Source organism: Pseudoalteromonas sp. SG43-4, from assembly GCF_014164325.1.
Classification (GTDB): domain Bacteria; phylum Pseudomonadota; class Gammaproteobacteria; order Enterobacterales; family Alteromonadaceae; genus Pseudoalteromonas; species Pseudoalteromonas distincta.
Genome location: NZ_JACJFB010000014.1, coordinates 17729 through 133071, shown reverse-complemented (window position 1 = coordinate 133071; position 115343 = coordinate 17729). Strand labels below are relative to the sequence as shown.

The window sequence follows — 115343 nt, the reverse complement described above, 5'->3', positions numbered from 1 at the left end:
TGAAGAAAACTTGAAATAATGTGCTGTTCGCACATATTTACATCGAAATGGTTACTTTAAACACTAAAAAGGCCCTGATGGGCCTTTTTAATTAGTTTACTATGAGCTTCCAGCCAAGTTTTCCTTGCTGTTTAGACTCTTGTTGCAGCTCACTGGCCATTAATGGATGATCTTTTAACCAGTTACTTTCAAACTTAAGGTCTAACACTTCATTTTTAGCAGTTAACTCAAACTTAGGCAGTACATCATCTTGTCTGCGCATTGATAAAATGACTGCTATTCGTAGTAATCTCACTATATATTGCGCTAATAGACTATTTACGCCGAGTGAATTAAAACAACCTTTTGGAAAATCAGATCGATGTGCATCTGCTACCGCTACTATTAATTTATGCTCTGACTGTGAAAAACCAGGCATATCGGTATTTTCCAAAATATAAGCGGTATGTTTATGGTACTGCTTATACTCTATTAGTAATCCAATCTCATGAAGCTGCGCTACCGCTTTTAATAGTGGTAACCCATTTAAGCTTTCAATCGGCCAATCTTTATCAATACTCAGCGCTAACTGCATTGCCAAGCTTGAAACTCGACACGCTTGTTTTTGATCAACATGATAACGGCTCATAAACCCATCAACAGTGCGTTTGCGAATGTCGTTATTATGTAACTCCGGAACCATGCTATATAAAACACCTTCACGCAGTGCTCCACCCGCCAATCCCATTTTTTCTATTTCAAGAGATTCAAATAGTGCGATTAAGATTGCAAGTCCTGATACAAATACCAGTCGACGGTCTTCACTTAACCCAGGAAGGTCTAACGCTGCAATAGTGCTAAATGCAACTGCTTGATCTTTTATGGTGTTGAGCTTTTCAAGTGTAAGTAAGTCGTCAAGATTTTGCGCGACCATAATTTCTTGAATTGCTTGTACCGTACCAGAAGCTCCAGATGCAATTTGCCATCCCGCTGCTTTATACTCTGGAGAAATTTCATCAATGACTGTACGAGCCGCTTTTATTGCTGCGTTAAAATTACTCTTACTTAGTTGGCAATCTTTAAAATAGCGTTCAAGATAGGTAACACACCCCATATTGAGGCTTTTGTAATGTAGGGCATCAAATGCTTTACCAATTACAACTTCTGTACTTGCACCACCAATATCAATAACAAGCTGTTTGCCAGTACAAGATGAAGTATGGGCAACACCTTTATAAATTGTGCGCGCTTCTAATTCTCCGCTGATAACATTAATGTTATGACCTAGAATTTTTTCGGCATGATTTTTAAATACGTCGGCGTTAGTTGCTAAGCGTAAGGTAGCTGTTGCTACTATGGTGATGTTTTTGTCTGGGATATCTTGTAGACGCTCAGCAAAAAGGGCAAGGCATTCCCAGCCTCGCTGCATTGCTTCTGTGCTTAATACGTTTCCTTTATCAAGCCCTGCGGCTAATCGGACTTTGCGTTTAACACGTCCAATTGTTTGTAGACCGCCAGCAATTGATTTGGCAATAAGCATATGAAAGCTATTTGAGCCCAAATCAATAACTGCGTACACATTTTTTTGCGGTTTAAGTTGCCCCACCGTTCAAAAACCTCTAGTTACTACTACTTATACAAACGGTCGCTTACGACCGTCCTTTTTGGTAACTATTATTTGGGCGACGTCCGCTATTATTACTACGGTTACGTGGACCTGTTGAATAGTTGCGCTTTCTTTGAATAATAGGCTGAGTTAAATCATCTAGCAATGCTGTTTTATCATAATGTGATAAAGGAATGCTGTGCTCTATATATTCTTCAATTTCATGCAGGTTGTATGCATATTGCTCACATGCAAAACTAATTGCGTGGCCTGATGCACCAGCGCGGCCAGTACGGCCAATACGGTGAACATAATCTTCACAATCGTCAGGTAAATCAAAGTTAAACACATGACTTACTTCTGGAATATGAAGACCACGCGCTGCAACATCGGTCGCAACTAAAAAGTCTAAATCACCTTTGCTAAATTGCGCTAATATAGTTTGGCGTTTTTTCTGGTTAACATCACCAGTAAGCATACCTACACGATGACCGTCTGATTTAAGCCAAGCATAAACCGTCTCACAACTATGCTTGGTATTTGCAAACACGATTGCCTTCTCTGGCCATTCTTCTTCAATTAAGGTTAACAACAGCTTAATTTTATCTTCTTGCGAAGGATGAAATAGCTCTTCTTGAATACGTTTACCCGTTTTAACGTCAGGTTCAATTTGAACATGCTCTGGGTTTGTCATGTGCTCAAAAGCTAATTCTTGTACGCGGTACGACAATGTGGCAGAGAATAATAAGTTTAAACGCTTTGATGTATCTGGCATACGATCGAACATATAGCGAATATCTTTGATAAAACCTAAATCGAACATACGATCGGCTTCGTCCAGCACGACTACCTCAATTTCATTAAGGGTGTAACAGCCTTGCTTATACAGATCAATTAGGCGACCTGTAGTACCAATTAAAATATCAACGCCTTTTTCTAGTTGTGCACGTTGTTTTTCGTAATCTTCGCCACCATATACTAAACCTAAGTTAAGATTACAGTGCGGCGCTAAAATTTTAGCATCTTTGTGTATCTGAATCGCAAGCTCCCGAGTAGGGGCCATGATCAGGGCTCTTGGATGTTTACTAGGTGCTTTGCTAGATTGTAATAACCGATGGCACGTGGCGGTTAAAAACGCCAACGTTTTGCCTGTACCCGTTTGAGCTTGGCCCGCGATATCGCGTCCATCACAAATAAAAGGTAGGCATTTTGCTTGAATAGGTGTGCAATATTCAAACCCATTCTCGGTTAAACCGGCAACCACTTCCGGTGCGATAGCAAAGTCTGAAAACTTTTTATCGGTTAAATGTGTCTTAGTCATAGCGTTTAAGCATAACGTTTAAACTTGCAATAAGAAACAAGAGTGTTTAAATACGCACTAAATATTTCGCCTAACTAAATCGGAGAGCGCAATGAGCGAGAAAATAATCCAAATTACTGACGATAGCTTTGAAGCTGACGTATTACAATCAGACAAACCAGTACTAGTAGATTTCTGGGCTGAATGGTGTGGACCTTGTAAAATGATCGCCCCTATTCTTCACGAAGTTGCTGATGAATACGACAGCCGTGTGACTGTTGCTAAATTAAATATTGACCAAAATGCTGGCACACCGCCAAAGTTTGGTATTCGTGGTATCCCTACTTTACTTCTTTTTAAAGATGGCCAAGTAGCTGCAACGAAAGTAGGTGCTCTTTCAAAAACTCAACTTATCGAGTTTTTAGAAAACAACATCTAACGGTAAGCTAGAACAATAAAAAGGGCTTTTTTGCCCTTTTTTAAATTTATTTTGTATAAAGACTGGACGCTTTGCCAGTGAACTGCTAGTTTATAAAGCCAACTAATCCTTAGTTATATTCAACAAACCTCACTCAACGATCAAAGCGATTTTGAGTATGACAACTGTAATAAAGAACCCACCAATATGCATTTACGCGAATTAAAAGACAAGTCGATTAAAGAGCTTGTAGACTTAGCTGAGTCCATGGGGCTCGAAAACGTAGCCCGCTTAAGAAAGCAAGATATCATTTTTGCCATTCTTAAATCCCATGCCAAAGGCGGAGAGAATATCTTCGGCGGCGGTGTATTAGAGATTTTACAAGATGGTTTCGGCTTCTTAAGATCATCAGAAGCCTCTTACTTAGCTGGGCCAGATGACATTTATGTTTCACCTAGCCAAATTCGCCGTTTCAGCATGCGTACTGGCGATTCAATTTCAGGCCTTATTCGTCCACCTAAAGACGGTGAACGTTACTTTGCTTTACTCAAAGTAAATGAAGTTAACTTTGATAAACCTGAAAACTCTCGAACTAAAATTCTTTTTGAAAACCTTACTCCACTACATGCAAACGAACGTTTTCGCATGGAACGTGGTAACGGCAGTAAAGAAGATATTACAGCCCGTGTACTTGATTTAGCATCTCCTATTGGCCGCGGCCAACGTGGCTTGTTAGTAGCTCCGCCAAAAGCGGGTAAAACAATGCTACTTCAAAACATTGCACAATCAATTACGCATAATCACCCTGATGTAACATTAATGGTTTTACTTATTGATGAACGTCCGGAAGAAGTAACTGAGATGCAACGCCTAGTTAAAGGTGAAGTTATTGCATCAACGTTCGATGAGCCAGCTTCTCGTCACGTACAAGTTGCCGAAATGGTTATCGAAAAAGCAAAACGCCTAGTTGAACATAAAAAAGATGTTGTTATCTTATTGGATTCAATCACTCGTTTAGCACGTGCTTATAACACCGTTATTCCTTCATCAGGTAAAGTACTTACTGGTGGTGTTGACGCTAACGCATTACATAAACCTAAGCGCTTCTTTGGTGCTGCACGTAACGTTGAGGAAGGTGGTAGCTTAACTATTATAGCTACAGCGCTTATCGATACCGGCTCTAAAATGGATGAAGTTATCTACGAAGAGTTTAAAGGTACTGGTAACATGGAACTTCACCTTAACCGTAAAATTGCGGAAAGACGTGTATTCCCTGCTATCGACTTTAATCGTTCAGGCACTCGTCGTGAAGAATTACTAACAAAACCAGATGAGCTTCAAAAGCTTTGGATTTTACGTAAAATTGTTCATGACATGTCAGAAATTGATGCAATGGAATTCTTAATCGATAAACTATCGATGAGCAAAACCAATGATGAATTTTTTGATTCGATGAGACGCCAATAAAGCGTTTTAGCTGAATAAAAAAAGCGCCTAAGGCGCTTTTTTTATGTCTGGATTAAACACAGTTTAACTTTCGTTATACTTTTTAAGTACACTCTGCAGCGTATCAACGAGCGCTTTAAAGTCATTCGCACTACTTTTTTGGGTCCTGCGTAAAAGGGCTCTATCTAAACTTTGAGCCGATTGCGCAATTTCATCTAAACCAAACATTTGCGCCGCTCCTAAAATGCGATGACTATCTTTTTGTAGCGCGGCTAAATCTTCACTTATGAAATGCTGAGTAATCGTTTCACTCTCTAAAGCAAAGCTTTGCTTAAAACTAATGACAAGATCGCTCATATCAACTTCATTTTGCTTTGTAATTGGCTGATCTTCTGCATTATGTAGGTGGCTGGAAAGCGCTTTATAAAATGACTCTTTATCTATCGGTTTACCTAAGTAACCACTAAACCCTAACTCTAAATAGCCATCCACTTCATGACTCATAGCATTTGCAGTTAAAGCAAAAATAGGCCGCTCAAAACCACACTGTTTTAATAGCTGAAAAGCAGAACGCCCATCCATCACAGGCATTTGAATATCGAGTAGCACTAAATCAGGATACTCTTTTAAGCACTGCTCTACCGCTTGCTCACCGTTTTCAACGGCAATAACCTCGAGCCCCATTGAACGTAAATAGCGGCTTATTAACCTTCGATTATCAGGGTGATCTTCTGCAAGTACAACACGCCCTGCCAATTGCTTATTTACCTTTGGAGCACTTTGAGTTTCAATCAGGCTTTGCGATTTATTTACTTCTGCGCACGGTAAAAAGAACGAAAACTGACTGCCCTTTTTGTATTCGCTTTGTACACTGATATAACCGCCCATCATCGCGGCTAATTGTTGCGATAAGCTAAGGCCTAACCCTGTCCCCCCAAAGCGACGGCTAATACTGTTATCAGCTTGGCTAAAGCATTCAAAAATAAGCTTTAACTGTTTAGAGCTCATACCAATACCGGTATCTTTTACAATAATCACTAGCCCTTGTTCACTCTTATTTAAAGCAATAATGATTTGGCCAGCGTGAGTAAACTTAATAGCATTAGCACATAAATTTATAAGAATCTGTTTTACGCGTATTAAATCCAGCTTAGTGTAAAACTCATTACCCACTTGATTGTCTAAAATAAGGCGTAGATTTTTTGCTTTTGCTTGAGTGATAAACATTGCATGTACGTCATTTACAAGCTCTACAATATCAAAGCACGAAATATTTAACTCTAATCTATTGGCTTCAATTTTACTTAAATCGAGTACATCATTTATTAAGCTTTTTAAATGGTCACTGTGACGCTGAATTACTCTTAGTTCATCTTTAAGTGACTCAGGCTCATATAATTCATTAATTAAAGCATCTGTTTGCCCTAAAATAGCCGTTAGTGGAGTGCGGATTTCGTGGCTAATATTGGCCAAAAACTGGCTTTTAACATCGTTAGCTTGTCTTAGCTCCTGTGCTATTGCTTGTAACTCGGCAGTGCGCTGCGTAACTTGCTCTGTTAACTGCTGCTTAGCGCGTTTTTCTGCGCCACGGCGGTAAAGCGCAATACCAGTTACAACAACCAAAAGTAATAGTAAAAAAGAGAATAAAGTAAGCTGAGAACGCTGCGACATTTTTAGCTCTTGCACACGTCGATCTTGTTTAAGTTTTTCTATTTCTTGGTTTAATTGTGTTGCTTTAAATTGATGCTGAAGTACCGCTAATGCATTTATAATTGCTGTACTTCTGAGTTTTCGTAGCTCACTAATGTATTCTTGTTGCAAGGCCATTGCGCTTGAATAATCGCCTTTACTGGCTTCAAGTAGTGCTTTAGTCCCTAAACCCTCCCTAATTATTCGCTCACTGCCATATTCGTGGGCAAGTGAAATAGCTCTATCTAAACTTATTTTCGCCTCTTCTAAGTTGCCTTTAACAAACTGAATTTTACCAAGCGCATGTAGCGCATTAAGCTCTAAATTATGGTTACCTATTTTAAGCGCATAGTACTCACCTAATTTAGCTTGCTCGTACGCTTCATCTACTTTTTTTAACACTAAATTAGTATTTGCCAAGTTGGTATATTGCGTAGATAACTTATTGTAATCATTGGCTGAAATATAATAACGCAGCGCTAGCTGGTAATAATGAAGTGCTAAGTCAAATTGATTACTCTCCATATGAGCAACACCCATATTGTTGTATACCTGCGCAATACCGCTTTTATCATCTAACCGCTGATAAACTTTAAGTACATCTTGATAAAGACTAAATGCACTATCGTAGCGTGATAAGCGTATATAAACGCCTGCTATATTAAGTAATATGTCGGTTTGATCTTGCTCACTACCGTGCGCTTCGTAAATAGCTTTTGCCTTTAAGTAAAACTCTAGGGTATCGCCTAGCTTATTCATATTAAAATAAGCCAAACCAATATTATTTAGTAAATTTGCTTGTTCAAGTAGTTGTTCATTTTTTTCAGCTAATACTAGGGTGCGGGTATATTCACTTATGGCCTTTTGAAATAAGCCTTGATAAAAAAGTGCTACACCTTGCATTTTTATTGCACGAAAGTGCTCGTCAGGAAAGAAAGTATCTGAAGTGTTTTTTTCTAATAATTTAAAATAGTGTAAAGATTCTTTAAAATTATCAGCCGATAACGCACTATTACCTAATGCCGAATAAACAGCGACACGCTCTTTTTTAGAAACGTTTTTATTAGCAAGTAACGTATTTGCTAATTGTAACTTAGGCTCCCACTGCACTTCGTTTTTGAATTGCTCAAATAACGAATCACTATTTTGGGCATAGCTAGGAGCTATTAGTACACAGCATATAGTAAATAAGAGGCATTTAAACTTGCCCAGCATAATTTTAATCCTTCAAACCGTTACTTATATCAGTGTAATCTTTATTGAAGATACACTAACTACTAGGGCCTAAACAATGCTTAACCCACTGATTGATGAGATTTTTGAGCTGATATTAACAAGGCAGGTTTGGCAAGTTCATACTTTAGCAGCAGAACTGACAAACCGCAGCGCAATAACAACACTCGATAAAAGCCCTGAACGTGATTTATTTAAACGTAACTTTTTAATTATGAATGCATTGTACCAACTGCAGGCACAATTACGCCCTCAAAGTTTACTCATTTCAACTCTGCATATCGAGCTTTTAGAAAAAGAAGATAATAGTTTAGTAACAACGAACGAAAATTTGCGAGATTATTATTTAGATTGGCGTAATTATGATACCGATGAAGAGAAAATTGATGAGCTTTTGAATAGTTTTTGGCGTCAGTTTAAAACGACATCACCACAACAAGTATTAAATGACAATGAATTTAAAGCGTTGGCTTTAGAATGGAAGTTACCTGAAAATTTCACTCTTAAAAACATTCAAAAGCGCTGGAGACAACTTGCATTACAGATGCACCCAGATAAACCAAATGGTTGTGAAGTTAAGTTTAAAAAAATAAAATTACAATACGAGCAGCTAAAGGTAGCTGCTCGCTAATTTGTTAATTTAGCGGTTTAAATTAACGAGTAAGGCGACGAGCGCGTATTTTACGCCCTTTAATGTTGCCTTCGGTTAGTTTGCGAAGTGCTGGTTTTGATGAGTTACGTTCAACAGCAACAAATGCTACGTTATCAAGTACGTTAATTTTACCTACTTGACGACCTGCAACCCCATCCTTACCTGTTAGAGCACCAAGAATATCGCCTGCACGTACTTTTTGCTTTTTACCTGAATCAATCATCAAAGTAACCATTTCAGGGCGGTACGGCGGTTTATCTAATAAATTAAACGGCGGCATTTGCTCTGGAGTAATATCACGCTCGTAATGATCGCCAATTTGTGCAATTTTAAACGCTTCAGCTTCACCGTAAATAGAACAAGCAATGCCCTTTTTACCAGCACGTCCAGTTCGGCCAACACGGTGAACATGTGTTTGCGTGTCATGTGCTAAATGGTAGTTAATAACCATATCCATGTCATCAATATCTAAACCTCGTGCAGCAACATCGGTTGCAACAAGTATTGAAGCACTTTTATTTGAAAAGTGAATTAGCGTACGTTCACGATCGCGTTGCTCTAAATCACCGTGCAATGCAACAGCGCTGAAGCCTTCGTCAGCTAAATCATCACACACTTGTTGAGTTTCTACTTTGGTATTACAAAATACAACACAGCTTTGTGGTGTAAATTTAAGAAGTAATAACTTAAGCGTTGGATAGCGCTGCTTATTGTTATCCATTTTATAGAAGTACTGCTTAATTGTGCTTTTTGCTTGCTCTTCTTCTACTTTAACCATTTCAGGGTTTTTAAGTACACGCTTAGCAATTGCTTCAATGGCTCTTGGGAATGTAGCACTAAATAACAATGTTTGACGATTTTGTGGAATACGCTCAATAATTGCATCAAGTGTGTCTTGAAAACCCATATCAAGCATTTGATCGGCTTCATCAAGCACCAATGTTTCCACATCATCTAAACGTAGAGTACCTTTACGAATATGGTCATCAACACGCCCTGGCGTGCCAACAATAATATGCGCACCATGTTCAAGTGAACCTATTTGCGGGCCAATTGAAACACCACCACATAACGTCAATATTTTAATGTTATGAATGCCGCGCGCTAATTTACGCATTTCAACTGCAACCTGCTCGGCAAGTTCACGAGTCGGGCACAAGACTAAAGATTGAATACGAAAGCGTTTTACGTTTAATTTAGCTAACACACCCAAACTAAACGCAGCAGTTTTACCTGAACCGGTTTTTGCCTGAGCAATGATGTCTTTACCAGCAAGTACAGGCGGCAAACTTTGCGCTTGTACAGGTGTCATGTGGGCATAGCCAAGTGTTGATAAGTTATCAACGAGTCCAGCCGGTAAAGCCAAAGATGAAAAAGCAGTTGAAGTCACAGTAAGTTCCATAGCAATAAAATAACATGGGAGAAAGCCCCACTAATATGTTGCTTATAATAGCAGAATTCGTAATTGGCAACCATTAACAAACACATTATAAAACATGTTAATGAAAGATGTTGAAAATGATAGTAGTTTGCATTAAGATCGCGATTGTTTTTTACATACCTGCGCTGGAAGCAATTAATGAAACTGAATTCTATTTACATAGCACTATTAGCAAGCATTACAACAAGCACATATGCAAACACTACCGACCTTGAACGCATAGAAGTAAAGGGTAGCTACTTTAACGATTACAAAGTAGATAACGCTAATGGCGCAATGAGAACATCAGCTTCATTACTTGAAACTGCACAATCTGTCACTGTAATAACCGACACTATTATTAGCGAACAGCTTGCCACTACACTTGGCGAAGTACTCACAAATGACGCAAGCTTAACTGCAGGCTCACAACAACGAAATCGTGAGGTATTTAACTTACGCGGCTTTGAGCTGAGCTCATCGACAGGTTATTTACGCGACGGTCATCAGCATTGGTCGCACTATCAGCAACCAATCGAAATTTTGCAGCAAGTTGAAGTAATTAAAGGCCCATCAAGTATTTTATATGGTCAGTCAGGCCCGGGTGGCTTGGTTAACATGGTAACTAAAAAACCTACAGCACAAACACTATTTAATGCCAGTGCCGATGTAGATCAGCATGGCTCAACCCGCTTTATGGTTGATGCTGCAGGTGCCTTGACTGAATCGGAAGATTTACGTGCTCGCGGGATTTTAGTAAAGCAAGACGTTGACTACTGGCGTGAGTACCAAAACGGTGAAAATCGTGAACGCGACCGCTTTTTAGGTGCTTTAATTGTAGATTACGATATTAGCGATAACGCATTAGTACGTGTGCATTACGACCGCACAGATGACGAAGCAGGTTTAGATACTGGCGCATGGATAGACGATAATGCTAATGTAATTGGTAGCGATAAAACAATCCGTGATATGTCTTGGGCGTTTACCGATATTACCGTAGAAAACCTAGGTGTAGACCTAGAAGTATTTTTAACCGATAACTGGCAAGTAAAACTTGGCTATAACGAACAAACGTTTGAACGTCAACGCTTTGAGTCAGCACCTCGCATGCCTAGTAGCTTTGCTGAAGGTGACAGCTATGAATCTCGTCCTTACGACCGTTTTGACGATTGGCAATTTAAAACTGCATTTATTGATTTTATTGGTGAATTTAAAACAGGTAGCTTACAGCATCAGTTTTTAATTGGCGCAAACTCGCTAGATTACTACTACGGGCAACGCCGTACTTCTACTGACTACTTTGATTTTTCTGCAGGACAAGCAGAACCATCACGCCCATCTGTAAGTTATAAAACAGATGATACAGTAAGCGAAACTGAATACGACTATTACGGTATTTACGTTCAGGACTTAATTTCGTTCTCACCACAATGGCAATTATCGCTAGGTGGCCGTTACGATAAGCAAACTCGAGAAGGTGCAGATAACGAGTCATTTGTACCAAAGGTAGGTGTGCTTTATCATCCAAATACTTCGGCAACTATATATGCAAGTTACTCAGAAGGTTTTGAGCCTCAAGGTAGTGAAACTCTGATTGATGAAACCGATGTAAATAATGGCATGAAGCTAGATGCCATTACCTCAGAGCAAAGAGAGATTGGTATTAAATGGCAATTATTTGATGACCGTTTACTGCTTACAGGTGCAATTTTTGATATTAGTAAAGAAGGCACACTTGTTAGCGAACAGCTTGAGACGCCTATTGGCTCATTCACAAGTGAAACAAACCAAGTGGGTGAACAACGCCATAAAGGTGTTGAAGTAAGCGCACAAGGTGCTGCTACCGACCGCTTATTTGTTATGGCATCAACTATGTATCTAGATGCTAACTTTGAACGCGATGAAGTATTGGAAGGTAAACGCCCTACCGATGCACCAAAATGGTCGGCATCACTTTGGACTCGTTATGAATTAAACGATGCCATTGCCATTAACGCTGGCGCTTTTTACGAAGGCGAGCGCTTTGCAGATAGCGATAATACAATTACTAAAGATGCATATACACGTGTTGATGTTGGCGCCACTTATAAGTTTAACTTAAGCAATACCGATATTAATTTACGTCTTAACATCGAAAACTTATTTGATAAAAGCTATTTAGGTGGTGGCGGCACGAGTAATGTAACTGTTGGCGAGGGCACAAATCTTCGTTTAGCAGCGCAATTTAGCTTTTAAATAAATGCCTTAAATAACAGTGTTAAAAGATAGCCCGCGTACATTTACGCGGGCTTTTTTATATCTAAACGTTTATACCTAACAGCATTAAACCTATTACAAAGCCTATTCATCTCATCTATTTTTTATCATGTTTGTTACATGTTCTAATAGCGCTAATTATTAAAAAGGCTTACCCAAATGAAAAAATTAATTACCGCACTGCTGCTTACTAGCAGTATGGCTGCAAACGCTAACAACGCCGAATTTACCCAAAAGCAATTACAACAAGTCAATGAAGTGCGCACCTCTGCACTAAATAGTGATCTAAGCTATAAATTACTAGAGTCATTAACAACTGAGGTTGGCCCTCGCTTACCTGGTACTGAAAATGATAAAAAAGCAGTGGCATGGGCTAAAGCTAAATTTAATGAGCTTGGTTTTGATAAAGTATGGCTTGAAGAAGCGACTTTTCCTGAATGGCGCCGTTATAGCGAAAGCGGAAAAATACTAACACCAAGCGAGCAACCTCTACATTTAACTGCATTAGGTAACAGTATAAGCACGCCTAAAGATGGGATCACAGCGCCAGTAGTCTTATTCGAAACACTTGATGAGTTAATTGCAGCACCTGCAAATAGCCTAAAAGGTAAAATTGCGTATATTAATTACCGCATGAACCGCGATATAGATGGGAATGGTTACGGACCTGCTGTAAAAGCACGTGGCACAGGCGCTATAGAAGCGTCTAAAAAAGGCGCTGTTGCCTACATGATGCGCTCGGTAAGTACTGGTCATCATCGTTTTGCACACACTGGCGGTAGTTACTACAAAGAAGGTGTTACAAAAATACCTAATGTAACCATTGCTAACCCAGATGCCGATCAGATTGCACGACTCATTGCTTTAGATAAAGACGTATCGGTAAATATTAATGTGCAAACCGAAAGCCTTGGTGAAGGCACAGGTTATAACGTTATTGGCCAATTTAATGGTACCGAAAACCCTGAGCAATATGTATTAATTGGCGGGCATTTAGATTCTTGGGACTTAGGGACTGGCGCGCTAGATGACGGTGCAGGCGTTGCGCTAACAATGGCAGCCGCTAAACATATTAGCGATGTAAAGCGTCCTAAGCGCAGTATTCGTGTGGTACTTTTTGCAGCCGAAGAGCTAGGCCTTTGGGGTGCAAAAGCTTATTTTGCAGAGCATAAAAACGAGCTAAGCAATATTGTTGCAGCTGCTGAGTCTGATTTTGGCGCCGATGTTGTATATGCTTTTGAATCGAACGTAAGCGCAGAGTCACTTCCTGTAGTGCGTGCTATTGCAAAAGAACTTGCGCCGTTAAATATTGAGCATATTGGTAAAAACCAAGCGAATGGTGGCCCTGATCTAATTCCACTTAAAGCAGCAACCTCAGCACCTATTTTTGAACTTGCTCAAGATGGAACAGATTACTTTGATTACCACCATACAGCTGACGATACGCTTGATAAAGTAACACCTGCTAAGCTGCGTCAAAATACCGCTGCATACGCTGTATTTGCTCTAATGGCTGCTGATGCAAAAACAACAATTAAGCCTAAAGCTCAAAATAAGTAATAACATACATACTTACTTACAGTTTGTGGCTTTAACTAACACGCTTCTTGTTTTACCTTTAGGTAATTAAACAAGGAGCGTGCTTTATGTTACTTTTCAACACGAGTGAATCATTTCCACATTTTGCACAAACAACACGCTGCCCTCATTGTCAAAGCGACGCCTACCATTTACTAAATAAAAGCCGCTATTTACGATTTAGCATTTTACCTATGCTTGCCTTAAAATTAAGTTATAAACGCGAGTGCTATCAATGCGGAAAAAGCGAACCTGTAAAAATAACGCAACTACCGTTAATAGAAAAACTAAGCCTACCTAAATACTTTATTGGTGTATTTTTATTACTTTGGATTGTTTTATTTTTTTATCAACAGCACCTTAATAGCGAGACTCGAAAGGAAGGCTATTTAAATGCGCCTAAAATATATGATACCTACTTAGTACACGCCGACAAATTTACACACGAGCCCTGGACCCTAACCAATTTAAGAATTGCTCAAGTTTTAAATTTTGACGAACAATTTATTACCTTTCAGATAAGCAACTACAGCTATAAACGTAATAATAGTATTACTTTGGCAATGCGTACTAGCCAGCTAATTCAAGACAATTACTTTTCCACTAAAACAATCAGCCTCCCTCGTGATGAAGTAGCACGCCTTTACAACGACGAAGCTATTTACGACGTGCTGCGCCCCTATGCCAACATCCTTTATGGTGGGTTTGTGATGCATCCTCCCAAACCTAAGCCACTATATAAAGGCTTAAAGCTCGATAAAAACAATCAACAAGGCATTATTTATTTTAAAGATGGTTTGTTTGTTGAAGCATTTAATAGCTTTAAACAAGCTGCTGAAGCGGGCTCTCAATGGGGGCAATTAAATTTAGCGCAAATGTATCGTGATGGTCAGGGAATAGATCAGGATCAACAGCAGGCTATTTATTGGTACAAAAAGGCTATTGAGCAAAAAAATACTAAAGCACAATTTGAATTGGAATCTCTTTGTAAAATAGCTAGCTGTGAATAAAGCAGCAAGTATGTTACTTGCTGCTTTAATATTTTATAACTCTAAATGTTTATCTAAAAAATTAATTACTTGTTTGTAGTAAGCAGTTCTGTGTTCTTCTTTGTAAAAACCATGGCCCTCATCCTCCAATAACACGTACTTATAAGGATGGTTAGCTTTTTTCAATGCAGCAATTAATGATTCGGCTTGTTCAATAGGGGCTCGTGCATCTTCACCTGCGTGAACTATGAACACAGCTGCTTTAAGCTTATCTATATTATAGCTAGGTGAAAATGCCTTCAAAAGCGTTTCATCAGTGCCTAAAACGTTTTCAAGATAGTTTTGTCCTGTACTACGCCCTGAAATATCACCTTCTTCAAACATTAGCGGTAGGTCATAAATACCAACTGTTCCAATTGCACACTTAAACATGTCTGGCTCTAAAATGGCGCTCTGCAAAGCTGAATAAGCACCAAAGCTTGATCCCATTATACAAATGTTGTTTTTGTTTACCGTTCCATTAGAAATTAAAAACTTAACACCATCAATAATATCAAACTGAATATCAGAACCCCACTTTTGGTAACCTGCTTCTTCGAAGTTTCGACCAAACCCACCTGAACCTCTAAAATTAACTCTTAGTACAGCCATTCCCCTACTTGCTAATAACTGTACCTCAGAATCATAACCCCAATAATCACGAGGGCCATGTGGACCGCCATGAGGCATTACAACTAGAGGTAAGTTTTTATCTTCAAGACCATTAGGAACAGTTAAATACCCATAAATAGTTAAACCATCCCGAGTTTTATATTGAATAGGTTTTGTCTTTGAAAGCTCATTTTCGTTCAGCCAACCACGCGCTGAAAATAATATTCTTAGCTTATTTTGCACCCCATCGTATAAGTAATATTTACCAGGATTGGTATCACTTGATGCGTAAATAACATTAATATCGCCATTAGAGGTGCTACTGACTAACTGCACTTGGTCGCCTTGCAATGCTTCTATCAAAGATTTTAAGCGAACACTCTTATGAGAGTCTTTATCTATAAAAGCATAGTTTGGGTAACCTAACTCACTTTCTATTGCAAATAACTCTTTTGAAGCTTCATCAACCCATACTCTTTTTGGAGATACATATTGTTCTTGATGGACTAATTCTATTTCCTTAGTATTTAGATTTAGTTTATACAACCCTTCAGCTTCGCCACCAACAGAAGCAGTCATATAAATGCTGTCACCAGATTTATCAAAAGCTCTTAATCTAATATCGCCATAATTAACTTCTCCTAAATTTAATTTCTTCCAGTCACCACCTTCTTTTTCTTTAGTATGTATTTTTGCATCTATATAGTTATCTGTAGATACTGAAACTCGAACATTACCATCATGATCAGTTAAAAATTCAGCCATACGTGATGGAGACAAAGTAACTTGCTTCCTTTTGCCCGTATATACATCTACTTCATAGACAATAGTATGCGGCTCATTACTCGAGGTCCAAGGATAGGTAACTACTAACATTTTTCTTTTGTTAGTAACTAAGGGATCTAATACAAATGAAGTTCCGTATAAAGGAGTCTGCCTTTTAAGGCGCGTACCTGTTTGCATTTCACCATGGTAACCAATTAGATACTTACCTCTAGCCCCATTAGCATTTACGCCAAATATCTCACCATGATATTCAGGGTGGTCTTGCCACCCTTTTAAATACTCTTTAGTGACAACAACTCGTTCATTATTAACCCAATGATAATCACCAACTTGAGCATTTCCTTCAAAGGCAACTGCATGAAGCATTTTAAAGTTTTCAGTATCAAAAATAACAAGCGCATTTTTACCTGCAACTTTATTTATAACCGCTAAATACTCGCCGCCTGGAGAAATAGTAGCGTGATTAAACTCTTTATTTTTACTGAAGTACTCCACGGGGATTTGGGACTGCTTTGAGAAGCTAAAAAAGCTTACAAATAACAGAAGTACTAACAAGTTACATCTTAAAAGAAAATTCATCATAATTCCCTGTATTAACAACAAGAAGTCATAATATATAAAGTCTTATAAAATGTAACGAAAATGATAACTAAATGTGTCTGCTATTTTTTAAATAACTTTGTATAACCTACATGTATAAGCACGACAACTAAGCCAGCAATCACGCCTAGCAAACCATCAAACAATAGAGGAGCTAATACTTCTCCTGTACCGCCAGCAACAGATTGGGCATAGTTTGTTACATCGACTTGAGTATGATGCAGTAACTCAACACCATGTACTAAAATCCCGCCACCTACTAAAAACATCGCGATGGTGCCCGCAAATGCTAAAAACTGCATCAACCTAGGCGCTGCTGCGAGTAAGCCTTTCCCAAGTAATTCTTTAAATTTATTAGCTGTTACCTTTGATTGGTTGAGTAAATAAAGCCCGGCATCATCCAGCTTTACAATACCGGCCACTAAGCCATAAACGCCAATCGTCATTATAATTGCGATAACACAAAGCACTAAAGCTTGATTAAGCAATGTAGCACCTGCCACAGTACCTAAAGTAATCACAATAATTTCGGCAGAAAGAATAAAGTCGGTTCTTATTGCCCCTTTTATTTTTTGTTTTTCGTACTCAACTAAATCTAATTTCTCACCCTCGTCTACCGCTTCACTGTTATGAGGCAAAAACTTAGCAAATACTTTTTCAGCTCCCTCAAAACATAAAAACAAACCACCCATCATTAAAAGCGGTGTTATTAACCAAGGCAGCCATACGCTTATTAATAAAGCAGCGGGTACGAGTATCGCTTTATTTAAAAATGAGCCCTTTGCCACAGCCCAAACAACCGGTAATTCACGCTCTGCAGCTACACCTGTAACCTGCTGTGCATTGAGCGCTAAGTCATCGCCTAATACACCTGCTGTTTTTTTTGTTGCTACCTTACTCATTGTCGCAATGTCATCAAGTAAAGTGGTTATATCATCTAATAACGTTAAAAGGTTAGTGCCTGCCATAAAGCTTCCGAGCTCAAAAAATATTGCTATAAACATAACTTAAAGCGCTACTTTCACCAACGGTTAATTTTGCTTTGTTATTCTTACATTAAATTAAAATTTTGCCCTGTGTTTTAACTAACGTTTAAAGAAGATGGGAGGAAAAATGAAAGTATATTTAGCATTAATCGCTATTTTACTAAGCTTAACCGCATGTAGTGATTTAAAAACCAGTACTGCTTACCAATGCGATGATAAGAGCGTAAAACTCAATATTATTAATAATTCTGAAGCCGAACTTATCTTTAACAATAAAGTGCATGTACTTAATCACGAAAAAAGTGCATCAGGGAATAAATATATAAGTGAAGAGGTACTGTTTTGGGGTAAGGGTAATGAAGCCATGTTAATCATTGCTGGTAAAAAAAGACAGTGCACCAAGGTTTAACATAAAAACAACCAATAAATTACAATAATGCTACAATAATTAAAGACCCATTATTGTGATGAAGTTATGCGTTCAATTGCGATCAAACATAAAATAATTTTAGCCTTTACAGCCATTGGCATATTGGTGCTAACAAGTAGTGTATTTTTTTATTGGTCATTAAACAAAATTAGCGTTAACAATACCCGAACCGAAAAATTAGCGGTTCCGGTACAACAGTTCAGCAAAGATTTAAGGCTATCATTACTGTCTATTACCAAATTTAACGCCTTAGCTTACAGCCAAGCAAACCTTGATTTACTTCAACAAAATAAAAAACAGGCGCAAGTTGAGCAACAACAATTTAGCGATATGCTCAATTTGTTAAGCACTCAACTAAATCAACAAATAACAATGCAAAATTTACTCACCAGTACCAACGCAGGTTTCGAGCAACTGACTGAAGTAAGTGTCGCAATGTTTAGCGCTAAAGAGCGTAAGTTTGTAGCGCAAAATTCCACCATAGAATTATCAGCAACGTTTAACGAGCAACTTTACAATTTAAGTTCTAACTTACTTGATATAGAACTTTTAGAAGTGCCTGTAAAACAGCAGGCGTTACTTAATGCTATGTTTGGAACAGCGACCCGTATAGACGATTTATTGTTTAACTTAAGTAATAATATAAAAAGCATTACTCAAACTACAAGTATCAATGATTTAAATAGCCATCAGCAAGATACCCTATTTCTACTAGATAACATCCAACCTAATTTCACCTATTTAGAGCAACAAGCGCTACCTTTTAATAATGCGTTTAATGCTAAAAATTTAACGGCTAAGTTTAATCAATTAAGAGAGTTACTTAACAACGATACAGGAATTTATGCCCAACAAAATAAAGTACTCAAAAGTACTATTGCTGCGGCTCAAAATTTTGAACACTTTCAACAGCAATTTATAACAACAGAAGATCAGCTTATTGAACTTAATAAATTGGCTGATGAGCGCTTTAATGCCTTACAAACTAATGCAAAGGCCGCCATAAATACAGGGATTAGTTCTGTAGTAATTATTACGATTGTTTTAATTATATTGATTATCGCTATCTCTATTTTTACAACTCGCGCAATGCTAAAACCGCTTAAAAAAGTAAACCGCGATTTAGCCCGAATCGCCTCAGGTGATTTATCAAAGCGAAGCCACCCACGTAGTAAGGATGAATTTGGTACTTTGCTAAATAACATAAATAAACTCAGTGAAGACCTTACTAACCTAATTGGTGCAATTAGTAGCGACGCCCACGAACTAGACAGCAGCGCTATTAAAACCAGTGAAAAAGGTCAGCAAATGACGGTTGTTGCACAACAGCAGTTAGAGCGAAGCGCGCAGGCAACATCGCTTGCACACAATATGCTAATCAACTCACAAGCGGTTTATGAACAAGCAGATAAAACATCAAGTGAAATAACAAACGCATCGCAATTTGCAAATGATGTAAACGAGATTGCTAATCAAAATAGTCTAAGTATAGAAACTTTATTGCAGCGTCTTGATAAAGCAGTAGGCAGCACAGAAGAACTCGCACAGTACACTCAGCTTATTGAAGCCATTGTTGAAACAATTAGTAGCATTGCCGAGCAGACTAACTTACTTGCACTTAATGCTGCAATTGAAGCAGCGCGAGCGGGTGAAAACGGACGCGGGTTTGCTGTAGTTGCTGATGAGGTTCGATCATTAGCTGCACGTACACAAACCTCGACTAGCGAAATAAACACCATGATCCAAACATTGCAACAACACACTAAAACAACTCAAGAACACATTACTGATGGCCAACACCAAGCCAAGCAATGTGTTAAAAACAGCACTGAACTAAATAAAGCCGTAGAGCGTATTAAAAGCACATTGTTGTCTGTTAATCAGATGAGTGAGCAAATTGCTCATGCATCACATGAGCAATTGACTAACAGTGGCGACATTCAACAAATAATGGCAAAGGTGACAGAGCAAGCAACCTTGAATGCCCAAAACGCGACAACCCTAGCAAGCGAAAGTGAAGACGTAAACCAACTTGCACACTCTTTAACGAGTGCCGTAGAGCGCTTTAAGTTTTAAGTGCAAGTAATGACTTGCCTTGCATGAAATGGGTATAATACTTTAACTCTTTTGCTTAATAGCGGCCCACAATGAAATATAAAGATCTACGTGATTTTATCGATTTGCTTGAAAAAAAAGGCGAACTTAAACGTATCACCCAAGAAATCGACCCGTATCTTGAAATGACCGAAATATCTGATCGCACATTGCGTGCAAAAGGCCCTGCGTTATTATTTGAAAACCCAAAAGGCTACGATATGCCGGTACTTACCAACTTATTTGGTACACCAAAACGCGTAGCAATGGGCATGGGCCAAACAGATGTTAGCGAGCTTCGCGAAGTGGGTAAGCTACTCGCTTTTTTAAAAGAACCTGATCCACCAAAGGGTATTAAAGAAGCTCTAGGCGCTATACCTATTTTTAAGCAAGTGCTTAATATGCCTGCAAAAGAAGTAAAAAAAGCGCCTTGCCAACAAGTAGTTTTAGAAGGTGATGATGTAGATTTAACTAAATTACCTATTCAACATTGCTGGCCAGGTGATGCAGCACCATTAATTACTTGGGGCCTTACAGTTACCAAAGGGCCTTATAAAAAGCGCCAAAATTTAGGTATTTATCGCCAGCAATTATTAGGCAAAAATAAAATAATTATGCGCTGGTTGTCACATCGTGGTGGCGCGCTTGATTTTCAAGAATGGTGTAAAGAAAACCCAGGGCAACCCTATCCTGTATCGGTAGCATTAGGTGCCGATCCTGCCACTATATTAGGTGCCGTAACGCCTGTACCTGACACTCTAAGCGAATATGCATTCGCTGGCTTATTACGTGGCAGCAGAACCGAAGTTGTAAAATCTATTTCAAATGACCTACAAGTCCCTGCCAGTGCAGAAATAGTACTTGAAGGTTACATAATGCCTGGTGAAATGGCGCCAGAAGGCCCTTATGGTGACCATACCGGTTACTATAATGAAGTCGATGACTTTCCAGTAATGACGGTTACTCACTTAACGCATCGTAAAGATCCTATTTATCACAGCACATTTACTGGCCGTCCGCCTGATGAGCCTGCTATTTTAGGTGTGGCACTTAATGAAGTGTTTGTGCCGATACTACAAAAGCAATTCCCTGAAATTGTCGACTTTTACCTTCCGCCTGAAGGGTGCTCATATCGTATGGCGATTGTAACAATGAAAAAACAATATCCAGGCCATGCTAAGCGCGTGATGATGGGAGTTTGGTCGTTCTTACGTCAGTTTATGTACACCAAATTTGTAATCGTCTGCGATGACGATGTTAACGCCCGCGATTGGGAAGATGTTATTTGGGCTATAACAACCCGAATGGATCCAGCGCGTGATACAACATTAATAGAGAACACACCTATTGATTATCTCGATTTTGCATCGCCAGTCTCAGGTCTTGGTTCAAAAATGGGAATGGATGCTACCAATAAATGGCCTGGCGAAACCACCCGCGAATGGGGCGAGCCTATTGTTATGGATAAAGACACCAAAGACCGCGTAGATGATATTTGGGAAAGCCTTAATATTGTTTAAGTGTTTATATGTAAGTACATATCAGGCTATAAAATAACCCTGCAGATATGCTAGAATCTAGCTATTCGATTGCGTATCTGCTGTTACAAGCGCTGCTAAAAGGTAAAAAATGCAAACATTAAAAGCTGAAGTTGTAGCTATCAGCCCACTTACAGAATTTGTTCATAAAGTAATTTTAAAGCCACAACAACCTGTGACCTTTGAAGCTGGCCAATACATGCAACTCGTATTAGGCGAAAAAGACAAACGTGCTTTTTCTATAGCTAGTCGCCCTTCACAGTGCGATGCAATAGAACTGCATATTGGCGCCTCAGGTGCCGATTCGTATGCAATGCAATCGTTAGAGCATTTACGAAACGCCCATACCACAGGGCAGTTAGTAGACATTGAAGCTGGCTTGGGTATTTCACAGTTGCGCCTGCAATGTGAGCGCCCTATTATTTTACTCGCCGGTGGTACTGGTTTTTCATACGCAAAATCAATGGCTGATCATTTAGCTGAAATAAAATGCGACCGTCCTGTATTGTTTTACTGGGGCGTAAAAGAAGAATCTGCTTTATATGCACATACAGAAATGCAAACATGGGCAGATAGCCATGAGAACTTTAAGTTTATTCCTGTAGTAGAAAATCCATCTGCTAATTGGCAAGGACACACTGGCTACGTACACAAAGCAGTAATGCAAGATATTGTGTCACTAGAACCATACGATATTTATATGGCAGGTCGTTTTGACATGATAGGTATTGTCCGTGATGACTTTATTACTCATGGTGCAATTCGTGAAAACATGTACGCAGATGCATTCGCATTTATCAAATAATTGAAATTTACTTTCAGTTATAAATAAAGGCACCTAATCGGTGCCTTTATTTTTATAACAACAAATATTTAATAGTTAAAACCTATCAGCTCCATCAATATAAACAATTTCCTAAATCCCTATCTATAAACCATACTTTGTATAGAACATCAGCGGGAGAGACCCAAATGCTAAATACAAAAGTAAAAGATTTTATGCAACGCAAGTTGCCAAATATCACACCAGATACAGAAATGACGACAGCCATAGCAGAACTACAAAAATTTAAACTACTTGGCGCACCAGTATTTGATAAAGATAAATGCTTAGTTGGATTTATATCAGAGCAAGAGCTGTTACAACCACTTACTCAAAGCAGTTATTTTTGTGATGGGATGGTTAAAGTATCGCAGCTTATGCAAACAGAGGTAGTGACCGTCAGCGGCGATACCAACATTATTGAGCTTGCACAACAGATGCAGCCTGGTAAACCAAAAAACTACCCTGTTGTAGAGGGCATTAAAGTAATCGGTATGATCAGCCGAGCAGATGTACTTAAAGCACTTTACGATAATTACATAAGCTGCCAAACACACTAAATTGCAGATACAAAAATGCCGCTTATATAAAGCGGCATTTTTAATGCTCTTACATTAACGTGCGCTAACGAGTGATAAAAGTTCTTTTTTATCGCCATCGCTTAAAAATGCTATTTCTAACGCATTTTTTTGGGCTTTTTCCATATCAGCTTGAGATAAGCCTGCTTTAGGTGCAGCAACGGTATATTCATACTCAATTTCAATACCTTCAACCGCAGGATCATCAGTATTAATACACGCTAAAATACCATGATCTAAAAACTGTTTAAGTGGGTGCTTAGTTAAATCGTTTACTGTACTGGTTTGAATATTACTTGTTAAGCATGACTCAATACCAATACGGTTATCGCGTAAATAATCCATTAGTTTTGGATCTTCAATTGCTTTAACGCCATGCCCTATTCTGCTCGCACCCAACTCATTAATTGCTTGCCAAATACTTGGAGCGCCAAGTGCTTCTCCAGCATGGACAGTCGAAGCTAAATACGCATTTCGTACTTGTTTAAAGTGCTCTACAAACAACTCACCCGGGAAGCCAATTTCGTCACCGGCTAAATCAACAGCGACTAAATCATTTTTAAATGCGAGTAATGCATCAAGCTCTTTTTGACACGTTTTTACGCCATAAGTACGCGATAAAATACCAATCAAGTTAGCTTTTATATTTGCGCCCTTTGTTGCTGATTTAATACCATCAACAACTGCCTCTACAACGCCTTCTGGGTGTAAACCTTGGCTTTGTGCCATGTAGTAAGGGCTAAATCGAAGCTCCACATAATCAAGACCTTGTGCTTGTGCATCTTCAATGTTTTCAATTGCGATACGTCTACACGCATCGTAGTCGCCAAGCACAGTAACTCCCCAATCTAACTTTTGTAAAAAAGCCATGAGGTTTGGTTCAGGATCAATAACTTGAACATGAGGGATTAATGCTTCAACGTTATCTGCAGGTAGCTCTATATTAAACTGTCGACCAAGTTCTAATATGGTTTGCGCACGTACATTACCGTCTAAATGGCGGTGAATATCTAGCAAAGGTAATTTTCTATTGATCATAATAGCAACCCAGTTTAGTTAAATTTGCGCGCATGATACGCAGATACAGTTATTTTTCAAGTCTATATGATTTGCGGTAAGTTTTAGCGGTCATATGTCTGCTTTTTGTGCAAAAAAATGATATAGCTTATTTTCCTGATAAGTGATGCCAAAGAGTTTTAAAAAGCGTATTTGCATCAATAGGTTTGGTAATATAGCCATTCATTCCCGAGGCTAATGCCTTTTTAACGTCATCGTCATGGGCGTTCGCCGATAGCCCTATTATGGGTAAATCAATTAACTCTAAATCACGGCGAATTACTTTTGTTGCTTTGAGTCCATCCATTTTTGGCATTTGAATATCCATAAGCACAATGTCGTAGCTATTTTCGGCTAGCTTTTCTATGGCTTCAAAACCATCGTTAGCAATGTCGGCAATACACCCTTTTGTTTTTAAAATGGCATTGGCAACATGCTGATTAAGCGGGTTGTCTTCGACTAAAAGTAATTTATAGTTTGTGAATGATAAAGTACTTACATCTATTTCGTTATATTGCTGCTGTATTTGCTCTGCTTTTGGTAAAGGCGAGATGAGCGGCAAACTAAATGTGAATGTAGAGCCCTTTCCTTCATAACTAACTAAATCAATTGCACCGCCCATTAGTTCAACCAATTTTCTACAAATACTTAATCCTAAGCCAGTGCCACCATATTGACGAGAGGTTGAGCTATCGGCTTGCGCAAACGGTTTAAACAATTGTTTCTGTGCTTCGCTACTAATACCAATACCCGTATCGTTAATACTAAAATAAGTCATTTTTTTCGACTGCCAAATTTTCAGAGTGATTTCACCTTCCCCTGTAAATTTAACCGCATTATTGAGCAGGTTCAGCAGCACTTGTTTTAAGCGGATTGGATCGGTATTAATGACCAAATTTGATGTTTTATCAAAATCGAGACTTAACTTTATTGATTTAATATCAGCCTCAAATTGAAGTAAATTAAGCATTTCATCAGCTAAACTCGCTACATTAATAGGCTCTTGCATTAAGTCTAGCTTGCCTGCTTCCATTTTTGAAAAGTCGAGCACATCGTTTAATACCCTCAGTAAAACACCCAGTGCCCCATCTGCTTGCTCTATGTAACTTCTAGCTTGTTGCCAATCGTTTTGCTGAAGCGCTAAATAATGCAGCCCTTTTATACCGTTAATAGGGGTGCGGACTTCGTGGCTCATGTTTGCTAAAAACTGCCCCTTTATATGACTCGCTTCATCTGCTTTTTGTTTTTCTTTGCGTAGTGTATGTGTTTGCTTGGCCACTTGTTCGCGAATTTGTATGTTTGTACCAGTAACTGAAATCAAAAATGTAATCAGTAACCACACAAACAACATACCTACTATTTGTGCAAGCCAATATACTAACCAAGACGTTCTAACTATTGGCTCATATAACTCAACCTGCCACATGCGTTTGCCAATCAACAATTGATATTCTTTAAATAGCGCTTGCGAATTAGCGGTATCTGCAATATAAATTGCCTGCTTTTTCCCTGATACCGTTGTATCAAAAAAACTAGCTGAAATTGAGTTGTTGTGATCAAATAATAGTGTTTGCGATAAGCGTTTCAGACTGACTATCGCTGCCACAAAGCCTTGAAAATCATCTTCGGTAGAGGACTCTCTAAAAACAGGATATAAAAAAAGCACACCGTGTTCGGCTGTATTTTGGACCAAGTTAATTGGCTCACTTAGTGCAAGTTCATTAAGCTCTTTCGCTTTGCTAAGCGCTGCACCTCTTACTTTACTAGAAGCTAAATCAAACCCTAAAACATCTTCATTACCTTTTAAGGGATATACGTACTTTACTGGAAAGTAATTACTACGCGTACCTGCTGGTTGCCAAGCTCCATCTAGTGACTTTTCTTTTATATATAAAGGTTTGCCTGTGGCTGTATTTTCATGTGTTTCAAAATCAGTGAGTTTATTTGCTGATACATAAGGTATCCATTCAAATGCTAAAATTTCTTGGCTATAGTCCAATTGCTTTGAAGTAAACTGTTTAAACTCTTTAAAATTAACGTTATCACTACTAGCAAAGTATGTAGCTAGTAATCCTAAGTGAGCAGTAATACCATCGAGCTTTTGGCTTATAGCATTTTGCACAGAAAGTATTTTGGCTTCTTGCTTTTGAATATCTTTTTCTTTTTTAACACTAGCAGCGCCATAAAAACTAACGCTGATCAGTATGTAAATTAATAGCGAGGGTAAAATTACCAGCATACGGTGGCGTACTTGTGTGTAATTAAAAGCGGCGAGTACTAAAGGTGTAAATATAAGTACGCCAATACTGTCGCCAATCCACCATGCTATAAAGTTATCAAAAATAGCATTGGTCGGAATCACATTATTCAATGCTAATAAACTTGTTCCTACACCTGCAGCAATAACACAACATATTGGCCCCGCTACTATTAAGCTTTGAACACTGTGTTTTAAAGAAGATAAATCCAACGGCGCTTTTATAACATTCACTATAATTTGTCGGCCAATCCAAGCCTGTAAAACAGAGGCTAAAGTAATGCCTATAGCTTGTAAAAGCACAATAAAATGAAAAATATCTACGGTGCGTTCAAGGTGAATTAAGTTAGTACAAAAAGCCCCAATAATAAGGCCAATAAATGACTTACGTCCCCAAATTAAAAAGCTCGCTAAAGCAATTCCTGAGGGCGGCCAGGAGGCGACCGCATAGCCATCTACAGAAAGAAGTGAGTTGCTAAAGTATCCTGTAAAGAAGTAAGCACAAGCCAAGCTAAGGGTTAATATTAAAAACTTTCTCAAAGCTTGTGCTCCTGAACTACAAAAAATGCTAAGTAGTTATAGTGTAGTCATTTATTGATATAAAACGAGCGCCTTTTCTGCCTGTGCACTATTTTTATAACTCAACACAGCTTGTTCAGAGAACTGTTTTTTATTTTCACTATTCAGTGCTTTATCAAAAATTCTAGCTGCTAAGTCATAATCACCCTTAGCATTAGCAAGGCAAGCTAGCGCAAGTAATAGTGAATTATTTGAATCATCCTTCTTAAGCCGTTCTTGAATGCTTATTTGCAACTTAGCTGCATCGGCTGCTGTTGCTTTACTTAATATATTGGCAAGCTCTAAGTGTTGCTCATTGTGCTTAACCATTTTAATTAAGTCACTTTCAATAACAGCCAATTGACCTGCTTGCGCCATTTGCATTAAATATGCGGTGTGGGCATGAGCTTGCAGCTTTTTAGGCAGCTGTTTATATTTTTCACTCAGCTTGTCTGCATCTAACGCACTAAAATAAGCACTAAATAACTGCGTCCACTGTGCATCAGTAAGTGCTTTTTTGCGCAGTAAACGCGGCAAAAAGTCTTCCAGCGCACTAAAGTGTTGTTGCTGTACTAATACTTCTGCATAAAGTTTTAACTCAAGTGCGGTGGCTTTTTTAGCTTCTGCGCTAATACGCATTTGTGATTCAATCGCGCTACTATCGCCACTTGCCAACCATAGCTTTGCTACTTTTAATTGATGCTCTGGGCTTATTTCAAATAAACGCTCAAGTGCTTTATCTGTTTGATTATTAGCAAGCGCTGCTTTTGCAAGTAATGCTAAGCGAATATCTTCAAACTTATCTGGTACGCTATTACCCGATAAAGCCTGTTCTACGTGCTCGTAATCATCATTAATAGCACTCCAAAGAGCCTGCTCAATAGCTGCTTGTTTGCGCTCTTGGCTACGTGCAAAAAAGCCATGCTTAGTATTATGATAAATCGATAATAAATAACGAATTAACTTATATGTTAAATATAAAACAACAGCGGTAATGACTGCCATTATACAAAACGATACTATCGTGCCTTCTATCGTCGTATTGTTAAATGAAATAAGTACATAACCTTTTTCATCTAGAACGAATGGAGTAACCGCTAGTACAACAACAATAGCTACAATTAAAATAATTAGCCCTATCATTGCGCCCACTCCTTAACCTTTTGTGTACTGTTTAAGGTTACTTTTGGATTAAAGTTAAGCTGCTCTTTTTCAAGTTTAGACAACGCTTTAAGTACCGTTTTAGTTGTATCATCGTCTTGCTTAAAGTACTCACCAACTAAACGTTTTGCTTCACTTAAGGCGCTAAAGAAAATACTCGCCTGCTTACTCATAAGTGCATCTTGTGCCTGAGTTATATTAAGCTTGATTCGTTGATTTATTAAATGGCGCTCTTGATCCGTAAGTAATGGCTCAATGGAAACACCCTCGTGCTGACGAATAGTAATAAAGCTATCCACAATTTTATTCCAGCTATTACTCAAGTTTTGCTGCCAATCACTCACATCACCACTTAAAGCATTTTCATCTATTGCAGCTGCTTCTTCTGGTAAATTAACTGCATTAAAAACTAAGTCGTCAATACTGCTTAGTACACTGTTTAGCTGTAAATAAATAGCCTCTGTTGCAACAGGTTTAAGGCTATCAAGTGTTTGTATATCTTGCATAATCGCTTGGCGAACTTCAACTGTTCCTGGATGCTCACTAAGTAATCCATCTAAGCGCTTTAAAACAGCACTAGTGCCTTGGTAGTCTTTTTCAGCCCATAGTTTAAACTCAGCCATACGCTGTAAGCTGGTTACTTCTTGCGGGTTTAACGATGAGCCTTGTTGCTGCGCCTTTTGCAAAGCCGCTTTTAGTTCTTGCTGATTTTGAGTTGCACTTTCACTGAGTGCTGCGGCAACTTTTTCTTCACTATTAAACAGCGCTTGTTGCAAATTAGATTGCGTCGATTTAAGTGCTTGCAGCTCCTGGGTGAGTAACTTATTTTGCTCGCTTAACTCATTAACGGCTAGGTTTTGCGCCTTACCAGCATTTAATTTTTGATAAAACTCGTATCCAACACCAGAGGCCACAATTAACGAAATAAGAAGCGCAAGTACTGCAACCTTACTTATTTTTTGTTTACTTTTGTCTGCCGTATTTTTTGTAGCTGTAGGCTCTTGCTTAGTTGATTTAGCAGAGGTCGTGTTAGCTATTGTTGGTGTGGCTTTTTCTGCCGTTACTGGCTTTGACTGTTCGCTCATGTTGCTACCTTGCTGATTTATGCAGGTAAACATAGCATTATCGCTAGCCCCTGCTGCAATGTGTATATTAGCCGAACTTACCTGTTGCAGCTTTAAATAAGCGGCTATACGCTCGCTAGCAACATAAAATCGGCACTGTTGTAACCATTGTAGTTGGTCTGCAGTAAGGCTTTTAAATATAGCATCAACTGCTGCATTACTTGTTATGACTATACCGTGTACATTCTGGCTTTTCCAGTGGTCTGTCCAGTTGGAGGTAATACTCTCTGTCGGTTCACGTTTGTACACAACACAATTATTCAAAAAAGCACCGCGCTCTTTGAGCGTTTTAGCTAACTCAGGGCGGCCACCTTGGCCCTTAACTAATACTATATTACAGCCATCCACCTCGGCGAGTGATTTAAGCGCAAGTAACCCTTCTGAATCATACTGCTTTGGTACTGCTGCGCGCACACCAAATTGCTCATATATAACATCGGCTGTTTGTTGTCCAACCGCATAAAACTGCGCTTTGGTATTTATATCTGGTTTTAATTGCGAAAGTGCACTGACTGCATCTTGCGAGATAAATATTATTTTATCTGCATTTAATAGCGGACTAAGCTCAGTGCTGGAGGGTGTTAAATGCGTTATTTTTAATACCGGAAATAAAGACGCCTGATAACCCGCTTGCTCAAGTTGCTGTGCAAGGGCTGCGCCTTTTCCTTCGGGCCGAGTTATCAGAATATGTGTCATTTATGCGTCTCTATAAACTTCAGCTAATATTTTGTCTGCACCTTGAGCTAGTAATTTTTTAGCAAGCTCAATACCTAGTTTTTCTGCGTCATTTACATGGCCTGTTACTTCGTCACGTAAAATTTCGCTGCCATCAACAGCACCAACTAAACCACGTAAATGCACTTGTTCGCCATCAACCAATGCATAAGCACCAATAGGAACTTGGCAACCACCTTCTAAATAGCGATTCATCGAACGCTCTGCGTTTACGCGAATACGTGTTTGTGTATGCTCAAGTGGTGCAAGTAATGCTTTGGTTACTTCATCATCAATACGACATTCAATACCTACAGCGCCTTGACCATTTGCTGGTAATGACACTTCTGGCTCAATGTAGTCAGCAATACGCGACTCCATTTCTAAACGAATAAGCCCTGCAGCCGCTAAAATAATAGCATCATATTGGCCGTCATCTAATTTACCTAAACGCGTATTTACATTGCCGCGTAAATCACGAATATCTAAATCAGGGCGAAGTGCCTTAATTTGGCACTGACGGCGCAGGCTCGAAGTACCAACAATAGCGCCTTGTGGTAGCTCACTTAAATTAGCAAAATTGTTTGATACAAACGCATCGCGTGGATCCTCACGCTCACAAATAGTATGCAGTGCTAGCCCTTGAGGAAACTCTACTGGCACATCTTTCATAGAATGTACGGCAATGTCAGCTCGGCCATCTAGCATGGCTTGCTCTAGCTCTTTAACAAATAAGCCTTTACCGCCAATTTTAGCCAATGGCGTATCTAAAATTATATCCCCTTGCGTCGACATTGGGACTAATTCTACGCGCACATCTGCATGAAAACGCTCAAGCTCTGCTTTTACAAATTCGGCCTGCCAAAGTGCTAGAGCGCTTTTGCGCGTTGCGATGCGTACTAATTTTGTTTTTTCTGTCATAGGGGTATCCAATTAATTACTGCGTTTAGCCAGTTTTAGTCAGCTAAAATTCTAAATTCTTTTTGGGCAATTAAATTACCTTGCTCATCAACTACATCAACACGCCAATGACCTGTTTGTGTGTTCATTATATTTTTTGTTGAGTACGTTCTGTAACGAGGCGAAGTAACATTAAGTGTAATTTCAGCCATCGTTTCACCTTCAAACGACCAAACATGCTTAACTTGCTGGCCTTGAAGGTTTTTAATCTCGCTAAAAAACGATAACCCTTCCTCAAACTGGCTTAACCTAATATCAGCAGCAAACACATTAGTAGGCTCACGCTTACTTACTTTACGAGTAAGTACCGCGCGACTAATTTTACCCGTGTCTATTTGCGCCCCCAATGCCACACTTGCCACATGTGCTGTAGAGGAAAAACCTTCAGTGCCACTCAATGCGCCATCATCACTTTCTAACTCTAAAAGTAAGTCACTTTGACTAGCAGACTCAGTTACGTTTTGGGCTTCTTCGGTTTCTTCTTGCACATCATTATTAAGATGGGAGTTTAACTCTGTATTAATACTTTCGCTTTGATCAGAAACAATATCGTTGTTAGCCAACAAAGCCGGGGCATTATTTACAAGGTCTACTTCGGCAGGTGTATTACTTGAAATGCTTAGTTGAGTCTCATTTTGCTCAGCTAACAAAGGTTCAATACTCACTTGAGTTACCTCTGCAGACTCAGCAGGGGTATTGTTTACTGATGATTGAGGCTCAACATCCATTACCTCATCGCTTGTTTGGTTTTCAGCGTTACTGCTGAAACTTAAGAATTGTTCCTGCTCATTTGGGTGCTCACCTTGCTCTGCATTAACAGAGGTGGTTAAGCCATAAACAACTGCTGCAGAGGTCATTAATACCAACATAGCAATACTCACAATACGACGCCAATTCCACTCGTAGCTTACCGTTGGTACGCTCTGTTGTAATTCGCGTTTAACATTTGCTTTTATAACTATTTTTTGACTCATATTGACCTCAGCGGTTCCAAAATTAGCTTAAACGAGCAATTAACCATTGGCGAATAGCTTGCAATTCTTCTGCGCAAACTTGATGAGCCATTGGATATTCTTGCCAGCTTACATCCATGTTATGTGCTGTTAATACTTCAAACGCATTTCTACCCGCACTGTGCGGTACAACGTTATCTTGGCTACCATGAGCCATAAATACGTTTAAATCAGTATGTTTTGCTTCATCAGCAAATTTGTGTGGCACACACATATAAGTAGAAAGCGCCATAACACCCCCAAGCTTTTGCTCAAAGCGCGGCGCTAAATGCAAAGACACAACACCACCTTGAGAAAAACCAGCTAAAATTATTTTATTAGCAGGAATGCCATTAGCAATTTCTTTATTAATTAACTCTTCTACCTTTGCAGCAGAATCTCTTACGCCTTGTTCATCGGCACGCTTATCTAATTCTATAGACTTAATATCGTACCAAGAGCGCATTTCCATGCCACCATTTATGGTGACCGGTTGCACTGGCGCATGCGGAAAAATAAACCGTATACCAAGCTCGCTTGGTAAATTTAGCTGCGGGGCTACTGGCGCAAAACCATCCCCAGAGTCACCTAAACCATGTAACCAAATAACCGTTGCTTTGTGTTCACTTTGGGCTGCATATTCTACAAATTCTAAACTCATAGTGATGATTGCCACTTAACTTCTTGGCCTGCTTGGCGAGTTGAGGCTTCATTTATAAACGCCCAAAATTCAGCGCCAGAGCGGTTATCAATCCATAACCCATCACGCATTTCAAAATGATGTCCGTTAAACTTAGTCGCAACCCATACTTGATGAAGAGGTGCTTGCTTATTGATCACTATTTTACTTTTATCAGGAAAAATAATTTCTAAAATACCTTGTGCCGATTCATAATCTAAATCAGCTTCGCAATCATCAACCTGCTCTTCAATAGTGAACATAAGAGCTTCGGCTAATTGGTGATATTCGTGTTCAGTCATTGTTATTTCCTTTGCAGGCGAGCCGCCTAATATTGGGTACGTTTTAGCTTTAAATTAGCTTTAAATTAGCTTTAAAAATGTGCAGCTAGTGTAACAGGAATAAAATCATCCGCGAATAGCTGCATTTTTTAGATATTCTGTTACTCTGCGATTATAAAGCCAGCAACCGTATTAATCTAATGAAAGCGACACATACCTTACAATTAAAAAGACTATTAATAAGCACTGTACTGTTAAGCGCCTTAGCTGGCTGCGGACAAAGCGGTCCGTTATATTTACCAGAGCAAAACCAACCTCAAAATACAGCTAAACCAGCCACTACCGCTGAGCAAGCTAAAACATCGCAAAGTCAGGAGCAATAAATGGATTATTTTAACTACAAAAACAACCAATTATTTGCCGAAGACGTCAGCGTAGCAAGCATAGCGCAGCAATACGGCACGCCGTGTTATGTATACTCACGTGCTACATTTGAGCGCCATTACTTAGCATTTGCTAACGCCACTAAAAATCATAAAAGCTTGGTATGTTACGCTGTAAAAGCAAACTCAAATATTGCCGTACTTAATATATTAGCGCGCTTAGGATCGGGTTTCGATATTGTATCTAAAGGTGAACTAGCGCGTGTAATTAAAGCGGGAGGCGATGCTTCTAAAGTGGTTTTTTCAGGCGTGGCTAAAACGTCTGACGAAATAGCTTACGCATTAAAACTGGGCATTAAATGTTTTAATGTAGAGTCGGCGTCTGAGCTTGAGCGTATTTCTGAAGTGGCTTGCGAGCTTAACCTAGAAGCGCCTATTTCTATTCGCGTAAACCCAGACATAGATGCAAAAACACATCCGTATATTTCTACCGGTTTAAAAGAAAATAAATTTGGTATTGATATTCAAACAGCAGTGAGTGTTTATCAACAAGCAGCGGCTTTACCTGGTTTAAAAGTAATTGGTGTCGATTGCCATATTGGCTCTCAATTAACGCAAGTTAGACCTTTTTTAGAAGCCCTTGATAAATTAATGGCGCTTATTGATGAGCTAAAAACTAACGGTATTGAGCTAACTCATTTAGATATTGGCGGCGGTTTAGGTGTGCCATACGACAACGAGCAACCACCACACCCAAGTGAATATGCAGCGCAAGTTACCGAACGCTTAGCTAGCTACAAACATCTTGAACTTATTTTTGAACCAGGGCGCGCTATTGCAGCTAACGCAGGTATTTTGGTCACTCAAGTTGAATTTATCAAACAAAACCAAGACAAGTTTTTTGCAATTGTAGATGCTGGTATGAACGATATGCTTCGCCCTGCGCTTTATCAAGCGTGGCAAAAAATTATTCCGGTATCCGTTCGCGACGACGAAACACCTACTCACAACTTTGATATTGTGGGTCCGGTGTGCGAAACAGGCGACTTTTTAGGAAAAGACCGCGAACTTGCACTCAAACAAGGCGATTTACTTGCACAACGAAGTGCGGGTGCATATGGCTTTACAATGAGCTCAAACTACAACTCGCGCCCGCGTGTTGCAGAAATTATGGTAGATGGTCAGCAGCATCACCTTATTCGCGAACGCGAAACTATTGAAAGCCTTTATCAAGGTGAGAAAGTTTTACCATAAACGTTTTTGTCTACTAGCTGCTCTGTGGCATGATTAGCACAGAGCAAAACCGAATTAGAGCGCTATGTTAGTTAATTTTTCCAAAATGCACGGCTTAGGTAACGACTTTGTTGTGATTGATAACATTACACAAAATGTTTTTTTGTCGCGAGACCAAATCAAAAAACTGGCAGATCGCCACTTTGGCATTGGCTTTGACCAATTGCTGATGGTTGAAGCACCATATTCACCTGATCTCGACTTTCATTATCGAATTTTTAATGCCGATGGTACCGAAGTAGAACAATGCGGTAACGGCGCACGCTGTTTTGCCCGCTTTGTACGCATGAAAGGCCTTACTAACAAGCACAAAATTAGTGTATCGACTAAGTCGGGCAACTTAACGCTCTACATAGAAAAAGACGGTCAAGTAACTGTTAACATGGGCCATCCTAATTTTGAGCCAAGTAAAATTCCGTTAAAAGCCAGCAAACGCGAGCTTACTTATATTATTAGAACGCAAGAACACACTGTATTTAGTGGCGCGGTATCTATGGGTAACCCGCATTGCGTGCTAGAGGTTGACGACGTAACCACCGCGCAAGTTGATATATTGGGTCCATTACTTGAAAACCATGAACGCTTTCCCCAAAAAGCGAACATTGGCTTTATGCAGGTTGTATCGCAAGAACACATTAAGCTAAGAGTGTGGGAGCGCGGCGTTAACGAAACCCTAGCCTGTGGCACAGGTGCATGTGCAGCGATGGTGATTGGTCATATGCAAAATAAACTATCAACAACCGTTCAAGTAGATTTGCCGGGCGGTACTTTGCAAGTGCGCTGGAGTGGTGAAGGTCACCCGGTACGCATGACTGGTCCCGCAGAGCATGTTTTCGACGGACAAGTAGCACTATGAGCGAGCTAAGTACAGAGCAGATTATTAATTACTTACAGCAACATCCTGACTTTTTAGTTCATCACCCCGAGCTACTCGCACAACTTGAGCTGCAACAGCAAGCTCAAGGTGCAACGTCACTAGTACATATTCAGCAACGTCAATTACGCGAGCACAACACGCTTTTAAAAAGCCAAATAGATGCTATGAGCAAGCATGCAACGCAAAACGAGCTCGTATATCGTTTGTTTAGCCAATGTCATCGCCAGCTTTGGAATCATGACGACTTTGACACTCTTGCAAATAATCTACGCAATATAATCTGCTCAAGTGAAGATGTTAACGACTGCAAATTAGTAAAATATAATCCCGAGTACGACGAGCTTATTGCGCATCGCCTTACCCATTCTGGGCATTATTTAGGGCGAATTAATAAACAAGAGCGCGAACAATTATTTAGTGAAGATACACAATCCGTCGCTATTTATTTAATTGGCGACACCAAGCACCCTATCGCTATTTTGGCGTTTGGTAGCAATAACGTAAACCATTTTGAGCCCGCGCAAGATAACCTGTTTGTGCTCGACTTTATAAACGCATTACACCTGCGGTTACAAAAACTAGCATGAGTGACGATGCGCCTAATATTACCGCGCTAAGCGACCACTGGCGTACACCCATAACGCTATTTAGCGATTATTTAAAGTTTGAAAAACAATATTCAGCGCACACAGTTAATCAATACGTAAGCCAACTTGGCTTTGCAGCCCTTTATTTTAGCAAACTATGTGATGACTGGTTTGGCGTACAAGGCGAACATATTCGCCGCTACAGCATGGCACTGCGATCAAAACAATTAAGTGGCCGTACAATTAGCTTAAAGCTCAGTTGTATTCGCAGCTTATATAAATTTTTAAAAGCAAAAAATATTGCCGAGCAATCGCATTACCATAATCCGGCAATAGGTATAAAAGGCCCTAAGTTTGCAAAGCCCCTACCTAAAAATCTCGATGTAGATCAAATGGCACGCTTGCTCGAAATACCCGACGACGAACCTCTCGCAATTAGAGATAAAGCAATGATGGAGTTAATGTATTCATCAGGGCTGCGTATAAGCGAGTTAGTTGGCGCTAACATGCAAGATATTAGCGCTGCCAATGGTGAAATTTTAGTGCGTGGTAAAGGTAATAAAGAGCGATTAATTCCGGTGGGCAAAAAAGCGTTAGACGCATTAAAAAAATGGCTCACAATACGCCCTCAGTTTGCAAAGCCCGATGAAATAGCAGTATTTTTAAGTAGCCAAAAAAACCGTATTTCGATTCGCCAAGTGCGCCTGCGTATGCAAGAGTGGGGAATAAAACAAGGCATTAGCTCGCAGGTTCATCCGCATAAGCTGCGCCACTCGTTTGCGTCACATATTTTAGAATCATCTGGTGATTTACGCGCCGTGCAAGAGTTACTAGGGCACAGCAGTTTGTCGGCTACACAAGTGTATACACATTTAGATTTTCAACATTTAGCCAAGGTGTACGACAACACTCACCCTCGTGCAAAAAAACGAACTGATTAGGTAAATAAAAATGATCCGATTTAATCGTGCTATTAAGCCATTTTCTGTCATGAGCTTTGATTTAGACGACACTCTTTACAACAATCACCCCATTATAAAAGCAGCGGTTAAAGCGCAGCAAAATTATTTAAACGCGCTCCCGAGCTACTTAGCCCAAGGCCCAAAATACTGGCAACAATGCCGCAATGAGGCCGTATTAAAGTTACCTGAACTTGCTGATAACGTCACTAAATGGCGCCAACATACATTGCGCTTAGCCCTTTCTAAACTAGATTTGAATGAGCAAGAGGTAGAGTACCATGCCGATGCTGCCTACAACGCCTTTGCCGATGCGCGCAGTAAAATAGTGGTAACCGACGACGTACTAAAACTGCTAGATAACTTAGCCCAGCACTTTACGCTGGTTGCTATAACTAATGGTAATGTTGAAATTGAACGCTTTAACTTACACAATAAATTTGAGCTTGTATTACAAGCCGGTATGCACGGTAAAGCAAAACCTCACAGCACCTTATTTGATAAAGCCGCCGAGCACTTAAACGTTGCTAAAAGTGAAATTTTACACATTGGCGATAGCCTAGATACCGACGTACAAGGCGCAAATAATGCCGGTTGCCAATCGGTATGGTTAAACGATCAAGGCGCCAATTATGCTTATAAAGGGCTGGCTGATATTGAAATAGCCAATATTCATGCCTTAACGCACTTTATTAAATAATACCAATTGCATTAAATAAGAGGTCACAATGAGCCACTATACCAAGCTAATTACCTTGCTATTAATTGGCTCACTTAGCCTTAACGCTTATTTATTGTGGCCGCAGCCCGCGCCAACCAAAGTACAAAAAACGCAAGGTGCTGAAAAAAGCATATCGCCTAAACAACAAAATACGCTATTAAATACGGCAAAGCAGCAGTTTAAAAAACACCAATTTGAAGCCGCACTTAGTAGCTATCAACAACTCAAAAACAGCAATCCAGAAATCGCAAAAAACCTTTATTCATCGTGGCTAGTGCAGCTTAAAATATGGCTAAATAGCAATTTATTACTCAGCGAATCATTTCTCAATGCGCTATTAAATAACAGCCCTTATAACGTAGAGTTACTTAATTTACAGGTTGAGTATTTAATAAATAGCGAGCAAACACAAAACGCCATTATTGCTTTATTTGAGCTTAATTCATTACTGCCTGCTGATCAGCAAAGTAATGCAAATACACTTTTAAATACGCTCACTCAAAACGAATTACACACATTAACTGAGCAACAATATTGGCAAACTATTATTGAGCAAACACAAATTTGGCTTGATTATAAAAGCGATAACGCGCAGTTTTTATATCCGCTTGCGTACGCCTACTTTCAGCAAGGCGATTTAATTAGTGCACAAGCAACTCTTGATCGAATGCCAAACCAGCACAATCTAAAAAGCCAAGTGCAAACACTGCAAGCGATGATCAATAAAGCACAATCGCAAGACGACTTCGTTGCTTTAACGCCTTACGGCGCACATTACTTAATAAACACCGAAATAAATAACAATCTATCGACCGAACTAATGATTGATACTGGCGCAAGCGTGACCTCGCTACCTACAAGTATAATTGAGCAAATTTCGCCACAACCTTTATATTTAGGCGATGTAACGGTAAATACAGCTAACGGTCAAATTATTGTAAAGCGTTATCAAATTGAATCGTTTAAAGTGGGCTCGCAAATTATTTATGGTTTTGAAGTGTTGAGTATTGAAAACACCCGCGGGCAAGGTTTGCTAGGAATGAACTTTCTATCGCGATTTAAATTCAATATAAATCAGCAAACAGATGAGCTAGAGTTGAGCGCTAAATAATTAAAAACCCAAAGGTAACACATGACACTAAATGACTATTTAAAAACCCTTGCAGAAAACCCAAAAAGCATTCAATTTACCGATACAATGGCCGTGATAGAAGCAAATTACGACTTTACTGCATGTGGCTTTAATAACCATGGATTACTTAGCGCTGCGAGTGAGAACAACGGCTCATGTAAAATTTTTGCATTTGCTAAATTAAACGATTTAAGTAAACAAAATACGTTGGATTGTTTTGGTAAGTTTTACCGAGAAGACGTGCTGCAAAACCCTAAAGGGGATGATCATATGAACATTCGCACGTTTATGTTAGCACCAGAGGCAACACCTTTTTTAGGTATTACCTTTGAAGGCGAGCCACTAAAAGCAAAATAGCCAGCAAAAATTAAAGTGGTTTTTCCATAAAGTAACGCGTACCTGAGCGTGGGTAATTATTAAGTTGATACTTAACACTATAACCGCGCTTTTCATAAAAGGGTTTTGCTTGAAAATCAAGTGTATCAAGCTGAGCAGTTGTAGCACCTAGCTCAATAGCTGCTTGTTCAAGTGCCATTAGCAGTTTATCTGCAAGCCCTTTACCTCGTGCACTATCGCTACACCAAAGCCAACTAATCATCAGCCAATTTCCAAACACACACCCACTAATACCGGCAACAAGCTCGCCCTGCTCATCAGTAAATTTATAGCCTAATGGCAGCCTTTGCGCATCAAAATGCTGGGCGTTAAATTCAACCATTTGTGCGCGAAGCGCTGAGTTTAACGCATCGGTATTATCTACTTTTAATTGATACATTTATCGCCCTTAAAAAGCAGATACTAGCAAATTAGCTCAATCAATAAAGATTATTTTTACCATAAGGTACTTCAAGCATATTGCTGCTGGTTTTATCCGGCTGGCCGCACATTTCGTCGTAAGCGCTTGTTTGCCTTAACATCATCTGTGCGTACGCTATTTTTTCAAAACGTTTTTGTACATGCAGTGGGCTGAGTGCTCTTAAAAACTCACCGCTGTCTTCTGTTACATAATATTCAACGTTATTAATCATCACTGATACTTGATAAAGCGCCATATCTAACGAGTGAACAATAACTTTTTGTAGCGGTTCGTGCTTTTTTAACTGTGAAAATTTAATACCCATCATGTTTACCTTTTTATATTTAGCATTATCGATACGCAGCTTTGCTATAATCGCGATCAAATTTTTATTAGCCGCTGGCGTCACACGTTATGATCACAAAAATTCGACTCGCTAAATATATTGCCCATGCAGGTATTTGCTCTCGTAAACAGGCATCGCGTTTAATTGATGAAGGTGTGGTGACTGTAAATAATCGCCCAGCAAATCATATAGATCACGTTGATGAGCAAGACACAATAATAGTGAACGAAAAAGAAATTAAAGGTGCTGCCGATTTAGTTTATTTTGCGTACCACAAACCAGTAGGTATTGACTGTAAATTAAATATTGATGACCCTGCCAGCCTTATTCACCATTTGCCCACACTCACCCGTGTTTACCCTATTGGTCGATTAGATAAAGACTCTCGCGGTTTGCTTATTTTAACCAACGATGGGGATTTTTGTAATCAACTAATACATCCTGATTTCCACCAGCCTAAACATTATTTAGTCACCGTAAATAAGCCCTTAGACGATGATTTTTGTAAAAAAATGGCAGCAGGCGTACCCGTTGATAAACACATAACCCTGCCTTGTGAGGTAAATAAAATAGCCAGTAATCAGTTTAGTATTGTTTTAAAACAAGGGCTAAACAGACAAATACGTAAAATGGCGCATTACTGCGGATACAAAGTAATTGACTTATTTAGAGTGCAATTTAGTGACCTCCCCCTTTCAAAGCTAAACCTACCTGAAAACCAATATATACAAATTAATAAAAACGATATTTCAAAAATCTAATACCAAGTCACTTAACTATATCTCAAAAAGTTAAAAATAAACTTGCAAAAATAGATTACAGGTGTAGTCTTAAATTAAAGATTACACTTGTAGGCGATAAAATGATTGAATTATCAAAAGCAGAGTTTGACGTGCTCGACGCACTTTGGATTAACTACCCCGCCACCGCGAGCCAAATAATTGAGCGCTTAAGCGACGATAAGCAATGGCACGAAAAAACCATTAAAACCCTGCTAGGTCGACTAGTAAAAAAAGGCGCACTTACATTTGAAAAAGAAGGTCGCCAATATATTTATACTCCCTGTATGGAGCGCGCCGACTACACCCTAAAAGAAAGCCAAAACTTTATTGAGCGATTTTTTAGTGGGCGTATTGCGCCACTTGTGAGTGGCTTTGCTAAATCGGAGCAGCTTTCTCAGCAAGATATAAACGAGCTTAAAAAAGTTATAGATGACTGGGAAAAAAACCAAAAGTAAGGGATTAACATGGTTATTCAAACTGGTTTTAATTGGTTAATTGAGCAGCAATTACTATTAAGCATTTTGTTTTGTGGTTTTATTTTACTCGAGCGATTTGGTTTAAACGCCCTTGGCTCGCGGTTTGTATATAAATTAGCATGGCTATTACCTGCGGCATTGGTGATTGCTAATTTACCAAATGCGATTAAACCACTGCAAAATAGCAATATTAGCCATTACTTAATCACCCCTAACCAGCCTTTTACACACGAAATGGGTATTAGCTGGGCGCTCATGTATGTACTTATTACCGCTGAGTTATTAATAGCTAGCTTCATTACGCATACCCGCTTTGTTAAAAGCCTGCAGTTAACTGAGTTAACACAATTTGAAGGCACTCTTACCGCTGATGTTAAAACTTATACCAGCCAACATGTAGCCACGCCAATGGTGGTCGGTATTTTAAACAGCAAGCTGGTGTTACCGAGTAACTACAATACCCAGTTTGATAAAGCCACATTAGCGCTTATTTTAGAGCACGAAAACGTACACATAAAACGCAAAGACAACCTAACAAACGCACTTATGTTACTACCTACTATTTTACTTTGGTTTAACCCACTAGCTTGGTTTTGTTACGCAAGCATGCGCCGACTACAAGAGCTGACTTGTGATGAACGGGTACTTAGCAATAAAACCACACAACAACATATTTTATATAGTAAAGCCTTAATAAACTGCGCGGCAAATGCGCCCACAGGACTTATGGCTTATTCACACTACGGAGATAAAAAAACCATGTTACAACGACTAACTAATATTAAACACAGCGGGGAGCGTTCAAAGTTTGCTAAAGGTGGCTTATTGCTTGTAGCAGCAAGTATGCTAAGCGGATTAGCGATTGCAAAGCAACCAGAAGCAATGACTAAAGAGGATCACATTTCACCAACAATACGCATTGAACCTGCTTACCCAATACAAGCAGCTCAACAAGGGATCAGCGGCTCTGTTGTATTAAAATACGATATTGCAGCTAACGGTAAAACAAAAAATATTAGTGTTATTCAATCTAAACCAAAAGATGTTTTTGATAAATCAGCGAAAGAGGCGCTAGCAAAATGGAAATATAAAGCATCAGATTCAGGTTTTGAAGATGTACTTGTACAACTAGATTTTGCGATTAATAGTGAAGTGGCGCCTACCGATTTAATTGAGCGAATTAAAGTATCGCATTAACGCCACGAGTTGTTCAAGACTACAAAGCAAGCGCCCTTTTAGGCTGCTTGCTTTGTGGTTTTAAAATATAAACCTACAAACTCACCACAATCATGGCAATGGCTGTACCCAAACCAATAAACCACACTAATGAACGAATTATATCTAGGTTCATATAGTAAAATACGCAATACAAAATACGCGACACAATATGCGTAACCGCTAGCGATTCGGTCACTGCACCTACAGAGTTAGTGCCCAGCACAACTGCAATAGCGACAGCAAAAACAGCAAGCGATTCAAAACAGTTTTGATGAGCAGCGAGCGCCCGTGCACCAAAGCCGGTTAATTTTGTTTGTTGCGCCCTTGGGTGTTTATTGTCGTATCGACCCAATTTTGCCATTGCTATAGCAACCGGCACTTTTGCAAAGTAAGGCATTAATACCGCAAGTAATGCACATACAACTAATGTTGTCATAATTTATCCTTTTTATGTTTCGGATAATTTAGCATAAGCATAATAAAAAAGCCGCCAGATACGTTTTATGACAAACTCTGGCGGCTAACAATAACATCAGGCTTACTATAGCTAAATTTATCCTAAAACCCATGCGACATAATGTCGCAGATGATGAATATTCAACATCATAGTTAATGCATCGCTTTACTTCACAAAGCTTGTTAACTTTACTGCCTTACATTTTAACGATGACGACCATGACCTGGATATTTTTCACTTTTTTAGCCGCCTTCATGCAAGCATGGCGTAATGCCCTGCAAAGTAAATTAAGTAACGATGTGAGTGTGGCTGGCGTAACACTCTCTCGCTTTATTATCGCAGGCCCTATTGCTGGCGTGTATTTATATGGTTTGTATCAATATCAAGATACAGCCATGCCTACGTTTAATAATGCCTTTTGGGGATTTATTGTAGGCGCAAGTGTGATGCAAATACTTGCCACTGGTTTAATGGTTAAGTTATTTAAAATGAATAATTACGCCGTAGGTGCTGGTCTTGCCAAAAGCGAGGCGTTAGTAGCAGCCATTTTAGGTGTATTATTTTTTGGCTCGGCACTTTCTTTGCTCGGTTGGCTTGGTGTGTTTTTTGGCGCTATTGCCGTATTGCTACTCAGTGGCATAACAAGCGTTAAACACTTTAATGCTAAAACAGCATTACTAGGACTGGCTTGTGGTACTTGCTTTGCACTTACATCGCTGTGGGTACGAGAAGCGAGCTTAAATTCAGGATTATTATTTCCTCACTCAGCAGCTTGGGTTTTGCTGTTTGTAATTAGCTTACAAACACTAATACTACTGGGCTATTTATTATTAAAAGAGCCGCAAACACTTAGTAAACTTTGGCAATACAAAGGTACTACAGCCGCAATTAGTGTTTTTAGTTGTGTCGGTTCTATTGGCTGGTTTAGTGCAATGAGCTTACAGCACGTTGCTTACGTTAAAACACTTGGACAGGTTGAAGTGTTTTTTACCATGCTAATTGCCGTTCTTTGGTTAAAGCAGCCACTTAAGAAACAAGATACTGCTGGCTTAATACTCATAGCCATTGCCGCTGTTTTGGTTATGTTGCCGAATTAAGGGCATAAAAAAGCGCAGGCTTTTATACCTGCGCTGTTATAATTTTTATAGCTTTAAGAACTGGTTCTAAGAGCTGATTTTTAGTGTTATCACACCACTAATAATCATTAATACTCCCGCAATACGACCAAATGTAGCGGCATCGTTATAAAACAATATACCCACTAAAAACGTACCGGCGGCGCCAATACCTGTCCATACGGCGTATGAGGTACCCATTGATATTTGCCTTTGTGCAAGCCACAACATAAAACCACTAGCGACTAAAAATACCACCGCTATTGCTATACCTTGCCAGCGAGTATCAGCGTTTTGCGAAATTTTTAAGCCAATCGGCCAGCCAATTTCAAGTAACCCAGCAATAATTAAGTACACCCACGCCATTAAACGTCTCTCTTTTTAACAATCACTTCGTATAAATCTTCGCGGCGATCTTTTAAATTACGCACAGTGCCTTCGCTGTGAAGAATTTTAAGTTTATCCATATCAAGGTCACTAAATAGCAGCATTTCGGTGTTTGGTGTGGCTTCGTTAAGTGTTGCATCGTGCGGGAACGAAAAGTCCGATGGCGTTAATACCGCCGATTGTGAGTACTGCACATCAAGACTTTCTACCTCTGGTAAATTACCCACCGAACCTGCAATTACCACATAACATTCGTTTTCTATTGCACGCGCTTGTGCACAGTGGCGCACACGTAAATAACTGTTTTTAGTATCAGTCCAAAATGGCACAAACAGAATATCTAACCCTTGTTTGGCCAATATGCGTGAAAGCTCAGGAAACTCTACATCGTAACAAATTTGAATACCTACACGACCGGCATCGGTATCAAACACGGCAATTTTATCGCCGCCTTGAATAACCCAATCGTTTTGCTCATGCGGGGTTATGTGTATTTTACGTTGCTCGTCTATTTTACCGCTACGATGGCATAGGTAACTTACGTTATAAATTTTATCATCTTCGGCAAGTGGCATAGAGCCGGTAATAATATTAGCGTTGTATTCTATTGCCATACGCGACATGGCGTTTTTAAACGTTTCGGTGTATTCCGCTAAATAGCGAATCGCTTCTGTTTGATTACTTTGATTTCCTAGCCCCATTAGTGGCGCATTAAAAAACTCAGGGAATAGTATAAAGTCACTTTTGTAGTCAGATACGGTATCTACAAAGTATTCAACCTGCTTTAGCATTTCTTCAACCGATTCAACACAACGCATTTGCCATTGCACAGCACCTACACGCACGATTGATTTAGTTGACTCAAGTACCGTGTCGGTTGGCTCATACATGATGTTATTCCACTCAAGTAGAGTGGCGTAACCAACAGACTCTTGATCCTCCGGTAAATACTTTTTAAGTAATCGTTTTACCTGAAAATCGTTAGATAACTGAAAACTTAAAATAGGATCGTATAATTCTTTTTGATCTACTTTTGCAATGTATTCCATTGGCGTCATTTCACTGCTGTGATTGTAATAACGCGGAATACGCCCACCTGCTAAAATAGCGCGTAAGTTATATTGGCGGCACAATTCTTTACGGGCATCATAAAGGCGACGACCTAAACGCATGCCTCTGTGACTTTCGCTAATAGCAACATCTAAGCCGTATAGCGCATCGCCGTCGGTATCGCTAAATACACGGTCGTGACCGTCTGCAATATCTTCGTATGTATGCGGGTTTGAAAAACGCGTGTAATCAACCTGCACGCTTAATGCTAAGCCCACCAGCACGCCGTCATCCACAATACCTATTTGCCCTTCAGGAAACTGGTCTATTAATCTAAAAATGGTATGACTTGGCCACGCACCGCCTAAGTCGGGATACGCTTGATCCATCAAGGTTTTAATTTGCGGATATTGCTCTCTGGTTAAGTTACAAATTTCAAGATGGGTTTTTTCTGCCGACATACACAACTCCTTTGGGCATAAGAAAATAAAAGCCGAATGTACGTTAAAGTACACTCAGCTTTGTATCATGTTTTTTACGTTACGCGTACTACTTTAAGCTACGATAAAAAAGTGTGGTTACTTTCTCTTTTGGTAACCAGCCTGCGTATTCAAGATTCAGCTCAGCCAATGGATCGGCTTTAAGTACTTGCTCTAAGCTTGCATTATTTTGCATTGCTTTTAGCATTACGTCTTTCGCGTTTTGAACTAGCTTACCATACGCTATCAGTCCTGAACGGTCACTTACCTTGCCGTGTCCTGGTATTACTTTAGTGTTGTCGTCAATTTGATTAACTACATCGTTTACTGCCGCTAAAATACCATCAACGCTGCCGCCGCTATCTACATCAACAAACGGTAAGCTGCCAAAATTAAAGTAAATGTCGCCCATGTGCACTATGTTGTCGTTACTAAAAAAGATAACCGAATCGCCATCGGTGTGTGCATGTTCGTAATGCACTACATGGGCGTGTTCGTTATTAAAATGTAGTTTTAAGTCGTGACCAAAACTAATGCGCGGTAAAAAGTCTGACCCTTCCCCGTGCTGCTCTTCTAAACGTTTGTGTACATTGTCGTGGGCTATAACGTGCGCACCCGCTTTAGCAAAGTTCTCGTTGCCACCGGTATGATCGCCATGATGGTGAGTATTAATAACAAACTCTGCACTGCCTGGTTTTAAATCGCTAATGGTTTTTTTAATATCATCTGAGAGTTTGGCAAACTGATCATCAATAATATAAATGCCATCATCACCTACACTTGCTGCAATATTACCGCCTTGCCCAAATAGTACGTATACATGCTCACTTAGCTTTTGTGCTGTTACTGGGCCATCATCTGCTTGCGCTGTAGTGCTTAGTAATAAACCTGTTATTAATGCGGGTAGTATTTTTTTCATTTTAGTTCTCTGTTGTTTTATTGGTAATTATATAGAACGTGTTTAGCTATACTTTAGTTCATCGTGTCGGCTTTATTACTATTTGATGTATTAACTCTTGAGGCAACAAAGGTGTATGCTTACCTTCTACGTAATCACTAAACCCCGCTCTGTAAAATTCAGAAAGAGGGTGCCCCGATTGCCCACCGGGAATAGCTAAAATTGCATGCTCTAAATGCCCAGGTTGAGCAATAAAACGCTGCGATGCGCCAAAACTACGCCCTTGTACGGCCGGCATATAACTATCTCCAAAACCCGCTGCTGTGGGCATATTTAATAACTTAGCAAGTAACGGCATTTGCTTTGCAAACGGATGCTCTATCACTAACTCATTTACCTTGCCCCACTGCCAGTTTTGTACGTTATTACCAAATTGTTCTGTAAGCTTAGTAATAGTTTGGCTAAATGCTCCTTGTAACTGCTCATCCCAGCTTTTAAATTGTGGGTTTATCCATGTGTCGGGCCTGTTGTTTATAAGCTGCCAAACAGCGGGCTCTAAATCTCGTTTTACGTATTTAAGTGTGCCTTGTTGTTTATTTAATTCATCTTCCATACTGCTAAATAAAATATTAATCACTTCATCGCGGTAGCGCTTAACTAAGGTATACCCTATGGAGGTTGAACACGCACATTGCTGCCAGTTTTCAAGCGCTGTTATATATTGCTGATTTTTAGTTGTATCGGCTTTTAATTGCTTTAATAGCAGAGCATGCCAAGGCATTAAAAAGCGAGCTTGGTTATCAAGTTGTAATGCGTAAAAGTCGCTCTCAGCAAATGCTTGTTTTTCAAATAATCTATCGCGAATTTGACTCGAACGTGCGCCGAGTGCATAGCCACCATTACCAAAACGCGCGTCATCCTCAGCCGATACCACGCGAGAATTACCAGTCCATAATCGACCGTTTTGCGGGTTTTTAATAAAAGGGCGTTGTAATTCATTTTGCTGCCAAAGCGCTGAGTAGTCATCGGCATTTACGCCAAGCTCACTTGGCGCTTTACGAGCCGGTATACCCCCCATGTTTTTCCACGCTGCGCTACCAAGGCTGTCTACCACCATAAGATTTTGTACCGGAATACCTACATCGCTTGCGACAGCAAGTGCATCATCTACCGTTTTGGCTTGCTCTAATTTTAATAACTCCATATTAACGGCATAAGGCTGATGGGCAGCCCAGCTCAACGCATAAGGTTTTTCGTTAATATATTTTACAGGGCCGTATTCACTGAGTATTAATGAATAGTTTTCAACCTCCCCATCGGGTAATGCAATAGGTTCATCTACTTGCCATGTTTTACTATCATCGTTTAATACAACCCAATCGGCTGTATCTAAATAACCGTTAGTAAATCCCCATGCAACATTGTTGTTAGTGCCAACAACAATGGCAGGTGCGCCGGGCAGCGATACACCGGTTACCTGAGTCTGCTCACCACTGTGCATGTAATTTAATTGTGCCCTGTACCAAATTACAGGTACTGCCATCGATAAATGCATATCATCCGACACCATACCAGCCCCTGTTTTAGTCAGCGCTCCTGTAACAGCCCAGTTATTACTGCCGCGCTCTTGGTTGGCTTCAATGCTTTTAACTATATGCTCTGTTTGATTGGGAAAAGTAGGTATGCCGCCGCTATAAAGCGCTAATTTACTGCCATCAAGCGCGGCTTGGTACTTACTTGGTTGCGTTAAAAAATCAACCATTTGCTTTGTGTACGCTTGCTCAATTTGAATAAGTGCTTGGTCACGCTCAAATGTGGCGCTTTGTAAATCAAGGTACATGCTAAATATCACAAGTAGGCTGTCTTCACTTTGCCATGGCTTTTGCGCTGCACCGGTTAGTAAATATTCAAAGCTTGAATACCCTACTTGCGCTAAACCTTCGTTTACACCTTGAGCGTAACTTTTAAGTAATTGCTTATCGGTCTCAGGCAGGGTTTGTAAAATAATTTGGCTGCGTTTACGTAATTGATGAAAACGCATTTTTTTATCGAGCCCCAACGCTGCTTCGCCAAATAATTCACTTAACTCACCTGCGGCATTACGCCTTAGTAAATCCATTTGAAAAAACCGGTCTTGCCCATGCGCATAACCTAAACCGTAGGCGGCGTCGTTTCGGCTATTGGCGTTTATTACTGCTTGCCCTAATGCATCTCGCGAAATTTTTACAGGCTCTGCTACCGCGTTACTGCGTCCGTTTCCATCAAGGGCGGGTAAACTTAAACTAAGTACCCCATAAACAACAGCGGTACTTGCCAGCCCTAATATCACAATTAATAACAACAAGCGTTTGATTACTTTAAACATCACCGTTTCCTTTGCACGTTTTGACCAAGCGTTAAGCACATATAATAACCACAGTTTTATTAAATAATAATGTTCTTGCTCGCAAAGGGTGAAATAAACATCAAAATCCACGATAATGTCCGCTCCACACATCGTGCAGAACTAGTTGAGTAAAATATGACTGAAAAAACATTTATCAAAGGTAAAGACCGCGACCTAGAATCGTCAATCTCTACCATGCAAAACAAGCTTAAAGCCCTAAACATTAATGTTGAAGAAGCGCTTTGGCTTAACCCTGTAGCTAACTGTTATTCGGTTCATATAAAAGACAGCGACTGCGGTGTTATGTTTACCAATGGTAAAGGCGCAACCGACAAAGCATCTATTGCTTCAGCACTCGGTGAATACTTTGAACGTTTAAGCTGTAACTACTTTTTTGCAGACTTTTATCTAGGTGAAGAATTTGCTAATGGCGAGTTTACTCATTACCCAAGCGAAAAATGGTTTAAAGTTGAAGGCGATGAAGTGCCAGAGGGCATTATGGATGAAAGCTTATGGGATTACTTTGACCCAGAGCGCGAACTAAACGCATCACACCTTTTTGATTTTAACTCAGGCAATATCGATCGTGGTATTTGTACCCTGCCATACACACGCCAACGCGATAACCAAGACGTATACATTCCGGTAAACGTTATCGGTAATATTTTTGTATCTAACGGTATGAGCGCAGGTAACACCAAGTTTGAAGCTCGCGTACAAGGTTTATCAGAAGTATTTGAACGTGCTATTAAAAACCGTATCATCGCCGAAGGTATTTGTTTACCAATCGTGCCTGAAGACGTTGTTAAGCAATACCCTAAAATTCACGAAGCGTGTGAAGAGCTTCGCAGCCATGGCTTTCATTTACGTATTGCCGATGCGTCACTTGGGGGTAAATACCCTGTAATGAGCGTAACGCTTATTAACCCAACAGATGGTTCTGTATTTGCTTCTTTTGGTGCTCACCCATCATTTGAAGTTGCGCTTGAACGTACCGTGACTGAGTTACTACAAGGTCGTCGTCTTGATCAGCTAGATGTATTCCAACCTGCTACCTTTGATAACGACGAAGTAGCAACACCAGAGAACATTGAACTGCACTTTATTGATTCAAGCGGTTTGATTTCGCATGATTTTTTCCGTGCAAAACCTGATTTTGAATTTGTACACTGGGACTTTAGCGGAACAACTGAAGAAGAATATAACTTCTGTACTGATCTAATTCATAGCATGGATCATGATATCTACATCATGGATTACACGCACCTAAACGTATACGCGTGTCGTATTTTAGTACCTGGCATGTCTGACATTTACCCTGTTGATGAGCTTATTTGGCGTAACAACAACGAAGGCGCAAAATTTCGCGAAACATTCCTATCGCTTGATCAGTACGATGCAGAGCAATGGATGGAAATTTACGACAGCCTTGAAGAAGCAGGCCACAGCGATATTATCCGCGCCGCAGAATTTATTGGCCTTGCAACCGATGCCGACACACCATGGCACACACTGCGTATAGGTGAGCTTAAAGCACACCTATGTTTAGCTGCAGGCAGCGAAGAAGCCATTGATTGGGTTGACTGGATACTTCATACAGGCCAAGTAAACGAAGAGGCAATGCGCCACTTCCGCTGTTTAAAAGCAGTTCTTGAAATTAAATACGATGACGAGCGCGAATACGCAGATTACCAAGATGCACTAGGCTTAATGTTTGGTGCTAATAATGTAGCGCTGGCTATAGAAATTGCCGAAGGTAAAAAGCAGTTTAACGGTTTAACTTTCCCTGGTTTATCGCTTGAAGGCTTTAAAAAGCATGCGGCGCTACTTGATGGTTACCGCAAGCTACATGTAGCAAAGCAAAATCACTGGGCGCGTGAAGTTAGCGACTCGTAACTCGCTAAACTACTAATTATAAAAAATAAACGGCGCATTTGTTAATGCGCCGTTTTCATTTGTGTAATAAATTAGCTATAGTTAATTTGCCTAAATTAACGCCACGATGTAGCAAATGCCACCATCTACTAACAATAAAAAAACGAACGTTCATAACTTTAAGTTGACCTTTTGGTTATCGCTTACGCTAACTGTACTAGTTGGTATCGTACTTGATCGTATTAACTACAATCGTGTTAAAGATGCTCATCGCCTACAAATTCTTTCTGAAGTAAGTACATATCGAGCTCAATTAGAATCTATTTTAGTTTCTAATATCCAACTAGTTCGAGGCTTAGGTGTTGCCGTAGCAGCACAGCCTGATTTACAGCAAACACAGTTTGAACAAATTGCCCAACCACTATTTAAAACCTCAAATGAGCTTCGCAATATTGGTGGCGCACCCGATATGGTAATTCGTATGACTTACCCCTTAAAAGGTAATGAAAAAGCACTCGGTTTAAACTTTTTAGAAGAAAAAAACCAACGCGCTGATGCTATTAGAGCTCGTGATACAAATACCATTGTAATGGCTGGCCCATTAAAATTAATCCAAGGTGACATAGCACTTATAGCCCGAGTTCCTGTTTACATACCGCCAGATAATCGCTTTTGGGGATTACTTTCAGTTGTTCTCAACATTGACAAAGTCTATGAAAATTCAGGTATTTATGAGCTAGAAAAAGAATACAACGTCGCTTTACAAGGCAGGCATGGACTTGGCAGCAAAGGGGAGTTTTTTTACGGTAATCAAAATATAATAGAGCAAGACCCCCTTGAGTTTACGTTAAGCTTTCAAGGTGGCAATTGGCAACTTTACGTAGCACCTAAAATAGGTTGGAGCCCACCAAATTCAGCTGTGTGGCCACTTAGGTTATCAATTATTATTATTTGCGGATTATTAATTTGGGCCTTTTTATTCTTTTTGAAAATGCTTAATCGTCAGCAACAAAACGAAAAAATGCTTGAAGCAATGAGTGATCTAGCCCAAATAGGCGCATGGTCATTTAACTTAGAAACGAAACAAGTATATTGGTCTGATATGACCAAAAAACTATTTAAATACCCATTAAATAACCAACCAGAATGGCCTACAGATTTAAATTACTTTAAACAAGGCACTAGCAGAGAAACAATTAAACCTTTAATTGAACGAGCCATAAAATATGGTGAAAGCTACGAAGTTGAATTAGAAGTAATGGATGAAGAAGGTGAATCTGTTTGGGTACTTGTACATGGTGAAGCAGAACGAAAAAATGGACGATGCACACGTATCTTTGGCTCATTACAGAATATTGATACCCGTAAAAAAATTGAATTAGAAAATAATAAAACCGCATTACACAACGAAATTTTAGCCTCCCTGACCGTTAATAAATTAATATTAAATGGGCAACTTAGCCAATCAAAAGACATTATTACTAAAGCAATCTGCCAAGCATTTGATATTAAACGTGCCAGTATTTGGTTTTTTAATGAAGACAAATCCCAACTAAGCCCTTTTGCCATACATAGCAAACATTCGTCTAGTGATAAAATTGACTCTATTTGGCTAAGAAAAAATCTTCCCGGCTTTTTTAATGCAATAGATCACCAGCCTGTATTTAATGTGCCTGACGCCCAAGAACACCCAATACTCGAGCCAATTAAAGAACAGTATTTAATGACTCTCGAGATTAAATCAATGCTGTGCGTAATAATCCCTGCAGGAAGTGGCGCTATAGGAGTCGTCTGCGCAGAGCAATGCCAATCAAAACGCTACTGGTCTAAAAACGAAGAAAGCTTTTTAATTGCCGTTGCAGCGTTAATAGGCAGCTTGCACTCAAGCCAACAGCGAATTGAAACCGAACAAAAACTAGTTTCTGCCAAAGAAACCGCCGAACAAGCTGTTGAAGCTAAAAGTGAATTTTTAGCGAGTATGAGCCACGAAATTCGCACCCCAATGAACGGTGTTTTAGGTATGCTTAACATAATTAAGCAAACTCAATTGGACCTACAGCAAAAACATCATATTGAACTTGCTCAATCATCAGCTCAATCTTTGCTTAATATAATTAATGACATATTAGACTTTTCTAAAATTGAAGCCGGTAAGCTCGATATTGAAAACGTGCAATTTAATTTACCTCGGTTATTAGGCGAAGTGGTGGAGTCCTTTGCTTTAAAGGTAGAACAAAACAATACAAAACTTATTCTAGATGCTACTCAAATAACTGTTAGCGAGATAATTAGTGACCCTAACCGCTTGCGCCAAATTTTAAATAACTTAATTGGCAACGCGGTTAAATTTACTATTGATGGCGAAGTAGTCATTACTGCCAGAATAGATGAAACAACGGATGGCTCGTTCCTACAATGTTCGATTATTGATACTGGTATTGGTATTGACCCTAAAAAACAAGCGTCGTTATTTGACTCATTCACACAAGCCGATGCTTCAACAACACGCCAATTTGGGGGCACAGGGCTTGGTCTTGCCATAGTAAAACAATTGTGCGAACTGATGAACGGTGAAGTGAGTGTAAACAGTATGCAAGGTGAAGGAAGTACATTTTCTTTCACAGTACAAATACAACCGCGCTTAAGTAAAGAACAAGATTTACCGAGTCATTTAATTAAAAACAAACATATTTTAATTATTGATGAGTGCTCGTTAAATGCTAACACCGCTAATAAGCAGCTCACTGTTTGGGGTGCAAAAGTTAATTGTATACATAACTATCTTGAGGTTGATGATTACTTAAGTAATGTAACCACCCACCCTGGTGCTATTTTAGTTGATTACTACTTTTTTGAAAAAGCCCCACAAACGCATATCACCGCGCTCAAAAACTTTATAAATATGCATAGTTGCAAGTTAGTTATTATGGCGCCAATGAGTTATTCGTCTGAGGAGTCTAAAGTAGGTATGGAAGTCGACTGTATGATTTTCAAACCTCTCACACCGTCTGATTTGTTTGACTCACTTACAAACGATAAATACATTGAACAACAGCAGCAACAAGCACAGCTTCAAAACAAGCTAACTAAAGCGCCAGTACTGGATTCATCAGAACCACAACTATTGCTTGTTGAAGACAATAAAATAAACCAAGTGGTTGCCTCTGCGCTATTAAAGCAGGCGGGTGTTACTTTTGATATTGCCGAAAATGGCCTTGAGGCAATTGTAAAGCTCAATGCAAAACAAGGTAAACCATATAAGCTAGTTTTAATGGATTGCCAAATGCCCGAAATGGATGGCTACCAAGCCACTAAAGCCATTAGAGAAGGTGATGCAGGTAAAGATAATGAAAATATTACTATTATTGCGCTAACAGCCAATGCCATGCAGGGCGATAAAGAAAAATGTCTAGCCGCAGGCATGAACGACTATTTAAGTAAGCCTCTCGATTTAGCTGCATTACAACCAAAGCTTCAACAATGGCTTGGCATTCAATAAAGGTGTAAGCTAATAAAATACGCTTACTAATTTGAGATTATTTATGCAGTTATCAACAAATCAACAACGTATTCTTGGTTGCCTATTAGAAAAACAAAGCACGACGCCAGAGCATTATCCGCTATCGTTAAACGCTCTCGTGAACGCATGTAACCAAAAGTCTAATCGCGATCCTGTGTTAAGTCTTACAGATGAAGACGTGCAAAACGCACTTGATGAACTAATAGAAATGCGTTTGGTTACAATAGATGAAGGTCTTTCGGGTCGCGTAAATAAATACGATCACCGCTTTTGCAACACTGAATTTAGTAATCTGCAATTTTCTGCTCAGCAGCGTGCCATTGTTTGTTTATTACTTTTGCGTGGTGCTCAAACCCCTGGTGAATTAAGAACCCGCAGTGCTAGGCTTGCTGATTTTAATAACGTAAATGAAGTAGAGGCAGCGCTCAATAAACTGATTGAAAGCGAGTACGTCACAAAGCTAGAGCGTGAAGCTGGAAAACGTGACAGCCGATATATTCATTTATTTGGCGAACAACAAAATAATCCCGCCGATGCCTTTGTTGCTCTACCAAGCGAAGTAATTAAAGACAAAGAATTAAGCGATTTACTTGAAGAAGTAGAAAAATTAAAAGCAGAGCTTCGCCAAATAAAAGCTCATTTAAAACTTTAATTAACTAAAACTAAATCACATAATAAGTTTATTGCGTATCACATATTAAATTTTATAAGGAGCTGGCAATGCGCGCCGAAATTATGGCTGAAATGAAGGTTCAGCCAACGATTGATGTAAATGCTGAGATAACTCGCCGAGTTAATTTTATTAAAACACGTTTGGTAGCAGCTCATTCACGCTCGTTAGTACTGGGTATTAGCGGTGGTGTTGACTCATCAACCTGCGGCCGCTTATGTCAACTTGCTGTAAACGAGCTAAATAAAGAACACGATACTGACAAGTATCAGTTTATTGCAGTGCGCCTACCTTATGGTGTACAAGCTGACGAAGATGAAGCACAAATGGCGGTTGATTTTATTCAGCCAAGTAAACGTATGACCGTAAACGTACAACCTGCGGCTGATGCATTGCATGAGCAAGCGATAGCTGCCGTAGTTGGCTGTGGTGAAGCACTGCCTGAGCAAGCTCAAATAGATTTTATTAAAGGTAATGTTAAAGCGCGTCAACGTATGGTTGCTCAGTACGAAATTGCAGGTTTTTGCCAAGGCTTAGTAGTGGGTACCGATCATAGTGCTGAAAACATTACTGGTTTTTATACTAAATTTGGTGACGGCGCGTGCGATTTAGCCCCTCTGTTTGGTTTATCAAAACGCCAAGTTCGTGCACTTGCTACTGCACTAGGTGCGCCAGCTTTATTGGTAGATAAAGCACCTACAGCTGATTTAGAAAGTGACCGCCCAGGTTTAACAGACGAAGAAGCACTTGGTTTGAGCTATGAGCAAATTGATGACTTTTTAGAAGGTAAACCTGTGTCTAATGATGTTGAACAAAAGCTTGTAAGCATTTACACGCGTACACAACATAAGCGTCAACCAATTCCGACAATTTACGATTAAGGTTTAGTAGCTAAAATAAAGCAATTAATGCCTTTGAGGATTAATTGCTTTTTTGATCGACAGATTAAGAAGCTGCGTATATTTTAATAAATTAACGCTTTGAATTTTATAATACCAATTGCATTAAATTAGTGAGCTATTATAGCCCTATGAAATAGCGATAGAATGATGATATTTTTAATTATATTGGTATAACTACCCGCCAAAGAGAACACTGCCTTATATGACATCGCCCATTTTAATTACCGGCGCAGGCCAACGCATTGGTTTAGCACTCGCTCAGCATTATATAGCCCAAGGGCAGAGTATTATTATCACGTATCGTACTCGTCACGCCGCTGTTGATAAATTAGAGCAACAAGGCGCTGTATGTATTTATGCCGATTTTAGTACCGATGAAGGTATTAGTACATTTATAAATACGCTTAAAGAGCATACAACATCGCTGCGCGCTATTGTTCATAACGCATCAAGCTGGGACTGCGAAGCTAACAACCCTGACTTTGCAGCACTGTTTGATAATATGATGCGGATACATGCCAAAACACCGTATTTAATTAATTTAATGTGCGCAGAGCTGCTTTTAAACTATCAGCAAAATGAAAAAGTACCTGCCGATATAATACATCTTACTGATTATGTAGTTGAAACAGGCAGCCCTAAACACTTAGCTTATGCAGCAAGTAAAGCAGCACTCGACAACCTAACCAAATCGTTTAGCGCTAAATATGCGCCAAATATAAAAGTGAACTCGGTTGCTCCATCGCTCATTATTTTTAATGAACATGACGATGAACAATATCGAGCTAAGACCCTTAAAAAATCATTAATGGGCATTGAACCCGGATGCCAAGAAATTATCAATAGCATTGATTTACTATTACAAAGCCACTACATCACAGGGCGCTCTTTGCCTATTGATGGCGGTCGTCATTTAAAGTAAATATAAATAAACTGAGATATTTATGCACAATGAATTAAAAGAAAGTTATGAAAAAATCATCACCGCTGTAGGCGAAGATGCTAACCGCGAAGGCTTACTTGATACGCCAAAACGTGCTGCAAAAGCAATGGAATATTTAACGCAAGGGTATCGTCAAACGCTTGATGAAATAACTAATAAAGCAGTATTTACATCTGACGCTGACGACATGGTATTAGTACAAGACATAGAGCTCTACTCTATGTGTGAGCATCATTTACTGCCTTTTATTGGCCGTTGCCATATTGCTTATATACCAAACGGTAAAGTATTAGGCTTGTCTAAATTTGCCCGTATTGTTGATATGTTTTCACGCCGTTTTCAAATTCAAGAACAGTTAACGCATCAAATCGCTAAAGCAGTTGAAGAAGTTACTGGCGCTAAGGGCGTAGGCGTTATTGTTGAGGCAAAACACATGTGTATGATGATGCGTGGTGTAGAAAAGCAAAATTCAAGCATGCGTACATCAGTAATGTTAGGTAACTTTAGAAGCGATCCTAAAACACGTAACGAATTTTTGCAGCTTATAAAAGGTTAACCCTATGGCTAATGCAATTATTAACGTTACTAATTTACGCCTGCGTACGTTTATTGGCTTTAACCCCGATGAGCGTGAAAAAAAGCAAGATGTAGTGATTAATCTAGAGATTCACTACCCTGCTGATGATGCGTGTAAAACGGATGAAGTTGACCAAGCACTTAATTATAAAGTGATCACCAAAGAAGTTATTAGCTTAGTAGAGCAAGGGCACTTTTTACTGCTAGAAAAATTAGTTGCTGAAATTCTTGCCGTTTGTCACGCGCACCCAAGCGTTCATTACGCTAAAGCACGTGTTGATAAACCACATGCACTGCGTTTTGCCGACTCAGTGTCGTTAACGCTTGATTGGGCTAAATAAGCACTTAAAAACTTATTGAAAAAAGCTTTTCGAATCCTACGGCAAGGGCGATAACCGCTAAATAGCGAGCGCCTTTGCCTAGTGTTACTAACAGTAAAAAGGTACTAAATCGTACTTTAAATATGCCTCCAATCACCGTTAATGGGTCCCCAACAACCGGTAACCAAGCAAATAACAAACTATACACTCCATATTTATTAAATTGCTTTTGTGCGCTATCAAGCCCTTTTTGCGATACCGGAAACCATTTTTTATCTTTAAAACGCAGTACCTGCGTGCCTAACCAGTAATTAACACAGCTCCCTAACACATTTCCAAGTGTTGCTACGCACCACATAAGCCATAAATTAACTTTATCTTGAGTAATCATTCCCACCATTATCACCTCAGAAGAGCTAGGCAGTAATGTCGCAGATATAAATGCGCTAATAAATAACGTGAGATAAAGCATAATGCCCTTATGGCTAAACGTAAAAACCCAGCCTATAGCTGGGTTTATAATACCAATTTTATTAAAAACATGATCATTCTAGCGTATTAAATAACTCACTAACTACGTTAAAAATTATTTATATAGAACAACTATGTATCATAATTTTAGCCTTGTTATTGAGCTATTTTCTTATCGCTATAATAGGTCACTAATTTAATGCAATTGGTATAAAAATAAACTGTGTGTTTATTTTATCAAATTTAAACTAAACGGGTAATTAAACTCTTTACCTTCATTAGCTTTAATACTTGCGATTACAACCATTACAAACCCAAAAATTGCCACTATAGGTAGTAATATTAAGCCGATTGCTACAAACATCAGTACAAAACAAACTACATATGCAATTGCCATCGTTATTTGAAAGTTAAGCGCCTTTTTACCGTGCACGTCAACAATTGGCATTTCATCTCTTTTAATTAACCACACAATTAATGGCCCAATTATTGAGCCAAACGGCACAACAAACCCAGCAAGCGCACTTAAATGGCATAACATAGCCCACGTACGGTCATCTTTATTAACTGGTTCAACCTGTTGATTTTCTTCCATAACACTCTCCTTTTTGTTTTATGTATGTTGCCTCTTAACTAAACAAATGTCTACAAATCAACCAACGTATTTATGTTTAAAAATCACAGCGTGAAATCTTGTGATAAAAAAGTGATAAGTTTGTGAGAGTTTCTGGAGACGATTATTCAATACTTAACTCGAATCATCACTTACAGGAAATAATAATGAAAACTTCTACATTAACAATCGCAATTCTTTTAGCGGCAGCTAGCCAATCGACTATGGCCGCAGAATTAGACCTAAAAGTAACTAACCTAACCAAAGGTATTCACTTTACTCCACTGTTAATTACAGCACACAACAGCGAAGACACACTGTTTGAGGTAGCAACGCAAGCATCTACAGCACTACAAACAATGGCTGAAGGCGGCAATATTGAAGAGTTAGTTGCACAAGCAACTGCTGCGGGTAGTGATATGGCTGCAAACCCAGCTGAAGGTTTACTTGCACCAGCCGCATCTACAACGGCAACACTGAGCACGACCGACGGTAATGAGTACCTATCTTTAACCGCAATGATGCTACCAACTAATGATGGCTTTGTAGGCTTAAACAGTTGGAAAATCCCAACAGAAGCGGGTACTTACACAATTAATTTAAATGCTTACGATGCAGGCACAGAACAAAACAATGAGCTTGTAGTTGAAGGCTCTGGCGCACCAGGTACTCCGGGTATTCCTGCTGCTCCAGGTGGCGACGCTGGCACTGGCGGTACAGGTGTATTAAGTGGTGATACAAACACTAACATTCATATTCACCCGGGTAGCTTAGGTGATGACGATTTAGAAGCGGGTAATAGCGATTTAAGTAATACAGTACACAGATGGTTAAACCCAGTAGCACAATTAACCGTTACAGTTAAGTAGGAGCATGATTATGTCATCTGCTAACAACCTTAAAAAAAGTCTACTAGTGCTTGCACTTGCAACCACACTTGCAGCGTGTAGCGATAATGATAACGACCCAGTTGTTGAAGAGCCGGTCGTTGTTGAGCCAATTGTTGTAGAACCTGTGATCAGTGAGTTTACTATTACTTTTAGTAACTTAACTGCAGGACAGCCTTTGTCACCACTCTCTGTCATTGCTTTTGAAGATGAAGCACCTTGGACCTTCGGTACAACAGCTTCTGTTGGCTTAGAAATGCTTGCAGAAAGCGGTGCAAATGAAGAATACCTCAGCTACGAAAGTGCACTTGCTGCAGTTTCAGCTGAAGGCGCTATTGGCCCTGGTGAAACCACCACAGTAATCATTACTGTTGAAGAGCAAGAAACGCTTAATTTGTCATTTGCTGCCATGCTTGGGAATACAAATGATGCTTTTACCGGTCTTAGTTCTTTAGATGTATCAACATTAGAAGTTGGCGGCTCGTTATCACGCACTACGACAGCTTATGATGCGGGTACGGAAGCAAATACAGAAACAGCTGAAACTGTGCCAGGTCCTGCCGCTAGCGGTGAAGGGTTTAACGAAATACGTGACGATACAGCCGATATAATAACGATGCATCCAGGCATTGTTTCAAATCAAGATGGATTATCTACATCAGCACTTGGTGTTGAACATAAGTTTGATAACCCAGTATCGAAAATAGTAATTACGCGCACGCAGTAACGTTCCAGCTTGTAATGGGGAAGTAAGGGAGCACGGATGCCCCCTTTTTTACGAGGTTATACATGCGTCACGAAAAAATATTAGTAGTAGAAGATGACAGAGAAATAGGTAAATTAATTATCACGCAGCTAACGTCGCTTAACTTACATGTTGATCATGTTGTGAGCGCAGAACTAGCCTTAAAAAAAATAGCCAAGCATCCCTACGGACTTATTTTACTCGATATAAACTTACCCCAAATGGATGGTTTGAGCTTATGCCGAAAAATAAAAGAGCATTACCCTACTACCTCCGTTATTTTACTCACCGCGCTGAGTAGCGATATGGACAGAGTTATTGGCCTTGAAATGGGCGCCGATGATTATATTTGTAAACCCTTTTTTGCACGCGAATTACAAGCCAGAGTCAAAACCCAATTACGCCACAGAGCACAACTACTCGCAGGCCAAAACAACGACAACTCCCCCGTTGATAGCGAACAAACACTAAATGTAGGCTCACTCAATATAGAATTTAGTTCGCACCAAGTGTATTTAGGCAAGCAAGCCCTTAACCTTACCGCCACCGAATTTGATTTACTCGTTTACTTTGCACGCCATCCTAATCATGTTTTTAGCCGCCAGCAGTTACTCGATAAAGTATGGGGTTACCAACACAGTGGTTACGAGCACACGGTTAATTCACATATAAACCGCTTACGTGCCAAGCTAGAAGAACACCAACAAGCGCCTATCATCGAAACAGTTTGGGGTGTTGGTTACAAATTAAACCCTAGCCAACTCAATTAAGACACCTATTATGAAATTATCTTTGTATCAAAAATTAGCTATATCGCTAGTTGTCATTTTTTGTTTTATTTGCGCCCTAGTTTACGGCTGGAGCAAGCAACTGGAACTCACCTCAAAACATCATGCTGAGCAAAATTTACATTTGGCGCTTGCCGAGCATTTAGTACAGGATAACCCATTAATAAAAGAAGGTGTTTACGACTATAAAGCGCTTGAAAACCTCTTTCATACCTTGATGTTATTAGGCCCTGCGTTTGAATTTTATTTTGTAGACGAAACCGGAAAAATTCTTACTTACTCAGCAAAGCCGGGGAAAGTTAAACGCACGCATATTAGTTTAACGCCTTTAAAAAGGCTGATTAACGACCCAAGCGCTGCCCCTATTTATGGTGATAATCCTCGTAATAAAGAGCAACAAAAAATATTTTCAGCCGCGCCAGTATTTAATCAAGATAAGCTACAAGGCTATTTATATGTAATTATTGGTGGTGAGGCTTACGACACCTCACTAAGTACTGTAAAAAATAATGATAAGTTATGGCTAGCCGCTTTATGGCTTGGCTCTGCACTCGCATTTTTATTTATTGCGATGCTAATTTTGCTACGCTTTTTTACCAACCCAATTCAGCGCTTAGCCCGCGATGTTAGTAATATTGAAGCAGCTAACTACAGCCTTACCGACACCAAGCTAAGTAATTACTCAACGCAAAAAAGTAACGAAGTGCATAGTTTAGGGCGAAGTATTCAAGCCATGCTAACGCGTATTAACGAGCAGTTTAAAGCACTTGAGCAAGGCGATAAGCAACGCAAAGAGTTACTAACTCACTTATCGCACGACCTACGTACACCACTTGCTTCACTGCAGGGGTTTTTAGAAGTATTAAATCAGTCAGGCGAGCAGCTAAGTAAAAAAGAGCAGCAAGAATACTTGCAGGTATCGCTTAATAATTGTGGGCAATTAAAGCTACTCATAGAGCAAATATTTGAGCTTGCTCACTTAGAAAATGGCGAAATAAGTATAAATAAAGAAACCTTTAATTTAGGTGAGCTTATTTACGATTGCATGGCAAAATTTAGTTTAGCCGTTGATAAAAAAGGCATTAGTTTGTCGGTAGAACCTGCGATTTGTGATTTTCCTGTGGTTGCCGATATAGCTAAATTAGAGCGCGTGTTAAGTAACTTAATTGATAATGCAATTAGGCATACCCCTCGCGGCGGCAGCATTGCAGTACATGTAAAACGCAGTGACGATAATCAACTATTTGTGCATGTATCAGACACGGGCGTAGGCATAAAAGAAGATGAGCTGAATGCTATTTTTGATCCGCACTACCAAGCAAGTAATTCTAATAAAGAAGGGCGCCAGCAAGGTGGTTTAGGATTGGCTATTTGCAGAGGGTTATTAAAACTGATGGATAGCGAAATTTACGTACAAAGTGAAATTGGTAAAGGCACTATGTTTAGCTTTAACTTGCCACAAAAAAAGGTGCTTTCTTAAAAAGCACCTTACATTTTTGTTTATTTTAAATATATAAATTAATTACTTTTTAATACCCGCTAAATCAAGCATAAATGCATAGTTTAGCGCGGTATCTTCTAAGCGCTTAAAGCGACCCGATGCGCCGCCGTGCCCTGCTTCCATATCTATTTTAAACAGTAACTTATTGTCATCAGTTTTATAGTCACGCAGCTTAGCAACCCATTTTGCAGGCTCAAAGTATTGAACTTGTGAATCGTGCAAGCCAGTCGTTACCAACATATTAGGATATGCTTGCTTAGATACTTGGTCGTATGGCGAGTAAGATAGCATGTAATCGTAATACGCTTTTTCGTTCGGATTACCCCACTCGCCGTATTCATTTGTTGTAAGCGGAATGCTCGCATCAAGCATCGTTGTTACTACATCTACAAACGGTACCGCAGCAACCATGCCTTTATAAAGCTCAGGCGCTTGGTTTGCTACTGCGCCCATTAATAAGCCACCAGCACTGCCACCTAACGCAAATATTTCATCTTTTGCGCCATACTTTTGAGAAACCAATGCTTTAGTTACATCAACAAAGTCATTAAACGTATTCTTTTTAGTGAGTAGCTTGCCGTCTTCGTACCAAGGACGGCCTAGCATTTGCGAGCCACGTACATGGGCAATGGCAAATACAAAGCCACGGTCAAGTAAACTCAAACGCGTGCTTGAAAAAGTAGGGTCCATGGTTGCGCCATAAGAGCCGTAACCATATTGCAGTAGCGGGTTAGTACCATCTTTTTTAAACGCGTCTTTACGGTAAACTAAGCTTACCGGTACTTTTATGCCATCACGTGCTGTTACAAAAATACGCTCTGAGGCGTAATTATCAGCATCAAAATCACCTAATACAGCTTGCTGTTTAAGTAGTTTTTTATCGCCAGTCGCTAAATCTACATCGTACGATGAACCTGGAGTGGTCATGCTTGTGTAGTAAACACGTAACGTGCTGCTATCTATATCGTTATTGCCATAAGTACCAATTGTATAAGCGCTATCGTTAAAGCTCAGTGGCAACTCTTTACCTGTTTTTAAATGACGAGCAATCAACTTTGATTGGCCCATTTCACGCTCTTGGTAAACTAAGTAGTCATTAAATAAATCAATGCCTTCGAGCTTAATATCATCGCGCGCTGGGATCACACTTTGCCAATTTGCTTTGTCACCAGCTTTATCAATATCCACTTTCATCAGCTGAAAATTTACAGCATCTAAGTTAGTTACAATGTAGTAAGTATTTCCTAACTTCGAAATTTCATATTCAAGCCCTGCTTCGCGCTCAATTAAGCGTTTAGGCATTGCTTTAGCATCATCAGCACTTAGTACCGATACGCCTGATGCTGCTGTGCTGCTGTGCCAAATATAAATTTCTGACTCATCTTTGCTTTTACTCATACCCATGTAGTAACTGGTGTCTGTTTCTTCGTAAATTAGCTCATCATCAGCTTGTGGTGTACCTAATGTATGACGATAAACTTGGTAACCTAGTAGAGTTTGTAAATCTTTTTTAATGTAGTAAACCGTTTTATTATCGTTTGCCCAAACTATACCGCCGTTGGTGCCCTCAAGTGTATCTTCGAGTAATTTACCGGTTGTTAAATCTTTTATTTTTATACTATAAATACGACGGCTAACAGTATCTTCGCCATAAGCCATTAAATTGCCATTCGGGCTTACATTTAAGCCACTTACTGCATAATAATCATGGCCTTTCGCAAGCTCATTTACATCTAAAATAACTTGCTGACCCGTACCTGCAAAATCGCTGCTGCGTAAGTAAGTAGTGTACTCGTTATCGCCACGTGTTTGCGTTGAGTAAAAATAATCACCGCTTTTAACTGGGACTGAATCATCGTCTTTTTGGATACGCCCTTTTAGCTCTTCAAACAATTCACTTTGCAGCGTTTTGGTATGTGCAAGCATTGCATCTGTGTATGTATTTTCAGCTTCTAAATAGTTAATCACCTCTGGCGCTTTACGTTCGTCATCACGTAACCAATAGTAATTATCTACACGTGTGTCACCATGAATAGTCATCTCATGAGGCACTTTTTTAGCAACTGGGGCAATAGCTTGGGCTACTTGAACCGTTTTAACTTGTGTATTATTTTTTTTGGTTTCTTCAGGGGCTTGATTACAGCCACTTAAAATAGCTAGCGATAATGCAGCAAGTGCGAATGGAGTACGTTTCATCAGTCAAAGTCCTTGTTGTTTTTTGTTTTTTATTTTTTATTAAGTAATTAAATATACCTAAAAATAACCTGTGTTGTGATTTACTTTGTGAAGCTATGTAAAGTAAATCAACGTAATTCCTCTTTTCTTAATAAGCCTACATCAGGTACTCTGTAGATATATAAGTCATTTTCAAGCTCAACTGATTAAGGGTAGGAATGAATAACGAAGTAATAAATATTTTAACTATGGCTAAAGTAATTCAAACAGCTGTTGCCCCAGTATTCTTGATCACGGGTATTGCCGCTACTTTAGGTGTTTTATCTAATCGTTTGGCACGTATTACCGATAGGGCACGTCAGTTAGAACGCAGATTAAAAGTAAGTACTGACGAGGACTTTAATAAATCACTCGCTACAGAGCTGCGCGCCCTTTTAAAGCGTTCTCGATGTATACATATTGCTTTTAGTTTAAGTGTATTAAGCGCATTGCTTGTATGCGCTGTGGTTATGTTGTTATTTTTATCGCACATTCAATCTATAAACTTAGGCGTTACCATTGCAAGTTGCTTTGTAGCAGCAATGGCATTACTCATATGTGCATTTATGTCGTTACTTGGTGAGGTATTCTTAGCAACTAGAAGCATGCGTCGCGGGATGATATTTGCAGATATTGATATAAACGATTAAGTTTTAGTTAAATCTATCGTATTCACTTGAATAAATACGATGTTAGATACAAGATACCGAATTAAGAATTACAATTTTCAACAGGGGCAAACATGAAATTAAAAAAAGTATTAGCAACAATAGCACTGGCAACGTGTGCATTTAGCGTATCGGCAAATTCTGCATTTAAAGAGCCAAGTGACGCGATTGAATACCGCCAAGCAGCGTTTTCAATGATCTCAGTACAAATTGGTGACATGGGCGCAATGCTAAAAGGTAAAGTACCTTTTGACGCAGAGCAATTTAAAAAGCGTGCTAACAACGCAGCTGCACTTTCAAAAATGCCATGGGAAGCGTTTTACGAAGGAACAGATAAAGGCGACACAGCTGCACTTGCTGCTGTTTGGTCTGAAAACGATACTTTTATGAAAAAAGCAACTGCATTCCAACAATACGCAGATGAACTAGCAGTAGCGGCTCAATCAGGCGATAAGGCCGTAATTGGTAAAGCTTTTGGCGCATGGGCTAAAGGCTGTAAAGATTGCCATAAGCAATTTAAAGATTAATTATTGTTGTTTTAATACTTAATGTAGTAACAACAAATGATAAAAAGCACTGAATGGTTAATCATTCAGTGCTTTTTGTACCCGGCATTTAAGCCCGTATGTTATTTATTGAGCTAAACCTTCTGCGGGCGACGTTTAAATACAGTCCTAATCCCACCCAAAATGCGTGTAAACACCTTACCAATATCACTTAATATAATGTACAAGCATGGCACTAATATAAGTGTTATTAATGTTGCAAACATCACTGCAAAACCAAGCGCTACCGCCATAGGTATTACAAACTTAGCCTGCAGGCTTGTTTCAAACATAATGGGCAATACACCTGCAAATGTAGTAATTGAAGTAAGTAATATAGGTCTGAATCGAGCACAACCGGCATCTATTACAGCATTTTTAATACTAACACCTGTTTTACGGGCTTGATTCACATAATCGGTCATAACGAGTGAGTCGTTTATAACCACCCCTGCTGCTGCAATAATACCAAAGCCAGACATTAAAGTTATATCCAAACCAAACCAGTAATGCCCCCATATTGCTCCCGTTAAGCTAAATGGAATCACCGACATAACAATAAGTGGTTGCGCATAACTCTTAAGGGGTACGGCTAATAAAATATACACCAAAATCATACCGCCGAAGAAAAACATCTTCTGCTGATTAGCCTGATCTTGTTGCTCTTCAATGGCGCCACCTAGTTCTGACTTAACACTTGGATACTCTTCTTTAAGTTGTGGTAGTAGCTTTTCTTTAATTTGATCTACAACTTCGTTTGGCTCAATTTGCTCTTCATCAATATTGCCATAAACATACACGGTACGGTAGCCACCTTCGCGGCGTATATAGCTAATACCTGGCGTTTCTGTTAGCTCTACTACATCACCAAGAAGTACTTCACGGCCCTGCGGGGTAGTAACAACCGCATGCTTAAGTGACGAAAATGCCTCTCGAGTCAGTTTAGGGTAACGCACCATTACACGTACTTCCTCGCCTCGGCGAATAACACGTTGAGCCTCACCACCGTAAAAGCTTGCCCCAACTTGATTTGCAATAGAAGCTAAGTCTAAATCTAAATCGTAAGCGACCGGTTTTAGGCTCATTTGCACTTCTTTACTTGCAGGATCTATTGTTGAGCTAATATCAAACAAACCTTCTTGCTGTTGCAGCAACTCTATAAAACGACGTCCTGCATTATTTAATGTATCAATATCAGAGCCATATAATAAATAACCAAATTCGCCGTCACTGCTCCCTCCATTTACATCATCATAAATGGTTAATGATTTAACACCGGCAATATCGGGCATCGCCTCGCGCCAACGTCGTGATAATTCAAACGCGTTATAAGGCCTTATACTTTCATCAACAAGGGGAACAAGCACTTGTGCTTCAGTTCGCCCTTGGTTAAATACTAAAATATCTCTTATGAGTTTTTGACCATATTTGCGTTCGGTATCTTCATCAATCGCAATCACCATCGCTTCTATTTCACGAATAGCATTTATTGTTTGTATGTCTGATACATTGTCATTCATTTCTAGATTTATTTGCGGGTAGTCATGCGGGATCTTTGGCATAAACCCGGTACGAACTTGATTTGATGAGATTAAAGCAAAGGTTACGATTAATAGAGCAATAAATGAAAATAGCACTGACCAACGCCATTCAACACAACGTATAACAAAGCGTTTATATGGGCCATTTACAAAACCAAAAAATCGCGTATTAAACCGATCTCGCCAGCCCCCCTCTTTTATTGGTGAAAAATGAGTGTGAGCAATATGGGCAGGCAATATCAACTTTGATTCAATCAAACTAAATACCAAGCACAGCATTACCACCACAGCTATACCATAAAAGAAGGCACTTTCTGGGCCTGTAGATAACGTAAATGGAGCAAATACTGCAATGGTAGTTAGTACACCAAAAGTTGCAGGGGTTGCTACGCGTTTTGCGCCATTAACCACATTAACAACACCGCCGCCTTTTTTCTCTATTTCGGTGTAGGCACTTTCGCCTATGACAATGGCATCGTCCACCACAATCCCTAGCACCATAATAAAAGCAAAAAGTGATAAAATATTAATGGTTACACCAAACAGTGGCATCATCATCATTGCGCCCAAAAAGCACACTGGTAAACCAATCATTACCCATAATGCCAACTTAAAGCGTAAAAAGATTGATAGCATAATTGCAACCAAAACAGCACCCTGAATAAGGTTTGTAACCATCATGTCTAAGCGAGCATTTAAGTAGTACGTCATATCCATTAATGGCTCTAAGCGAACCCCCAGTGGTAGCTCTTTATTTTTTAATTCTATAAATGCTTTTACTGAATCAGCAACTGGGATAATACTTTGCTCTTCGGTCGCTTTCACCGATATATAAACCGCATTTTCACCATTGAATTTAAAGTAACGCTCACCTTCAGTGAACTGATCTTTAATCACGGCAATATCTTGCAGTAACACTTTAGCGCCATTAGCCCCTATTTTTACCGGTATTTGCCTAAATTCTTCACCAGAGTAAAACTGATTTTCGACGCGAACAGAAATAACACCTGCGTCTGTTTTTAGCTGCCCCGCCGAAAAGTTAGCTGAGTAACGACGCACTGCATTCATTACATCACTAAGGGTTAGGTTATATTGACGCAGCGTATCGGGTTCGATTTCAATTGCTATTTCATCAAGAGGAACATCGTTTACCACTAACGACACGTTAGATAGCTGTAGTAACTCATCCTCTATTTGGTTTGCTATAGGCTTAAGCTCAGTAAGCGGCAAGTCAGCAACGAGCGTCATACCTATAACATCTTGCCTAAACTCAACCTGACTTATGGTGACCGGTTCCATACCGGCAGGAAACGTTGCTATACCATCAACCCGTAACTTAACTTTATCGAGTATATCGGTCAGCTCTACATCAGTATTAATTTCAAGACTTGCTCTACCGCCATTTCTAAATGCCCTGTACACACCTTTTTTAATTTCGGTCACATCTTTTAGCGACTCTTCAATTTTTATAAGTATGCTTTCTTCTATTTCCTGAGGAGAGGCACCGGGGTAATTAGCCTCAATATTAATGTAGTTAATCTCTACATTAGGAAACATTTGGCGTTGGATATTTAGAAAGCTAATAATTCCCATCACCACAATAAAAATCATCATTAGGTTGGCAGCAACGGAGTTATTAGCGAAGTAAGCAATAATACCGGTTTGTTTTTCAGCGTTAGGCGCTGTATTTGGTAGTTCAGTGTTACTCATAACTCAGCCTACCTTTATAATTTTTCAGTGGAAGCATTTTCAAGTGCCTCTGTATTTTTAGTATTTTGAAGGCCCGCAATTTTTACAGCCATGCCTTTTTGCGGATATTCTGGCAAAGTAATCACCAACTTATCATCTGCTTGCAAACCATCACTGATGTAAAAGTACTCACCCTCTTCACGAATAACTGTGACTTTGCGCGGCTCAAGTTGCTGCTCTTCATTAACGATCCATACGGTTTTGTTATTAACTAACTCTTGCGGTAAGCGGTAAATATTATTGAGCATTGCACCTGCAAAATTTACCTGTACGTAGCTACCAAACTTAATGGCTGGTTGTATATTCTTAAGACCGTATGGGTCTTCTATACGCACTACTAAACTGCTCATACGCGTAGCGTTATCAACAATCCCTAGATCGCGGTCAATTACACCTTCACGGGTGAAGCTGTTTAGGCCTTTTTGAATAATCGTTGCGGTAATACCTTTAATACGCTCTGGCAAAAAAACGCTATCGAACCCTGCTATAGGAATAATCACTTCAGCGGTCTCAATATTATTGAGTTCAGCAACTTGCGAACCCATAGTGACAAATTGTCCAACACCTATATTTCGACTAATAACCAATGCGTCGTAAGGGGCTGTAACATCACAATTATCCAAATCACGTTGCGCGCGCTTTAATGCAGCTTGCGCCGACTTTACAGATGCCTGCGCACTGAGCACTTGAGGTTTACGTAAAAATAAATCTGTGCGCGCTTTACTTGGAAAGCGCTTGGCTTCGTCTTCGGCTACTCGAGCTTGAGCTTGTTCCTCTATTAAACCCGCTTGTGCGCGAGCAAGCTCGGCCTCTGCAACAAGTACTGCTGCTTCATAGTTGTCTTTTTCGATAGTGAATAAGGTTTCACCGCGAGCAACTATGCCACCGGCTACAAAATTAGGATGCCAACTTAACACCTCGCCCGACACCTGAGCCGAGAGCAGTGTATTTTCAAGAGGCTTTACTTCACCGTAGCTATTAATAATAACTTGGTGATCGTTTGCAATCACTGGCTCAACTTGCACTGTTGGACGAGTATCAATTACTTCTTTTTTTTCTGGATCTTTTGCAATGGCATTGATTCCCATAAAGCCAACAACACCAACAATGAGCGCTACAAATGGAAAAACCCATCTAAGTGAATTTGTTTGCATATCCTATTATCCCCAAAATTCTATTAACGCCATAATACCAGAGCCATATGAAACATTAAGGTGACATTTGTAAGCAACTGTTGCAAATACATATAAACCGCTGCTATTTAGGGCTATAGAATATAACTCCACATGCAGCTCACCTCATTCGTTATATTTTGTTACAAACTTTTATTCATTAATATCAGTTTATTAGCGTTAAACACTTAAATTTCATAGCGAAGATGTGCGAAATTAAATTAATTTACGTACAGTCCAATTAAATTAACAAATATTAAAAGTCTCAAAATGAAATTAACGACCATCACCCTTGCGCTTAGCTTAGCGTTTGGCAGCCATGCATTTGCAGCCGATAAAAAAGACGAAAAAGAGTCAAAAACACTTAGCGAAATGATCAAAGGACAAACCGAATTTGCCGGTATATTTAGCCTTTATCAAAACGAAAAAACCGGTAAGCACCTTATGGTGATTAACGAATCCCAACTCAATACGCCGTTTGTGTATTTTGCGCACACTGTCGATGGCGTTACAGATGCAGGCCATTATCGTGGTTCGTACCGCGAAACTAAATTAATTGAATTTAGAAAATACTTTGACCGTATCGATATTATTAGCAAAACACCTCGCTACAAATTTGACGAAAGCAGTGCAATTTCAAAAGCGAGTGATGCCAATATTAGTGAAGCGGTACTTGCGAGCATTAAAATAGAAAAAGAAGAAGACGGTAAAATAGCATTTAATGTAAATAAGTTATTTTTAAGCGAAGCACTTCATAAAGTATCGCCTACACCAAATCCTGCTGATAAAAACGCTAAAAAGCGCTTTAAAGTAGGTAAACTAGACGATAAAAAATCACGCATTATTAAACAGCGTCCATATCCTAATAACTTAGACGTAGTTGTTGATTACGTATTTACTAACCCAAGCCCAACGGTACGTGGCTCAAATGCAGTAAGCGACCCGCGTAGCGTATCGGTAAAAGTGCAGCACTCGTTTGTCGCTCTACCTAGCAATAACTACGCACCACGTATGGATGATGCGCGCATTGGTTATTTTACAAATCAATTTGATCAAATGACATCTACCGATTGGGCACCTTATCAAGATGTTATAAAACGCTGGGACTTACAAAAGAAAGACCCAAGTGCAGCGCTTTCAGAGCCAGTAAAACCAATTACTTGGTGGATAGAAAACACCACACCCATTGAATGGCGCGATACTATTCGTGACGCTGTTTTAACGTGGAATACCTCTTTTGAAAAAGCCGGCTTTAAAAATGCCTTAGAGGTAAAAGTACAACCAGACGATGCAGACTGGGATGCGGGCGATATCAATTACAACGTACTGCGTTGGACTTCGTCACCTAAGCCTCCATTTGGCGGATACGGGCCAGCACTTGCTAACCCATTAACAGGCGAAATACTGGGCTCAGACATTATGCTTGAGTTTGTATTTATGAAAAACCGCTGGATTTACGACACGCTTTTCACACAAGGAACAATGAGCCACGGTGAAACAACAAATACCGGCGAGCTAAATTGCTCTCTTGGGCATGAGATTCAACAAAATCTAATGCTTGCCAAAGGCCTTGCTAGCGGCGACAAAATTGAAGATAAAGAAATGCTTCGCCAAGGTCTAACGCAATTGGTACTTCACGAAGTTGGCCATACTTTAGGTCTTAACCATAATATGAAATCATCAATTTTGTGGGATGAAAAAGAAGTACACGATAAAAACAAAACCCAAGGCATAGTAACCGGTTCTGTTATGGATTATGCACCCGCTAACATTGCCCCAATTGGTACGCAGCAAGGTGATATTTTTCAAACAAAACCTGGTCCTTACGATGATTGGGCAATTAACTATGGCTACAGCGTAGCGCTTGCAGATGAAGCTGCTGAGCAAGCTCGACTTGAAAAAATACTTGCTCGTTCAAGTGAACATGCCCTTGCCTTTGGTAACGATGCAGACGATATGCGCGCACCAGGTCGCCATATCGATCCACGTGTAATGATTGGTGATTTGTCGTCAAACCCTGCTGCCTATGGCGCAGATCGTATGGCACTAATTAATAAACTATTTACTGAGCTAAAAGATAAAGCAACGGTTAAAGGTGAGTCTTACCAACAGCTTGTTACCTCTGCTAATAGCTTATTTGGTCAGTACCGAGCTCAAGCAGGTGTGGTTTCTCGCCAGATTGGTGGCGTATACGTTGAGCGCGCTGTAGTGGGTGATACAAATGCAGATAAACCATTTACACCGGTATCGCTTGAGCGTCAAACACAAGCAATGGATATACTAGCCAAGTTTGTATTTGCGCCAGACGTACTACAAAACATGCAACCTCTTTATAGCTACTTACAGCTGCAACGTCGTGGCTTTAATCACTATGGCAAAAATGAAGACCCTAAAGCACACCAAATGATTTTAGGGATGCAAAAGTCTGTACTTGCACAGCTATTACACCCAGCGGTATTACTGCGTATTTCTGACACAGCTCTGTACGGTAACGAATATAGCCTAACTCAGTTTATGGAAGATTTAACCGCCAGCATTTTCGTGAAAAGCAAAGACGCCAACTCTATTAGCCACAACTTACAAATTGAGTATGTTAACCAGTTAATTGCAATTGCGGGTCTTGGCAAAGCAAGCAAATACGATAACTTAGCTAAAACAGCAGCGTTATATCAGCTAACTCAAATAGCCGACACCAGTGTTGCTTGGGGTGCAGATACAGCAACTAAAGCGCATAAAAAATATATTGATCGCTTAATTGCAAAAGCGCTAGAAGCATAAAATACCTCTACTAATTGAGTAAACCAAGGCCACGATTTACGTGGCCTTTTTTATAACTTAATTCACAGTTTAAATATAAATAGTGCCTTTTAAATACCTTACAGCATGCCCGGTCAAAGTGACGGTTGTATCATTCACTTTGCAAATTAAATGCCCGCCTCTGCTTGAAGCCTGATAAGCACTTAACGTAGTTTTACCAAATTGCTGCGCCCAGTAAGGTGCCAAGCCAGTATGAATTGAGCCCGTTACATAATCTTCGTCGCCACCGCTTGCAGGCCAAAAATAGCGAGATATAAAATCATATTCAGCACTTGGAGCAGTGGCCACTACATCAAGTGGATAAAGCGTTTTTAAAAGCTCAGAGTTAGTTTTTAATTCAAGTATTTGATCGGCATTTTCATAAATAGCAAAGTAAGCTTGGCGATTTTTAAGCATTTTACTCGGTTGTATAGACAAGCCATCAAGCAATTGCTGCGGTACATTTTGTACCTCAATCGGTGCTTGTTTAGGAAAGGTCATTGCAAAGCTGCCATCAGCGTTTTTATTAACGATTAGCTCGCCCACCGCATCAGCAACAAAGCGAATTTTCGATATATTATGCTCTTCACATAAAACATAGGCAGCCGCAAGTGTGGCGTGACCACAAAAGTCGATTTCCATCAAAGGTGAAAACCAGCGAATAACAAAACTTCCATCGTCTTGAAGGCAGGTAAAAGCAGTTTCAGATACGTTATTCTCAGCGCCAATCTTTAGCATTAAATCGTCACTTAACCACGATTCTAGTGGGATCACTGCCGCATAGTTACCTTTAAATAACTCATTCGTAAACGCATCAATTTGATGAATAGCTAATTGCATTGTTTAAACTTTGTAATGATTAATAGCTTAAAACTGCCATACCTAAACTAAATTAGCACTTTTATTTTTGCTTTAAGCCATTACAGGTCGCATTCTATAGTATTGCATACAACCAAATTGCACAGCATTGGTAAGCAATAGCATAATAAACATAAGTAAGTGCGCCGTGCTTGGAGCCGCTGTTGTAAGCTCAACAACTAAGCCGCAAATACCAGCAATAAACTGCAAGCTAAAGTAGCGCGCGCTTAAATTACTCACATTACCCGTACGCAATGTTTTATAAGTTTGCGGCATAACACGTACCGAACTCATCACAAGACCAACATACGTTAAAGCGCTTAATACCGTTGCAGTATCAAGGCTTGAATTTAAAAGCAGTGAAAAAGGCAGTAACGAAAAACCTAGCATAGTAACCAGCTGTACACGTTCTCGTTTAGCTGCATTGAAACGTGCAAAAAAATATAAAATAAGCCCGCTTAACGCACCGGTTACAATAAATGGTAACGCAATATAATAGCGCTCAAAGAAAATATTGTAGGTTATAAAATAAAGGCTTTGTGCTAATCCAAATGTCATCATTAATAGTGACAAACCAGAGACACTACGATTTTTTCGAATTTTGTTTAGTAATGGTAAAAAACTAAAAACCAAAATAAAAGAAGACAATATAGGCAAATAATGCACCAAAGCAACCTCGCTCGTTACATAAATGTTAATTAAAAACAGAAATAAAAACATTTAATAAACATCTGTTTTTAAAAGGCTTTTACTATGAGCGCGGCATTGTAGAGCCGCGTAAATTTAACTCAACTAAATAAGACATTCTTATTTTAGGTACTGGCAAGCTAGGTATACAAAAACCGTAGAATTAAGTTCACGGTTTACCTATTTAATAGAAAACCTACTCACAAGCTATTAAATGAAAATGATAGTTGTTATCATGCGCAAGTCATTAACTGCAATATATAAAACTATCTATGAGAAAAACTCTTTTTAAAATTCACAGTTGGATCGCTCTTATAGCTCTCATTCCCTTGGTTGTTATTAGTATTACAGGGAGCGTATTAGTTTTTAAAAGTGAAATAGATGGCTTACTTATGCCAAGCAGTCACTATGTTGTAAAAGCACTGCCAGAGCGCATGCCAATCGACAAATTAATCGCAAAAACAGAGCTTGCTTACCCTGAGTATGTAGTAGGTAGTTGGGAGATATTTAACGATGATACTGCTGATCGGGTTTACTTAGTTAAACGCGGGACAGAGCAATGGTATAAGTTTCATTTAAACCAGTATACGGGTGACATTTTGTCAGAGCCTGTTGGTACCAGCCATTATTTTACTGATTGGTTTTTAGAACTGCATTACACCTTTTTACTTAACGACTTTAAAAACCTGCCAGGGCAAACAGGCACAGTACTAGGCTTCTTTTTTGCTCTGTTTTTATTGGTATTAGGTATTACAGGACTTATTATTTATCGTAAATTTTGGCAGCGCCTATTTAGTGTGCGCTGGCGTGCAACACTGCAAATTGTACTTAGCGACATTCATAAAATGACTGGGGTGATAGGGTCGCCCATCATTATTATTTTAGCTATTACAGGTGGCTACTTTAACTGGGCGGTGTGGTATCACGAAGTTATTGAACACGCTGAGGAAGAGCACTTTGTACTAACCAAAAACTTGCACAGTAGCGATATTTCGTTTCAACACATACTCGATGACAGTAAAAAGCAAATACCCACTTTTAATGGTACGTTTTTAGTTATGCCACTCGAGCCTGACGAAAATATCACCTTATTCGGCGAAGTCGATACAAATAACCCGCTTGCGAGCGAATACGCTAATACGGTTAGCTACGATAAGCATACAGGCGAACATTTAACTAACTGGGATATTCGCGAAGTAGGCGTTGGCTGGCAAGTAATTGATAGCTTTAGAAAACTTCATTTTGGCTACTTTGCAGGGCTAACAAGTAAAATACTGTGGTGCGTAATTGGTTTGAGCCCAGTGTGGCTAGCAGGTACTGGTTTTTACTTGTGGTTTACCCGCCGTAAACGTAAAAAACAATCACAAAAAAATCGCTCAAGTAAACGCAGTACAGCAAGTGCTTGATTAAAAACCCACCACATTGTAATGTAAAATTTAACAATGGAGTGGGTTTATGATGTTTTATAAAATAGCAGTCTGTATTACTTTTTTATATTTAGTTGGATGTAACACAACCAAGGTTCACCAAGTAGAACAACAAATAGAGCTTGAACAACTATTAAACCATTCTTTGTTTAATAAACTCGACACTCCTTCTGAGTACAGTATTTTCGAGCTGCCAAATGCTGAAAAAGAAAAATTTTTAGCCTATGCCGAAAAACAAAAACAGTCTGAAATCCGTCATGACCGCATTATTTACAACTACCTCGAAAGCAACTTAGCTAACTTTAAATACCACGGCGATACACTTACTTCAGCCCAAGCCTTAAAACTTTCGCAAGGCAACTGTATTAGCTTAGCTGTTTTAACACAAAGCTATGCACAAGCTCTCGGATTAGAAACGAGCTTTCAAGAAGTAACAAGTCAGCCTGTATACGCAAAAGAAAATAATGTTGTTTATGTAGCAAGCCACTTTAGAACAAGAGTATACGCCCCAAAAGTAGAGAAAAAAGATGATAATATTGTTGAATTTTTCAGAGCGGGCACATTAATCGACTACTTTCCTACCCGTCGCAGCTTTTATTCAAGCAGTGCAGATTATAACGATTTAGTTTCTAAGTTTTACAGTAATTTAGCTGCAACAGCGCTAGCAGACAAACAGCTGGATATTGCTTACTCACTTATTTTACAAGCAAACAAATACACTCCCAATGATCCTGAATTATTTAATATAGCGGGCGTTTTGCATCGTCGGGCAGGTGATTTACAAAGCGCTAAAAATATCTATCAAACAGCACTTAGTAATAATGAAATAAGCATTAATTTAATCAGCAACTATCAGCTTTTAGCTAAAAAATTAGGCGACAAAGAGCTTGTTAAAGAGCTCACGTCACAATTAGTTAATAAAGAAAAAGACCCATATGAATTACTAGTAATCGCTAAAAACAACTTACAAGCTGGCCATGCTCATCAGGCTAAAGCACACCTTGAGCAAGCTATTACTAAAGCGCCTTACATTGCTGAGTTATACTTGGAACTCGCAAAAGTTCGCTATCAACAAGGTAATATTAAACAAACACAAACCTTGCTTGAGAAAGCTATCGAACTAGAACGTGATAACCAAAAAATCGATGTATATCAAGCTAAGTTACTATCCTTGCAGATGGATGAGTAACTTAGCCAATTGATATTTATAGCGAATAATAAAAGCTTAGCCACGCTCGCATTTCATCTTCAAAACTATCGCCTTCTACTCGCGACAGTCCCATATTAAATATTAAGTCATTTATACCAGCAGGCCCCATTCCAAAACTAAAATCACCTTGGTATTTTAAGCCGTAGCTTTGTGCGTATACGGTGTCGTCGAGTTGATGTTGCTTATAATAAAGCCACGGCATGCCTTCTTTAAAGCTAAAGCCGCCACCGTAGCCTTGATAGCGCTTTGCAGTTGCACTGTAAAAAGGCAGCTCAGATGAAAGTGCATATTCACTATTTTGCTGCTGATTAATAAGATTTGAGCTAAAGCCACCTAATGCAAGGCTCCTGTCATCACGTTGTTTTTGAGAAAAATTTGCATAAAGAGGAATACCAAACGCTTTACCAAAAAGTTTGGCGGCTAAATCGTAACCTTGCCAACTATTGCTCTTACTACTGCCATCGTACCAACTTGCATAAAGACTTTGCCCTATTGCAAAATCTTGACGATCATATTGCCAATTTTGAGCAATGCCTAAACGCGTCCAATTTTTATGGCTTTGCCTATAATCAGTGTAATTGTAGGCAAGCTCTGGCGTTAAACTTAACTGCCCAAATTTAACGGGGTAACTTATTGCGGCAAAACCACCACGGGCATCCATGTCTGCACTTAGACTTTGCTCATACTGGCGCGATGTATCTAAATCATAGTCAAACAGTGCAAGTTTCAGTTTTACATCAAGCGCATTATATTTTGCCTGCACATAACCACCGTGCAATGCCCCATCGTGTAAATCAGTGCTATACCCCGCCTGTAAGTCGAGCTGCTTTAATAAGTCGCTACTTTTAATGCTTAAATCTAACAAACTGGTAGAAGCTGAATAATACTGAGAGCCAATCGCGAAAGTAGCGTGCTGGTCGAGCACGTTGTAATTTGTTTGCTCTGTAGTTTCGTGCTTATATATTTTAGCTTTTAGAAGTGTATGGTCGTTTACTATTAGCAGCGGTGCTTTTTTGTTAGCTGCAAACTCAGTAACTACAGTGCTTTTTATAGCTTTTGGCAGTGTTTTTACATTTGGCCCATCTGCGGTTATCGAAAAATAGAGTAACGAGCCATCAGCCATTTCAATTGGGTGGGCAACGGCCTCTTGCCCTTGGGTTAACTTGGTGAGTGTTTTACTCTCTATGTTGTAGTTATAAATATCGGTGGCGCTATTTAAACCTGCAACAAAGTAAAGTGACTCGCCATTATGGCTAAAGCTTGGCTGACTTAAATATTGATACCCGTTTGGCATAGGTACTGATAGCTGTTGCTCGCCGTTTATGTCTTGTATATACAATTGCCAGTTTTCATTTAATGACGTTGATAAATAAGCCAATTTAGTTTCATCAGGACTGAGAATTGGGTAATCGTAAGTTGTCTCAAGGCTTTTTGTAAATAATGGTGTGATGGTTTGCGTATTAAGATCAACCCTCACTAATTCAGAGTAACCATCTCTTATTTGCTCGCCATACAAGGTTTCACCGTTACTGGTTACGCTAAATCGTCGTATACCAGCAAGTTCTGTAAGCTGTGTAATATTCCCAGTGTCAGTGTTATAGCTAAATATGTCAGACACTTTGTTATAAATACCCGACTCTTCATTGCTGTACGCATTGAAATACAACGTTGTGCTATTTACCCATTGAGGATTTGCAATACCGGCTCGGTTAATTTGATTAAGCACTTGTTTTTGTTCGCGCTTAAACACACTGGGCGCTGTATCGGGGATGTCTTGTGCATCGTTTTCGAGTAGCTCTTTTTGCGCTTTAGTAAACTCTTCTTGCGCTTTAATGTTGTCATCCGTGCTATAAATTATAAGCTTGGTATTACTCTCTTTATCTCGCTCAACAATCGCAATCTTACTACCATCTTTTGAAAGTGCTGGGTTACTTGCATATAAGTTAAGCTCAAGCCAAAGTTCACTATTAAGTAACGGCTCCCCTTGCTCTATTTGCATTGCTTTATAGGTATATTCAGCTATAAATCGGCGATATAGCTTGGCTGCACTTTGCCCAAACACACCGCTAAATGCCTCATCAAAATCACGCATTTTTACGCCTTGCATTCGCGTCCAAACACTATCGAGTGTTTGCTCTGAATAGTTTTGCTCTAGCCAATTTAAAAAGCGGCTACCCATTAAGTAAGCCATTGAGCCGCCCATAAAGCCCTGCTCGCCATTTAATTGCCCATAGGTTGGCAAAGCACCTTGCTGAGCAAATTCTCGCAGTATTGACTCTGAGTAGTTATCAAATAAACGCCCACGGCCCGTCATTTTAGACTCAATCAATGTGGCATAACCTTCGGCTACCCAGCGCGGTGTATCACTGTAAGTTAAGTCGTATAAATCCCATATGCCACGTACTTTTTGCTGCCAGTGATTGCGTGTAGGCTGTGCTAAATGCACTAAGTGAATATATTCATGCAGTACAAGTAACTGCTGCCAGCCAGCGCTGTTTGATATAACGGTGTCGGATTGTGGTGGGGTTGTAAAAAGTGCCATTACAGGATTATTTGAGGTAGGTAGCGCAAAGCCATTTGCCGCATTTACGGGATCAAACACCACTACATCAACTGTTTTATCAAGTGTTCGGTTTTGCTGCTCAAGCACTTTGGTGCGTACTATTTCAAGCTCTGCTGCAGTTGATTTAGCAAAATCAGCATGCTCAACACTGTAGTGAATGTTGAAATGTTCGGTATGAATAGTTTGCCAATCGGCTGCAAAGATCGGTGCTGCTAGTAATAAAGCTGATGCGATAAGTGTTTTTTTCATGAGCGTCCCTAAAATAATTCCTTAATACCATCTAGGGTATTATTAAATGTCTTTCATGGGCAGTAAGAAAATGTAATAAAACATGTGAAAATGGGTATTTACACATGTTTTATTAGGGTATTTTACATCCAGCTGCGAGTATCTGACTCAATCTGCTTAATTGTAAAATCAATAATAAAGTCAGCATCTTGCTGCTTTATGTAGGGCATAAATACAAAGCCTGAAGCAAGTTGTATATACAGGCTTTTTAAGCCTGACTTTCTCATTAGGTACGTACTTATACTGCGCGCACTTTGCGCTTTATAAAGCTCAAAAACACGGTAATGAACGCCAATCATACCTTTGCGTACAACCATGTAAAATCGACCATTATCCTCATGCATGTAATAACCATAACGCTGATACGACAAAGTCACCAAGCCAGAAAACACCACTAAAACACCAAGGCTTATCAAAGTATTAATATCAGCAATAAAACAAAAGCCAAACACTAATACACTGGGTAACAGTGAATAAAAGCCTAAATTTTTATACAAAAGCGCTCGCTCTGCGCGCTTAAAAGCGAGTTTTTTACTATTAAACCACGGGTAAATCCATTGGCATACACTATCAACTTGTTCGCTATTTAATACAGGTAGTACTAACGTTTGTTTATTTTTTTTAGCCGCCACACCGGCTGCTATTCCGCCGCTACTTGCTTGTAAACACTCAACGGTAAATCGCTTTAGTAATCGCCCCATTAGGTTTTGTTTAATAACAATAGATTGCACCTTGTCCATGCTCATTGAAAGCTGATGGCGCTCTAACAAGCCAGCAATGCGTTTAAACTTTTGACCTTTAAAATAAAGCTCAAAATTATAAAAACGAATAAGCGACATAGTCACCGATAGCATTACAGCCACCAAAACTAACAAACCAATTAAGGTGATCATCGCAAAAGTAGCAGCGCTGGCCAGCATACCAAGCTCTTGTTGGTAAAAGCCTTCTACTTTCGCAATAATTTGCTTCTCTAAAAAATCAACAATTAGGTTTATAAAAGGGGCAAAAGCAGCGATTGCTAAAATAGCCATATTCGACATTAAACCAAATTTGGCTATTTCTTTATTGCTAATGCTTAGGCTGTTTTCGATAGTGTCTGTTTCGCTTTGTTCAGTATTTGGTGCTTCTTGCTGTTGCTGCGCTTTAAAATCAAATATTTGTTTACGCATTTGCTGTGCATAATCTTTAGTGACACCTGGTAAAACAACTTCTTGCGACACACTGCCAGCGGCATCAAAAATACAATTAACTAAGTTTACGGGGGTAAAATAAAACGGCTCGGCAATATTAACGTTTTGCACGCGGCCAAATTTAAGCGTAAGTCGCTCTTTTTTAAATACACCTTTGTTAAGCAATATTTCGTTGTCGCTACTAATACTAAACTTAAAATTTAAATAATATAAAAATGAGTAAACAAGTAGCAAAATTAGTGCAATACCGCCTGCAACCTGCGCCCAAAACAACTTATTTTCTACTTGAGTAACAAATACGACTAGCATGGGCAGTAAGTTTAAAAGGCCATCTTTTACAAAGCGCACACTAAAGTGCACAACAAAGTATAAAAGTGCCCAGGGCGATACTTTTTGCCAGTAAATAGGGCTGGCTTTATCTTCGATAGTTGTATTACTCATCGACTAAAGCTGCCTGAGTAGTTGCGTCGTCTTGGCGGTAGTTTTGTACAAATTGGCGCATGTTTTTACAATCATCATGGGTTAGCCCGCTAATTTGTAAATCCGCACTTACACCGCCAGCGCTAAATAATTTAATGCTCGCAAGACTAAGTTTTCGCTCTATTGGCCCTTGGTGTATTTCCATATGCTGTACACGCGCTAAAGGTAATACCGTCACTCGTTGCCAAATAACGCCTTTTTTAAAAGCAATGTCATGATTTCGCACTGCAAAACCTCGCAACCTCACACTTATTATGTTGTACGCCATAGATACGGCTACCAAAATTGGCATACCAATTAGCAAATACGTTTGTGCATTATTAGCAAAGGCTTCATTAAAATAACAAACAGCAATAAGCGCTCCAATTAGCGGTACATAAAACAGAAGCGAGCTAAGTTGTGTATGTAATAAGGCTTTATCAGCCAATGGCTTAAAGCTAATATCACTATGCTTTGGCAAATCCATTATTTGTTGATTGTTAAACACTATTTGTCCCTATTTCTGCTTTTAATTATGACTAGCTTACCAACTAATGGTGGTTATTAAGGTGTGGCTTTGTTTTGGCTCAAGCGTTACTTTATCTGTCAGTACATTAGCGGCCTCTAGGCAGAGCATTGTTTTATATTCATCGTCAGCAAAGTTAGATAAGCGTTTTGACTTTTCTATCCATGGATTCCACAGCACACACGAACTTGAGTTTTCGCGGCTCACATTAATAACACCTTCTGGCGTGTTAATGGTTTGTACTGCATTTGCTTGTGTATAAACCATATCGGTTTCGCGATTAAAGTTTACAACATCATTTTGTACAAACGGCCCTTCACTAAACTCAATATATTGCGCGCCTTGCAAACCATCAACATGGGTATTTGTAATATCTGAGGTTGGAAAATAGGTATGCAATGCTTGAGTAAAGCTAAATGGCACACTTCCTAAGTTAGTGGTCGTTAAGCGAACCTGTAATTTATCGCTTAATATAAACTCAACTTTTAATGCGCACTGATGCGGCCAATACGTTGTATTAACAAGTTTCATGGGGAGCTTTAAACTAACTGTAATTTGCTCATCAGATTCGTGTACTTCATCGGCTTGCCATACGCTTGTGCGCGCAAAACCGTGGGCAGGCCACCCATCATTAGCGTGTGTACCAAACCACGGCCAACAAATAGGAATACCGCCTCGAATACTCGCCCCTTCTTGATAGGTTTCCTCTTGTGAAACCCAAATAAGTGGCTTGTTATTTTTAGGGATAAACTCGGTAATTTGCCCACCTTGCAAAAATATTTTTGCGTCGCACTTTTCACTAGCTACTTTAATAAACTCAAGTCCGGATTCGCTTTGCTCAATGCTAACTGATGGCGATAATTTCATACCTTCCCCCTATAATACTGATACTAAAGATTTTTAATGTTTACATCTAAACAATAATGCATGCTTAAAGTATACGCTATTGATATTAAATATTGATTGCTGAATTTGTTCATTGCCGATTAATACATATACAGTAAACTCACAAACAATTACTTTGTACTAACAGCTGTAAATGAATAATACTAAAGTCTATACAATAAGACTTGCCAATTATTCACAACATACGTACTGTGCGCAACTTAATGCACACAAGGTGCTAAGAAAATTTACCAATATTTAAACAATATAATTTTACATTAGTTACTGCTCTAACTATTAAAAACCAATAAAAGCGGGCTAAAGTACAATATATTATTTGAATTCAATTTATTTGATGTGTAACATTTCGCGATTACGGCAAACTACCGCCCCATCGACGAGATAAGCAAATGCAAAAATATGACGAGTTATTGATTTCTTTACGTAAAGTTATCCGCGCGATTGACTTACATTCTAAGCAGCTAAATAAAACTTCGGGTTTAACTGGCCCACAATTGCTTATAATGCAAGAAGTGCAAAAAACCGATGGAATAACGGCGAGCCGTATTGCTCAAAATGTAAATTTAAGCCCAGCAACGGTCACCAATATTCTCGACAGAATAGAAAGCAGAAACTTAGTAACACGCGTACGCAGTCAAATGGATAAACGCAGAGTGAGCTTATACCTCACCGATAAAGGAAAAGAGTTACTTGATAAAGCACCTCAGCCATTGCAAGAACACTTTATTGAAAAGTTTTCTGCACTTGCTGAATGGGAACAGAGCCTTTTACTCTCATCAATGCAGCGTGTAGCCGCAATGATGGATGCAGATAAATTAGATGCATCGCCCCTTCTAGAAGTTGGTGCGCTTACTCAAGCTCCTAAAGAATAAATAATAAAAAAAAATACATAGTTTTTGTACTTACCCTAAACGTAAGGCGTTTTTTTACGTCTTGAATTTTTTATTTTTTAATCAAAATCTGAGCGGCAATTATGACTAAACTCTCAAAATTAACACTAGCACTAGTTCTAGGTGGTGTTACAAGTACTTCTTATGCGTCTGATGATCTAGACACGTTACAAAGCCAACTTAAGCAGTTAAAGCAACAAATGCAACTGCTTGAAAATAAGTTAGCTGATGAAAAAACAAAACAGCAAAAAATTAATGAGCAACACAAGCAAGAAGTTGCAAAAATTAGTAAAAAAGCTGATAACAAAGAAGTTGTTGTTGCTGCCGCCGAATCTGAGAAAAAAGACGAAGGCGTTAAAATTGGTGGCGCAGTGCGTTTTAATTACAGCACTAATTCATACGATGAAGACACTCAAGATCGTAGCGGCGACTTAGACTTTGAAGTATTTCGCATTAACTTATCTGGCGAAATAAACGATATTTCTGTTAATGGTGATTTTCGCTTTTACGATTACATGACCATTGTTAAGTATGCATACTTAGGTTACGAATTTACTGATGGCTGGGAAGCACAAGCTGGTATTGCACCTGTCCCTTTTGGTAATGGCCCATACAACTCACACAGCTACTTTTTTAGCACTAACTACTATGTTGGCCTAGAAGACGACTTTGATTTGGGTGTAACAGTAAACCGTAAACTAAAAGATAACTGGAAACTAGACCTAGGCTTTTTCAAAAATGATGAAGTAGGCGGCGTTGATGGCAGCTCTGAAGTTAACGAGCGTTACTCTTTTGATATAGTTGGTAGCCGTGCAACAACCGAAGGCACATACGATGCACCTGGCTCTCGCCTTGGTGAATACAACACATTTGCAGCTCGTACAGTGTACCAAATTGAGCATGGCGAAAACGCTAAAACCGATGTGGGTGTATCACTATTAAGCGGTGGCTTACATGATGGTAACGACCGTGCAGGTAACTACGGCGCATGGGCGTTCCACGTAAACAGCCAAATTAATAATTGGAATATTCAATTTCAGCACGGTGAGTATGACTACGACCTAGACGACAACAGCAACCGCTTTGTTGTAGGTGCGTTTGACTACTACGATACCGTATCAAGCGAAGCTACCATGACTAACTTTAACGTAGCTTACGACCTATCGGTTGATTTAGGCCCTATAACAGGCGTACAGTTTTACAACGATTACGGCATCATTTACGACAAATCTGACGACAGTGCAGATACATGGATGAACGTAACAGGTATGAGCGTATCAGCAGGCCCGTTATTTACGTACTTTGACTTTATTCAAGCACGTAACCAGCCATTTATTGGCGGAACAATTATTGGTGATGGCGATACAGAGCGTCGCTTTAACATCAACGTAGGTTACTACTTCTAGATAAGTAAAACCTATTTTATAAATTTAAAAGGGCAAACTTAGTTTGCCCTTTTTTATGTTTTTACACTTCGATTTTATAACTATTTGGCCTACAATCGAAAGTATCAGCCATTACTAAAAAGAGCCTAAGTGAATATAAAAGCAGTGTTTATTTGTTATAAAAACTTATGGTTTAAAGCACTTGGCTTAATACTTGTAGCCTTGGGTATTATTGGCATTGTGCTGCCGGTCATGCCTACCACTATATTTTTTATTTTAGCACTCACCTGCTTTACTCGCTCATCACCCGCGCTTGAACAATGGCTGTTAAACCACCCTCGTTACGGTGTAACTTTGCAGCAATGGCAAGCCCATAAAGTAGTGCCAGTAAAAGCCAAATGCTACGCCGCCATTGGCATGTTAATTGGATTTACATTTTTACTGTATTCAGCCGCCCCTATTTGGGTTATTTATCTCGTTGCAGTAATAGAAGTATTGGTGATGATTTACCTTATTTTAAGACCTTCCAGCCCTCCTAAGCGTTAAATATTCATTTTTTACCTGCTTACCGCCTTTGTTTTAAAGTTTTTATGTAAAGATAAGTAAGTAAATTTGTAATAGCTAATGCAAATCATTATCATGCTGTAAATTTAATTTATTTACTGTTTTTATGTCGTTTATTAACAAGCGGGCTTTGTATAGCACAAGCCGTGCTCTACATATTTATATTTCTACAGCTTTGTTTTTTTTGCTTATCTTATTTTGCGTTAGCGGCATTGTGCTCAACCATATTGATTGGCTTAAAAACGATAAAAATAATGGCCAAGTAACGGCGGTAATTCCAGCAGAGCTAGTTACCAAAGCGAATGAGCAGCTAAATACGCTGCCAACGCTTTACCCTGAAATAGAAGCTTACCTAGCCGAGCAATATGCACTTACAAAAGTAAAAAGCATTGAGTGGGAAAAAGAAGACGCGCTTGTCATGCTCGACTACCCACTGCCTGCTGGGTTTGCCTACGCAGAGCTTGATTTTACAACTGGCGAGCTAAATCTTGATTACCAAACAGGTGGCTTTTTAAGCCTTATTGGCGACTTACATAAAGGCCGCCACAGCGGTGAAGTATGGAGTTGGGTAATTGATATATCTGCCGTACTAATGATTTTATTTGCCATCACCGGCATGATTATTTTGTTTCAAAATAGAAAAAAACGCTTAGCAGGAATATGGATAACCGTACTCGGAGTGGCAACTCCACTGGTTATTTATTTATGTTGGGTTCCACAAATAAAAGGAGTGTCTTAATGGTTAAATTTAAATTATTTATAAGCGCCGCATTACTGCTCGTAGCTGCGTTTTTTCAAACAACGGCGCATGCGCAAACACCACAGCTAGAGGTTGAATTAACGCTTCCTGACTTAGAAGTACAACCGTATCACCGCCCATACGTTGCAGTTTGGCTTGAAACACCAGAGCGCAAACACGTTACAACGCTTGCACTTTGGGTGCAAAAAGCAGAATGGTTTAAAGACTTACGCCAATGGTGGCGTAAAGCCGGTAAAAGCGATGCCAACTTTGACGGCATTAGCGGCGCAACAAAACGCGCAGGTACTTACACCATAAATTGGCAAGGTAATGATTTAGACGGTAACCCAGTAAAACCAGGTAAATACTTACTAAATATTGAAGTTGTACGCGAAGAAGGCGGCAGAGACTACACCCGCGTTGAGCTCGATTTAACTAAATCAGGCAAACTAACAATTGATGGTAAAAACGAGTTTTCTAAAAGCTTCGTCACTGTAAGCACTAAGTAGCTGCTACTTAATCATTTGAATTTAAGGAAATACAATGAAAATAAATTTATTAAAAACGGCATTAATCGGCGCATTGAGCTTATCTGCTTTAGTGTCAACTTCAGCAAGTGCACACGGACGTTGGTTACTACCTTCGCATACATCTTTATCAGGCGATAAAGCGCATTACGTAATGATTGACGCTAGTATCTCTAACGAAATGTTTGCACCAGACAAAGCCTTTAAACCTAAAGAAAAAGGCGCCGAGTACGACGACACATTATTAATGGCACTTGCGCCTAATGGTGAGCCAGTATCTGAAACCATTCGTGCTTATTACTTAAAGCGTAAAAGCTCAGCTGCGGTAAGCTTAACAGAGCAAGGCACTTACCACATTGCAATGACCCAAAAGCCAATGTACATGACCTTCTATAAAAACGAAGAAGGTAAGCGCAAGCGCGTATTTGGTAAAAAAACAGAAGCCGAGTTACCTAGCAATGCAAAAGATGTAACCACAACGAAGGTTGTTTCAACAGTAGATACATTTGTAAGCCGAAATGGCACCTCAAAACCTGCACAACTTGGTTTAGGCCTTGAGCTTAGCGGTCCAACGCATCCAAACGATTTATTTGTAGGTGAACAAGCACGTTTTCAGTTACTACAAGATGGTAAATCTGCTGGTGAAGGCGTTGAAGTAAGTATTTTAAAAGGCGACACACGCTACCGTAACGAGCGTGGCGAAGTAAAAGTAACGACCGATAAAGACGGTATGTTTACAATTACGTGGAAAGAGCCAGGCCTATACCTAATCGAAACCTCTAACAAGGTTACCGTAAATGAAGAAGGCGTAGATGCAGGACGTTATGCATTATTTACAACGCTTGAAGTTGCCCCTGAATAATTTAAATTACTAAATTTAAAAAATTGAAAGGCCAAGCATTTGCTTGGCCTTTTTACGTCTTACTAACTTTTATCTAAAATCCCCTTGAATTCGCAACCATTCGACACAAGATTGCAACTACAACGATCCAAACGCCTATATCACGCGTAGACAGTGACCTTACTTGTTAACAACTTAGAATATCTTAGATAGTTTTTATCTTTGCACTAGGGTAGTCGCTTCTATATGATGCGCTCCTTTTTAAAATCAATAGTCAGCAGCCCTCAAGGGAATCAACATCATGTTAAAGCCATTATCAGCCAAAAAAGTAGCACTTAGCCTGGCCGTTTCTTCTGCACTTAGTGCACCCTATTCTTCTGTATTTGCTGCAGAACAAGATGTTCAAGCCGAAAAAAGCATTGAAGTGATTTCAGTAACAGGTACTCGCCGTAGCTTACGCAGTATTGCCGAAAGCTCAGTACCTGTAGATATTATTACCAGCGGTGATATGCAAAGTACGGGTCAGCTAGAAATAAGCCAAATACTAGCAAACCAAGTACCTAGCTTTAACTACCCAAGCGCCACTATGGGTGATGGTACTGACCATGCAAAACCAGCAGTTTTACGTGGTTTAGCACCCGATCACACATTAGTACTTATAAACGGTAAGCGCCGCCATGCAGGTGCACTATTAAACTTAGCGGGTGTTGTTGGTCGAGGCTCTACAGCTGTTGATTTGAACATGATTCCAACCTCTGCAATTAAACGTGTTGAAGTGCTACGTGACGGCGCAGCCGCACAGTACGGTTCTGATGCAATTGCTGGGGTAATTAACATTGTACTTAAAGATGCCTCAGAAGGCGGTAGCGTAAGTGTAACGTACGGTAAATACGATACTCAAATGGCTGGTGTATCTCAGCTAGAAAGTACCTATGCTGATGCAAACGGCGACTTAGCCTTTAATACCGGTGGCGACAGAGAAGTAAACGACGGTGCAACACGCACTGTTAGCGCAAACTCTGGTTTTGCGTTATCTGATAACGGCTTTGTAAACGTATCAATTGAATACCGTGATAACGACTCAACGCAGCGCTCTGGCTTTGACCCACGCGAACAATACAGCCGCCTTGATGATGGCAGCCTAGACCCACGCGAATTTACTATCGATCGTTACAACCACCGTTTTGGTAAAGCGGAGCTTGAAGATTACGCGTTGTTTTACAACATGGGTTACGATTTAGATAACGGCTTAAACCTTTATTCATTTGGTAGCTACTCAAAGCGTGAAGGTAATTCTGGTGGTTTTTACCGCCGTGCAAAAGACAGCCGTAACGTTTTAGAAGTGTACCCAGATGGCTTTTTGCCGCAAATTGAAACTGACGTACAAGACTACTCATTTGCACTGGGCTTAAAAGGCGAAACTAACGACTGGACATGGGATGTAAGTACCAACTACGGCCGCAACGACTTTGGTTTTGGTGTTGTAAATAGTATTAATACATCACTAGGTGCCGACAGCCCAACTGAATTTGATAACGGTGCACTGGTTTACGATCAGTTTTTAGTAAACGCAACAGCCAATACCACACTCGATTTAGGCTTACCTGATGACGTATTTTTTACCGTAGGTACTGAATACCGCCACGAAAGCTACAAAATAGAAGAAGGCGAAGAAGCGTCTTACATCACCGCACTTGATAGCGACGGTAACCCAATTGCAGCCGGTGGCGCGCAAGTACTTGCTGGTTTTGGACCAGAAAGTGCGACTGACGAAAGCCGTCATAACATCGCTTTATTTGTTGAGTTTGATACCTACTTAACAGAAAAATGGAACGTCGTTTTAGCGGGTCGTTATGAAGATTACAGCGACTTTGGCGACACATTTACCTCTAAACTTGCCTCGCGTTACAGCATTACTGAAAACCTATCGCTGCGCGGTGCAATTAGCACCGGTTTCCGTGCGCCATCTTTAGCGCAAAGCTCGTACCGCCAAATATCAACAGTACTTGAAAACAACCAACCATTTGAAGTTGGTTTATTCCCAACCGATTCAGCCGCAGCGCAAGCACTCGGTGCTCAGCCGTTAGATGCTGAAGAGTCAGTAAACGTTACTGCGGGCTTTATGTACACGCAAGGCAGCTTTAGCTTAACCGTTGATGCGTACCGTATTGATATTGATGACCGTATTGTATTGTCTGAAAACTTAGAGGGCGATGCCGTAGTAGAAATACTACAAAATGCCGGTGAGCTAAATACCGAAAGCGTACGTTACTTTACCAACGCTATCGATTCACGCACGCAAGGTGTAGATATAGTTGCCACTTATAACCTAGATTTAGACAACTTAGGTGATTTACGCCTAAACGTAGCAGCTAACTTTAACGACACCGAAGTAACACACGTAAACGACAACCCAAGCGAACTTAACTCACTAGGTGACGACTACGTAGTGTTTGCGCGTCGTGAAGTAGGTCGCTTTGAAGAAGGCACGCCAGATAGCAAATGGAACCTATCAGCAGTGTGGAACTTTAACGAATGGCAAACAACGCTTCGTGCCACACGTTATGGTGAAGTCGCTGACATATCAACTACAGCTGATCGCGATGAATACTTAGACCCTAAATGGATCACCGACCTAGAAGTGGCATACCGTCCAGACGAATATTGGAAATTTGCCGTTGGTGCAAACAACTTGTTCGATCAGTACCCACAAGCCACCGTGGATAACATTGGTTACTCTGACTTTGGTCAAATATTCCCGTACACACCGTATGCACCTTACGGATTAGACGGACGTTTCTTATACGGTAATATTACTTACAGCTTTTAATTAGTTTACTAATAAAAGCAGAGCAATTATAAAAGGATGCATCACGCATCCTTTTATATTAATAATTAGTTATTTTAACCACTTATTAGTATTTCAACTTTCATAAAAAACCACCACCCTATATAAAACAACAGCTTACATTTCGGCCTCATTTTTGCTCTATATTGTTTATATAAATACAAACAAAAATACAAAGGACTAAACATGAGCTCATCAACTGTATCTAACATTACAAAACCACTTTCACTTATTGGCGGCATTTTATTATTAAGTGGCTGTGTATTTCACATATCGCCAAGCGTTGCCTCAGTAAAGCAAACTCAACAGCTATCACTGCCAAGCAATAATCTTGAATATTTAAATGTATTAAGCGGTGCAGGTAGCCTTGAAATAAAAGGCTCAAAAACGGCCACCAGCATTAGTGTTGATGCCACTATTTACACAGCCGACATTGAAGACGAATACGAGCTAACGCTGGAGCAAGACGGTAAACAAGCAAAGCTTGTTGCCCAAAATAAAAGCCGTAATGGTATTAGCTTTTACAGTGGTCAATCTCCAAGTATTAATTTAGTGGTTACTGTGCCAAGTAATCTAAATTTAGATATTGATGATGGCTCTGGCGATATTTTAATAAGTGCTATGCAAAGCAATATTGATGTTAAAGACGGCTCGGGGAATTTAACGATAAGTGGGGCTAAAAACCTAACTGTTGACGATGGATCTGGTGAAGTAAACCTTGAAAACATCGCAGGTAATTTAGAATTAACCGACGGCTCTGGCAGTATTCATATAAACAACGTAAGCGGTAATGCAACTATTGACGATGGTTCTGGCGAAATGCACGTGAGCAACATAACCGGTTTGCTAAACGTTGAAGATGGATCGGGTGATTTAGTGATAAGCCATATAAGCGGTGCAGTTAATGTTGATGATAACTCTGGTGACCTGCTTATTGAGCATATTGGCTCAAACGTAACAATTGAAGACGGTTCGGGTGATATTCGCGTTAACCATGCAAAGGGGCTGACTATTACAGAGTCGGGCTCTGGCGATGTAAGTATCGATAATATTAGCGGTTCAGTAAAAGTAGCTGACTAACTTTATTTAAGCGTTATTCAACTGCCATTTAATATACTTTATGCCCTATCAATCTGGGCATAAGGCACTTCCCTCAAAGTATAAATTATTTAAAAGCAGCACTGTTTCACGTTAACTATTTCCTAAAATAATGAAAATTTACTTATTTGATTTATTTTTTTGCTTTATAGCTAATTTAGGTACATATTAGTATTCGACTTTATTAAAAGGATATTAATATTATGAAATGGAAACTCTTAATTCTAATCACGACTCTATTCACGCTTGTTGCATGTGGCTCTGGAGGTTCAGACTCCAAAACAGTAACTAAACCGCTCAGCACTAATACAAAGCCTATTGCGGTTATTACCACCGAGCAATCGGAGTTTAAAGTAAATACTACCCTCGTGTTTAGCGCAGCACAAAGTAGCGACCCCGATGGCGATGCACTCACCTATCAATGGCAATTAGTCAGCAAAAACGAACAAGTAGAAATACCGATTACGGTTAATAATGAAAGTACCGTTGAGTTTTCAGTATCTGAAGCACAAGAGTACCAATTAGTATTAACCGTGAGTGACGGCAAGCTTTCAAGCACACCTGCACAAAAACAACTCACCGTTACTGCAAATACCCAACTAATTGCTAACGCAGGTAGCACACAAACCGTTAAGCAAGGGGATGTTGTGCTTTTAAATGGCGCGCAAAGTAGCACAACCAGCGGCGCCATTAATCAATACAAATGGCAATTTATTACCAAGCCCGTAGCAAGTAATGCAACGCTTGAAAATGCGACTCAAGTTAAAAGCCAGTTTGTTGCAGACGAAATAGGCGAGTTTAAGGTTGAGCTTACCGTTACTAATTCACAAGGTGATACGGCAAGCACTGTCGTGCTCATCAAAAGTGAATCGCTTAATTCTAACTCATCGCCACAAGCGGTTATTAACGTAGAAAATAAAACAATTGCCCCAAATGAAGTTGTTACGCTTTATGGTAACCAAAGTACTGATCCCGATAAAAACGATACGCTTAGTTATGCGTGGGCAATTACATCAAAACCCGAGGGCAGCACGCCGGCTCTTTCAAACATACAAAATCATACCGCTGGATTTTCAGCGTCAACAGCTGGAGATTACTCGCTTTCACTCACCGTTACCGATCAACAAAGCGAAAGTGATACCGCATCAGTTACTTTAACTGTTACCACAAGTAATAAAGTCCCCGTTGCAACACTTGAATCCGAACGTGATATTACGTTAAACGAATCAACCACTTTGCAGTGCCAACAATGTAGCGACCCAGACGGAGATACGCTGAGTTATAACTGGCAGTTACAAGCCAAGCCTGTAAATAGTGCATCGCAACTCACTAACAACACATCTGCAACGCCCTCTATTGTTGCCGATAAAGAAGGCGACTACGTTGTAGTGCTTACAGTGTCTGATGGGCAATTAAGCTCAAACCAAGCAACCTCAGTACTGCACGCCAGTAGCAATAAAAAGCCTATTACTTTGGTAACTTATGAAACCTCCATAACGGTTGATGAACAGGTTTTACTTGATGCCTCAACTAGTTACGATCCAGAGGGCCAGCCACTAAGCTACCAATGGGAAATCATTTCGTCGCAAAGCCAAGCAACGCTTAGCAGTAATACAATATCAAAACCAACGTTTAGTGCATCAGTAGGGGGACAAGTGGTTATTTCGTTACGCACTAACGATGGCGTGCAGTTCTCTGACACAAAAACCCTAACAATTGATGTAATACAAAACGCATTGCCAGTAATTAGCTTCACGGGGGAGCAATCACGCTACGATGTAGTGGGCAATGCAGTTAAATTTGATGTAAGCCAAAGTTACGACCCAGAAGGAACCTCTCTCGATTACGCTTGGACGCTATCAGCGCCTTCAGGCTCGAGCACCAGCTTAAGCAATATAAACCAAAGTATTACCGAATTTATCGCCGATATGACAGGTAGTTACACGCTAACCGTTATAGCAACTGATGCTGATGGATTTTCAAAAAGTGTGCAATTCTCAATTACAGTAACTAACTCTGCCCTACTTACCGGTCGTATTAAAGGACAACTCACTAATGTGCAAAAAGCGGCTATAAGCAATGCACAGCTAACAATTAATGGACAGCAGTACAGCACCAATACAAATGGCTTTTTTGATGAAGAGGTTAATTTAGCGCAAGGTGAAAAAATAACGATAAAAACAGCAGATCAAAGGCTAGCAACTGGGGAATACAACTCTGTAGCAATTACGCAAAGCAACTTTACTGTGGATATAGGCCAAAATAGCATGCCCGTTTTACAAGCTGTTGAGGTTTCGGTATTTTTGTGTGCTGAGTTTTCAGGCCCCGACACAGTTAACCTACGCTTTAACATGGTAGATACACTTTTAGCGTCAGATAGCTTTCAATTTAGCTTTGATCAAACAAAACCACTTACTTTGCAAAAAAGCGGAAGTACTTACCTCGATAGCGAATTAGACATCGACCTACCTGCATCTGCCGAATTTGAAGTAACAGCAATTGAAACAAACGTTGAAAATACAATCAGCTCAAACATTACTATTTACCATTCTGATTCAGGCCAACCAAGCTCAGCAATTATAAGTATTTGTAATATTTAGTCCCCCAAATAAGCCCTTCAACATAAAGTGCTATTCTTAGCCCAGTAGTTATAACCATTAGTGTTATAACTACTGATAAATAAGCAACTTTGAGCCATATAATCCATTGTATTTTATAAGCAGCTAAGCCATTCTAAAAGCCTTGATGTTATTAGGATAAACGCGTGTTAGAAATTGCTTTAATTTACTTAGCAGCAGCCATTGTAGCTGTGCCTATTGCAAAACGAGTCGGACTTGGCTCAGTATTAGGTTATTTAATTGCCGGAATACTCATTGGCCCTTATGCGCTGGGTGTTGTGGGCGATCAAACCGATGTAATGCACTTCGCTGAATTTGGCGTAGTAATGATGCTGTTTTTAGTGGGCCTTGAGCTACAACCTTCGCGTTTATGGACATTACGCCACTCTATTTTAGGGCTTGGCGGCTTGCAAGTTGTGTTAACGGCAGCGGCAATTTTTGCATTTTGTTATTGGTTTTTTGCCATGCATTGGCAAACCGCACTCGCCATTGGTTTAATGCTGGCGCTCTCCTCTACTGCTATTGTGCTGCAGAGCCTTGAAGAAAAAGGCTGGCTAAAGCAAGAAGCCGGACAAAACGCTTTTTCGGTATTGCTGTTTCAAGACATCGCAATTATTCCTATTTTAGCCCTATTGCCACTGCTTGCATTTGCCCCGCAAACTAACACAAAAGAAATCAGCGATTCAATTATTGCAAGCTGGCCTGTATGGCAACAAGTATGTGTATCGGTTGCGGTTATTGCCGCTATTATTGCCGGCGGTAAATATGTATCGGCCCCGTTATTTAGATACATTGCCCAAACGCACATGCGTGAAATATTTACTATTTTTGCACTGTTTTTAGTGGTCGCTATTGCACTGGTTATGCAAAGTATTGGTTTATCGCCTGCATTGGGAACTTTTTTAGCAGGCGTTGTACTTGCCGAGAGCGAATTTAGACACGAATTAGAAGCCGATATAGAACCCTTTAAAGGCTTACTTTTAGGGTTGTTTTTTATAACTGTTGGCGCATCAATTAACTTTGAACTGCTATTTAACGAGTTTAGTACCGTTATTGCCTTAGTGGTTTTACTTATTGTAGTTAAAGCCTGCATTTTATTTGCCCTTGCCGTTACCTTTAAAATTAACAGCAAACAGCAATTATTATTTGCCCTAGCCCTTGCCCAAGGGGGTGAGTTTGCCTTTGTACTTTTAAGCGTAACCACCACCTTAAGTATTTTAACGCCCGAGCAAACCAGCCTTGTTACCTTAGTTGTGGCGGTATCAATGCTAATAGCGCCGTTACTACTTATGGTTTATGAGCAAATACAAAAACGCAGCAGCAGTGCTCTGCCTGAGTTTGATAAGCCAGAGCAAATTAGCACCGCTAAGCACGTAATTATTGCGGGCTACGGACGTTTTGGCCAAATTATGGGGCGTTTACTGCACGCGCAAGGCTACGAAATTACCGTACTTGATCACAGCCCTAGCCAAATAGAATTACTACGCCGTTTTGGCAATACTGTATTTTATGGCGATGCAGCACGCCAAGAACTCCTTGAAGCCGCAGGCGCGCACACCGCGCAAATGCTGGTAATTGCAATTGATAACCCCGATAAAACTATTGAGATAATTAAGCTCGCTCATAAAAACTACCCGCAGCTTAAAATAGTTGCTCGCGCAATCGACCGCCGCCATGCGTATCAGTTACTTAATTTAAAAGTAGATGCGTTTAACCGCGAAACAGTCGACTCAGCTATTAACCTTGCCGTAGAAGCACTCGAGTTACTAGGTAACACTAAGCAAGATGCAGAGCGTGCTGGTAAGCTGTTTAGAGACCACGACCGCGCTGCAGTACTGCAACTTGCTGCGTTATGGGGAGACGACGCCAGCTACGGTGTAGCAGTGCGCCAACGCATGGAAGATTTAAAACAAGTGCTGCAACAAGATAAACAAGCACAAAGCGATTTAAATACCTGCGACAGCGGCGATTGCGAAAACGGCTTAACAGAAGTAACGAGTAAACCTAAAAAGCCTGATGATGCTCATTTGGAGTAGTTTAAGGCTTTTATAGTTGTGCTGTTGGCAATAGCTGGCAGCACATAAACTTGAGGTTTGATTGCTAAACACTCTATTATGCCTATAGCTGTCACTGCGACGAACATTCAATTCCTAAATAACTTTTACTAATATTTTTGTTTTTTTAAATCCTCTTTCCAACGACGATAACCTCTTAAGAAGCTTTCAACATCAGTATTTTCACCGAATGTGTTATTATTTTTTTCTGAGCATTCTAGTAAGTATTGTTCCGCAACGACCTTCAATGATTCCTTCTTATCTGTAACCCATTTTAATTCAAAATCCATATACTTAGTAATCTTAGACACGTTTATACAATGCTCAAACTGATTATTTTTCCCGAAGAAATCTTCAGATAAATTAGTTTTCCCTCCGCTAATCATATGAGCTCGAAAACAACTTGCGACAATAATTAATAACTCAGGGGGTGGATAAAACCCAGGTTCTATGAAGTATAAAAAGCTATTTAATAGATTACTTTCTACTTGTTCACACTCAATTACATTATATAATGAGTTTTCTCTAGCATATTCCAGCTATGTTCAAGCTTTGCGTAGTATGGAAACTCATTATGTTTATAAGAAGCTTTTAAAATTTCTCTCACTTCCACTACATCTTCAAGGTGTATTTTTATAAGCGCCTGCAAAAAACACTTTCCCTTGAACTAACTCAGTCAACTCATCAATATCCATTTCTTCACCCTAATTTAAACACTAATAAAACAAGACAAATACAAACAGTAACCGTTGAAACATTCTCAACTCTCACTACGCTTAGTAGTTTCATAATCAACTTTTCCATAACTAATTAGCCTCTTTATATAGGATTAGTTTTCATTATATCGTCCTTTTAAAGAAGCAAAGAGCCATTAACTTAAGCTAATATCATTAATGAATGAGACTCTAGCTTTATTTTTTATTACGAAGAGGCTGTAAATCTTGGTCGCGTACCGATATTAAGTAACGTCTGTTTTATCAAAAAAGAACCTCCGCCGATATGTTAACTTTGAAAATACGAAAAAAGGTATTTGATTAGGTTATATCTGTGGCAGGAATTTAGGGAAGCTCTTTCAGTGCTACTTGTAGCTCATAGCCAGTCATTCTTTCAGCTATGAGCTACTACATTTAAAAACGCTAAAACCTAGTGGTGATGCCCGCCTTGAATAGCCTCGCCCTGCTGGTTATAAAAGCCAGTTGCGCCGTGCTCAATAAAACCAAGGTTTATCATTTTAGCTAAAAATGGGTCGCCTTCGTTATCGCCAATGTCGGCGTAATCGGTGGTTTGAAAGCGATCCCACTGTGCAAATTGAGCACTAATTAATGGCTCATTAGTGTTTACATTATTAAGGCTTAGCAATGTACTTGTTTGGCTTTTTTTATTACTAATACTAAATGTTTTAACTAATTTTGAATGCGTAATAAAGGCAAGGTTAAAGTCGTTGCCATTTTCGCTCAGTGTATAGTTTTTTACTTCATCGCAGCCTGTGCCTTGTGTGCTTACTAGGGTCATTTTTTCGATTAGGTGGTTATCCACCAGCTGACTTTTAGCACTCCAATTTTGTACGCCGCGTACTTCAGATGGTTGATATTCAATGCCGCGTTGCTGGGCATTAAAGTAACGTATTGGTCGTATTTGATTATTGGCTAAGTGCTGCCAAAGCTCGGTTATTACTTCACTTTGGTGCGCTACTTGCTGATTGTTTCGCCAAAGGGTAAGTGACTCGCTACTTTGCTGCGCTTTATGGCTGTTGGTAATTTTATAATCCGCTTTTAAATGCTTGGCATCAATATCACATTGCGAGGCAAAGCTACTTGTACTTACAAGCGTGGCAATTATTAATAACGCTTTTTTCATTTAGCTATCTCTTATTTATATTTCAAGTTTATGGCAATAACATAACGATTATAAATGTCAGTTTAATGACAAAAACCCCGCACAGTATGCGGGGTTTTTTATTTAGATATATTTAACTAAATTTATAACTAGCCGGTATTTATTGCGCTAGTTTTGCGTCTGCTGTTTTTACAAAGTCAGCTGCAAAGTCCATTACATGGAATAAAAAGCTTTGCTCGTTTGTGCCTGTTACCAAGTGTGCACCTGGTCCCATTGCATAAACGCCAACATCTTCACCGGCATGTGTTTCTGAGCCAAGTGGTACTAACGACTCTTGGTGAAAACCCGGTGTTGTTGTATCAACATCGCTTAAATCAACACGCCCTGTTACCGGTGCGGCTAAGTAAGATGCATCGGCATTGGTTTCATCGCCTAAATCTCTGTAGCCTAAACCATTAGTGTAGCCAACAGTTGTATAAGGCATATCATCGGCGGCGAGGCTTGGCTCAGTTTCGCCTACTGCAACTACTTTACCTAAAATTGGGTTACCGCGTTTAGGGTAGCCGGCAATGGTAAATACATGGCTGTGATCGGCAGTTACAACAATGAGTGTTTCTTCTGGGTTGGTGTTTTCCATCGCCACTTTAACGGCTTTAGCAAGCTCAATAGTGTCGTTTAACGCGTTATAAGCATTACCCGCATGGTGCGCGTGGTCAATTCGACCCGACTCAACCGTTAAGAAAAAACCTTGCTCGTTGTTATCAAGTACGTTTATTGCTTTTTCGGTCATTTGTGAAAGCGAAGGTTCGCCTGCAACATCGTTTGCGCGGTCAGCTTCGTACTGCATGTGGGACTCGTTAAATAAGCCAAACACTTTAGTGGCGTCGTCACTTATTGCATCAAAACCGGTTTGATCCATTACGTAAGTACCATTTGGATATTGCGTTTTCCACTCTGCAGTTAAGTCGCGGTTATCGGTTCTATCCCCTTCAACTGCACTTACTGCATCGGCTGAATTAAACGTGGCATCTTTTGGTAAAAAGTGACGACGACCGCCGCCCATTACTACGTCAATACCGTCTACATCAACACCACTAAAGCGTGCTTCTAGGTTGGTTTCAAAGTTAACTAGTTGCGATGCAATATCTTCACACGCGGTTTCTGACTCAGGCATATCGGAGATATCTTCCCAGTTACGCTCTGCCGATTTAGCATACGTTGCAGCTGGTGTTGCGTGAGTAATACGCGCTGTAGAAATAATTCCTGTTGCTTTGCCTGCAATTTCAGCAAGCTCTAACGAGGTAACAAGTTCGTGCCCTTTGCCTGATGCACAATTACCACGTTCAACCGCTTCATCGATACCTAAAACGCCCGCGTCGGTTTTAACACCCGATGCCATTGCGGTCATAGTGCCTGCCGAATCTGGCGTTTGCGCATCTACGTTGTATGTTTTTACAAAGCCCGAAAAAGGCATAGTTTCAAAGCTTAACTGGTGCTCTTCACCCATTTCGCCCTCTAACTGACCCGCTAAAATACGTGCTGCGGTTATGGTAGAAATACCCATACCATCGCCCACAAATAAAATAACGTTTTTAGCTTTGCCTGATTCAGTAACAATGTTGCTACTGGCTGTTTGTGCAGCACCTAATTTTGTTTGTGCTTCACTAAACCATGCATTACTAGTAAGCGAGGCTAATTGCTCGTTTGTGAGCGACGTTGCAGGTGCATTACACACTAAATTAGTTGAGTTAACTTCGTCGCTGTCTAGCACGTCGTTATTATTGGTATCTGCGCCTACTTGAGTCTCTACACCGCCATTAATGCACTGCTCAGAGCCCACTGCAATAGCGTTATCTACTGCGATAATATTATTTTCATTTTTGTTATCGTCACTCGAGCAACCTGCTAGCGCGACCATTACTGCCAAAGAAAGTACCGTTAATTTGTTCATGTTAGCCGCCATTATTGCTGAGTTAGTTCAAGAGCTTGATTAATTAGATGAAACACTACGTTTTGTTCAATTACGCCTTGTGCTAGCTGAGCACCTGGACCTTTTGCATGCAGTGAAATATCTTCACCCGCGTGTGTTTCTGAGCCCATTGGTACAGTTGCTTCTTGGTGAAAACCTGGGGTCGTTGTATCAACGCCATTTAGCTCAACACGCCCTGCAACAGCAGCACTTGTGTAACTTGCATCCGCATCAGTCTCACTGCCCAAGTTTCTAAAACCTAAACCATTTGCGTAACCTACTGTGGTGTACGGCATATCGTCGGCAGCTAGGCTTGGTGTAGTTTCGCCTACTGCAACTACTTGACCCAAAATTGGATTACCACGCTTAGGGTAGCCTGCAATAGTAAATACATGGCTGTGATCGGCGGTTACTAAAATAAGGGTTTCTTCTGGATTGGTGTTATCTACCGCTGCTTGCACGGCTTTAGCAAACTCAATGGTGTCGTTAAGCGCGTTGTATGCATTACCCGCATGGTGCGCGTGGTCAATTCGACCCGACTCAACCGTTAAGAAAAATCCGTTATCGTTTTTACCAAGCACTTCAATTGCTTTAGTAGTCATATCGGTAAGCGAAGGCTCGCCCGCTACATCGTTTGCGCGGTCAGCTTCGTATTGCATGTGGGATTCGTTAAATAAACCAAATACTTTAGTAGCGTCATCTGCAATTGAATCAAAGCCTGTTTGATCCATCACGTACGTAGCATCTGGGTATTGTGTTTGCCACTCAGTTACTAAGTTGCGCTCGTCAGTACGGTCGCCTTCTATAGCGCTTACTGCGTCTGTTGAGTTAGCTGTTTCGTCTTTTGGTAAAAAGTGACGACGACCGCCACCCATTACAAAATCAAGACCGTCTACGTCGGTCCCTACAAATCGTGCTTCTAGGTTTTTTTCAAAGTTAACCAGTTGCGATGCAATGTCTTCACAGCCACCCGTTACGGCATCTTCTGGCATATCTGATACGTCTTCCCAGTTACGGTCAGCCGATTTAGCATACGTTGCAGCAGGAGTTGCATGAGTAATACGTGCTGTAGAAATAATACCGGTAGATAGCCCTTTAATTTCAGCTAATTCGGTCGCGGTAATTAGCTCATTACCTGCTACTGTTGAACACACGCCGCGTTCAATATCTTCATCTACACCAATAACGCCCACATCGGTTTTTACACCCGAAATAATAGCCGTCATCGTGCCTGCTGAATCGGGCGTTTGAGCATCTACGTTATACGTTTTAACTTGTGCAGAGTATGGGAACTCTTCAAAGCTTAAATAACCTTCTTCGCCAGATTGGTTATTACGCTGCCCTTGCAAAATGCGTGCGGCAGTAAGAGTAGATATACCCATACCATCGCCCACAAATAAAATAACGTTTTTAGCTTTAGTGGCTTGTGTAGCCTGCGCTTGTGCTGTTTTTGTTGTTAGTTTAGTTTGCGCAGCGCTATACCAGCTGCTGTCTGTTTGGCTTTGCGGTAGTACATCAGCATGGCTCACTGCGCTAAACGTAAACGTTAGCGCGATTGCCGCAGCGACTTTTTTAATTTTCATCCGTAATTCCCATTGTTTAGTGGTTATTTTTTTGAAATGTGTAAACACAAAAAAGATCAACCGCTGCACTATAGAAAACAGATGTGACTGATAAAGGTAATTTTAATGAAAGTAAAATGACTAAACTATTACAAAGATAAGTCACAAAAAAAACGCAACGTGCAAAACGTTGCGCTTGTAGGGAAATTATTAAGAGAATTATTTAAATATTAAAAACGTGCTTTAAACGATACCCCAAAGTAGCGCTCTGCATCACGTGGGATTTGGTAACGGAAGTTATCGCCACTGTAGGTAGTTACGTAGCTTTCGTCGGTTAAGTTTTTAGCAATAAGCGACACTCTAAACGCGTCATCTTTAAACGATAAACCCACACTTGCATTTAAAATACCGTAATCTGGTAACAAAGCGGCTGGGTTAAATTCGCCTACGTTGTCTGGTAGGTCTGAGTATTGTTCGTCGGTGTAAATGTAAGAGCCATTTATATGTACGTTAAAGCCATGGTCGGTTTCAATAAAGTAGTCAGCCGTTAGTGAGTATTTTAAATCTGGCGAAAATGGTACATCTAAACCTGAGCGGTCAGTACATGAACCTGCGGCTACCTCTGCCGGACAATTAAACTCGTCAATTTCAGCTTTAATATAAGCAACACCACCGGTAAGCGTTAGCGACTCTGTTGCAGCCCACATAAAGTCAACTTCAACACCTTGCGTACTTACATCACCCGCATTGGTTAAGCGCGTAATACAAGTGCCGTCTGAACAGTCAAAGTTGTTAGCTTGAAAGCCTTCAATTTCGGTTCTGAAAAGCGCCATGTTAAATACAAATTCGCGGCTTGCGTATTTGTAGCCTATTTCATAAGCGTCAGACTCTTCAGGTGCTATTTCGCGGCTGTCGGTGTCTGGGTTAAAGTTATAATAAATATTAAAACCAGGGCCTTTGTAACCTTGCGAGTAAGTACCGTATACCATTTGACCATCGCCTAAATCGTATTGCATACCTAAACGACCCGATACGTTGGTTTCTTCGGCTTTGCCTTCATCATCTGTATTAAGTGTTGCTGGGCGCACGCCTACACCGGTGCGGCCATACACATCATTACTTACACGGCGATGCGTGTAAGACACTTCATCGTCGGTGTAACGAATACCAAATAATACGCGTAAATCTTCAGATAAATCGTAAGTACCATCGGCAAAAGCGGCCCAGTTATTAAATTCGGTGCTCATAAAAGCAGTGGCCGATACAATATCGTTTGCGTTACAGCTAACACCTAGGCCTTGTGTGTAACCTTCTAAATCAGCAAGCGCTGTATCAAGCTCAGCGCCCGATAAGTTATTTTGCGCGTAAAAAGCCATTGCGCTATCAAGCTGGCCACCATTATTTTGACAACTAGCATCACGAGTAAAGTTACGTTGTGAATCCATGTTCCAATAAAATAAGCCAGCAACATAGTTAAATGGCCCAGCTAGGTTTGACGTAACTCTAAATTCTTGCGAAAACTGATCCCATTGCTGTGCACCTAAATCGTGTAATTGAAACGGCGCGTCAAATACCGGCTCGCTGCTGTCGCCAGCAATAGAGGTAAAGTCGCCTTCACGGTACTCTGTGTTATCCCACGAACGCTGCGCTGTAATTGAAGTATACGTATAGTCACCAATTGTTTTATCAACCTGTACCGAAAACGCGCTATGTTCGTCAATTGTGCGCGACTCGTAATCGTGATCAACGCTGCGTTGGTCTAAATCAATATCGGCTACGCCATCAACTATACCGTTACTGTTTGGTACTGATTTTGAATCTGGATTACGGCCACTTGGTAGTGCTTCTAAGTCGGCACAACAATCATCGTCAGCGTTATAAAATTCAGCAATAAATTTTACGCTTAAGTCATCCTCTGGCTCGTATTTAAATACAGCACGTGCACCTTCACGGTCGTAACCGTTTACTTTTTCGTTGTTGTAAACGTTATCAATGTAACCGTCAAATTTACCTTTAAATACCGTTAGGCTTGCCGCTAGGTCATCGGTTAAACCGCCGCTTATAACGCCCTTAAAACGGTATTCGTTATCTTGATAAAACGAGGTTTCTACGCTGCCTGTTGTGTCGTACGAGGGATCTTTTGTTGTTATGTTTACCACACCTGCTGAGGCGTTTTTACCAAACAATGTACCTTGTGGCCCGCGTAATACTTCAATGCGGTCTACGTCGTATAAATCGGCAAATGCTTGACCCGAGCGGCCAAGCACCACGCCATCAACAACAGTTGCTACACTTGGCTCGGCAGCAATACTAAATGAAATAGTACCAATACCGCGCACTGTTAGTGCTGAGTTACGGGTTGTGGTACCTTTTCTAAAGCTAACCGAAGGAACAAGTGACTGTAAGCCTTCCATGTTATTAGCAAAAGCTGAATTAATTTGATCGCTATTAAGTACCGATACCGCAACAGGTACTTCGTTTAAACTTTGCGTTCTTTTTTGTGAAGTAACGACTATTTTTTCAAACGTATCGTTTTTAGCTGTTTCTGTTTTTTGTTGTTCTTGTTCGGTTTGCTCTTGCTGCGCATGTACCTGCGCGCTAAGCGCTAAACCGGTTGTCATTGCTAACGTGACTGCCAAGCTTAAGACGGACTTTTTAGCTCTCATGTCATTCTCCATATTGTGCGTGTGTGCTGTGTGGTACCGCGCTAGCAATTGTGTGTGTTGCTAATAAAGCGGTGTCAGTGTGTGGTACTTCCCTTAAAGCTCTTGTATCTTATATAAGAGCTTTAAATTTAAACAAACTATCTTACTAATGCAAACATTATGTGAATTAAATGTGATTTAAGTTTGGTATACAGAATATAGCCGCAGGTTATGCGGCATTTTTAGCACCAATACGCGCTAAGCTATTTTCGTAACTAACCTGCCAACGACGTACACTCCACCAGCTAAGCACTAAGGCTGTAGACCATACAGCAGCTAAACTTGGTACAAAGTACACACTGGTTCCACCAACCAATCCGAGTGGCGAAAATAATATATATAAGCTAACAATCAAGCTTACTAATACAATTGCGCAAGGTAATGCGTATTTCCAAGGGTTAAGGTCTACCTCAGCTTTGCGTGTAAATTGCCATGGTGTTTTAAGTGGTTTGTAGTAACCAATACCCAGCATTATCGCCAATTCAATTAAGAACAAAATGGCGTAAATATGAATAAAGTTAATGTCTACATCCCACACAAATTTAAGCAAGGTGTAGGCAATAATATGGAATATAATCGCGACTTTAGCGCCTAGTGCAGGCACTTTTCGAGTAAACAAACCTACCAATACAATTGTGATGACCGGAATATTGTAAAAGCCTGTAAACACACGAATAATGTGCCATAAACCTTCAGGCGCAAACATCAATAATGGCGCAGTTATAAACGACAATATGGCAATAACAATACTGGTAATTTTGGCTACTTTTATAAGTTGGCTGTCTGTTACCTTATTTTTTTTCATTGGCTTATAAACATCTAAGCAAAATAAGGTCGCCGCGCTGTTGAGCAATGAATTAAATGAGCTAAATACAGCACCTAGCAATACGGCCAAAAAGAAACCAGATAAATACTGTGGAAGCACTTCTTTTACCAAATGTGGGTAAGCTAAATCGATAGTTGGCAGGCTTTCGTGTTTATAAAGATGGTAAGCAATAACGCCAGGGATCATCATCATAAACGGTACTAGCACTTTAAAGTACCCTGAAAACAACACCCCTTTTTGACCTTCAACTAAGTTTTTAGCGCCCAATGTACGCTGGATCACATACTGATTAGTGCCCCAATAAAACAAATTAGCTAAGATCATCCCTGTAAAAATAGTGCCAAATGGCACGGGATCATCGCTACTACCAATAGCATTGAGCTTTTCTGTGTCGGTGTTTACTAGGGTGCTTAACCCTTCTGAAAAACTACCATCACCCAATGCAATTAAGCCCAGTGTTGGTACTAAAATACCAATGATAAGTAACCCAACACCATTAATGGTATCTGAGACCGCAACCGCCTTTAAACCACCAAATACAGCATAAATAGCCCCAACTGAGCCCACTGTAATAATGGTCACAATTAGGCTTGATTGGTAGCTCATATTTAATAAGGTGGGTACATCAAAAAGTCTAAGTACGGCAATTGATCCTGAGTACAAAACAGAAGGGATCGTTATAAAACAATACCCTACCATAAATAAGATCACCGTCATGCGGCGTACGGTATCATCAAAACGATCTCGTAAAAATTCAGGCAAGGTAGAAAACGCCCCCGCTAAATAACGAGGCAAAAAGATCAACGCCATAATGATGGTTGATACTCCCGCGGTTACTTCCCAAGCCATTGAGCTTAGGTTGTAACCATAGGCTGAGCCATTAAGGCCAATTAGTTGCTCTGCTGATAAATTTGTGAGGATCATCGACCCTGCTATAAACGTACCCGTTAACCCACGACCCGCTAAAAAGTAGCCATCTTGGGTGTTAACTTCCCCTTTGGTTTTTTGGTACGAGATATATCCCACCAGCGCCATAAACGCCAAGCACGATAGCAGTGTCATGGTAATGTTCATACCTTCCATCTTGCGCCCCTTTTAGCTTACTTTACTCGGTAAAAAGTAAGCTAATATCTTTATTATTGTGTGTGTTGTGTGTGTTTTATTAAGCCGAGTTTTATTTAGGCCATGCTGTTAATTGGCTCATGTCTTGCTCTGTGTGTTGAACCTCTGGGCCAAGCATTAGGCTGTCGCCTTCGCGTACAAATACTGCCATCTCTTCAAGTGCGAGTGTGTGCTCGTAGTACTTACTCCCTTCGTAAGATTGTTTATCAGGAAAGCGAATCCAGTTGCCTTGTGGTAAATAAAACTTAATTTTACCGTTTGGTACTACACACGGCACAACCAGTAATTTTTCACCGCACATAAATTGCTGATCAAAACTATGCGCCAGTACATCATCAGGAAATGCCAATGCCATGGCACGCTGAACCGGCAAGCCTGTTTGCTGCGCTTGCTCTGCACATGTTTGTAAGTACGGAATTAACTGGTAGCGTAATTTAAGAGCTGCAAATACCGCATCACTTGCTTGCTCGGTGTAAGACCACGGTTCGCGAGGACCAATACCGTGTAAGCGCATATGTGCGCTAAATACTGAAGCTTGTGCCCAGCGCACGTAAAGCTCTGCGTCGCGGGTGTCTTTGTAAAAACCACCAATGTCGGTTGCAAAAAGTGGCCCACCCGACATACCCCACGCTAAACTGCCACGAATGCTTGCCGCTAAACCCTGCCAATCGGCTTGCGGGTCGCCGCCCCACTGTGCAGGAAAACGTTGGCTGCCAGTCCATGCTGAACGGCTAAACAAAAATGGCCCTGTTTTACAGTATTTTTCGGCGGCCTCAAAAACGCAGCGGTTATACAACATGCTGTAAACGTTGTGTAATCTTATGCCGCTGTCGCCACTGTGCGATACCATGTTTTCGTCTTCTAGCTGTTCGCCAAAGTCTGCTTTTATCATATCTACGCCAAGCTCAAACAATGGCTTGTGCGATTCGAGCCAGTATTCGTAAGCGTCGGGGTGAGTAAAATCTAAAATACCCGACTCTGGTAGTGGTGTAAGTACTTCGCCAAATGGGCTTAAATCCCACTCGTATTGATACGCTTTACCGGTGCGTTTATCTTTTATAAGCCAGCCATTTTCGGCCGCTTTAGCAAATAATGGGTTATTTACCGAGATCATCGGGTATTCCCATACGCAAATTTTAAAATCCATCGCTTTTAGTTCATCAAGCACTGGTTTTGGGTCGGCGTAGCGTGTTGGATCCCATTCAAATGCAAAGCGGGTGTCGGTGTCTTGCCATGCGCGGCCATCAAGAGTAATTACGTCGCACGGCATATTTTTAGCACGTACTTCGCGGGCAACACTCAGTAATTCGTCAGCATCTTTGTAATACGCTTTTGATAAAATAACACCAAAGCTCCACTGCGGTGGCACCGGTGTAAAACCTGTTAGTTCACAGTAACGGTTAATGCTTTGAGCAGGTGTTTGTTCTTGATATAAAAATACATCTAGCGCGTCATCTTCAACTAAACATACATATGCGCGTTGCGACCACAGTGCGTAACCTACGCCATGAGTTACCGGTGCAGGTGTATGTACAAATAAGTTCCACCCTTCTGGGCTCCATGCATACGGTGTGTTTTTATAAGACTTTTCGGCGTTAACGCCTAGCGCATCGTGGTTGTATGAACGAATAAGTTGGCCGCGTTTATCAAGCTTTCCCCATTTTTCGCCAAGACCATACACGGCCTCATCGTAGTTAAGCTCTAAGCTTAATATCCAGCCGTTATCAGTTTTAGCCAGTGGCGGTAAACGATGCTGGCGTACAAAGTGGCCATCGGTTGCTGATTGCTGCACTAGCTCATCGTTTTTATAAAGTTTGAAATGAAAAGGGTCGCTGTAAAATTCTAGGCGGTATTCGCCACCACTTACGCTGTAATCATTATTGTTTTTGCTAAGTGTGAGGGGGTATTCTGATGGGGTTGTGGTTAATATTTTAAACTGCTCGTCATGCGTGGTGCCTGCATTTAAACGTAAACCAAACTGGCTTATCGTTACGCTAATATCACCAAACTGAGTGGGCAAAACCAGCACATTGCCTTGTAACTTTGGCTGTGCGGTTAAGCATGCTGGCTCTATTGCGTTCCAGTCTGGCTCACGTAATTCAAATGCATTCATGGGAGTTCCTTAACCAATTATTAGTCTTGTATAAGACACAAGTTAAATAATTGTAATCCCCATGTCAACGTAAATAAACTCAAGATGAATTATTTACATCGCATTTTTTAAAAAATGCCAGGTGCCGATGTAGCCACCAGCGATACGCCGCTCAGTCCTAGTAACGTAATAGCTATAATGCGTATCCATTTAGCGTCAACGTAAGGCGTTAATTTACGAGCAAAATGCGTAACTAACAACACTAAGGGAATAGCCGCTGCAATTAAAAACATAATGTCGAGCCCCGGCAAAGTACCAAATAAAGCGATACCTACACGTACTAACCCGCCAATAGTAAATACCGCTAATAACGTACTGCGAATAGCTTCAATAGACCAACTTTGTTTATAACACTGAAACACAAGCGGCGGCCCTGAGGTTGAAAACAACCCACCAAGTAATCCACTCACCCCTCCAGCTATTAAAAACGAACGAGGGCGGCTTTGTTTATTAGCACGATCGCGGCCAATCAGCATTAAAGCGCAGCACAGCAGAATACTTACACCTAAAATAAAGTTTAAATAGTGCGTTAAATGCGACGACATAAACTCAAGTAGCACAAAACCTATCAGCATTAACGGTATACCGGTATATAACATAAGTTTTAGCTCGGGTACTTTTACCGAACTGCGGTTTTTAACGACCACGGTTGTTGAATTAACTAACCCTAGCAAACTCACTAAAAATGTAGTTGCCGTAAGTGGCAATACATCAAGCAACGTAAAGCTTGCAACCACCAGCAACCCAAAGCCAAACCCGCTAAGAGTTTGCATTACAGTGGCAAGGCTTAGGCACAACGCCATAAGCAAAATGAGTTCAAAAGAAATACTGAGCACTTTTAATTTCCTAAGGGTGAGCTATTGTAGTGTAACGATTTGTTTTTAGGCATAATGTATATTTTGCGCCTATAAAACATTACAGCGGTAGTTCACGTTTAATTGAGCTAGCGCAAATATGCGTAAAAGGTTTCACCTATGATATAACTACAGGTGGATTAAATTTAATGGTAAATAATAATGAGTAATTCTATGTTTGATCACAAATTAAGTGGCCCAAGCTTGGCTTTTCAACCGCTTTACTTACAAGTGGCTGATTATATTAAACAGCTCATTGTTGAAAGACGCTGGGTACCTGGCGAAGCACTACCAAGCGAATTTCGCCTTGCTGAAGAATTTAACGTAAGCCAAGGTACGGTTCGTAAAGCACTTAATTTATTAACCGACAATAAAATAGTGACTCGTCGCCAAGGCGTTGGTACGTTTGTATCAGAGCATACCGCGCAAGATGCCTTATTTAGGTTTTTTCCGTTACAAGCCGACGGTAAAGGCGCTGATTTGCCAAAGGCTGAACTGCTATCGGTTGAGCTTTGTGCAGCGCCAATTGAAGTAATAGAAGCGTTACAACTCAATAAAAAAGACAAAGTTACCAAGCTTGTTCGTAGACGTATTCTTGATAACGAATTTTGCATGAGCGAAACTATATACCTACCGCAAAGCTACTTTCCTGATATACATCAAAGTAGTGATATTCCGCATACATTGTACCATTACTATCAAACCAAATTTAACCAAACTGTACACAAAACCCAAGACAGTATTAAAGCTGTACTTGCTACAGCTGATGATGCCAAAATGCTTGCTATTAAAGCTGGCGACCCACTGCTGTTGGTATCACGAATTACCGAATCAATCGAAGGTAAGCTAATTGAATACCGCCAAAGCAAATGCCGTAGCGATCATTACCACTATCAAATTGAACTTGATTAATTAAAAGCGTGTTTAGTGCTAAAAACTCACTTTAGCGCATAATAATTAAATATTTTTTAAAGGCAGCAAACGCTGCCTTTTTGCTGCCTGTAGGTTTTTTAACCCACCCATTTACTACTTTGCTGTTAACACAGTATTGACACTGTTTGATTCGTATAATAACTTATGTCTTATACAAGACCTAAGTCATTATGCATTTTTAACAGGAATTCCCAATGAGTTCATTAAATAATATCCCTCCAGTAGGGTTCGGTTTATGGAAAGTAGCACAAGAAGATTGTGCGCAAACGGTATACCAAGCCATTAAGGCAGGTTACCGCCATCTTGATTGCGCATCAGACTACGGTAACGAAGAACAAGTAGGCGATGGCATAGCCCAAGCAATAAACGATGGTTTATGTACTCGCGAAGAATTATGGGTAACATCAAAACTGTGGAATACCTTTCATGCACCAGAGCATGTTGGCCTCGCGATTGATAAAACACTGAGTGATTTAAAGCTAGATTACCTAGACTTATACCTAATTCATTTTCCGATTGCGCAAACATTTGTGCCAATAGAAACCCGCTATCCACCAGAGTGGTTTGTTAACCCAGACGCGCAAAATCCACAAATGGAGCTGGCAAAAGTGCCGCTATATTTAACGTGGCAAGCAATGGAAGAACAAGTACACAACAACAAAGCAAAACGCATTGGGATATGTAATTACTCAAGCGCGCTGCTTCACGATTTAATGACCTACGCAAATATCAAACCCGCTATGTTGCAAATTGAGTCGCACCCTTATTTAACGCAAGAGCGATTAGTAAGATTAGCTAAGCAGTACGATATTCCGGTTACTGCGTTTTCACCACTGGGTGCGCTTTCATACCTTGAGCTAGAAATGGCTGATAAAACTGAATCAGTTCTTGAGCAAAGCGTTGTTAAAGCGGCTGCACACAATCATGGCAAAACGCCAGCACAAGTAGTTCTTCGTTGGGGCGTGCAACGCGGCACAGCCATTATTCCAAAAACTTCAAAACTTGAACGCATGAAAGAAAACCTCGCACTGTTTGATTTTGAATTAACAGAGCAAGAAATGGCGCAAATTTCTGCGCTTAACAGTAATCGCCGATTTAACGACCCTGGGCACTTTTGTGAAGCTGCCTTTAACCGTTTTCACCCAATTTACGATTAGGAACATACAATGTCAGCTACCGAAATTAACTACGCCTCAGTGCCAACTCAATTAACATTCGATGATTCGGTTTTTCCGTGCATTGTGGTTAATAACAATAACGCCAGCACCGTTGAAGAAGCGGTAGCTTTCATTCGCGCGAATAAAAGTGAACTGGCTACAAAGCTTCGCAGCTCAGGTGCTGTGCTGTTTCGTGGCTTCCCGGTAAATAGCGCCGAAACCTTTGATACTTTTTCAGCAGGGTTTGATTACGACAATTTTACTTATAAAGAGTCACTGTCTAACGCGGTACGTATTAATTTTACCGAGCGTGTATTTACAGCCAACGAAGCGCCAAAAGATGTAGAAATATACTTACATCACGAAATGGCGCAAACGCCTATTTCGCCAAGTAAGTTATTCTTCTTTTGTAAATCGGCCGCAGAAAAAGGCGGTGCAACACCTCTTTGCCGATCAGATAAGTTATTTAGCGCATTAAAAGAATACGACAGTAAACTTGCCCATGATTTTGAACACAAAGGCCTAAAATATACCACCTATATGCCAGCCGCTGACGATGCAACATCAGGCCAAGGTCGAAGCTGGAAAAGTACGCTAAGTGTAGAAACCAAAGACGAAGCACATAATAAATTAACCGAACTTGGTTACGAGTGGGAATGGCTTGAAGACGGCTCACTAAAAGCCGTTACACCGGTACTGCCTGCGGTAGTAACTCTTGAAAATAACGTACAGGTTTTTTATAACCAACTGATTGCCGCTTACATGGGCTGGAAAGGTGTACGCGAAAACCCATCAATCGCCATTACTTTTGGCGATGGTAGTGCAATACCCAAAGCAGGACTTGATAAAATTGTTGAGCTTTCTAAAGTATTTACCTTTGATCTTGCATGGCAAGACGGTGACGTTGCTTTAGTTGATAACGAAATGGCTATGCATGGTCGTCGCCCTTTTACAGGTGAACGTAAGCGCCAAGTATTAGTAGCACTTACCGCAGCTAAAGCGTAATGCAGCGCTTAAGCAGTAAATTAAGCTGTAAAATATCACCTTTATGGCAAGGTGCCAGCATTGCTGCAATGACTGGCCTTGCCGCCTTATTTTTGAGTGAGCATTACGGCGCGCCAGCCATGTTGTTTGCTTTGTTACTGGGTATGGCAGTCTCATTTTTGTATCAAAGCGATAGCCCTTGCGCCAAAGGTATCGATTTTACCGGCACCACGGTTTTGCGTGTAGGTATAGTACTGCTAGGCACACGCATAGCGCTGGGAGATTTAGTAACACTGGGTTGGCAAACAGCACTTATGTTAGCGGGCGCCATATTTACCACTATTATTTTAGGTGTAGTGCTAGCGCGCGTATTTGGCTTACAAAAACGCTTTGGTGCACTAACAGGTGGCTCGGTTGCTATTTGTGGAGCGTCTGCTGCGCTGGCTATCTCGTCTATTATGCCAAACAGCGAGCATAAAGAACGCGATACCCTATTAACCGTTATTGGCGTAACAGCCATGTCGACCCTAGCTATGATCCTCTACCCTATTGTGGTTAATTACCTTGAATTTGACGCGCATAATGCAGGCGTATTTTTAGGCGGCACAATACACGATGTAGCGCAGGTAGTGGGTGCTGGTTATTCGGTATCACCCGAGACAGGCGATATAGCAACCCTAACTAAGCTTGTGCGTGTTGCTATGCTACTACCCGTTGTGCTTATTATGATGGTTGTTATTAATCACTCAAATAAAGAAAAACACGGAGAGTTACCTAAAGTACCTGGGTTTTTAATTGGCTTTGTAATACTTATGGTAATAAATAGCTGCTTTTCAGTTCCTACAATAGTACTTGAAACCGCTAACGAACTTTCGCAGTTCTTTTTAATTGCTGCTATTTCAGCCATAGGTATGAAAACTAATTTAGGAAAACTAACCGAAGTAGGTATGAAACCCATTATTTTAATTGTGGCTGAAACACTTTGGATTGCGTTATTAATACTTGGATTTGTAATTTGGAGCTAAAGAATTACATTATTTAGGGTATATCTCAAAAAAAATTAGTAGGTAATTAGGTCATGTTTTAACCAATTAAAAGCTGTGTTCTGCCTACTTTAAAACTACGCACAAAAACAGGCTTAACGTATTGATTAAACAAAGCTTACCTTTATTTTAAAAGTATAAAATATCATCTTAATCATAACTAATTAGTTAAAAAAACAACAAACAAATAAAGTACTTACTCTAAAATAAATTTACAATAGGGCTTGGTATATACTTTAATTTACTGTTATCCTGCCTCGCATCGGGTTGACAGAAAACCCTATTTATTTGTAAGTACCACGTTGTTTTAGTAATAATCCTTCGCGTTATCCTCAGTTAAATGTATGTTTTCTTCCTGTTAAATTGCCTAATTTAAGGCGCACTTTTATTAATCCTTAGGATACTATTATGTCTACAACTACAACTGGTACAGTTAAATTTTTCAACGAAGCAAAAGGTTTTGGTTTCATCGAGCAAGAATCTGGTCCTGATGTTTTCGCACATTTCAGCGCAATCTCTGGCGACGGTTTCAAAACTCTAGCTGAAGGCCAACGTGTACAATTTACTGTTACACAAGGTCAAAAAGGTCCACAAGCTGAAAACATCGTTAGCATCTAATTGCTTTCGTTAAAATGGGTTAGCAATAACCCATTTTGAATACTAGTTTGAAAGAAGTTTTGTTTTATTTGTTAGTACCCCGTTGTTTTAGTAATAATCCCACGCGATATCCTCAAGTTAACTATTTTTTCCGGCTCAATCGCCTCTTTTCAGGCACACTTATATTAATTTTTTAGGATACATATTATGTCTAATACAACTACTGGTTCAGTAAAATGGTTTAACGAAG

At 40.0% G+C, this 115343-nt stretch carries 94 protein-coding genes; 54 read left to right on the top strand and 40 right to left on the bottom strand.

Going from position 1 to position 115343, the window contains the following annotated elements:
- Positions 1 to 91: 91 nt before the first annotated feature.
- Both gppA and rhlB read right to left on the bottom strand, forming a co-directional pair.
- The gene (gene gppA / locus H5160_RS14410) at positions 92 to 1585 is read right to left on the bottom strand and encodes a guanosine-5'-triphosphate,3'-diphosphate diphosphatase (protein ID WP_182737827.1); all 1494 of its coding nucleotides are present in this window, start codon (positions 1583 to 1585) and stop codon (positions 92 to 94) included.
- Between the two features lie 43 nt (positions 1586 to 1628).
- Entirely contained in the window at positions 1629 to 2906 is a 1278-nt protein-coding gene (rhlB, locus tag H5160_RS14405) for an ATP-dependent RNA helicase RhlB (RefSeq protein WP_002960940.1), read from the bottom strand.
- Between the two features lie 91 nt (positions 2907 to 2997).
- On the opposite strand from rhlB, the gene trxA reads away from it, so the two are divergent.
- Both trxA and rho read left to right on the top strand, forming a co-directional pair.
- Complete coding sequence (trxA, locus tag H5160_RS14400; protein ID WP_002960942.1) at positions 2998 to 3324, top strand: thioredoxin TrxA; 327 nt, start codon at positions 2998 to 3000, stop codon at positions 3322 to 3324.
- A gap of 186 nt (positions 3325 to 3510) precedes the next feature.
- Positions 3511 to 4770, top strand: a complete 1260-nt coding sequence (gene rho, locus H5160_RS14395; RefSeq protein ID WP_002960945.1) for a transcription termination factor Rho — start codon at positions 3511 to 3513, stop codon at positions 4768 to 4770.
- A 63-nt stretch (positions 4771 to 4833) separates the two neighbouring features.
- Here rho and H5160_RS14390 read toward each other — a convergent pair whose 3' ends face one another.
- Complete coding sequence (locus H5160_RS14390; protein WP_182737826.1) at positions 4834 to 7653, bottom strand: ATP-binding protein; 2820 nt, start codon at positions 7651 to 7653, stop codon at positions 4834 to 4836.
- A gap of 76 nt (positions 7654 to 7729) precedes the next feature.
- Between H5160_RS14390 and H5160_RS14385 the strand changes: the two genes are divergently transcribed.
- The gene (locus H5160_RS14385; RefSeq protein ID WP_182716693.1) at positions 7730 to 8302 is read left to right on the top strand and encodes a DNA-J related domain-containing protein; all 573 of its coding nucleotides are present in this window, start codon (positions 7730 to 7732) and stop codon (positions 8300 to 8302) included.
- Positions 8303 to 8324: 22 nt separating this feature from the next.
- On the opposite strand, the gene dbpA is transcribed toward H5160_RS14385, so the two are convergent.
- On the bottom strand, positions 8325 to 9713 hold the full coding sequence (gene dbpA, locus H5160_RS14380; protein ID WP_002960948.1) for an ATP-dependent RNA helicase DbpA: 1389 nt from the start codon (positions 9711 to 9713) through the stop codon (positions 8325 to 8327).
- Positions 9714 to 9902: 189 nt separating this feature from the next.
- Here dbpA and H5160_RS14375 point away from each other — a divergent pair, with 189 nt between their 5' ends.
- From H5160_RS14375 to H5160_RS14365, 3 genes are all read left to right on the top strand, one after another.
- Positions 9903 to 11981, top strand: a complete 2079-nt coding sequence (locus H5160_RS14375; protein WP_182737824.1) for a TonB-dependent siderophore receptor — start codon at positions 9903 to 9905, stop codon at positions 11979 to 11981.
- Positions 11982 to 12161: 180 nt separating this feature from the next.
- A complete protein-coding gene (locus H5160_RS14370; protein ID WP_182737823.1) occupies positions 12162 to 13562 on the top strand; it encodes a M20/M25/M40 family metallo-hydrolase in 1401 nt (466 codons plus the stop codon).
- An 86-nt stretch (positions 13563 to 13648) separates the two neighbouring features.
- Positions 13649 to 14590: a tetratricopeptide repeat protein gene (locus H5160_RS14365; protein WP_182724815.1), complete on the top strand. Its 942-nt coding sequence runs from the start codon at positions 13649 to 13651 to the stop codon at positions 14588 to 14590.
- A gap of 33 nt (positions 14591 to 14623) precedes the next feature.
- Here H5160_RS14365 and H5160_RS14360 read toward each other — a convergent pair whose 3' ends face one another.
- Positions 14624 to 16585, bottom strand: a complete 1962-nt coding sequence (locus H5160_RS14360; protein ID WP_182737833.1) for a S9 family peptidase — start codon at positions 16583 to 16585, stop codon at positions 14624 to 14626.
- 83 nt (positions 16586 to 16668) lie between these two features.
- A complete protein-coding gene (locus H5160_RS14355; protein WP_024605924.1) occupies positions 16669 to 17574 on the bottom strand; it encodes a DUF808 domain-containing protein in 906 nt (301 codons plus the stop codon).
- 145 nt (positions 17575 to 17719) lie between these two features.
- Between H5160_RS14355 and H5160_RS14350 the strand changes: the two genes are divergently transcribed.
- The 5 genes from H5160_RS14350 to H5160_RS14330 all read left to right on the top strand — a co-directional run bounded on the left by H5160_RS14350 (position 17720) and on the right by H5160_RS14330 (position 23037).
- Entirely contained in the window at positions 17720 to 18001 is a 282-nt protein-coding gene (locus H5160_RS14350; protein ID WP_182712542.1) for an MliC family protein, read from the top strand.
- A 66-nt stretch (positions 18002 to 18067) separates the two neighbouring features.
- A complete protein-coding gene (locus H5160_RS14345; protein WP_182737822.1) occupies positions 18068 to 20098 on the top strand; it encodes a methyl-accepting chemotaxis protein in 2031 nt (676 codons plus the stop codon).
- Positions 20099 to 20169: 71 nt separating this feature from the next.
- Positions 20170 to 21636 (top strand): 4-hydroxy-3-polyprenylbenzoate decarboxylase, encoded by a 1467-nt coding sequence (gene ubiD / locus H5160_RS14340; protein WP_002960958.1) that lies wholly within the window; start codon positions 20170 to 20172, stop codon positions 21634 to 21636.
- 109 nt (positions 21637 to 21745) lie between these two features.
- Complete coding sequence (gene fre / locus H5160_RS14335) at positions 21746 to 22459, top strand: NAD(P)H-flavin reductase (RefSeq protein WP_002960960.1); 714 nt, start codon at positions 21746 to 21748, stop codon at positions 22457 to 22459.
- 167 nt (positions 22460 to 22626) lie between these two features.
- Entirely contained in the window at positions 22627 to 23037 is a 411-nt protein-coding gene (locus H5160_RS14330; protein ID WP_138489806.1) for a CBS domain-containing protein, read from the top strand.
- A 54-nt stretch (positions 23038 to 23091) separates the two neighbouring features.
- Here H5160_RS14330 and add read toward each other — a convergent pair whose 3' ends face one another.
- From add to cyaY, 8 genes are all read right to left on the bottom strand, one after another.
- Complete coding sequence (gene add / locus H5160_RS14325) at positions 23092 to 24093, bottom strand: adenosine deaminase (RefSeq protein WP_024605929.1); 1002 nt, start codon at positions 24091 to 24093, stop codon at positions 23092 to 23094.
- Between the two features lie 127 nt (positions 24094 to 24220).
- Complete coding sequence (locus H5160_RS14320; RefSeq protein ID WP_182737820.1) at positions 24221 to 26908, bottom strand: CHASE domain-containing protein; 2688 nt, start codon at positions 26906 to 26908, stop codon at positions 24221 to 24223.
- Between the two features lie 51 nt (positions 26909 to 26959).
- Entirely contained in the window at positions 26960 to 28069 is a 1110-nt protein-coding gene (locus H5160_RS14315; protein WP_024594619.1) for a heme biosynthesis HemY N-terminal domain-containing protein, read from the bottom strand.
- Complete coding sequence (locus H5160_RS14310) at positions 28066 to 29907, bottom strand: uroporphyrinogen-III synthase (RefSeq protein WP_182737819.1); 1842 nt, start codon at positions 29905 to 29907, stop codon at positions 28066 to 28068. The genes H5160_RS14315 and H5160_RS14310 overlap by 4 nt, the downstream gene beginning before the upstream one ends.
- A complete protein-coding gene (hemC, locus tag H5160_RS14305; RefSeq protein WP_024594617.1) occupies positions 29908 to 30846 on the bottom strand; it encodes a hydroxymethylbilane synthase in 939 nt (312 codons plus the stop codon).
- 35 nt (positions 30847 to 30881) lie between these two features.
- Positions 30882 to 31859, bottom strand: a complete 978-nt coding sequence (locus H5160_RS14300) for a DUF2914 domain-containing protein (RefSeq protein WP_182737818.1) — start codon at positions 31857 to 31859, stop codon at positions 30882 to 30884.
- A 22-nt stretch (positions 31860 to 31881) separates the two neighbouring features.
- On the bottom strand, positions 31882 to 32538 hold the full coding sequence (locus H5160_RS14295) for an alpha/beta hydrolase (protein ID WP_002960978.1): 657 nt from the start codon (positions 32536 to 32538) through the stop codon (positions 31882 to 31884).
- Positions 32535 to 32858 carry an iron donor protein CyaY gene (gene cyaY / locus H5160_RS14290; RefSeq protein ID WP_002960979.1) on the bottom strand — a complete coding sequence of 108 codons (324 nt, stop codon included), beginning with the start codon at positions 32856 to 32858 and terminating at the stop codon, positions 32535 to 32537. The genes H5160_RS14295 and cyaY overlap by 4 nt, the downstream gene beginning before the upstream one ends.
- A 179-nt stretch (positions 32859 to 33037) precedes the next feature.
- On the opposite strand from cyaY, the gene H5160_RS14285 reads away from it, so the two are divergent.
- From H5160_RS14285 to H5160_RS14250, 8 genes are all read left to right on the top strand, one after another.
- Positions 33038 to 33220, top strand: coding sequence for an LPS translocon maturation chaperone LptM (locus H5160_RS14285; RefSeq protein ID WP_182737817.1), 183 nt, complete (start codon positions 33038 to 33040; stop codon positions 33218 to 33220).
- Entirely contained in the window at positions 33221 to 34474 is a 1254-nt protein-coding gene (lysA, locus tag H5160_RS14280) for a diaminopimelate decarboxylase (RefSeq protein WP_182737816.1), read from the top strand.
- 64 nt (positions 34475 to 34538) lie between these two features.
- Entirely contained in the window at positions 34539 to 35369 is an 831-nt protein-coding gene (dapF, locus tag H5160_RS14275; protein ID WP_002960987.1) for a diaminopimelate epimerase, read from the top strand.
- Complete coding sequence (locus tag H5160_RS14270) at positions 35366 to 35977, top strand: DUF484 family protein (protein ID WP_182696170.1); 612 nt, start codon at positions 35366 to 35368, stop codon at positions 35975 to 35977. Before dapF ends, H5160_RS14270 begins: the two co-directional genes overlap by 4 nt.
- A complete protein-coding gene (locus H5160_RS14265) occupies positions 35974 to 36918 on the top strand; it encodes a tyrosine recombinase XerC (RefSeq protein ID WP_024594613.1) in 945 nt (314 codons plus the stop codon). Before H5160_RS14270 ends, H5160_RS14265 begins: the two co-directional genes overlap by 4 nt.
- Positions 36919 to 36928: 10 nt before the next feature.
- Positions 36929 to 37636: an HAD-IA family hydrolase gene (locus tag H5160_RS14260; RefSeq protein ID WP_182737815.1), complete on the top strand. Its 708-nt coding sequence runs from the start codon at positions 36929 to 36931 to the stop codon at positions 37634 to 37636.
- A gap of 28 nt (positions 37637 to 37664) precedes the next feature.
- The gene (locus tag H5160_RS14255; protein ID WP_182737814.1) at positions 37665 to 38768 is read left to right on the top strand and encodes a retroviral-like aspartic protease family protein; all 1104 of its coding nucleotides are present in this window, start codon (positions 37665 to 37667) and stop codon (positions 38766 to 38768) included.
- A 21-nt stretch (positions 38769 to 38789) separates the two neighbouring features.
- Complete coding sequence (locus tag H5160_RS14250; RefSeq protein ID WP_182737813.1) at positions 38790 to 39146, top strand: HopJ type III effector protein; 357 nt, start codon at positions 38790 to 38792, stop codon at positions 39144 to 39146.
- A 10-nt stretch (positions 39147 to 39156) separates the two neighbouring features.
- On the opposite strand, the gene H5160_RS14245 is transcribed toward H5160_RS14250, so the two are convergent.
- A complete protein-coding gene (locus tag H5160_RS14245; RefSeq protein ID WP_182737812.1) occupies positions 39157 to 39564 on the bottom strand; it encodes a GNAT family N-acetyltransferase in 408 nt (135 codons plus the stop codon).
- A gap of 40 nt (positions 39565 to 39604) precedes the next feature.
- Complete coding sequence (locus H5160_RS14240) at positions 39605 to 39910, bottom strand: DUF6482 family protein (RefSeq protein WP_002961002.1); 306 nt, start codon at positions 39908 to 39910, stop codon at positions 39605 to 39607.
- Positions 39911 to 39999: 89 nt separating this feature from the next.
- Here H5160_RS14240 and H5160_RS14235 point away from each other — a divergent pair, with 89 nt between their 5' ends.
- The 3 genes from H5160_RS14235 (at position 40000) to H5160_RS14225 (ending at position 42386) form a co-directional block, all read left to right on the top strand.
- The gene (locus H5160_RS14235; RefSeq protein ID WP_182737811.1) at positions 40000 to 40692 is read left to right on the top strand and encodes a pseudouridine synthase; all 693 of its coding nucleotides are present in this window, start codon (positions 40000 to 40002) and stop codon (positions 40690 to 40692) included.
- Between the two features lie 101 nt (positions 40693 to 40793).
- The gene (locus tag H5160_RS14230; protein ID WP_007377323.1) at positions 40794 to 41168 is read left to right on the top strand and encodes a BlaI/MecI/CopY family transcriptional regulator; all 375 of its coding nucleotides are present in this window, start codon (positions 40794 to 40796) and stop codon (positions 41166 to 41168) included.
- 9 nt (positions 41169 to 41177) lie between these two features.
- Entirely contained in the window at positions 41178 to 42386 is a 1209-nt protein-coding gene (locus tag H5160_RS14225; RefSeq protein WP_182737809.1) for a TonB family protein, read from the top strand.
- A 73-nt stretch (positions 42387 to 42459) separates the two neighbouring features.
- Here H5160_RS14225 and H5160_RS14220 read toward each other — a convergent pair whose 3' ends face one another.
- Complete coding sequence (locus H5160_RS14220) at positions 42460 to 42843, bottom strand: MAPEG family protein (protein WP_182692774.1); 384 nt, start codon at positions 42841 to 42843, stop codon at positions 42460 to 42462.
- Between the two features lie 239 nt (positions 42844 to 43082).
- Between H5160_RS14220 and H5160_RS14215 the strand changes: the two genes are divergently transcribed.
- On the top strand, positions 43083 to 43961 hold the full coding sequence (locus tag H5160_RS14215) for a DMT family transporter (protein WP_182696179.1): 879 nt from the start codon (positions 43083 to 43085) through the stop codon (positions 43959 to 43961).
- A 66-nt stretch (positions 43962 to 44027) separates the two neighbouring features.
- Here the strand turns inward: H5160_RS14215 and H5160_RS14210 are convergent, their stop codons facing one another.
- The 4 genes from H5160_RS14210 to H5160_RS14195 all read right to left on the bottom strand — a co-directional run bounded on the left by H5160_RS14210 (position 44028) and on the right by H5160_RS14195 (position 49158).
- Positions 44028 to 44345, bottom strand: a complete 318-nt coding sequence (locus tag H5160_RS14210; protein WP_002962354.1) for a multidrug efflux SMR transporter — start codon at positions 44343 to 44345, stop codon at positions 44028 to 44030.
- Positions 44345 to 45877 (bottom strand): bifunctional GNAT family N-acetyltransferase/carbon-nitrogen hydrolase family protein, encoded by a 1533-nt coding sequence (locus H5160_RS14205; RefSeq protein ID WP_024595458.1) that lies wholly within the window; start codon positions 45875 to 45877, stop codon positions 44345 to 44347. Before H5160_RS14205 ends, H5160_RS14210 begins: the two co-directional genes overlap by 1 nt.
- An 88-nt stretch (positions 45878 to 45965) precedes the next feature.
- Positions 45966 to 46814, bottom strand: a complete 849-nt coding sequence (locus H5160_RS14200) for an MBL fold metallo-hydrolase (protein ID WP_039486908.1) — start codon at positions 46812 to 46814, stop codon at positions 45966 to 45968.
- 58 nt (positions 46815 to 46872) lie between these two features.
- Complete coding sequence (locus H5160_RS14195) at positions 46873 to 49158, bottom strand: penicillin acylase family protein (protein ID WP_182737808.1); 2286 nt, start codon at positions 49156 to 49158, stop codon at positions 46873 to 46875.
- A gap of 156 nt (positions 49159 to 49314) precedes the next feature.
- Here H5160_RS14195 and ycaO point away from each other — a divergent pair, with 156 nt between their 5' ends.
- The 7 genes from ycaO to folX all read left to right on the top strand — a co-directional run bounded on the left by ycaO (position 49315) and on the right by folX (position 58006).
- Positions 49315 to 51075: a 30S ribosomal protein S12 methylthiotransferase accessory factor YcaO gene (gene ycaO, locus H5160_RS14190; RefSeq protein ID WP_024595461.1), complete on the top strand. Its 1761-nt coding sequence runs from the start codon at positions 49315 to 49317 to the stop codon at positions 51073 to 51075.
- 115 nt (positions 51076 to 51190) lie between these two features.
- Positions 51191 to 54553: an ATP-binding protein gene (locus tag H5160_RS14185; RefSeq protein WP_182737807.1), complete on the top strand. Its 3363-nt coding sequence runs from the start codon at positions 51191 to 51193 to the stop codon at positions 54551 to 54553.
- 43 nt (positions 54554 to 54596) lie between these two features.
- On the top strand, positions 54597 to 55226 hold the full coding sequence (locus H5160_RS14180) for a YceH family protein (RefSeq protein WP_002962344.1): 630 nt from the start codon (positions 54597 to 54599) through the stop codon (positions 55224 to 55226).
- A 68-nt stretch (positions 55227 to 55294) separates the two neighbouring features.
- Positions 55295 to 56125, top strand: a complete 831-nt coding sequence (gene nadE, locus H5160_RS14175) for an ammonia-dependent NAD(+) synthetase (RefSeq protein ID WP_024589633.1) — start codon at positions 55295 to 55297, stop codon at positions 56123 to 56125.
- A 223-nt stretch (positions 56126 to 56348) separates the two neighbouring features.
- Positions 56349 to 57068 carry a dihydromonapterin reductase gene (folM, locus tag H5160_RS14170; protein ID WP_182716707.1) on the top strand — a complete coding sequence of 240 codons (720 nt, stop codon included), beginning with the start codon at positions 56349 to 56351 and terminating at the stop codon, positions 57066 to 57068.
- A gap of 22 nt (positions 57069 to 57090) precedes the next feature.
- Positions 57091 to 57645 carry a GTP cyclohydrolase I FolE gene (gene folE, locus H5160_RS14165; protein ID WP_002962341.1) on the top strand — a complete coding sequence of 185 codons (555 nt, stop codon included), beginning with the start codon at positions 57091 to 57093 and terminating at the stop codon, positions 57643 to 57645.
- Positions 57646 to 57649: 4 nt separating this feature from the next.
- On the top strand, positions 57650 to 58006 hold the full coding sequence (gene folX / locus H5160_RS14160) for a dihydroneopterin triphosphate 2'-epimerase (protein ID WP_002962340.1): 357 nt from the start codon (positions 57650 to 57652) through the stop codon (positions 58004 to 58006).
- Positions 58007 to 58010: 4 nt separating this feature from the next.
- Here folX and H5160_RS14155 read toward each other — a convergent pair whose 3' ends face one another.
- Positions 58011 to 58457 carry a YqaA family protein gene (locus tag H5160_RS14155; protein ID WP_182716708.1) on the bottom strand — a complete coding sequence of 149 codons (447 nt, stop codon included), beginning with the start codon at positions 58455 to 58457 and terminating at the stop codon, positions 58011 to 58013.
- Between the two features lie 228 nt (positions 58458 to 58685).
- A complete protein-coding gene (locus H5160_RS14150; RefSeq protein WP_182716689.1) occupies positions 58686 to 59051 on the bottom strand; it encodes a DUF4870 domain-containing protein in 366 nt (121 codons plus the stop codon).
- Positions 59052 to 59236: 185 nt separating this feature from the next.
- On the opposite strand from H5160_RS14150, the gene H5160_RS14145 reads away from it, so the two are divergent.
- The 4 genes from H5160_RS14145 to H5160_RS14130 all read left to right on the top strand — a co-directional run bounded on the left by H5160_RS14145 (position 59237) and on the right by H5160_RS14130 (position 62969).
- Complete coding sequence (locus H5160_RS14145; RefSeq protein ID WP_154903805.1) at positions 59237 to 59938, top strand: spondin domain-containing protein; 702 nt, start codon at positions 59237 to 59239, stop codon at positions 59936 to 59938.
- A gap of 10 nt (positions 59939 to 59948) precedes the next feature.
- Positions 59949 to 60683 carry a spondin domain-containing protein gene (locus H5160_RS14140; protein ID WP_024607274.1) on the top strand — a complete coding sequence of 245 codons (735 nt, stop codon included), beginning with the start codon at positions 59949 to 59951 and terminating at the stop codon, positions 60681 to 60683.
- A gap of 62 nt (positions 60684 to 60745) precedes the next feature.
- A complete protein-coding gene (locus tag H5160_RS14135; RefSeq protein ID WP_182737805.1) occupies positions 60746 to 61471 on the top strand; it encodes a response regulator transcription factor in 726 nt (241 codons plus the stop codon).
- Between the two features lie 10 nt (positions 61472 to 61481).
- The gene (locus tag H5160_RS14130; protein ID WP_007580487.1) at positions 61482 to 62969 is read left to right on the top strand and encodes a cell wall metabolism sensor histidine kinase WalK; all 1488 of its coding nucleotides are present in this window, start codon (positions 61482 to 61484) and stop codon (positions 62967 to 62969) included.
- A 42-nt stretch (positions 62970 to 63011) separates the two neighbouring features.
- Here the strand turns inward: H5160_RS14130 and H5160_RS14125 are convergent, their stop codons facing one another.
- Entirely contained in the window at positions 63012 to 65186 is a 2175-nt protein-coding gene (locus H5160_RS14125) for a S9 family peptidase (RefSeq protein ID WP_182737804.1), read from the bottom strand.
- 197 nt (positions 65187 to 65383) lie between these two features.
- Between H5160_RS14125 and H5160_RS14120 the strand changes: the two genes are divergently transcribed.
- On the top strand, positions 65384 to 65854 hold the full coding sequence (locus H5160_RS14120; protein WP_002960170.1) for a DUF2721 domain-containing protein: 471 nt from the start codon (positions 65384 to 65386) through the stop codon (positions 65852 to 65854).
- Positions 65855 to 65946: 92 nt separating this feature from the next.
- The gene (locus H5160_RS14115) at positions 65947 to 66399 is read left to right on the top strand and encodes a cytochrome c (protein WP_024595584.1); all 453 of its coding nucleotides are present in this window, start codon (positions 65947 to 65949) and stop codon (positions 66397 to 66399) included.
- Positions 66400 to 66512: 113 nt separating this feature from the next.
- Here the strand turns inward: H5160_RS14115 and H5160_RS14110 are convergent, their stop codons facing one another.
- Positions 66513 to 69668 carry an efflux RND transporter permease subunit gene (locus H5160_RS14110; RefSeq protein WP_182737802.1) on the bottom strand — a complete coding sequence of 1052 codons (3156 nt, stop codon included), beginning with the start codon at positions 69666 to 69668 and terminating at the stop codon, positions 66513 to 66515.
- 14 nt (positions 69669 to 69682) lie between these two features.
- Positions 69683 to 70861 carry an efflux RND transporter periplasmic adaptor subunit gene (locus tag H5160_RS14105; RefSeq protein WP_182737801.1) on the bottom strand — a complete coding sequence of 393 codons (1179 nt, stop codon included), beginning with the start codon at positions 70859 to 70861 and terminating at the stop codon, positions 69683 to 69685.
- A 288-nt stretch (positions 70862 to 71149) separates the two neighbouring features.
- On the opposite strand from H5160_RS14105, the gene H5160_RS14100 reads away from it, so the two are divergent.
- Positions 71150 to 73657, top strand: a complete 2508-nt coding sequence (locus tag H5160_RS14100) for a zinc-dependent metalloprotease (RefSeq protein WP_182737800.1) — start codon at positions 71150 to 71152, stop codon at positions 73655 to 73657.
- A gap of 69 nt (positions 73658 to 73726) precedes the next feature.
- Here H5160_RS14100 and H5160_RS14095 read toward each other — a convergent pair whose 3' ends face one another.
- Together H5160_RS14095 and H5160_RS14090 are read right to left on the bottom strand one after the other, a co-directional pair.
- Positions 73727 to 74515, bottom strand: a complete 789-nt coding sequence (locus tag H5160_RS14095; RefSeq protein ID WP_182737798.1) for a PhzF family phenazine biosynthesis protein — start codon at positions 74513 to 74515, stop codon at positions 73727 to 73729.
- 72 nt (positions 74516 to 74587) lie between these two features.
- Positions 74588 to 75202, bottom strand: a complete 615-nt coding sequence (locus H5160_RS14090) for a PQ-loop repeat-containing protein (protein WP_182737831.1) — start codon at positions 75200 to 75202, stop codon at positions 74588 to 74590.
- 290 nt (positions 75203 to 75492) lie between these two features.
- Here H5160_RS14090 and H5160_RS14085 point away from each other — a divergent pair, with 290 nt between their 5' ends.
- Together H5160_RS14085 and H5160_RS14080 are read left to right on the top strand one after the other, a co-directional pair.
- Positions 75493 to 76626, top strand: coding sequence for a PepSY domain-containing protein (locus H5160_RS14085; RefSeq protein ID WP_182737797.1), 1134 nt, complete (start codon positions 75493 to 75495; stop codon positions 76624 to 76626).
- Between the two features lie 49 nt (positions 76627 to 76675).
- Positions 76676 to 77836, top strand: a complete 1161-nt coding sequence (locus H5160_RS14080) for a lipopolysaccharide assembly protein LapB (RefSeq protein ID WP_182737795.1) — start codon at positions 76676 to 76678, stop codon at positions 77834 to 77836.
- A gap of 16 nt (positions 77837 to 77852) precedes the next feature.
- Here H5160_RS14080 and H5160_RS14075 read toward each other — a convergent pair whose 3' ends face one another.
- The 4 genes from H5160_RS14075 to H5160_RS14060 all read right to left on the bottom strand — a co-directional run bounded on the left by H5160_RS14075 (position 77853) and on the right by H5160_RS14060 (position 83750).
- Positions 77853 to 80669: a PD40 domain-containing protein gene (locus H5160_RS14075; protein WP_182737794.1), complete on the bottom strand. Its 2817-nt coding sequence runs from the start codon at positions 80667 to 80669 to the stop codon at positions 77853 to 77855.
- A 122-nt stretch (positions 80670 to 80791) separates the two neighbouring features.
- Entirely contained in the window at positions 80792 to 82339 is a 1548-nt protein-coding gene (locus H5160_RS14070; protein WP_182692755.1) for a PH domain-containing protein, read from the bottom strand.
- The gene (locus H5160_RS14065; RefSeq protein ID WP_182737792.1) at positions 82332 to 82865 is read right to left on the bottom strand and encodes a PH domain-containing protein; all 534 of its coding nucleotides are present in this window, start codon (positions 82863 to 82865) and stop codon (positions 82332 to 82334) included. The genes H5160_RS14070 and H5160_RS14065 overlap by 8 nt, the downstream gene beginning before the upstream one ends.
- A gap of 36 nt (positions 82866 to 82901) precedes the next feature.
- Positions 82902 to 83750, bottom strand: a complete 849-nt coding sequence (locus H5160_RS14060; protein ID WP_182692756.1) for a D-hexose-6-phosphate mutarotase — start codon at positions 83748 to 83750, stop codon at positions 82902 to 82904.
- A gap of 428 nt (positions 83751 to 84178) precedes the next feature.
- Here H5160_RS14060 and H5160_RS14055 point away from each other — a divergent pair, with 428 nt between their 5' ends.
- The 10 genes from H5160_RS14055 (at position 84179) to H5160_RS14010 (ending at position 97335) form a co-directional block, all read left to right on the top strand.
- Positions 84179 to 84661 carry a MarR family winged helix-turn-helix transcriptional regulator gene (locus H5160_RS14055; protein ID WP_182692757.1) on the top strand — a complete coding sequence of 161 codons (483 nt, stop codon included), beginning with the start codon at positions 84179 to 84181 and terminating at the stop codon, positions 84659 to 84661.
- 101 nt (positions 84662 to 84762) lie between these two features.
- Positions 84763 to 86085 carry a hypothetical protein gene (locus tag H5160_RS14050; RefSeq protein WP_002960190.1) on the top strand — a complete coding sequence of 441 codons (1323 nt, stop codon included), beginning with the start codon at positions 84763 to 84765 and terminating at the stop codon, positions 86083 to 86085.
- Between the two features lie 129 nt (positions 86086 to 86214).
- A complete protein-coding gene (locus H5160_RS14045; protein WP_024596096.1) occupies positions 86215 to 86610 on the top strand; it encodes a YbaN family protein in 396 nt (131 codons plus the stop codon).
- A gap of 124 nt (positions 86611 to 86734) precedes the next feature.
- Entirely contained in the window at positions 86735 to 87367 is a 633-nt protein-coding gene (locus H5160_RS14040) for a PepSY-associated TM helix domain-containing protein (RefSeq protein ID WP_024596097.1), read from the top strand.
- A complete protein-coding gene (locus H5160_RS14035) occupies positions 87367 to 87876 on the top strand; it encodes a DUF2271 domain-containing protein (RefSeq protein WP_024589611.1) in 510 nt (169 codons plus the stop codon). The genes H5160_RS14040 and H5160_RS14035 overlap by 1 nt, the downstream gene beginning before the upstream one ends.
- A gap of 34 nt (positions 87877 to 87910) precedes the next feature.
- Positions 87911 to 88756, top strand: a complete 846-nt coding sequence (locus H5160_RS14030) for a DUF4198 domain-containing protein (RefSeq protein WP_024596099.1) — start codon at positions 87911 to 87913, stop codon at positions 88754 to 88756.
- Between the two features lie 280 nt (positions 88757 to 89036).
- A complete protein-coding gene (locus H5160_RS14025) occupies positions 89037 to 91565 on the top strand; it encodes a TonB-dependent receptor (protein ID WP_220491167.1) in 2529 nt (842 codons plus the stop codon).
- A 204-nt stretch (positions 91566 to 91769) separates the two neighbouring features.
- A complete protein-coding gene (locus H5160_RS14020; protein WP_182737791.1) occupies positions 91770 to 92663 on the top strand; it encodes a hypothetical protein in 894 nt (297 codons plus the stop codon).
- A 221-nt stretch (positions 92664 to 92884) separates the two neighbouring features.
- Positions 92885 to 95281, top strand: coding sequence for a PKD domain-containing protein (locus H5160_RS14015; RefSeq protein WP_182737790.1), 2397 nt, complete (start codon positions 92885 to 92887; stop codon positions 95279 to 95281).
- 164 nt (positions 95282 to 95445) lie between these two features.
- Positions 95446 to 97335, top strand: a complete 1890-nt coding sequence (locus tag H5160_RS14010; protein ID WP_182737788.1) for a monovalent cation:proton antiporter-2 (CPA2) family protein — start codon at positions 95446 to 95448, stop codon at positions 97333 to 97335.
- Between the two features lie 128 nt (positions 97336 to 97463).
- Here H5160_RS14010 and H5160_RS20470 read toward each other — a convergent pair whose 3' ends face one another.
- The 8 genes from H5160_RS20470 to H5160_RS13970 form a co-directional block, all read right to left on the bottom strand.
- Positions 97464 to 97643 carry a hypothetical protein gene (locus tag H5160_RS20470; RefSeq protein ID WP_259417132.1) on the bottom strand — a complete coding sequence of 60 codons (180 nt, stop codon included), beginning with the start codon at positions 97641 to 97643 and terminating at the stop codon, positions 97464 to 97466.
- A gap of 853 nt (positions 97644 to 98496) precedes the next feature.
- On the bottom strand, positions 98497 to 99210 hold the full coding sequence (locus H5160_RS14000; RefSeq protein WP_182737787.1) for a hypothetical protein: 714 nt from the start codon (positions 99208 to 99210) through the stop codon (positions 98497 to 98499).
- A gap of 139 nt (positions 99211 to 99349) precedes the next feature.
- Positions 99350 to 101140 (bottom strand): alkaline phosphatase, encoded by a 1791-nt coding sequence (locus H5160_RS13995; protein WP_182737786.1) that lies wholly within the window; start codon positions 101138 to 101140, stop codon positions 99350 to 99352.
- Between the two features lie 11 nt (positions 101141 to 101151).
- On the bottom strand, positions 101152 to 102741 hold the full coding sequence (locus tag H5160_RS13990) for an alkaline phosphatase (protein WP_024595529.1): 1590 nt from the start codon (positions 102739 to 102741) through the stop codon (positions 101152 to 101154).
- 209 nt (positions 102742 to 102950) lie between these two features.
- On the bottom strand, positions 102951 to 105386 hold the full coding sequence (locus H5160_RS13985; protein ID WP_182712503.1) for a TonB-dependent receptor: 2436 nt from the start codon (positions 105384 to 105386) through the stop codon (positions 102951 to 102953).
- A gap of 208 nt (positions 105387 to 105594) precedes the next feature.
- Positions 105595 to 107334, bottom strand: a complete 1740-nt coding sequence (locus tag H5160_RS13980) for a solute:sodium symporter family transporter (RefSeq protein ID WP_182696070.1) — start codon at positions 107332 to 107334, stop codon at positions 105595 to 105597.
- A 91-nt stretch (positions 107335 to 107425) separates the two neighbouring features.
- Entirely contained in the window at positions 107426 to 109486 is a 2061-nt protein-coding gene (locus H5160_RS13975; protein WP_182737785.1) for an alpha-xylosidase, read from the bottom strand.
- A 107-nt stretch (positions 109487 to 109593) separates the two neighbouring features.
- A complete protein-coding gene (locus H5160_RS13970; RefSeq protein ID WP_024595864.1) occupies positions 109594 to 110361 on the bottom strand; it encodes a sulfite exporter TauE/SafE family protein in 768 nt (255 codons plus the stop codon).
- A gap of 180 nt (positions 110362 to 110541) precedes the next feature.
- Between H5160_RS13970 and H5160_RS13965 the strand changes: the two genes are divergently transcribed.
- From H5160_RS13965 to H5160_RS13945, 5 genes are all read left to right on the top strand, one after another.
- Positions 110542 to 111291: a GntR family transcriptional regulator gene (locus H5160_RS13965; protein ID WP_076925525.1), complete on the top strand. Its 750-nt coding sequence runs from the start codon at positions 110542 to 110544 to the stop codon at positions 111289 to 111291.
- 215 nt (positions 111292 to 111506) lie between these two features.
- Positions 111507 to 112469 carry an aldo/keto reductase gene (locus H5160_RS13960; RefSeq protein WP_182737784.1) on the top strand — a complete coding sequence of 321 codons (963 nt, stop codon included), beginning with the start codon at positions 111507 to 111509 and terminating at the stop codon, positions 112467 to 112469.
- A 9-nt stretch (positions 112470 to 112478) separates the two neighbouring features.
- Positions 112479 to 113474 (top strand): TauD/TfdA family dioxygenase, encoded by a 996-nt coding sequence (locus tag H5160_RS13955; RefSeq protein ID WP_182737783.1) that lies wholly within the window; start codon positions 112479 to 112481, stop codon positions 113472 to 113474.
- On the top strand, positions 113474 to 114478 hold the full coding sequence (locus H5160_RS13950; RefSeq protein WP_182737782.1) for a YeiH family protein: 1005 nt from the start codon (positions 113474 to 113476) through the stop codon (positions 114476 to 114478). The genes H5160_RS13955 and H5160_RS13950 overlap by 1 nt, the downstream gene beginning before the upstream one ends.
- A 426-nt stretch (positions 114479 to 114904) precedes the next feature.
- Entirely contained in the window at positions 114905 to 115114 is a 210-nt protein-coding gene (locus tag H5160_RS13945; protein WP_024595869.1) for a cold-shock protein, read from the top strand.
- Positions 115115 to 115343: the final 229 nt, after the last annotated feature.

Excerpts from the sequence above, each read along its gene's own strand:
- H5160_RS14390 (WP_182737826.1), bottom strand. The coding sequence starts at position 7,653 with ATGCTGGGCAAGTTTAAATGCCTCTTATTTACTATATGCTGTGTACTA.
- cyaY (WP_002960979.1), bottom strand. The coding sequence starts at position 32,858 with ATGACTGAACACGAATATCACCAATTAGCCGAAGCTCTTATGTTCACT.
- H5160_RS14155 (WP_182716708.1), bottom strand. The coding sequence starts at position 58,457 with ATGCTTTATCTCACGTTATTTATTAGCGCATTTATATCTGCGACATTA.
- nadE (WP_024589633.1), top strand. The coding sequence starts at position 55,295 with ATGCGCGCCGAAATTATGGCTGAAATGAAGGTTCAGCCAACGATTGAT.
- H5160_RS14085 (WP_182737797.1), top strand. The coding sequence starts at position 75,493 with ATGAGAAAAACTCTTTTTAAAATTCACAGTTGGATCGCTCTTATAGCT.
- H5160_RS13980 (WP_182696070.1), bottom strand. The coding sequence starts at position 107,334 with ATGGAAGGTATGAACATTACCATGACACTGCTATCGTGCTTGGCGTTT.
- ycaO (WP_024595461.1), top strand. The coding sequence starts at position 49,315 with ATGACTGAAAAAACATTTATCAAAGGTAAAGACCGCGACCTAGAATCG.
- add (WP_024605929.1), bottom strand. The coding sequence starts at position 24,093 with ATGATCAATAGAAAATTACCTTTGCTAGATATTCACCGCCATTTAGAC.
- H5160_RS14100 (WP_182737800.1), top strand. The coding sequence starts at position 71,150 with ATGAAATTAACGACCATCACCCTTGCGCTTAGCTTAGCGTTTGGCAGC.
- H5160_RS14210 (WP_002962354.1), bottom strand. The coding sequence starts at position 44,345 with ATGGCGTGGGTGTACTTAATTATTGCTGGGTTACTTGAAATTGGCTGG.
- H5160_RS14220 (WP_182692774.1), bottom strand. The coding sequence starts at position 42,843 with ATGACAACATTAGTTGTATGTGCATTACTTGCGGTATTAATGCCTTAC.
- rhlB (WP_002960940.1), bottom strand. The coding sequence starts at position 2,906 with ATGACTAAGACACATTTAACCGATAAAAAGTTTTCAGACTTTGCTATC.
- ubiD (WP_002960958.1), top strand. The coding sequence starts at position 20,170 with ATGAAATATAAAGATCTACGTGATTTTATCGATTTGCTTGAAAAAAAA.
- H5160_RS14195 (WP_182737808.1), bottom strand. The coding sequence starts at position 49,158 with ATGTTTAAAGTAATCAAACGCTTGTTGTTATTAATTGTGATATTAGGG.
- H5160_RS14345 (WP_182737822.1), top strand. The coding sequence starts at position 18,068 with ATGCGTTCAATTGCGATCAAACATAAAATAATTTTAGCCTTTACAGCC.
- H5160_RS14330 (WP_138489806.1), top strand. The coding sequence starts at position 22,627 with ATGCTAAATACAAAAGTAAAAGATTTTATGCAACGCAAGTTGCCAAAT.
- H5160_RS14025 (WP_220491167.1), top strand. The coding sequence starts at position 89,037 with ATGTTAAAGCCATTATCAGCCAAAAAAGTAGCACTTAGCCTGGCCGTT.
- H5160_RS14145 (WP_154903805.1), top strand. The coding sequence starts at position 59,237 with ATGAAAACTTCTACATTAACAATCGCAATTCTTTTAGCGGCAGCTAGC.
- H5160_RS14130 (WP_007580487.1), top strand. The coding sequence starts at position 61,482 with ATGAAATTATCTTTGTATCAAAAATTAGCTATATCGCTAGTTGTCATT.
- H5160_RS14370 (WP_182737823.1), top strand. The coding sequence starts at position 12,162 with ATGAAAAAATTAATTACCGCACTGCTGCTTACTAGCAGTATGGCTGCA.
- trxA (WP_002960942.1), top strand. The coding sequence starts at position 2,998 with ATGAGCGAGAAAATAATCCAAATTACTGACGATAGCTTTGAAGCTGAC.
- H5160_RS14110 (WP_182737802.1), bottom strand. The coding sequence starts at position 69,668 with ATGAGTAACACTGAACTACCAAATACAGCGCCTAACGCTGAAAAACAA.
- H5160_RS13960 (WP_182737784.1), top strand. The coding sequence starts at position 111,507 with ATGAGTTCATTAAATAATATCCCTCCAGTAGGGTTCGGTTTATGGAAA.
- H5160_RS14115 (WP_024595584.1), top strand. The coding sequence starts at position 65,947 with ATGAAATTAAAAAAAGTATTAGCAACAATAGCACTGGCAACGTGTGCA.
- H5160_RS14075 (WP_182737794.1), bottom strand. The coding sequence starts at position 80,669 with ATGAAAAAAACACTTATCGCATCAGCTTTATTACTAGCAGCACCGATC.
- H5160_RS13945 (WP_024595869.1), top strand. The coding sequence starts at position 114,905 with ATGTCTACAACTACAACTGGTACAGTTAAATTTTTCAACGAAGCAAAA.
- H5160_RS14365 (WP_182724815.1), top strand. The coding sequence starts at position 13,649 with ATGTTACTTTTCAACACGAGTGAATCATTTCCACATTTTGCACAAACA.
- H5160_RS20470 (WP_259417132.1), bottom strand. The coding sequence starts at position 97,643 with ATGGATTTTGAATTAAAATGGGTTACAGATAAGAAGGAATCATTGAAG.
- H5160_RS14035 (WP_024589611.1), top strand. The coding sequence starts at position 87,367 with ATGGTTAAATTTAAATTATTTATAAGCGCCGCATTACTGCTCGTAGCT.
- H5160_RS14105 (WP_182737801.1), bottom strand. The coding sequence starts at position 70,861 with ATGCAAACAAATTCACTTAGATGGGTTTTTCCATTTGTAGCGCTCATT.
- H5160_RS14125 (WP_182737804.1), bottom strand. The coding sequence starts at position 65,186 with ATGAAACGTACTCCATTCGCACTTGCTGCATTATCGCTAGCTATTTTA.
- H5160_RS14240 (WP_002961002.1), bottom strand. The coding sequence starts at position 39,910 with ATGGGTATTAAATTTTCACAGTTAAAAAAGCACGAACCGCTACAAAAA.
- H5160_RS14205 (WP_024595458.1), bottom strand. The coding sequence starts at position 45,877 with ATGTCGGCAGAAAAAACCCATCTTGAAATTTGTAACTTAACCAGAGAG.
- H5160_RS14120 (WP_002960170.1), top strand. The coding sequence starts at position 65,384 with ATGAATAACGAAGTAATAAATATTTTAACTATGGCTAAAGTAATTCAA.
- H5160_RS14080 (WP_182737795.1), top strand. The coding sequence starts at position 76,676 with ATGATGTTTTATAAAATAGCAGTCTGTATTACTTTTTTATATTTAGTT.
- H5160_RS14200 (WP_039486908.1), bottom strand. The coding sequence starts at position 46,814 with ATGAAAAAAATACTACCCGCATTAATAACAGGTTTATTACTAAGCACT.
- H5160_RS14135 (WP_182737805.1), top strand. The coding sequence starts at position 60,746 with ATGCGTCACGAAAAAATATTAGTAGTAGAAGATGACAGAGAAATAGGT.
- H5160_RS14015 (WP_182737790.1), top strand. The coding sequence starts at position 92,885 with ATGAAATGGAAACTCTTAATTCTAATCACGACTCTATTCACGCTTGTT.
- folE (WP_002962341.1), top strand. The coding sequence starts at position 57,091 with ATGCACAATGAATTAAAAGAAAGTTATGAAAAAATCATCACCGCTGTA.
- lysA (WP_182737816.1), top strand. The coding sequence starts at position 33,221 with ATGGATTATTTTAACTACAAAAACAACCAATTATTTGCCGAAGACGTC.
- H5160_RS14215 (WP_182696179.1), top strand. The coding sequence starts at position 43,083 with ATGACCTGGATATTTTTCACTTTTTTAGCCGCCTTCATGCAAGCATGG.
- H5160_RS14285 (WP_182737817.1), top strand. The coding sequence starts at position 33,038 with ATGAAAGCGACACATACCTTACAATTAAAAAGACTATTAATAAGCACT.
- H5160_RS13965 (WP_076925525.1), top strand. The coding sequence starts at position 110,542 with ATGAGTAATTCTATGTTTGATCACAAATTAAGTGGCCCAAGCTTGGCT.
- H5160_RS14315 (WP_024594619.1), bottom strand. The coding sequence starts at position 28,069 with ATGATAGGGCTAATTATTTTAATTGTAGCTATTGTTGTTGTACTAGCG.
- fre (WP_002960960.1), top strand. The coding sequence starts at position 21,746 with ATGCAAACATTAAAAGCTGAAGTTGTAGCTATCAGCCCACTTACAGAA.
- H5160_RS13975 (WP_182737785.1), bottom strand. The coding sequence starts at position 109,486 with ATGAATGCATTTGAATTACGTGAGCCAGACTGGAACGCAATAGAGCCA.
- H5160_RS14245 (WP_182737812.1), bottom strand. The coding sequence starts at position 39,564 with ATGTATCAATTAAAAGTAGATAATACCGATGCGTTAAACTCAGCGCTT.
- H5160_RS13950 (WP_182737782.1), top strand. The coding sequence starts at position 113,474 with ATGCAGCGCTTAAGCAGTAAATTAAGCTGTAAAATATCACCTTTATGG.
- H5160_RS13990 (WP_024595529.1), bottom strand. The coding sequence starts at position 102,741 with ATGAAAATTAAAAAAGTCGCTGCGGCAATCGCGCTAACGTTTACGTTT.
- H5160_RS14000 (WP_182737787.1), bottom strand. The coding sequence starts at position 99,210 with ATGAAAAAAGCGTTATTAATAATTGCCACGCTTGTAAGTACAAGTAGC.
- folX (WP_002962340.1), top strand. The coding sequence starts at position 57,650 with ATGGCTAATGCAATTATTAACGTTACTAATTTACGCCTGCGTACGTTT.
- H5160_RS13995 (WP_182737786.1), bottom strand. The coding sequence starts at position 101,140 with ATGAACAAATTAACGGTACTTTCTTTGGCAGTAATGGTCGCGCTAGCA.
- H5160_RS14040 (WP_024596097.1), top strand. The coding sequence starts at position 86,735 with ATGTCGTTTATTAACAAGCGGGCTTTGTATAGCACAAGCCGTGCTCTA.
- H5160_RS14360 (WP_182737833.1), bottom strand. The coding sequence starts at position 16,585 with ATGAATTTTCTTTTAAGATGTAACTTGTTAGTACTTCTGTTATTTGTA.
- hemC (WP_024594617.1), bottom strand. The coding sequence starts at position 30,846 with ATGACAGAAAAAACAAAATTAGTACGCATCGCAACGCGCAAAAGCGCT.
- H5160_RS14385 (WP_182716693.1), top strand. The coding sequence starts at position 7,730 with ATGCTTAACCCACTGATTGATGAGATTTTTGAGCTGATATTAACAAGG.
- H5160_RS14230 (WP_007377323.1), top strand. The coding sequence starts at position 40,794 with ATGATTGAATTATCAAAAGCAGAGTTTGACGTGCTCGACGCACTTTGG.
- H5160_RS14185 (WP_182737807.1), top strand. The coding sequence starts at position 51,191 with ATGCCACCATCTACTAACAATAAAAAAACGAACGTTCATAACTTTAAG.
- folM (WP_182716707.1), top strand. The coding sequence starts at position 56,349 with ATGACATCGCCCATTTTAATTACCGGCGCAGGCCAACGCATTGGTTTA.
- H5160_RS14355 (WP_024605924.1), bottom strand. The coding sequence starts at position 17,574 with ATGGCAGGCACTAACCTTTTAACGTTATTAGATGATATAACCACTTTA.
- H5160_RS13955 (WP_182737783.1), top strand. The coding sequence starts at position 112,479 with ATGTCAGCTACCGAAATTAACTACGCCTCAGTGCCAACTCAATTAACA.
- H5160_RS14140 (WP_024607274.1), top strand. The coding sequence starts at position 59,949 with ATGTCATCTGCTAACAACCTTAAAAAAAGTCTACTAGTGCTTGCACTT.
- H5160_RS14300 (WP_182737818.1), bottom strand. The coding sequence starts at position 31,859 with ATGAGTCAAAAAATAGTTATAAAAGCAAATGTTAAACGCGAATTACAA.
- H5160_RS14295 (WP_002960978.1), bottom strand. The coding sequence starts at position 32,538 with ATGAGTTTAGAATTTGTAGAATATGCAGCCCAAAGTGAACACAAAGCA.
- H5160_RS14350 (WP_182712542.1), top strand. The coding sequence starts at position 17,720 with ATGAAAGTATATTTAGCATTAATCGCTATTTTACTAAGCTTAACCGCA.
- rho (WP_002960945.1), top strand. The coding sequence starts at position 3,511 with ATGCATTTACGCGAATTAAAAGACAAGTCGATTAAAGAGCTTGTAGAC.
- H5160_RS14255 (WP_182737814.1), top strand. The coding sequence starts at position 37,665 with ATGAGCCACTATACCAAGCTAATTACCTTGCTATTAATTGGCTCACTT.
- H5160_RS14235 (WP_182737811.1), top strand. The coding sequence starts at position 40,000 with ATGATCACAAAAATTCGACTCGCTAAATATATTGCCCATGCAGGTATT.
- H5160_RS14180 (WP_002962344.1), top strand. The coding sequence starts at position 54,597 with ATGCAGTTATCAACAAATCAACAACGTATTCTTGGTTGCCTATTAGAA.
- H5160_RS13985 (WP_182712503.1), bottom strand. The coding sequence starts at position 105,386 with ATGAGAGCTAAAAAGTCCGTCTTAAGCTTGGCAGTCACGTTAGCAATG.
- H5160_RS14060 (WP_182692756.1), bottom strand. The coding sequence starts at position 83,750 with ATGAAATTATCGCCATCAGTTAGCATTGAGCAAAGCGAATCCGGACTT.
- H5160_RS14055 (WP_182692757.1), top strand. The coding sequence starts at position 84,179 with ATGCAAAAATATGACGAGTTATTGATTTCTTTACGTAAAGTTATCCGC.
- H5160_RS14310 (WP_182737819.1), bottom strand. The coding sequence starts at position 29,907 with ATGACACATATTCTGATAACTCGGCCCGAAGGAAAAGGCGCAGCCCTT.
- H5160_RS14020 (WP_182737791.1), top strand. The coding sequence starts at position 91,770 with ATGAGCTCATCAACTGTATCTAACATTACAAAACCACTTTCACTTATT.
- H5160_RS14250 (WP_182737813.1), top strand. The coding sequence starts at position 38,790 with ATGACACTAAATGACTATTTAAAAACCCTTGCAGAAAACCCAAAAAGC.
- H5160_RS14070 (WP_182692755.1), bottom strand. The coding sequence starts at position 82,339 with ATGAGTAATACAACTATCGAAGATAAAGCCAGCCCTATTTACTGGCAA.
- H5160_RS14270 (WP_182696170.1), top strand. The coding sequence starts at position 35,366 with ATGAGCGAGCTAAGTACAGAGCAGATTATTAATTACTTACAGCAACAT.
- H5160_RS14150 (WP_182716689.1), bottom strand. The coding sequence starts at position 59,051 with ATGGAAGAAAATCAACAGGTTGAACCAGTTAATAAAGATGACCGTACG.
- H5160_RS14260 (WP_182737815.1), top strand. The coding sequence starts at position 36,929 with ATGATCCGATTTAATCGTGCTATTAAGCCATTTTCTGTCATGAGCTTT.
- dapF (WP_002960987.1), top strand. The coding sequence starts at position 34,539 with ATGTTAGTTAATTTTTCCAAAATGCACGGCTTAGGTAACGACTTTGTT.
- H5160_RS14050 (WP_002960190.1), top strand. The coding sequence starts at position 84,763 with ATGACTAAACTCTCAAAATTAACACTAGCACTAGTTCTAGGTGGTGTT.
- H5160_RS14095 (WP_182737798.1), bottom strand. The coding sequence starts at position 74,515 with ATGCAATTAGCTATTCATCAAATTGATGCGTTTACGAATGAGTTATTT.
- H5160_RS14265 (WP_024594613.1), top strand. The coding sequence starts at position 35,974 with ATGAGTGACGATGCGCCTAATATTACCGCGCTAAGCGACCACTGGCGT.
- H5160_RS14225 (WP_182737809.1), top strand. The coding sequence starts at position 41,178 with ATGGTTATTCAAACTGGTTTTAATTGGTTAATTGAGCAGCAATTACTA.
- H5160_RS14030 (WP_024596099.1), top strand. The coding sequence starts at position 87,911 with ATGAAAATAAATTTATTAAAAACGGCATTAATCGGCGCATTGAGCTTA.
- H5160_RS14375 (WP_182737824.1), top strand. The coding sequence starts at position 9,903 with ATGAAACTGAATTCTATTTACATAGCACTATTAGCAAGCATTACAACA.